Below are 105,625 nucleotides of genomic sequence, written 5' to 3'. Positions count from 1 at the left end.
GCTGGACGTCAAGGCCGGCGACCGCATCCTGTTCGGCAAGTGGTCGGGCACCGAAGTCAAGCTCAATGGCGAAGACCTTCTGATCATGAAGGAATCCGACATTATGGGCATCATCGGCTGATTATCGGCCTCACCGTCAACTGAATTTCGGGCTTGATCGCAAGCCCCTGCCAGGAGCTAAAAAATGGCTGCCAAAGACGTAAAATTCTCCCGCGACGCGCGCGAGCGCATGCTTCACGGCATCAACATCCTCGCCGACGCGGTGAAGGTGACCCTCGGTCCCAAGGGCCGCAACGTCGTCATCGACAAGTCGTTCGGCGCACCGCGCATCACCAAGGACGGCGTCACCGTCGCCAAGGAAATCGAGCTTGAAGACAAGTTCGAAAACATGGGCGCGCAGATGGTCCGCGAAGTTGCTTCGAAGACCAACGACATCGCCGGCGACGGCACCACGACCGCGACCGTTCTGGCGCAGTCGATCGTCCAGGAAGGCCACAAGGCCGTTGCCGCCGGCATGAACCCGATGGATCTGAAGCGCGGCATCGATCTGGCCGTCACCGAAGTCGTTGCGGCTCTCGGCAAGGCTGCCAAGAAGATCAAGACCTCCGAGGAAGTTGCCCAGGTCGGCACGATCTCGGCCAATGGCGACGAGTCGGTCGGCGCCATGATCGCCGAAGCGATGCAGAAGGTCGGCAATGAAGGCGTCATCACGGTTGANGGCAATGGCGACGAGTCGGTCGGCGCCATGATCGCCGAAGCGATGCAGAAGGTCGGCAATGAAGGCGTCATCACGGTTGAGGAAGCCAAGACCGCCGAGACCGAGCTGGAAGTCGTCGAAGGCATGCAGTTCGACCGCGGCTATCTCTCGCCCTACTTCGTCACCAACGCCGACAAGATGGTTGCCGAGCTCGAGGACGTCTACATCCTCCTGCACGAGAAGAAGCTGTCCAACCTCCAGGCCATGCTGCCGGTTCTCGAAGCCGTCGTGCAGACCTCCAAGCCGCTGCTCATCATCTCGGAAGACGTCGAAGGCGAGGCTCTGGCCACGCTGGTCGTCAACAAGCTGCGCGGTGGCCTGAAGATCGCCGCCGTCAAAGCGCCGGGCTTCGGTGATCGCCGCAAGGCCATGCTGGAAGACATCGCCATCCTCACCGGTGGCCAGGTCATTTCGGAAGACCTCGGCATCAAGCTCGAGAACGTCGGCCTCAACATGCTCGGCCGCGCCAAGAAGGTGTCGATCTCCAAGGAGAACACCACCATTGTCGACGGCGCCGGCAAGAAGGACGAGATCCAGGGCCGCGTTGCCCAGATCAAGCAGCAGATCGAAGAGACCACGTCGGACTACGACAAGGAGANCGAGAAGAAGCTGTCCAACCTCCAGGCCATGCTGCCGGTTCTCGAAGCCGTCGTGCAGACCTCCAAGCCGCTTCTTATCATCTCGGAAGACGTCGAAGGCGAGGCTCTGGCCACGCTGGTCGTCAACAAGCTGCGCGGCGGCCTGAAGATCGCCGCCGTCAAGGCGCCGGGCTTCGGTGATCGCCGCAAGGCCATGCTGGAAGACATCGCCATCCTGACCGGTGGCCAGGTCATCTCGGAAGACCTCGGCATCAAGCTCGAGAATGTCGGCCTCAACATGCTCGGCCGCGCCAAGAAGGTGTCGATCTCCAAGGAGAACACCACCATCGTCGACGGCGCCGGCAAGAAGGCCGAGATCCAGGGCCGCGTTGCCCAGATCAAGCAGCAGATCGAAGAGACCACGTCGGACTACGACAAGGAGAAGCTGCAGGAACGTCTGGCGAAGCTCGCCGGCGGCGTTGCGGTGATCCGTGTCGGCGGCGCGACGGAAGTCGAAGTCAAGGAAAAGAAGGACCGCGTCGATGACGCCCTCAACGCGACCCGCGCGGCCGTGGAAGAAGGCATCGTTGCAGGCGGCGGCGTCGCACTGCTGCGCGCTTCGGCCAACATCAAGGTCACCGGCGTCAATGCCGACCAGGCTGCCGGCATCAACATCGTTCGTCGNACGAGATCCAGGGCCGCGTTGCCCAGATCAAGCAGCAGATCGAAGAGACCACGTCGGACTACGACAAGGAGAAGCTGCAGGAACGTCTGGCGAAGCTCGCCGGCGGCGTCGCGGTGATCCGCGTCGGCGGCGCGACGGAAGTCGAAGTCAAGGAAAAGAAGGACCGCGTCGACGACGCCCTCAACGCGACCCGCGCGGCCGTGGAAGAAGGCATCGTTGCAGGCGGCGGCGTCGCTCTCCTGCGCGCTTCGGCCAACATCAAGGTCACCGGCGTCAATGCCGACCAGGCTGCCGGCATCAACATCGTTCGTCGTGCACTGCAGGCTCCGGCCCGTCAGATCGCTTCGAACGCAGGTGCTGAAGCTTCGATCGTTGCCGGCAAGATCCTCGACAACAAGGGCGCGACCTACGGCTACAACGCCCAGACCGGCGAGTATGGCGACATGATCGCCATGGGCATCGTCGACCCGGTCAAGGTCGTTCGCACCGCTCTCCAGGACGCGGCTTCGGTCGCCGGCCTGCTCGTCACCACCGAAGCCATGATCGCGGAGGCCCCCAAGAAGGAGTCTGCTGGCGGCGGCATGCCTGGCGGCATGGGCGGCGGCGGCATGGGCGGCATGGGCGGCATGGATTTCTAATCCAAGCTATCTGGCTTATGCATACGGAAAGGGCGCCGAGAGGCGCCCTTTTTGTTTTGGAAAGCGGATGGTTAGGCGGCGCTGTCCGCCTGCCGCGCAACCTTGCCTGCAAGCACCGCCTGCTCGACAAGCGCCGCGACCTCGTCGGCCACCACCAGCACCGGGCCACGATCGCGGGTGGCCCTCGCAATCACCATCAGCCCTTCCAGCGAGGATTCGACCAGCAGTGCCAGGGCATGCGCCCGGCGTTCGGGCACTCCTGCCCTGACAAAGGCCTGTCGCAGCAAGCCGATCCATTGCTCGAAAGCCGATCGGCAGAGTTCCGCCATTTCCGGCACATCGGTGGGTGAATCCAGCACCACCGGCGCGATGGGGCAACCCAGCGAAAAATCATTGTCCTCCAGCATGCGCCCGACCGACTGGTAGATGTGATGGACGGCCACTGCAGGATCGCTCTCGGCTGCCAGTGCTTCGCCCAGCCTTTTCGTGACGTCGGCAACGCTGTTGCGCGTCACCTCGATGACCAGTTGGTCCTTGCCGCCTGGGAAATGAAAATAGAGCGAGCCGCGCGGCGCCCCGCTGGCGCCCAGAATGTCGTTGAGCGAGGTGCCGTGATAGCCGCGCTGCCTGAGCAACAGGCCTGTGGTCTCGAGTATGCGGGTGCGGGTGTCGTTGGCCATGTCAACCTCTGTCAGCAGTGACGCATTATAGGCCTTGCCAAGAATATGACAATCGGTCTATATAATATGTGGATCAGTCTATATACTATTAAGGAGAGTGACATGCGCAGCTACCGTCTCGAAGGGTTTGGTGGAACCGAATCCCTGGCGATGCGCGACGAGGCGCGGACGGAACCGAAACCGCATGAGATCGTGGTGCGAGTCCGCGCCGCCTCGCTCAATCGGCGCGACACGATGATCCTTGGCGGCACCTATCCCTTGCCGGCGCGGCAAGGCATCGTGCCGCTGAGCGACGGAGCCGGTGACGTCGTCGCAATCGGCGATGCCGTCACCCGTTTTGCCGTCGGCGACCGCGTCACCGGCAGCTACTTCGCCCGCTGGATCGATGGCCGCATCAATGCCGGTCTGATCGACCAGCTCGGCTGTACGCTTGACGGCATGCTGACTGAGTTTGCCGTGCTCGACGAACAATGGGCGGCGCGACTGCCCGATCATCTGAGCTGGCACGAAGCGGCGACGCTGACCTGCGCCGGCGTGACGGCCTGGAACGCGGTGACCGGGACCCGGATTCCGAAGCCTGGTCAATGGGTTCTCACCATCGGTTCGGGTGGCGTTTCGCTGTTTGCTCTGCAGTTCGCCAAGTTGCTCGGCTGCCGGGTTGTCGCCATCACATCGCGCGCGGAGAAGGCCGACAGGCTGCGGGCGCTGGGCGCCGACCTCGTTGTCTCCAGCACCGACATACCGGAATGGGGCGGCTGGGCGCGCGAGCAGACAGGCGGAGTCGACCTCGTCGTCGAAACCGGCGGCCCGGCCACCTTCGCGCAGTCGCTGATTGCCAGCACGCTTTATGGACACATCGTGCTGCTGACGCTGCAGGACGCCAGTGGCAGATCGATCGAGATGCCGGCAGCGCTTTATCAGCGCAGCCTCGCCACCATCAGCCGCCTGTTCGTCGGCAGCCGCAGCAATCTTGAGGCCATGCTGCGCGCCGTGTCGCAGCATCGCCTCAAGCCCGTTGTCGACAGGGTCTTCCCCTTTGCCGAAGCCCCCGAAGCGTACCGCCACTTCCAGCAGGGCGACGTGTTCGGGAAGGTTGTCATCGACTGCGCCTGACCCAATTGCCCGCTTTTCAACCCCGAATCAGGAGAACGACCATGACCATCCGTGAAGCTTCCGCAGAATGGCAAGGCACGCTGAAGGAAGGCGGCGGCCGTCTGCGGCTTGGCAGCGGCGTCTTCGAAGGCGCCTATTCCTTTCCGTCGCGGTTCGAGGACGGTCCGGGCACCAATCCCGAAGAGCTGATCGGGGCAGCACATGCCGGCTGCTTCTCGATGGCGCTGACCTTCATCCTCGGCCAGGAAGGCCACGTCGCCCGCACCATCCGCACCGTCGCCAAGGTGCATCTCGGCGCGACCGCCGCCGGGCCGACGATCACCCGCATCGAGCTCGAAACGGAAGCAGAGATTCCCGGCCTTCAGCCTGCCGAATTCCAGCGTATGGCGGAGACGGCGAAGACGACCTGCCTTGTCTCTCGCGCTTTGGCCGGCGTTACAACCATCACCCTCAAGGCCGAGCTGGCCGCCACCACTGCCACGGAACAATGAAAACCAGGAGGTATGAGATGAGCCAGGACAGCATCACGAGCATTCATCCGGGCGACCACTCTAGCCAGACGGCCGAGATCATGCGTCGCTTCAACGATGTGTTCCAGTTGCACGATCCGTCCGCGCTTGCCGAGTTGGTGGCGCAGGATTGCGTTATCGAAAACACCGTGCCGGCGCCGGACGGCGCCCGCCATGCCGGCAAAGAGGCATGCATTGACCTATGGTCGGCGATCGCCACCCAGCCCGGCACGCGCTTCGACCTCGAGGAAACCTTCGTCGCCGGTGAACGGGCGACGATCCGCTGGCGCTACTTCATGGCCGACGGCAACTCCATCCGCGGCGTCAACCTGATGCGTGTCGCGGACGAGCTGATCGTCGAGGCGATGGGTTACGTCAAAGGATAGAAGCGTTGCCCGGCACTCCCGTTCCCAGCCCGGAATCTCGCTCAAGTCGAGTTTCCGGGCCGGTTTTCTGGTCACTGGATGACGCGGTGCAGCTTCACCGTGGTGCTGGGACTGTTCTGGATGGTCTGGAAGATCACGCAATAGCGATCCGTGAGTTCGAGCAGTTGGTCGAGCTGACTTTGGGGAGCGTCGGTGTCGATGTCGAAGCGCAAGCGGATTTCCTTGAAGCCGACTGGAACACCCGCAGTCACGCCGAGCGTGCCGCGAAGATCGACGTCACCTTCCGCGGAAACTTCGGCGGACCTGATCGGAATTTCGAGCACGGCCGCCGCCGCGCGCATCGAGACACCGGCGCATGCGATCAGCGCCTCCAGCAGCATGTCGCCGGAGCACAGTTCCTGGCCGCTGCCCCCGGCCATCGGATGAATGCCGGCAAGCGCCAGCCCGCGTCCGGTCTCGACCTTGCAGGTCACGGTGGACGCGTCGGCGACGCCTTTGGCCTTCAAGGTGAGGAACGCGGCCTTCGCATCCCTGCGATAGAGATCCTTGATCGGCTCCTGCGTGGCGCGAAATGTTGCGATTTCCATGAACAATCTCCTGTCTTGAATTGTCGTTGTCAAAAATGGCGAGCAGTGGCCGGGCCTTATTCCGGCACCGCGATGCCGGAGCCGCCGAGCTCAGCCGGAAAGTCCCTGAGCTTGGGCAGCCCATCCTTCATCGGCAGCACGGTCTCAGCGTAGTTGACGTGAACCCCAGGCGTGAATTTCACGCCTGGTATGGTTGCCGCATAGACATCGACCAGGCCGAGCGGCGGATGAACGGTCATCAGATGACCACCGCATTTCGTGCAGAACTGGCGATCGCTCATTTCGGTCTTCTCGAACCCGGACAGGAACTCCGCGCCCCTGGTGACCTTGACGTTCTGAGGCTTCCACAGCGTGAAGGCGTTCACGGGAGACGCCGACCACGATCGACACGAACCGCAATGGCAATAGCCCATTGCCTCGGCGGCTCCGTGCACTTCGATTTCCACGGCGCCGCAAAAACACCCGCCCTTATGTACCGTCATGACATTTGTCCCTGGTTGGTTTCGACAGCACTCAGCGCCCTCTCTCGGCAGCGCTTGAGCACCGGTGCAGGTTTAGGAGTTCTGGCCGCGAACTGAATGATACGGCGTCCGCCTCGCTTGACAGCGCGTCCGGAACTCGAAAGGGATGGCTGACCGGCTAGCCGGGTGCGGGACGAAACGGAATGGCCGGGGATGCTCTGTCTGACCTGTTGAGGACGGTACGCCTTACCGGCGCGACGTTTTTTGACATTGAGGGCCACGAGCCGTGGGCCGTCTGCTCGCCGGCGCCATCGTCCATCCTGCCGAAGATCCTGCCCGGTGCGGACCATCTGATCTCCTACCATGTGGTAACGGCCGGTCGCTGCTTCGCGCGCATCGTCGGCCAGGAAGCGATCGCGCTGGAGGCCGGCGAAGTCGTCGTCTTCACCAGGAGCGACCCGCATATTATGTCCAGCAATCCGGCGCTGCGCGCCGATCCGCCGACAGCCGACGTTCTCGACATCGCAACAGCCGGCCGGATGCCGTTTTACATCAACTGCGCCGGCGACGGCGCGACCTCGGCCAGGCTGGTTTGCGGCTATCTCGCCTGTGATGCACAGCCTTTCAATCCACTGCTCGAGGCTTTGCCGCCGGTGATCAAGGCCGGAGCTGCCAAAGGCGATGGCGGCTGGCTCAGCCAGTTCATCAACCTGGCTGTCACGGAGGTGGCGCAAAAGCGCGCAGGCAGTGAAACGGTGCTCACCAAACTGAGCGAACTGATGTTTGTCGACGTGTTGCGCCGTTACTTGGAATCGCTGCCGCCACAAACCACGGGATGGCTGGCTGGCCTGCGCGATCCGCACCTGGCGAGGGCACTGGCGCTGATCCACGACCGGCCGGCGCATAACTGGACGGTGGAGGCGCTGGCGAAGGACTCCGCGCTGTCGCGCAGCGTGCTCGCCGAACGCTTCACCAGGCTGGTCGGCATGCCGCCAATGCATTATCTCGCCAAATGGCGCATGCAGATCGCCTCGGAGCTGCTCAGCGCCGGCTCCAGCAACATGGCCAGCATCGCCGCTGAAATCGGATACGAATCCGAGGCAGCGTTCAGCCGCGCCTTCAAGAAGATGATCGGCCTTCCGCCCTCCGCCTGGCGTCTAGGCATCCGGACCGGATCCGGAACCGACGAAGAGTAGGCCGATGCCTGCCAGATCCTGTTCTATCGATCAGCAAGCGCCAGCTTGGCCCCAAGCATGACAAAGGCGCCGGCGAAGGTGCGGCGCATCCAGGTCAGCACCATCGGCCGCGACACGACATGGCTGCGGATCGAGGCGGCAAAGATGCCGTAAGCGACGAAGACGACGAAGGTCAGCAGCATGAAGACGCTCGAGAGCTCCAGCATCTTGGCAAATGCGTTCGGTTCGGTCGTGCTGACGAATTGCGGCAGGAAGGCAAAGAAGAAGATCGACAGCTTCGGGTTCAGGATGTTGATCAGGATGCCGGAGGTGATGACCTTGGCTGCCGAGCGGGGTGCCGCGTTTTCATCGACGCTCAGGCCGCCCTTCTCCTTCAGCGTGTTCCAGGCCATGTAGAGGAGATAGGCGACGCCGAGATATTTCAGCGTCTCGAAGGCGACAGCACTTGTGTGCAGCAGCGCCGCCAGGCCGGTGATGGCGGCGGCCATATGCGGGATGATGCCAAGCGTGCAGCCGAATGCAGCAGTGATCGAGGCGCGCGCGCCTCGCGAAAGCCCGGCGCTCAGCGTGTAGAGAACGCCGGTGCCGGGCGAAGCCACGACGATCAGCGACGTCAACAGGAATTCGATGCTCATGGTTCCTCCAACGCCCTGCCCGTGGTGGAAGCTATCGGGGGATGTGGGATGAGGCAAGGTGGGCGTCGGCTAGATCGTTGGCATCCCGTGCGCCTTGCGCGCCATCAGGCAATCGTCGCCGCCAGGCATGCAGGCGTGGCAGACGTCCGGGCGGATCTCGTAGATGCCGCAGGCTGTGTGCTTGCCGATCTCGCCCGTAAGCGCCGAACAGCGCACGCCCTCGCAGCGCATCCCGGACAGGTCGGCGGACACGAACTTTTCCGGAATCCGGTCAAGTTGCGCATCGTCCTCGGTCGAGAAGCGCGGCCATTCGGCCGAGTAGGAACAGCAGGCGCCGCAGCTCTGGCAATCGAAAACCGGCTGGTCGTCCTGTTTTGACGACCGGATATCCCTGGCGGCCAACGCGACCAGCCCAGGTGCTGCGAGATTGCGATCGGCTTGGTGCGGCAAGGCGCTATTTCTTCTTGCCTGCCTTGCCCTTGGGCGTGGCGGCTGGCGCCTCGAACAGATCGGTTGCCGACGGTTCGGCGGCCTTCGGCGCGGCAGCGGGCTTGGCCTGCTTTGCAGTGGCAGCAGCCGGCGCTGCCGGCTGGTCCTTGGTGGAAAACTTTATGGCCATGTCAGTCCTCGTCGGAAAAGCGGGATGATGGTGCGCGCGGATTGCGCAAGCGGCCGATCAGCGCCGAGACCGCTGTGATGTTCATTTCCTCGGGCGACCAGTTCCTCGCCTCGGCAATGTGGTGCGCCGCCAGTTCGCGATGCGTGCTGCCGCTATAGGCGGCATCCTGGTAGGTCACGCGCTCCTGGGTCTTTTTGTCCTCGCGGACATATTCGACCAGATAGTTCGGGGCTTCGGCACGGCCGCGCACGCCGACGCGCACCTGGGCATCGCCATGCGCGCGCTTGCAGCGCTCGAGCTTTTCCAGCACACGGCGGACATATTCGACCGGCTTGTCCAGGCCCGGGACCATGGACGCTATGGTCGCATCGGCATCGATCGGCGTGGGCGGTACGCGCTTGGTGGCCATCAGCGTTTGCCTGCCCGCTTTGGCAGCGCCGCAAGGACTGCGGCCGCTGCCATGTCGTCGGCTTCCTTTTCCTTGCGCAGTTCGCGCAAGCGCGCGGTCTTGGCTTCGCGCGCCTCGCTGACGGCATCACGCTCGGACAGGATGCGGTTGAGTGACATCGACTGGGTTTGCGTCTTGCTGAACAGCGAGCCGGCCTGGTCGGCGGTCTTGGATTGAGTGGTCAAAACTTTCTCCTGTCGGGAGCCTGGTGCCGATAGAGCGAGAGCGGTCTTCGATTACGACCAAAGCAATACGGCAGCGGGGCAGTATGGGCGGTTCAGATTGCTGGAGCGTCCCTTAGCACGTTCCGGCCGGCGTGCGGCGCACTTTTAGCGGCACGACGCACAAAATGAAAAAGGCCAGGCACCGCCTGACCTTCCATGAAAGCGCCGCGCATCCAGTTGGATGCGCAAGGCGCTCCTTTCAGCCTTTCATCGGTGCCAGTACATCCGTGGTCACCGGAAGGCCGAATTCCTTATCAGGCCGCCTTCAACTGGTCGGCGGACATCTTGCCCGACTTGTTGTCGCGGGTCATCTCGTAGCCGAGCTTCTGACCCTCGACGATGTCACGCATGCCGGCGCGCTCTACGGCCGAGATGTGGACAAAAACGTCGGCGGAGCCGTCGTCAGGCTGAATAAAACCAAAACCTTTGGTGGCGTTGAACCATTTCACTGTGCCGGTGGCCATGAAGAACCCTTTCCCTGGCAAACATTCGTTCACCATCGTGCGACTGCACAACAGCGTTTTGTCTCGATTTTTGATGGGGAAGTTCGTCAAAGGCGCGCATCATGCGCGGATAACAAAAGTCGGTCAAACAAATATCGACATGTTTCTTATAGACTTCTTTTAGCGCCCAGTCAATTTCTGGTTTGGCCGGAGCCCAAATTCAACCTGAGGGTGCCTGAGGCATAAGCCTCAACTGACGAGGTGGCGGAGCGCAAGGCGTTCCAAAAAATATTCCACGCCCCGGAACCAATCGCAAGCCGGCGCATTTCCGTGATGTCAGCAATTCAGAGAACAATCTCGGTAATGCTGGCAAAAGAACGCCTCCCGCACATTAAACGGTGCGAGAGGCGTTCTTGTATGTGCCGTTGTCTGACACAATTCCCAAGTGGAAAACCGTTTCACATCCATAAACTTACGCTCGCCTACAGGATCGCGCTGATCAGCGGCAGGATCTCGTAGTGGAAACCGCGGCCGAAGCTCGACACCGGATCGCCGTCGGTGACCGCTCTTGCCTCGGCTTCGCTGCCGACACGCAGGATCAGCAGACCCCAAGGGCCGGCCGGGTCGGCGACCGGCCCGGCCAGGATCATGGTGCCCTCGGCAAGCTTGCCGCGCAGATAGTCGGCATGCCGGCCCATCAACTCCCTCTCCTCCTCCGTCAGGGTGAAGGCGAAGTCCGGCCGAGGCGGGATCAGCCGGCAGTGGAAGATTGTTGGCGCGGTAGTCTCACGCGGTCCATCATTGCTGGCCATCGGTCACTCACCGTGATGTCACTAGTGGTCCTATTCGTCCGGGCCGGGTTCCGGCCAAGTCTCCTTCGCCGCTTCCGCGTACCAGTGCCGCATCGCCGGCGTTGCCAACACGGCGTCGACATAGGCGCGCGTGTCGGGCGCGAGTTCGCCGCCATAGGTGTCGAAGCGGGTGACGACAGGTGCATACATGGCATCGGCCGCGGTGAAATGACCGAACAGGAAGGGGCCGCCCTTGCCGTATTGTTCCCGGCACTGGCGCCAGATCGTTTCGATGCGCGCGCGCTGCATTTCGCCTTCGGCGTCGAGCGGCTTGTGGGCCTTCGGCCGGCGCAAATTCATCGGCCAGCCATAGCGCACCTCGCGAAAGCCGGAATGCATCTCGGTCGCCACCGAGCGAGCCAAGGCGCGGGCGCCGATATCCTGCGGCCAAAGTTTTTTCTCAGGAAACAGGTCGGCCAGATATTCAAGGATGGCAAGGGTTTCCCAGACGATCCTGCCATTGTGATTCAACACTGGCACAAGGCCGGTCGGCGACACTTTCGCCAGATTGGCAAAAGTCTCGGGCGTGCGCAGGCGCACGAAACCTTCCTCGAACGGGATCTCCAGATGCTTCATCGCCACCCATGGCCTCAGCGACCAGGACGAAAAGCACTTGTTGGCGATGATGAGCGTAAATTCAGCCAAGGCGGTCTCCCCAAAATTTCGACACACTAGTCACACGATACGACGCGGCAAAGCGTTTCGGCGACCATATAAGCGACCAGATGCGACGATGATCGCCGCCCAGGGAACCTAAGCCAAGCCGGCCCGTTTGCCTCCTGCGAATGAATCCCCGGAATCCCAGGAGATGCAAAGATGGTGAACAAGGATCAGGTTGCCGGCGTGGCCAAGCAGGTCAAGGGCTCGGTCAAGGAGGCCGGCGGCAAGGCGACCGGCAACAGGCAGACCCAGGCCGAAGGCACGGCCGACAAGACCGCCGGCAAGGTGCAGAAGGTCTATGGCGACGTGAAGGACAAGATCAAAAAGGCGCTCTGACCCGATCTTGCAGGCAATGAGGAAGGCGGCTCAAGGCCGCCTTTTTCTTGTCAGAGGCTGAGGCTCTTGCTGAAGGCGCTGGTGAACTTGACCCCGCCCCGGTCGCCCGCCGCCTCGCCCAGCACCACGTCCATGCCGTCCCCGGTTACCCTCACCAGCGCGAAGCCACCCATATAGGCAGCCTTCGGCTTGAACAGGTCGAGGCCATCGCTTTTGTAGATCATAGGCACTTCGTGCTGATGGCCATGGAAGATGGCGATGACATTGTAGCCCTTCAGCGCCGCCAGCAGCGCCTGGCGGTCGGCCTCGCTCCACCAATGCGGCGCGCCTGCGCCGTCATCGTCATAGGTGCGCTTGGCCGGGTCCCAGCGCTCGACCGAGAAAGTGTCCCAGCCATAGTGCTGGAACAGGATGACGGGACGGCCATCCGCAGCGTAGGTCGTCAGATCCTGCTTCAGCCACGGCAGGCTGCTCACCGCGCCGTGGCCGGTGTCGCCGGCAAACCGGTGGGTCTGGACGAGATGCAGGCCGCCCCAGTCCCAGGAATAGCAGTCGGTGTCGACATCGTATTCGGTGGCCGGCACCGGGGGCTTGAAGAACACGCCGGGGCGATGGTTGACCTCGACATAGTCGCGCAATTCGCGCCGGTACCAGTCGACGTGCGGCGGCGAGCCGTTCTGGTCGAGATCGTGATTGCCGAGGCCGACATAGACCGGCATGTGCACGCGATCGGGACCGACGCCCTGTTGATAGCGCTGGCTGAACTGCAACAGTTGCGTGCCTTCGCTGGGCTCGGTGATCTGGCCGCCGCCATCGTCGGTGATGTCGCCGCCGACAACGAGGCCGAGCGGCGCATCGATGCGGCCGCCGGCCGAACGCAGGCGGGTTGCAACGCCATCGATCTCGACTGGCCATTGCCGGCCGGCCAAGCCATTGAGGACAGCGACATTGCGCAACAGCGCGGCATCGGTCTTGCCTTCCTCCAGGCAGTTGGGGCTGAGGCCGCTCGACATGCGGCAGGCATGGACATCGGCGATGAACAGAAAGGTGGCGTCGATGGGCTGGATGCGCTTGCCGGTCTGGCCAAGCGCGGCGCGCGGCAGCATGCCAGCCATGGCAAGGCCGGCTGCCTGTGCGAGGAAATTGCGACGGGAGAGGACGAGCTTGCGATTCATGACCTGAAATTCAGCACAGCCGGCGCCCCACCGTCCAGTTGCCAGGAATGGCAGGTCGACACGGCACTGAGGCTCTGGCATTTCTTGGGTCATGCTGGCGCGCAGCAAATACAAGCAGAGGGGAGGATTTCATGAGAGCCGTTTCGATAGGCGTGGTGCTGGCTGGGTTGCTGCCGGCGGCTGCGGTGCATGCCGCCGATTGTGTCGACGCAAAATCGGCCAAGGCCGGCTTCGTTCTGGAAATGCCCGGCGTCCGCAGCGAGTTTCGGCCGGTGGCCGGCGGCATGGTCTCCGTTGCCAACACCTACGAATCGCAATCGCCGCAGACACAGTTCCTGTTTGCCGGCCTGGTCGAAGTGTTTCGCGACAGCGATACCGGACGGGTGGCGACGATCCCGTTTTCCGATCTGCGAAAACTGTTTCCGCTGAAGACGGGAGCCAAGAGCACGATCGAATTCGTCGAGCTGTCGCCGAACAAGCAGCCGAAGAGCACCAAGACGTTGAGCCTGGTCGTCAAGGGCAAGGAGACGTTCAGTGTCGGCGGCTGCAAATACAACGTGCTGGCGGTCACGGAGACCTTCAAGAACGGCGCCGGCGAAACGCTGGACACATTTACCGCGCTTTATGCGCCTGATCTGCAAGCGTCCCTCGCCCGGCGCTACGACGAAGGGACCAGCGCGGAATCGGTGAACGGTTACGAGACGATCAAGCCGCTTTCCAACTAGAACAGCGCAGTTCCGGCCTCAAGGTTTTCCCGGCCGCAGCAGGATCCTGCTACGCCGCTTCGCTCTGCTCGGGAATGGCGGCGTTGAGCTACCCTGAAGTTCGGCCAGGCAATCGCGCAGCACGCTGGCATCCTGTGCCGCCTTGGCCATCGACATGGCGCCGGAATAGGCGGCGATGGCGAGTGCCGCAAAGCGCTCGGGGTCGGTGCCCTGCTCCCTCCCCGACTGCTGGTCGGCTCGCACCTTGTCGGCAACCGCCTGACGCCATCCGGCAAAGATATCGTCCAGAGCGGCGCGGAAATCCGGGTCAGCGAGCGACAGTTCATGCGCCAGATTGTTGAGCGGACAGCCGCGCACGAAGCCTTGCTGCTCAAGCTCGGTCGCCACCGCCTCGAACACCGCGCGCACGCCTTCGCGCGCCGAGCCTGCCGCCCGTACAGGGTTGATCCAGGTTTCATCGAGGGCCGCTGCCACGCGCTCCTCGATCACCGCCAGAGCGAGCGCCTTCTTGGTCGGGAAATGATGATGCAGCGCGCCGCCGCTGACGCCTGCGGTCGTCATCAACTCGCCAAGAGCTGATGCATGATAGCCACGCGCCTGGAACGACGCTTCGGCGATATCGAGCACCTTGTTGCGCAGCCCTTCGGGATCGTTGGTGCGTTTTCGCGGCGGCCCTTTCGGAGCCCGAGCAATCTCTGCTGACATTTGCCAACGATAGCAGATTGACAAAACAGGACAACCGGTCTGTTTATAAACCGGATGATCATCCTGTTTTTTGGAGACGACACAATGACCGTACCCCTGAATGCGCCTGCGACGGCAAGCCTGCTCGCTTCGCCTGTCGTCGAGTTGCGGCAGTACACGCTGAAGCCGGGCCGGCGCGAGACGCTGATCGACATCTTCGACAGTCGGTTCATCGAAGGCCAGGAACACGCCGGCATGACCATCATCGGACAGTTCCGCGACCTCGACCGCCCCGACATATTCGTCTGGCTGCGCGGCTTCGATGGCATGGAAGCGCGGAAGCAGGCGCTCACCGCCTTCTATGACGGGCCGGTGTGGACGGCGCACCGCGACGCCGCCAATGCGACGATGATCGATTCCGACGATGTGCTGCTCTTGAAGCCGGCATGGCCAGGCGCCGGCTTCGATCTGTCAGGCGCGCAGCGAGGCGCCATGCCGCCGGATGGAAAGCTGAGCGCAGACAATCGCTTGACCGCTATCGTTGCCATCCAGATTCATCATCTGCGGTCTGGCGCCGAAGCCGATTTCGCCGGCAATTTCGAAACGGATGCCGTTCCGGTCCTTATCGGCGTCGGCGGACGGTTGCTTGGCGCCTTCATCACCGAGCACGCCGAAAACAGCTTTCCCCGCCTGCCGGTGCGCTTGAGCGAAAACGTCTTTATCGCGGTGACGGGTTTCAACAGTCCCGAGGCGCATGCCAGTTACGAAGCCGCAGTTGCCGCTTCGCCCCAATGGCAAGCGGCCGATGTGACCTGGCGGACCGAAACCTTGCGCCTGACGCCGACGTCGCAGTCGCTGCTGCGGTAACCGGATCGGCACGCGGCCAACCGAAGTTCATACTGAGCGATAGGCCGCCGGCTTGACCGCCCTCGCCGATCGGCATTGCCTTCGTGACGCGGGCAACAGCGAGAGCATTCGATGCGACTTGGCCTTCAATGAGACTTTCTGGCAAGCGAGCACTGGTGACCGGCGGTTCGGACGGCATCGGCCTGGCGATATCGGAAGCTTTCTTGCGCGAGGGCGCCGACGTGCTGATCGTCGGTCGCGACACCAGCAAGCTCGAGACCGCCCGCGAGACACTTGCGGCGGCGGGCAACGTCGGCACCCAGTCGGCCGATCTCTCGACCTCGTCCGGCATCGATGCCGTGGTCGATCGCGCGAAAGCAACCGGCCCGCTCGACATCCTCGTCAACAATGCCGGCGTCGCTTATCTGGTGCCTTTCGAGACCGTCACCGAGCACCAATTCCAGCAATCCTTCGCGCTCAATGTGACGGCGGCGTTCTTCCTTACCCAGCGGCTGCTGCCGCATCTCGGCGCCAACGCCTCCGTCATCAATATCTCGTCCTACTTCGCCGACAAGATGATCCCGAAGCGGCCGTCGAGCCTGTATTCCTTGTCCAAGGGCGCGCTGAATTCGCTGACCAAGTCGCTGGCCTTCGAGCTTGGTCCGCGCGGCATCAGGGTCAATGCGATTGCGCCCGGCACGGTCGACACCGCCATGCGGCGCAAGTCGATCGACAACCTGCCGGCGGCAGCGCAAGCCGAGCTGAAAACCTATGTCGAGCGCAGCTACCCGCTCGGCCGCATCGGCCAGACCAGCGATCTTGCCGGCATCGCCGTCTATCTCGCCAGCGACGAGGCGGCGTGGACCAGCGGCGGCATTTTCGCGATCGATGGCGGGTATACGGCGGGGTGACCGTTTGGACGGCCCTCGGCCTCGAACAAGCGGAGCACTTGACCAAACTTCCGATACCGCGTCTGTCTGCAGATTGAGCAATGCTTCAGACATTCGTGGTGCCATGCCGTCTATCGATCCACTGATCCTCTTCTACACAACGTTCTTCAGCAAACCCGTCGATATCGCGTCGATACAGTGCGAAATGCCCGGGCGGTGGACACTGGACAAACGACGGATTTCCGAGGCCGCGGCAGTCGTCTTCCATATTCCGAACTTTCGCGAAGTTGGCGATGGCTACAAATACCCTGGTCAATATTGGGTCGCCTGGTCGATGGAATGCGGCCAAAACTACAAGCGACTTGCCGACCCCAAAATCATGCGGCACTTCGATATCATCATGACGCATGAATCCCGGTCCGATGTCTGGGTGCCCTACCTTCCGCGTGCGGTGTGGTGGAAAGATGCGCTGGCCAGACCAATCGTACCGAAAACGGAAGAAGCGCCGGTCGCACTCTTCCAGTCGGCCGGCCTGAATTATAGCGGCCGTGTCGATTTGGCGAACGAACTGGCGCGCCACATCAAGATCGATTCTTATGGCCGATATCGCAACAACCGATCGGTCTCTGGCCCCGATCTGGGCTCGAAGACCAAGATCGAAACCATTGCGCGGCACAAATTCTGCCTGGCCATGGAGAACTCGATCGAGGCCGACTATGTCACCGAGAAAATCTATGACGCGTTCATGGCCGGCACGGTGCCGATCTACCTTGGCGCTCCCAATGTGGACGAGTTCGTTCCGGAGCACTCCTTTATTGACGCCAGTGCCTTCGCCAGCGCCAGCGATCTTGCAGCCTATCTCCAGCACCTGATCGCAACGCCGCAAGACTACGAGGCTTATTTCGACTGGCGCTCAAAGCCATTGCCCGACAATCTCGTCAAACGGGTGCAATCATTGGAAACACCCGCGTTCAGCAGACTGATGAGCGTCGTGCGCCAGCGTCTGGAGGCGCGGACAAGCACGCCTTCCGGACGGCGAACACTTCCGTTCGGCTATAGATCCTATCTCAGGACAAAGCTGCGCCGTTGGAGGAAAAAGGTTCCGAGCTGACGGTCCGCGATCAGGCGCGCTTTCAGCAAAATACGGAGGGCAAAGAGCGTCACTTGCGACGTCGAGACGGCTTCGACCTTGCCGCCATGCATCTTGGAAAACTCCGAGGCCATGTGGAGGCGCTCCCAGGGTGGACTTGAAATTCTCGGCTTCGCGATCCGAAGCTCGATCCGGATGCGATGCCGGATTTTGGACGGAAACTGAACAGAAGGACAAGTGCATAAGCTACCTCATCGCTGCTGTTGCCAGTGAGACGCCGGCACGGATGGTAGTTTGTGTGGCAGAGTCGCTCGTAGGTAGACGTGAATTGCGCATTGCTGATCCTGGGGGAAGTTTGCGTAGAGCAATCCGCCAGCTCGACATGATCTCATCGAGCTAAATCCGCAAGTTTCCGTCCACTTTATGGGATCAAGCCGCACTGAGGAGCAATTTCCTTCACAAGAAAGTGGAGGGTGCAGGATCCCGAAGGCCGGCGCTACCGCTTCAACCGATTTACTGCCTGCCGGCCGCAATCTCTGCTTGAAGGCCATTGTGCAACGCGATACGCCGTTGCCGAATTCGATCGTCGGAGAGACAAGTGACCGCTGCCAGGACCAGAACCGAAACCGACACGTTCGGCCCCATCGAGGTTGCAGCCGACCGTTACTGGGGCGCGCAGGCGCAGCGTTCCCTCGGCAATTTCAGGATAGGCTGGGAAAAGCAGCCGGCCTCGATCGTGCGTGCGCTCGGCATCGTCAAGCGAGCGGCGGCGGAAGCCAATATGGAGTTGAAGCGGCTCGATCCGGCAGTCGGCAAGGCGATCATCGAGGCGGCGCAAGAGGTGATCGACGGCAAGCTGAACGATCATTTCCCGCTGGTCGTCTGGCAGACCGGCTCGGGCACGCAGTCCAACATGAACGCCAACGAGGTGATCTCCAACCGGGCGATCGAACTTCTGGGCGGCGTCATGGGCTCGAAGAAGCCGGTGCACCCTAACGACCACGTCAATATGAGCCAGTCGTCGAACGACACCTACCCGACAGCCATGCACATCGCGTGCGCCGAGCGCATCGTGCACGATCTGCTGCCGGCGCTGAAGCATCTGCACGCTGCGCTCGAGGTCAAGACGAAGGCCTTCGCCCACATCATCAAGATCGGCCGCACCCATACGCAGGACGCGACACCCCTCACGCTGGGCCAGGAATTTTCCGGCTACGCCGCGCAGGTGGCCTCTTCGATCAAGCGCATCGAGATGACGCTGCCCGGCCTGCAGGAACTGGCGCAGGGCGGCACCGCCGTCGGCACCGGCCTCAACGCGCCGGTCGGCTTTGCGGAAAAGGTGGCGGCGCGCATCGCCGAAATCACCGGCATTGCCTTCGTCACCGCGCCGAACAAGTTCGAGGCGCTCGCCGCGCACGATTCCATGGTGTTCTCGCATGGCGCCATCAACGCGGCGGCCGCCGCCCTCTTCAAGATCGCCAACGACATCCGCTTCCTCGGCTCCGGCCCGCGCTCGGGCCTCGGCGAACTGTCGCTGCCGGAAAACGAGCCGGGTTCCTCGATCATGCCTGGCAAGGTCAACCCGACGCAGTGCGAGGCTCTGACGCAGGTCTGCGTGCAGGTGTTCGGCAACAACGCCTCGCTGACCTTCGCCGGCAGCCAAGGTCATTTCGAGCTCAACGTCTACAACCCGCTGATGGCCTACAACTTCCTGCAGTCGGTGCAGTTGCTGGCCGACGCCTCGATCTCCTTCACCGACAATTGCGTCGTCGGTATCGAGGCTCGCGAAGACAACATCAAAGCCGCGCTTGACCGCTCGCTGATGCTGGTGACGGCGCTGGCGCCGACGATCGGGTACGACAATGCCGCCAAGATCGCCAAGACCGCGCACAAGAAGGGCACCACCTTGCGCGAGGAAGCACTGGCTACTGGGCTGGTCAGCGAGGCAGACTACGACCGCCTGGTACGGCCCGAAGACATGACGCATCCGGGTTAAAGCGATTCCAGGGAAAGTGCCTTGCGTTTCCTCGGGAAGCGCGCAGCCCTTCCTCTTGGGAATTGCGTCAACTAGAAATCCGAATCGTGTGGCGGGACAATTTGCTCCCGCCGCTGCTGGCAGCGACAAGAATTTTGCGTCGGTCGAACGATCCCGAAATGTACGTGCTGTGAACAATGTGTCGCCGGACTGGCGGCTTTGGTGAACAGTCGGCTTGGTCTATCTGACGAGGCATCAACCCTTTTTCGGAGAGCCACCATGTCCATCAACACTTCCGCTGCCGGCGCCGGCATCGCGTCCAACAGCTCCACCACCGTCCTGCTCGGCCGCATCCTGCTCGCCGCCATCTTCCTGCTTTCCGGCTTCGGCAAGCTCACCGCCATTTCCGGCACCGCCGGCTATTTCGGCGCCATGGGCCTGCCGGTGCCGACCATAACGGCCATTGTCGTCGGCGTGATCGAATTGCTCGGCGGCCTTGCCGTGCTCGTTGGCTTTCAGACCCGCATCGCCGCCTGGGTGCTCGCGGTCTTCACCATCGCCTCGGCCTTTGTCGCCCATACCGGCTGGGCCGACCAGAACCAGATGATCCATTTCCTGAAGAACGTCGCCATCACCGGCGGCTTCCTGCTGCTGGCTTCCTCAGGCCCTGGCACCTACTCGATCGACGCCAAGCGCGGCTGAGCTTTCCCTTCCCAAGCCTGAAAAAAGCGGCGTGGAATTTTCCACGCCGCTTTTTCGTTGTCTGCCCAAGCGCACGCTCGACCCATCCCTGCTAGGATCGGTCTCGAAACAGCCGGCGGACAGACAACGGAGATGACCATGCCCCGCGATGCATTGCTTCTGATTTCCCGGCTGCTGCTCGCCGTCCTGCTCGTTCCCTCCGGCTACCACGCGCTCGCCGACATTGCCGGGACGACCGGCTATTTCGCCGGCCTCGGCATGCCATTGCCGATGCTTGCCGCCTGGGGCACCGGGCTGTTCGAGTTGATTGCCGGTCTCTTGATACTGGTCGGCTTTCAGACGCCGGTCGTTGCGATACTTCTTGCCGCTTTCTGCATCGTTGCAGGCTCCATCGGCCACTACGGCCAGGGCGGCGATGACCCGATGCTCACCTTCCTGCACCAGCAGATGCTGATGAAGGATATTGCTATCGCCGGTGGATTCCTGGCGCTAGCCATGGCCGGCGCCGGGGCCTTGTCGATCGACGGGCGCCGCGCCGCGGTCTGATATCGTCAAATATCGTCCCAGGTTGATCCCTCGCCGAGGCAGGTCGACCCCCACTCCGTCTCGGCTCCGCCGAGCCACCTCTCCCCCGATCGACGGGGTAGAGGAAGGGCTCGAGCCTATTGCCGCCAACGCTTTCCAACGAGGCTCCCTTCCTTTCCCTCCGGAGGGGGAGGTGGCGGTGCGAAGCAGCGACGGATTGAGGAAGCCGGTCCTCGAACGCGAGGCCGACGACGACATGGTTTTGCTGTCAGGCCGCGCCTACTTCACCGACACGCTCTGCCCACCCTCGACCGCCAGCACCAGCCGGCGGTTGGTGATCCGCGCCAGTTGCGCCAGCCGTCCGGCCGGGCGTTCGCCGTAAAGATCGGAAAGTGAGGCCGGCAGCACCAGCGCCAACGTGCCATTGCCGCGGTTTTCCCATTTCAGCCGCGGCATGACGCCGGGCATGGCCGCAGTCAGCAGATAGACGACGCGCAGCACCGCCGCCAGGATGCGGGCTCGCTCGAGATAGCGCGGCGTCGCCAGGCCGCGGATTTCCGGCGCCGCATCGTTGAACACGCCTTCGTGGCGGAACAGGCCGACCAGCGCCAGGAAGGCACGGCCGGGGTGATCGACGCCAATGAAGGAGGCGTGGGCAATGATGTTGAGCGACTGCTTGCCGCGATATTCCGGGTGTGCGCGCCAGCCTATATCGGCCAGCAGACAGGCAGCGTGGCGATAGCGCGCCTCATCCTCCGTCTCGTCGATGCCGAAGGCGGCAAAGGTCTTGTCCGTCCATTCGACAAGCTCATGCGCATGGGTGACCGAGCGCGACCGCAGCCGCGCTAGTTCCTCCGAAGCGGAGACCAGCGGATCGGCCTTCTGCTCGGCAGGGTCGAGCAGCGAATAGAGAAAGCCTTCGCGCACTCCCAATGCCGAGACGATGATCTTCGACGGCTGCATCGCCGCCATGATCTCCTGCAGCACGACCGCGCCATAGGGCAGCAGTGAACGGCGGTTCTTCGACACGCCTTCGATGCCCTTGACCTTCTCGATCTCGCCTTTCGCCACCTGCTTCAGGAAATTGGCGGCGCTGTCGACACCGATCTCATAGTGGTGCATGACGCCAAGCGGGTAGTTGGTCATTTCCATGTGCAGCCGGGCAAGGTTTCGCCAGGTGCCGCCAACGGCGTAGAAGGGCCGTCCCTGCCCGCCCTTCAACATTTTGGCGCGCGCCAGTTCGTCGCGGGTGATCTTTGCCGCCTGGGCGAGCGAATTCCTGGCCATGTCCTGCAGCCGCAGGCCACCCAACGGCAGCGTGATGCCGTCGCCGATCGCCTCGCCATTGATGTCGATAAGCTCCAGGCTGCCGCCGCCAAGATCGCCGGCAATGCCATCGGCGGGGTGGAAGCCCGAAATGACGCCAAGCGCCGAATAATGGGCCTCCTGCCGGCCAGTGAGCACGCGGATCTCGGTCTTGAGCACATCCTGGGCGCGATGGATGAAGTCGGGTCCGTTGATCGCTTCGCGGGCCGCGGCCGTTGCCAGCACAAACATGTGCTCCGCACCCGCCTGGTCGGAGAGCGCGCGGAAACGGCGGAACTCCTCCATCGAGCGCGTCACCGCCTCGGGGTCGAGCTTGCCGGTCGAAACGATGCCGCGGCCGAGGCCGGCCAGCATCTTTTCGTTGAACAGCAAGGTCGGCGAGCGCGCCAACCCTTCATAGACGACAAGGCGGATCGAGTTCGAGCCGATGTCGATGATGGACAGCGGCCGGCGATCCTGCAGCCGGCCTTGGGACGTTGAAATCATCAGCCGGTGTTCTTCTTGCGACGCTTGAACTGCGCGATGCGCTTGGGCGCATGCGACTTCAGCGCGTCACCCCGTCCCGACAGGCTCGGATTGGTCATGAAATATTCCTGCGCGTTGAACGGTTCCTCACCCTCCTCCAGCACGACGCGCCGGGAGGTTCCGTCAGCCAATACGTCGAAACTTTGCTGGTTGTCCATGATGTTGCCCAGCATGATCTGGCCAAGGATCTGTTCATGCACCGTTGGATTGGTGATCGGCACCATGGTCTCGACGCGGCGGTCGAGATTACGTGGCATCAAGTCGGCCGAGGCGATGTAGACGATCGCCTCGTCCGACGGCAGGCCATGGCCGTTGCCGAAGCAATAGATGCGGCTGTGTTCGAGGAAGCGGCCGACGATCGACTTGACCCTGATGTTTTCCGACAGGCCGGGCACATGCGGCCGCAGGCAGCAGATGCCGCGCACGACGAGATCGATCTCGACGCCGGCACGGCTGGCGTCATAGAGCGCGTCGATGATGTTGGGGTCGACGAGCGCGTTCATCTTCATCCAGATGCGCGCCGGACGGCCAGCCAGCGCGTAGGCGACCTCGTCGGCAATGTGCTTGAGGATACGGCTGCGCAGCGTAAACGGCGAGATGGCGATCCGCATCTCATCCGTCGGCTCGGCATAGCCGGTGATGAAGTTGAACAGCTGGGCGACATCGCGCGCGATCGTCGGATCGGTGGTGAAGAAGGACAGGTCGGTGTAGATGCGCGCGGTCACCGGATGGTAGTTGCCGGTGCCGAGATGGACATAGTTGCGCAGCTTGCCGTCCTCGCGCCGCACCACAAGCGACATTTTCGCATGGGTTTTGAGTTCGAGGAAGCCGAACACGACCTGGACGCCGGCGCGTTCGAGGTCGCGCGCCCAGCGGATGTTGGCTTCCTCGTCAAAGCGCGCCTTGAGCTCGACCAGGGCGGTTACCGATTTGCCGGCCTCGGCCGCGTCGACCAAGGCGCGCACGATCGGGCTGTCGTTGGAGGTGCGGTAGAGCGTCTGCTTGATCGCCACCACCTCCGGGTCGGCCATCGCCTGGCGCAGGAACTGGACCACCACGTCAAAGGATTCATAGGGGTGGTGGACGACGATGTCCTTCTCGCGGATGGCCGCGAAACAGTCGCCGCCATGCTCGCGAATGCGCTCGGGAAAGCGTGGATTGTAGGGGGTGAACTTCAGGTCGTCGCGCGGCACGGCGACGATCTCGGAAATCTGGCTGAGCGCCAGCGGGCCGGTCAGAACGCTGATGCGGCTCGAAGAGACGCCAAGCTCGCCGGCGACGAACTCGCGCAATTCGCCGGGCATCGACTTGTCGAATTCGATGCGGATGACCGAACCGCGGCGGCGCCGCTTCAGCGCCGTCTCGAACAGGCGCACGAGATCTTCCGACTCTTCCTCGACCTCGATATCGCTGTCCCGGATGATGCGGAACGTGCCGGAACCCTTGACCTCATAGCCGGGGAACAGCTTGCCGATATAGAGGCCGACAGCCTCCTCCAACGGAATGAAGCGAACGTGCTGCTTGCGGTCGGGCAGACGGATGAAGCGCTTCAGCGCCACCGGCAGGCGCAGAAGCGCGCTCATCTCCTCGCCATTCTTGCGATGGCGCAATTGCAGCGCCATCGAGAAGCCGAGATTGGGAATGAACGGAAACGGATGCGCCGGGTCGATCGACAGTGGAGTCAGCACCGGGAAAACCTGGTCCTGGAAATGGTCTTCCAGCCAGACTTTTTCATCCTTGGTCAGTGCGTCGCGGGTGATGCTCTCAATGCCTTCCTTGTTGAGCAGCAACATCAGCGCCGAAAGGCTGTTCTGCTGGTCCTCCTGCAGCCGCTCGACCTCGCGCAGCAATTGTTCCAGCTGCTGCTCCGGCGTGCGGCCGTCGGGGCTCTTGAGCGCAATGCCTTCGCGCACCTGGCCCGCAAGGCCGGCGACGCGGACCATGAAGAATTCATCGAGATTGGCGGCCGAAATCGACAGGAAACGGACGCGTTCGAGCAGCGGATGGTGCTCGTTCTGCGATTCCTCGAGCACACGCCGGTTGAACTGCAGCCAGGAGAACTCACGGTTGACGAACCTATCGGGGTTGCCGCCGTCGGGGCTCGCCACCTCGACATTGATGAATTCGCTCTGCACCGGCTTCAGTTCGTTCATGGTTCCTGCTCTTCCCCGCCAACCGTCCCTTGGAGCGCCGCTGGACGTGCCATGCCTCTAACACGCTTTTGTAACGCATGACCCTTCGGCGAAAACCATTCCGATTTCAGGGACATGCACTTAACCGGCTCACCGTATCCTCTGACAGGCTTTTGCGACAGTTTCATTTCATCGATCTTGCAAACATGCCTGTTATGTTCCAGATGCTTTTCGACGAGATCAAGGAGACGACGATGGCAGGCGGTTCCATTCCCCATTTCCAGAACGATGCGGGCCATCCGGCAATCGACATCGGCGTCAAGGAATTCATGTGCACCGGCGCCAACCCGCCCTTCGACCACCCACATGTGTTCCTCGACATGGGCGACGACAATGAAAAGGTCTGCCCGTATTGCTCGACGCTCTACCGCTATTCGGCGAAGCTGAGGGCGACGGAAACGCTGCCGGCTGGTTGCCTTTATATCGACCAGGCCGCCTGATCCTTCCGCGACAAGCCCGATGGAAGACATAAGGTCCCGGCAGGTCATAATCGCCGGGGCCGGCATCGCCGGGCTGACCGCCGCCCTTGCCTTCGCCGGACGGGGTTATCCGGTAAAGCTTATCGAACAGGCACAGCACCTAGAAGCGGCCGGCGCCGGCATCCAGCTTTCGCCCAACGCAACACGCATTCTTCGAAAACTCGGCGCGCTCGACCGGCTGTTGCCGGCAGCGTTGCGGTCGGAAGCGGTCGTGCTCAAGGACGCCCGGACGCTGCGCGAACTGGCGCGGGTACCGCTCGGGCACGCCGCCGAAGCGCGCTGGCAGGCGCCCTATCTTGTCGCCCATCGCGCAGATGTGCAGGCAGCGCTGTTGGCGCAAATGGCTGAACGGCCGCAGATTGAGCTCATCACCGGCGCCCGCGTGACCGGCATCGTCAAAGACGCGCAATATGTCGCCGTGACCGCCGAAGTGGACGGCCGCGAGATCGAGGCACGCGGCAAACTGCTGGTCGGCGCCGACGGCGTCTGGTCGGCGGTCAGGGCGCAACTCGCAGGCGAGGACTTCGTCAAAAGCCGTTTTTCGGGCGAACTCGCCTGGCGAGTCACGATCGCGGCCGAGAGCGCCGCCGGCGAAGCCTTTGTCGCGATCGGCGCCGCCGACTGCGTCACCACGTTCCTGCATCCAGGCTTCCACATGGTCGCCTACCCCGTCAGCAAAGGCCGGGCCTTCAATCTCGCCGCCTTCACCAAGGGTGAGCGCATGGCCGAAGGTTGGTCGGGCCATGCCGATCCTGCGATCCTCACGGCTGCCCTGCGCGGCACCGCGCCGGGCCTGACGAAGCTTGTGGCACTGGCCGGCCCATGGACGGCCTTTCCGATCCACACCGTCGAACAGAAGCGGTGGACGAGCCCGCAGGGCATCGCGCTGATCGGCGACGCCGCGCACGCGATGACGCCGTTTGCGGCGCAAGGTGCCGCGATGGCGATCGAAGATGCCATCACGCTTGCCGAGGCTATCGCCGATTTCCCTGGCGATCTGCCCAGAAGTTTTCGAATCTGGGAAAATCTTCGGCGGCCGCGTGTCGCCAAGGCCGCGCGTCGTGGGGCCGTAAACCGCCTCGCCTGGCATGCTGCCGGCCCGGTGGCGATCGCCCGCAATCTGTTCCTGGCCATGCGCTCGCCCGACAAGCTCGCCGCCGACCTCGACTGGCTCTATGGATGGCGAGCGGACACTCGGCAGTCTAGATCGTCGACGTAGCGATCCTTCCCACCCCTCTGTCCTGCCGGACATCTCCCCCGCAAGGGGGGAGATTGGATGTCGCCGTCGCCTTCGCCAAAATCGCCGGCGTTGCAGCACGAGCGCCGCGGGCAAAACGGCTGATCTCCCCCCTTGCGGGGGAGATGGCCGGCAGGCCAGAGGGGGGTGCTGTCCCGCTGACTTCAAAAGATCCAACACTGTCGCGGTGCGATGAAGGACTGCTAGTTATAAAACCGCATCGACAAGCCCAGCGAGGCCGGCAGCGGGTTCCACCAGCCGGTGCGCAGGCCGGCGGTGCGCAGGCCGGCGGCTGTCCAGGTGTTACAGCCGACAAGCGCGTTGAAATGGCCGTTCGCCTCGAAGAAGCGGTCGAAGCTGGAATAGGCGGCGTTCTCGATGACGACCGGACCATGCGGCCCTTGCTGGAAACTCGCGTCGATATAGTTGAGCAGCGCTGCAAAACGTTCCTCATCGATGTCGAAACCGGTGACAGCAGGGTGCGGCTCGGCGATGGTCCCGGCGATATCGACATGCATGACCGAGGCGTCCAGTGTCAGCGCCTTGAGGACGGGCACTGCTTTCAGCTGCGACCAGCTCGGCGTCTCCAGATAGAAGGCCCGGCCGCCCCAGCCAAAGACGATGTAGCGCACTTCCGGGGCGTCGACAGGGATGCCGGCAGCGACCAGGAAATGGAAGCGCCGGCGCACCTCGTCATCGACTGGAATGGCGATGTCGGTGTGGATCGGATTCTCCAGCACCAGAATATGGCGCGTGCCCTCACCCGCCGCTGACGCCGGCCACAGCGGACGCGGCACCAGCGTGCCGAGCGCGGCAGCGAGCGCGACCACGATAATCAGCATGGCCACGAAACGCAGGGCTTTTCTCATGCGGCGGCGGCTTTGTGTTTCAATGGAGAAGATCAACCCCCCAGATAGCAAAAGAGCCCGGCCGCATTACGGCCGGGCTCTTTTGGTTCGCATGAAAATGCTCAGTGCAGGATCTGCGACAGAAACAGCTTCGTGCGCTCGTGGCGCGGATGGTCGAAGAACTCGGCCGGCGTGTTCTGTTCGACGATCTGGCCCTGATCCATGAAGATCACCCGGTTGGCGACTTTGCGGGCAAAGCCCATTTCGTGAGTGACGCACAGCATGGTCATGCCTTCCTCGGCCAGGCCCACCATCGTCTCCAGCACTTCCTTGATCATTTCGGGATCGAGCGCCGAGGTCGGCTCATCGAACAGCATGATGCGCGGGTTCATGCACAGCGAACGCGCTATCGCCACGCGCTGCTGCTGGCCGCCCGACAGCTGGCCCGGATATTTGTTGGCCTGTTCGGGGATCTTGACGCGCTTGAGGAAGTGCATGGCGATTTCCTCGGCCTGCTTCTTCGGCGTCTTGCGCACCCAGATCGGCGCCAGCGTGCAGTTCTCCAGGATGGTCAGATGCGGAAACAGGTTGAAGTGCTGGAACACCATGCCGACCTCGCGGCGCACCTCGTCGATCTTCTTGAGATCGTTGGTGAGTTCCTTGCCGTCGACGATGATCTTGCCCTTCTGGTGCTCTTCCAGCCGGTTGATGCAGCGGATCATGGTCGACTTGCCCGAGCCCGAAGGACCGCAGATGACGATGCGCTCGCCGCGCATCACCTTGAGGTTGATGTCCTTCAGCACATGGAACTCGCCATACCATTTGTGCATGCCGATGATGTCGATTGCGACATCGGTGGTCGAAATGTGCATCTTCTTGGCATCGACCTTGATCTCTTCGGCGCTGACGGCGTTTTCTATGACCATGGCAGGTTCCCCTTTTTGTTCTGTCTTTTAGCTATGATGCATGTCGTTGTCCCAAAACCGCTAAACACTTTTGGGCGACATGCATCAACGTTTGTGGCCGGTGTCGAGCCGGCGTTCCGTGTACATCGAATACCGCGACATGCCGAAGCAGAACAGCCAGAAGACGAAGGCTGCAAAGATGAGACCGGATCTCGCGGTCTGTGGGGTCGCCCAATTGGCGTCCGAGAAGTTCTGCTTGACGACGCCAAGCAGGTCAAACATCGAGATGATGATGACGAGGCTTGTGTCCTTGAACATACCGATGAAGGTATTGACGATGCCGGGGATGACCAGCTTCAGTGCCTGCGGCAGCACGATCAGCACCATCTTCTGCCAGTAGCCCAGGCCAAGCGAATCCGCACCCTCATACTGGCCCTTGGGGATCGCCTGCAGGCCGCCGCGCACCACTTCGGCCATATAGGCGGCGGCAAACAGCGAGACGCCGATCAGCGCCCTGAGATATTTGTCGAACGAAACCCCGGCGGGCAGAAACAGCGGCAGCATGACGCTGGCAAAGAACAAAACGGTGATCAGCGGGATGCCGCGAACGAACTCGATAAAGACCACGCACAGTGTCTTGACGATCGGCATCTTGGAGCGCCGGCCAAGCGCCAGCACGATGCCCATCGGCAGCGACACGGCAATGCCGACAAAGGACAGGCTCAGCGTCACCAGCAGCCCGCCCCATAGCTGGGTCTCCACATGCGGCAGGCCGAAGATGCCGCCGACCAGGAGCACGAACGCGATGATCGGCAATGCCAGGAATAGAAGAATGGCGTTCAACCCCTTGCGCGGCACGCGTGGCATCAGCAACGGCACCAGCAGCGCCACGAACAGGACGGCGACCAGGATCGGCCGCCAGCGCTCTTCCAGAGGATAGCGGCCAAGCATCAACTGGCCGAACTTCGCGTTGACGAAGGCCCAGCAGGCGCCTGACCAGCCGTCCGGCTGGATGCCGCCTTGCGCCACCGTGGCGCATACAGTCCGGTCCGGCCCCGTCCACTGGGCGTTGATGAAGGCCCAGTTGACGACGGGCGGCACGATCATCACCACCAGCGCAATAGCCACTACAGTCAGGATGACGTCGCCCACCGAACCGATCAGGTTCTTGCGAACCCAGGCCAAAGGCCCCCGCACGCCGGCCGGGGCTTGTTGAGCGAGTGCCATTTCGGTCCGCACCCAGGAGGTATCATGTTCCTGCATGGTCTTACCTCTCCACCAGCGCCATCCTGGCGTTGACCACATTCATCACCGCCGACGTCACCAGGCTGATGATGAGATAGACGACCATCATGATCAGCACACCCTCGACCGCTTGACCGGTCTGATTCAGCACTGTGCCGGCGATCGCCGTCAGGTCGGGGTAACCGATGGCAATGGCCAGCGACGAGTTCTTTGTCAGGTTGAGATACTGGCTGGTCAGCGGCGGGATGACGATCCGCATGGCTTGGGGAACGACGACAAGCCGCAGGATAGATCCCGGCCGCAGCCCCAGGGCGCCAGCCGCTTCGGTCTGACCCTTGCTGACGCCGAGAATGCCGGCGCGCACGATCTCGGCGATGAAGGAGGCCGTGTAACAGGACAGCGCCAAATAGAGAGACAGGAACTCCGGCCCGATCTGAAAGCCTCCGGTCAGGTTGAAGGTCGATTGCTTTGGAAAGTCGAAGCTCAAGGGAAAGCCGCTCAGCGCATAGGCCAGGAGCGGAAGGCCGACGATCAGCGCCGCCGAAGTCCAGAATACGGGAAACTGCTGGCCGGTTGCCATTTGCCGCTGGCGTGCCGTGCGCGCGACAAAAAAAGCCATGGCGATGCCGACAAGCAAGGCGACAAACATCAGCCAGGAGCCGTCGCCCCAGATAGCGCGCGGAAAATAGAAACCGCGTTGGTTGAGGAAAGAGCCGAACGGCAAATTGAAACTGTCGCGAGGCGCCGGCAGTACCGCGAGCACGCCTGAATACCAGAAGAAGATCACCAGCAGCGGCGGGATGTTGCGGAACACCTCGACATAGACCGTGCAAATCTTGCGAACCAGCCAGTTGCGCGATAACCGGCCGACGCCGACAATGAAGCCAATGATGGTCGCGGTGATAATGCCGGCAACGGCGACGATAATGGTGTTGATAAGCCCGACGACAATGGCCTGGCCATAGGTCGAATCGGAATCATAAGCGATGGGCCTGACTGGAATGTCAAAGCCTGCTCGGTTGTTCAGGAAGCCAAAACCGGAAGTAATATGCAGGCGCTGCAGGTTGACGATGACGTTGTGGACGATCCACCAGACGCCCGCCACCAGCAAGATGACAACCACCGCCTGGAAGAAAAACCCGCGGACTTTCGGATCGTTGATGAAGGAACCGCGGCTCGGCTCCTCGCGAAGAACTTCCTGCGATGCCATTGCTCATCCCCTGGAAAGAGAAACCGGAAGGCAGATGATCTGCCTTCCGGATCACATTTCGATCAGCGGATCGGCGGTGCGTATTGCAGGCCGCCCTTGGTCCACAGCGCATTGATGCCGCGCGCGATCTTCAGCGGGCTGCCGGTGCCGACATTGCGCTCGAACATCTCACCGTAATTGCCGACTGCCTTGACGATGTTGACGACCCAGTCATTGCTCACGCCAAGGTCGGTTCCGATCTTGGTTTCGGCTTCCTGACCGAGCACGCGCTTGATCTCCGGATTATCCGAGGTCTTCATCTCTTCGACATTGGCCTGGGTGATGCCCAGTTCCTCTGCCTGCAACAGGGCGAAGTAGGTCCACTTGACGATGTGGTACCACTGGTCGTCCCCCTGGCGTACGGCGGGGCCGAGCGGCTCTTTGGAGATGATCTCGGGCAGCACGACATGGTCGGCCGGCGCACTCAGCGTCAGGCGGATGCCATAGAGGCCGGATTGGTCGGTGGTGTAGACGTCGCAGCGGCCGGCGTCATAGGCAGCGTTGACCTCTTCCAGCTTTTCGAAGACGACCGGGTTGTACTCCATCTTGTTCGCCTTGAAGTAGTCGGCGAGGTTGAGCTCGGTGGTGGTGCCGCTCTGCACGCAGACTGCCGCACCTGAAAGCTGCAGCGCCGAATTGACGCCAGGCAGTTTCTTGGCGTTGATCATGAAACCCTGGCCGTCATAATAGGTGACGCCGATGAAGTTCAGGCCAAGCGCGGTATCGCGATTGATGGTCCATGTGGTGTTGCGCGACAGGAGATCGATCTCGCCCGACTGCAACGCGGTGAAGCGCTCCTTGGCGCTGAGCGGCGTGAACTTGACCTTGGAGGCATCGCCGAAGACTGCACCAGCAACAGCGCGGCAGAAATCCGCGTCGATGCCTTTCCAATCGCCTTTGTCGTCAGGCGCCGAGAAGCCGGCCAGGCCCGTCGAGACACCGCACTGGATGAAGCCCTTCGCCTTGACGGTATCGAGCGTTGTCGCCGACGCGGCCGAAGCCATCCATCCAAGCGCAGCGGCACCGAGAATGCCAATTGCAATATGTTTCATAACCCACAGACCCTTTTCTGTTTTCAGGTAAACCCTGATCCTCAGGCAAATCCTGATCTTTTCCCGCGTGAACCCGGCTCCCATCCGGCTCATTCCGGAACCTCGCGTCGTAACCGACGCCCGGCCCCTCCCATTCACGAACTGCATCGAAGGCGATTATCTCTGTGAGGTCAAGGGAAATGACCGTTTCACGACAGCTTTGAAAACCAATTGCCGCAAATGCCTGAATTGCGGACAACACCCTCAGGAAAGCAGCAAGCCCCGCAAACAAAAACGGCAAAGTCCGTCGACGCTAATCCACATCCACTCATGAAATCCGCGGCTCTGGATTGCCGCGCGTTCCAGACTATTCATAAGGGAATTGGCCTATGCAAAGGGCACCGCCTGGCGGGCGCCCACTGTTGCACGGCCAATGCCGCCGCTCTATGGCTAGCGCTTTCACCACGAGGCGAAGAGCAATGGCGACTGACGGCAACGAAATGGGTATCAACACGCGGCTTGCCCATTCGGGCAACAATCCGCACGACTATTTCGGCTTCGTCAATCCGCCGATCGTGCATGCCTCGACCGTGCTCTATCCCAATGCGTCGGCGATGGCGGCGCGCAGCCAGAAATACACCTATGGCACACGCGGCACGCCGACCACCGATGCGTTGGCGCATGCGATCGACGCGCTGGAAGGCTCCGCCGGCACCATAATCGTGCCGTCGGGCCTGGCGGCGGTGACCGTCCCGTTGCTGGCGTTTCTCTCGGCAGGCGATCACATCCTGATTGTCGATTCCGTCTACCATCCGACCCGCAATTTCGCCGACACGATGCTGAAGCGGCTGGGTGTCGAGGTCGAGTATTACGATCCGCATGCCGGCGCCGGCATCGCCAGCTTGATCAAGCCGAACACCAAAGTCGTGTTTACGGAATCACCGGCCTCCAACACCTTCGAGGTGCAGGACGTTCCGGCGATCGCCAAGGCGGCGCATGAAACGGGCGCCATCGTCATGATGGACAACACCTGGGCAACGCCGCTCTATTTCCGTCCGCTCGACCACGGCGTCGATATCTCGATCCATGCGGCGACGAAATATCCGGCCGGGCATTCGGATGTGCTGCTGGGCACAGTGTCTGCCAATGCCAACTGCTGGAAGCAGCTTTGCGAGACGTTCTACACGATGGGCTGCTGCGCCGGCCCCGACGACGTCTACCAAGTCCTGCGCGGCCTGCGCACGATGGGCGTTCGGCTGGATCACCATCAAAAGAGCGCGCTTGCCATTGCCGTCTGGCTTGAAGGCCAGCCCGGCGTGGCCCGCGTGCTGCACCCGGCGCTCCCCAGCCACCCCGACCACGCGGTGTGGAAGCGTGATTTTTCCGGCTCGAGCGGCATCTTTTCCATCGTGCTCAAAGGCGGCGGCCAGAGACAGCAGCATGCCTTCCTCGATGCGTTGAAAATCTTTGGTCTCGGCTATTCCTGGGGCGGCTATGAGAGCCTTGCCGTGCCGGTCTTCCTCGGCGACCGTACCGTCGCCAAGGGCCCCTATGACGGCCCGCTGATCCGGCTGCAGATCGGGCTTGAGGATGTCGAGGACCTCAAGGCCGATATCCTGCGCGGGCTGGAAGCGGCCGCTGCGGCATGACACCAGCAAACTTGCGAAGCTGATTCCGCTGGTCCGCCCAACCCGTTGAAAGGATTGGCGAGCGACTTTCGCAGGCGATCGACGTCGCAAAGCCGCTCATGGGTCGACCAAGCGCAATGTTATTTCCCCAATGCGCGCTTTTTCGGATCGGTTTGACTTTCAAAATCGTCGGTCCAACGCCATTGCAGGCGCTGCGCGCACAATTCCAGCCGGACTGAGCTTGCCATGGCCTTTCGTCTCTTTGTCCCCATTCTCGCCGGCGCGACGCTGCGCGAGCGCCTCATCGCCTGCATCGGGGCGATGATCGGCATTGCGCTGACCGGCGCGATCGGCGCGCTGGTGCTTGGCAATGGCCCGCATGTGCCGCTGCTGGTGGCGCCGATGGGGGCGTCGGCGGTGCTGCTGTTTGCGGTGCCTGCAAGCCCGCTGGCGCAGCCATGGTCGATCATCGGCGGCAATACAATATCGGCGCTGGTCGGCGTGATCGTGGCCCATTTCGTCCATCAGCCCGTTCTCGCCACGGGCATTGCCGTGGCGATGGCGATCGCCGCCATGTCGTTCTCACGCTGCCTGCATCCGCCGGGCGGCGCCGCCGCACTGACCGCCGTGCTCGGCGGGCCGGCCGTGATCGGTGCCGGCTTCCTATTTCCGTTCGTGCCGGTGGCGCTGAACTCCATGATGCTGGTCGCGCTCGGCTATGCTTTCCACAGGCTGTCGCGACGCAGCTACCCGCATGTGCCGGCCCCTGCCCCGAAAAGCACGCACGGAACCATCGATCCGCCGGCTCAGGAGCGCATCGGCTTCCGGGCCGAGGACATCGATGCCGCGCTGGCTGCACTCGACGAGACCTTCGACATCGACCGCAACGATCTCGAACAGCTGCTGCGACAGGTCGAACTGCAAGCGACGATGCGCGCACACCGAACCATGTTGTGCGAGGACATCATGTCCCGCGACGTGATTTCGGTCGATGAACACGCGTCCGCCGATCGGGCGCGTCATCTGCTGCTCGACCACAATATCCGCACGCTGCCGGTTGTAGACAAGGACGCCAGGCTGGTCGGCACCGTTGGATTGAGGGAATTGGCGCGAGCCGACGAAGCCGTCGGAAGCGTTACGTCGACAGCGTCGACCGCCGCCGCCTGTACGCCCGCCATGGCCCTGCTACCGGTGCTCACCGACGGCCGCACCCATGCAGTCATCATCTTGGACGGGGACAGCCGCATCCTTGGCCTGATCACGCAGACCGACCTGCTTGCGGCCACGGCGCGAGTGCAGGCTGCTGACAAGCCGCTGGCGGAAGCAGTATTCTAGGCGCCGCCGGAGCCGGGCGAAAATGGCCGGGAACCTTTTGCCGGCGATGTCATCCAATGTCTTGATCGAGGTTTCGGACGGGGATCGGATCGAGGAACTGGCCATGCCTGCTATGTCTCTACCAATGCCCACTGCTGCTTCAAGCGAGATGCTTCTCGTGCGCCGCGCGCTGGCAAGCGAAGGCAACGCCTTCCGCATCATCATGAAGACCCATAATCAGCGGCTCTATCGCATCGCTCGCGGGGTGGTGCGCAACGATGCTGAAGCCGAGGACATCGTCCAGGAGGCCTATGTCAGAGCCTTTGCCCATCTCGATGCCTTTCGCGGGGAGTCCTCATTGGCCACCTGGCTGTCGCGCATCGTCATCAACGAGGCGCTCGGCCGTCTGCGCAAAAGGCGGCGGACGGTGGCGAAAAACCCGCAAGCCGAAATCATCCAGTTCCCCCTCAATCCCAGCGACGATCCGGAGCGGACGATGGCGCAGCGGCAGATCCTCGAGTTGGTGGAACGGGCGACCGACAGCCTACCCGATGTTTATCGGACGGTGTTCGTGGCGCGGGTTATCGAGGGGCTCAGTATCGAGGAGACCGCCGAGCTGCTTGGCGTGCGGCCGGAAACCGTCAAGACAAGGCTACACCGCGCCCGCGCCCTGGTACGCAAGGCACTCGACGACCAGATCGGGCCGGTGCTGCTCGACGCCTTCCCGTTTGCCGGCCGGCGCTGCGACAGGCTGACCAGCGCCGTCATGCAGCGGCTCGGCCTGGAGAGCTGATCATCGGCTGATTTGGCCGATTTCCCCGGGAACGTTTGCCGCCGCTGCGCATCCAATGACCGTCAACTCAAAAACATGGCCCGGCGCGATCCCGCGTCCGGGCGAAGGAGATGCCATGCTTACCCGACACACCGCCGCCCTCGCTGCCTTGCTGCTGCTTGGCGCTGCCCCGCTCGCGCAAGCCGCCGACAAGCCGACGGACCCGCAGATCGCCCACATCGCCTACACGGCAGGCGTCATCGATGTGGAAGCCGCCAAGCAGGCGATCAAGAAATCGAAGACCAAGGAGGTCGTGGATTTCGCCAACGACATGGTGCGTGACCACGAAGCGGTCAACGCGCAGGCACTGGAACTGGTAAAGAAGCTGAAGGTGACGCCGGAAGACAACGCAACCAGCCAGGCGCTGACCAAGGCTGCGGCCGAGGAGCGGGCGAAGCTCGCCAAACTCGACGGCGCAGCCTTTGACAAAGCCTATGTCGACAACGAGATCGCCTACCACAAACAGGTCGACGGCGCGCTTGAAACCCTTTTGATCCCATCGGCCAGTAATACCGAGTTGAAGAGCCTGCTGGAGACCGGCCTGAAGATTTTCCAGGGCCATGAACAGCACGCCGAGCATGTTGCAGGTATGCTGAAGTAAGGACCAGGCTATGTCGAAACGGCAGCTGTGGATTGCACTGGCGCTGGTCTTCGGGACCTCACCCGTGCAGGCCGAAACCATCCAGGTCACCATCGACAAACTTGTCTTTTCGCCGGCCACCGTCGACGCGAAGGTCGGCGACACGATCAAGTGGGTGAACAAGGACGTGTTCGCACATACGGCTACCGTCAAGGGTGGCTGGGAAGTGATGATCCCGCCGAAGGCAACAGCGAGCCTGACCCTGCGGAAGGCGGAAGCGGTCGAATATTTCTGCCGCTTCCACCCCAACATGAAAGGTCATGTGGCCGTGACGGCGCCTTGATCCCGGTCCGCAAGCCCGTCCTGCTGCGTTGAGGCTCGCCTGGCTTCATCCGGACGGGTGATGTGTGTCCACGAGCCGTCACAGCCCGACTGGCGCCGTGCGATCCAGGCATCCAGCCCTTCGCGCAGATCAGCGGTCGGAGCCATGCGGGCGAACTGCTCGGCCTCGACAGCCAAGCCTTCCGCGATGCTCTGGTTCAGGCCCCGCGCCACTGCTGTGAGGATTGAGGCAATTGCTGCAGGAGAATGCCTGGTCATGCGCCGGGCAAGATCAATTGCGGTGGACATCAGCTCCTCATGCGGCACCACCTGGTTGACGAGGCCGAGTTCGACGGCGCGCGGCGGCGGGAACCAATCGCCGGTCAACAGCAGCTCGAGCGCCCTCTTGCGCCCTGCCAGTCTCGGAAGCCGCTGCGTGCCGCCGAAAGTAGGCGGCATTGCAAGGTTGATCTCAGGCTTGGCGAACAAGGCGCGGTCGCTGGCGATAGCGAGCGGCACGGCTTCGGTGATCTCGCAGCCGCCGCCGAAGGCGATGCCGTTGACGGCGGCGATGACGGGCTTGCGGAATGCCTCCAGCCTTGCCGTCAGCCGCTGTCCGCGCATAACGAAGTCGCGCAGGGCAACGTCGACGCCGATGGCCACGCTGCCTGAGAATTCATGGATGTCGCCGCCGGCGGAGAAGGCGCGCTCTCCTGCTCCAGTGAGGATGACGGCGCGGATGGCATCGTCGGTCTCGGCCGCATCGAGGAGCGCAAGCAGGCTATCAATCAGCGCATAGTTCAAGGCGTTGAGCTTTTCCGGCCGATTAAGCGTGAGGATGGCGATCCCGTTGCGGGCCTCGGTGAGCACAAGCTCGGTCATGTCTTTTCCTTCCCTGTGTTTGTCGACGGAGAGGATCAGGCTTTCGGTTGTATGTATATTCACTAGTCGGTATACTTGCGTATGAGCGAAGTACCAAGCCCTACCCGCAAACGCATTGTCGATGCCGCAACGAAGCTGTTCTATGCCGAGGGGATCGGCCGCGTCAGCGTCGATGCAGTGGCGGAAAAAGCCGGGCTGACCAAGCGCACGCTCTACTATCATTTCAAGAGCAAGGACGATTTGATCGCGGCCTATCTCGACGGTCGCGACCAGCCGAACCTCAAGCAGATGGCCGGCTGGTTCGAGACGGCCGAAGGCGATGTCGAGCGCAAGGTCGAGGCGATTTTCACCAATCTGGCGCGCGTGGCGAAGCACCCGAAATGGAGAGGCTGCGGCTTTCTGCGCACGGCAGCCGAACTCGCTTCCATGCCCGGACACCCCGCCGTTAAAGCTGGGGCGCGGCATAAGCAGAATTTCGAGACCTGGTTGGCCGGCGAACTCTCAGGCCACGGCGTCGACGAGCCGCGGACCCTGGCGCGCGAAATCGTGCTTTTGATGGACGGCGCGTTCTCGATCATGCTGATCCACCGCAACCCCGACTATGTCGAGGCGGCCGGACATGCCGCTGCAACGCTGGTTCGGGCAAGGTTAGGATCGGCGACTATCCGCTAGAGCGTTTCACCGTCTAATGGAGACGGCGAAACACTCTATCTCTTTGTTTTGACGCAATCCGGACGGAAAACCGCTTCACACTTTTTCCTGAAATTGCTCTAGAATCCAGCCGCCAGCCATGCCGTCCCAACGGCAAGGGTCAGCAGCGTCAGTGGCAGGCCGACCTTGAAGAAGGCTGAGAAGGACAGCTGCGTGCCGGCCGCCCGCGCCTGTTCGGCGACGATCAGGTTGGCGACTGAGCCAAGCAAGGTGAAGTTGCCGGCCAGCGTCGAGCTCATCGCCACCACCAGCCAGGCACGCCCGGGGTTTTCAAGGCCGGGTACGAATGGCCGCAGCGCCAGCACGGCCGGAACATTGCTCATGATGTTGGAGAGCACCGCGGTGAAGCCCGATAGCCGCCAGACGTCGTCCAGCCCGAGGTTCTTGGCCGAGGCGATGATGTCGGGCGTCAGCAGCGTCTTTTCGGCGCCGGCGACAACGATGAACAGGCCGGCGAACATGAACAGCAGCGGGCCGTCGATCTCGCGGTAGATGCGTGCCGGCTTGATGGCGCGGGTGAGCAACAGGATGGCGCCGCCGATGAGCGCTGCCTTGGCAACCGGAACGCCGGCGAAGAAGGCGATGGCCAGGCCGATGCAGACAACCACCGCCTTCAGCACCTGTCCCGGCAGCATGCGGCCGCGATAGACCTCCGGGTTGAGATCGGCGGTGCGGGCGAATTCGGCGCGGTAGACGATGCGCACGATTACGATGACCGCGACGAGGCCGAAGAGGGCAACCGGCGCCAGGGCGGCCGAAAAGGCTGGGTAGGAAATTCCCGACAGCGCGCCGATGACCATGTTCTGCGGGTTGCCGGTGATGGTGGCGACGCTGCCGCAGTTGGACGCGGTGGCGGTGGCGATCAGATAGGGAATGGGATTGCGATTGATGACACGGGTGACGTGGACGACGATCGGCGCCATGACCAGGCAGATGGCGTCGTTGACCAGGAACGCCGACAACACGCCGGTCAACAGCGTCACCATCACCAGCAGCACGAAAGGCGCGTGCGCATGCTCGATAGCGTAGGCGCCAAGCGCCCGGAAGGCGCCCGACACCTTCAGATGCGCCACCACGATCATCATGCCGAGCAGCAGCGTAATGGTGTCGAAATTGATGGCGCGATAGGCATCTTCCATACTGAGTGCGCCGATGGCGATCATCGCCGCCCCCCCCAGCAAGGCGATCCCTGCCCGGTCGAGACGGAGGCCTGGAATACGCCCGATTGCGACGCCGGCATAAGTCAGGACAAGGATCAAAAGTGCCGCTGCGCCCATCAATGTCATTGGCAGACATCCTTGTCCAAACGAACCGACGCAGGAACGGACTGTTCCCGCCCAGGCATTTGCCGGGCAGCTTTAACGCCGCTCCAGCAAAGCGAAAGCCTATAACGATCCGAATGCGAAAATCGGTGGGCAAAATCGCGGGTCGACCGATGCCGGGAGCAACCGGAGCTTGACTTTGAGACGGCCGAAATTGGGAACGAGACACGCGCGGCGGACTGCCGGTGGCCTGAGATCGCCATCCGCGAAACTTCCCCCTCGGAAGGCTCGTGATCTATGTGATTAAATTCTAATTTAGGCTTTCCGGGTATGGATAGCTTAGCCGTATTTCGGCCTTGGGGTTTCAGATGGTCCAGGTTCTTGAGAGGGAATGCCGTGTCTCGGAGAACGAGGCTCTGCTGGCGCGTCCGATAGAATGTCCACAATGCCACGGAACCCGCAAGGTGTTTGTCTGTGCCCGGTGGGCGAGCTCGAACGGCCATTGCTGCCCTGGAGGAACACACCGGCTCAGGTGCCCCGGTCACAGCGTCACGTGCATGGAGTGCGAAGAGAACCTTGAGCGTATCTGAAAGCGATCGCGACCATTTCCTGTTCGGAAAACGCAAAAAGCCCGCTCCGGCGAACCGGAGCGGGCTTTGCAACAATACGCCAAGAGTACCCTGCTGAGACCAGTACCCTGCCGAGAGCCGACCCGCTTTGCGTTTCCGCCACTGCAATAAATTGGTAGCGGCACTTCCAGAAAAAGCGATTGTTGGCTAACCGCCGTCGGATTACTCGCCCGACTGGCCGTCGCCAGTCACACTGCTGCCCAGAATTCCAAAGTCCTGAGACTTTGTTCCTTGTCCCGCAGTCAGGAATCCATCCGCATCCAGGCCGCGCCGCAGCAGTTCCCGCACTGCCGCGGACCGGCTTGGCATGCGCTTTTCGAAGCGCCAGTTTTCCAAGGCAGCCAATTCCTCGGCTGTCAGCATGATCTGCAGTCGCTCGGGTCGTTCCAGCTCGGCCATTCGCGCCTCCAACCGTCAAGACCAAAAATATGGTGAGTTAGTATGTGTCTCAATTGCAGTATAGCTAGGGGTCCCCGTGCAGCGCGTCAAGAGAGGCTGATGGGTGACTCACATACAAGACCAACGATGAGGAAGACACGCCGATAGCACAACCCTCGCAGTCTGCTAACTACTTGATTTACTTGAGAATATTTTATATTCTTCTTGCCATCTGAAGGTCGTTGGCGCATCTTGATCACGACGGGACAACCGGCTCCTGAAAGGAAGGTTTCCATGCGCTACGGATATTCGGCTCGGCTACGGGAGGATCTCAATTCACGGGTCCTGGGCGCGCTGCGCTCGCGCGGAATGGTCAATATTGCGGTGGTTGCCGAGGACATACGATTGCGTAACCTGGACGAGAACGTCGCCCTTGAAGACGTCGAGCGGCTTGTGATGCAGACGGCCCAACTCTACGGCGCGGTGATGGAATTGGACGGACTGACCTCCGTCGAGGCGGGGAGATTGACTTCGCTTGCCGACGATAAGCACGAACTGTCTGGCATCGGCAATTCCGACACCACAGGCGGCCAAACCGCTCCCCTGCTGGGATTGTCCTAAGCGCGACCCTCTCTTTCAATCGACAAAATCCGCGAGAGAGATTTGGACCGAACTCGGCGGCGCCTGGAGCGTCCAGACGACGCCTTGTCCCCAAATTCCAGTTGTCCGGTGCCGCTAAGCGCTTGTGGCGCAACCCGCTGGAGGACGACGGAGCCAAAACCGCGGCGCGTCGTCCCACTCATTCGGCGGCCTCGTTGTAGAACGTGATGCGGCCCCGTGTGTCGATGGTGTAGGCTGCAACGGGCAACGCTCCCAACAAACTGGCGGGCCCGACACCTGGGATTCCAATCCCCGCATGTTGGATGACGTATTTCCCTACCCCAAATTCCCCACCTGCTCGATTTGCCCGTTCCGCGGTAGCTGAGATGCACGTGCGAGGTTTCGGTTCCCGTCGTCCCCTTGGGACGGCAATTGTTCTCCTGCGAAAAGGCGATCACCCGCCGGGCGGCGCCGGATCTCAGGGCTCGCGCAAATGTCGACAACGAAGCGCAACTCAGGCCGTCTTTGTCGGAAGCTCGTCAACCCGAGGCGGTTCTCCCGTTAGCCCCGCCTGACGCCAGCAACAAGTTGCCTGGGACTGTGTCGCCGATGGCAAACGACAACCATTGCGGCAAACAGGCCCTGATCGGCATCCAGCTTCAAAGGCTGCGGAACGTTGTTTCGCGGCCTTTACGCTGCGCCGATGGCTTCGCATCGACAGGAACCAATCAAGGGCCAGAGCGTTTGCCGCTGCGTACTCTTCTCAGACGTAGCCAGACGGAGTGAGGGACATGGCTTCATCGGTACTTATCGGCATTCTAATCACTTTCCTGGTGATCATCCTGGTGCTCTATCTCATCCAGCGTCTGCCGCTCGATGGCCGCACGAGGCAGATCGCGCAGATCGTTGTCCTCATTATCGGCATCATTTCGCTGTTGAAATACCTGGCCGTATTTTAGGATAAGGATCGCCATGACATCCCAAACAATCGCATGGATCATTGGAACGGCGTTGTTTGCAGCAACAAGCACGGCCCACGCCCGACCCGACACGCGTTCGATGAGCTGCGAGGAGACGCAGCGCCTGATCCAGAGCCATCACTCGGCGGTGTTGACGACCGGCCAGAATACTTACGATCGCTATGTCCGCCAATACGGCAACGAGTGCGACTGGCCGGAGGTGCCGGTCGCTGCCTCCGTTCCGACACGTGATCGCCAGTGCCGTGTCTATTGGTGCCGGGAACCGGTGTTCGATTTCCCGAACTGACACATCCAGCAGCCTTGCGGCGGTCGTTGCCATGGCGCTCCCGGGTTCAGACGATGCTTTGCGCGAGGCGACATGGAACCCTTGCGCTGCGGGTGAATTGATTGTGCGCATGGCGCTGCAAGATGTAGTGGTGTGATGCCCAACCAGATGGAGGAGCGGTCATGCCCAATGATACAAGGCGGAGCGGCAGCTGCCTGTGCGGCGGCATCCAGTTTTCGGTGACGGGAGATCCCTTTCGGATTGGCCTTTGCCATTGCAAGGACTGCCGCAAGGCTAGCGGGTCGGCTTTTTCGGCGTTTGCAGTGTGGCCGCTCGAGGCGTTCGAAACGACGGGTATCGTCAGCAGCTACGGCGACAGAAGTTTTTGTCCCACCTGCGGCGGCCGGGTCCCTTTGGTTCGTGAGAATGAGGTGGAAGTGACGATTGGCAGCCTCGATGAGGTGCCCACCGAAGGGCTGGAGCCCAGCTATGAACTCTGGGTCAATCGCCGTGAGCACTGGTTGCAACGCTTGCCTGCCGCCCGGCAATTCGAGCACGACCGGGTCGATGACGAGCCGACAAACCGGACAGCCGAACCAATTTCTGACGGTGTCGAGACGCCGTCTAGCTTGCCGCAACGCAAGTCGGCCTAGCGCGAGCGGCGCAGACAGCCGGCAGGCAGGAAATCGTTCTCGAAACCGCCCGATGCCGAACGGAGCGTCCCCGGTCAGCTGGAATTCGTCTTGTGGTTGCAACGATGCTACGTTTGTTTGGAAACGAGAGCTTAAGACCACGCAATATCGTTACGTCAACTATGCTGCCCAAGCATCTCGTGGTGTGAACTGAAGGAATCTCCCTTTCTTGTACAAAAAGAAGCTTTGTTTATTTTCTTTCCGTCACATATTGTAGCGAATCTTGAAGCCGGATGGGGCGGCTTTCATGCAGCCAGCGCCTTCGCAGGATCGCGGTCCGCACGTGCAATATCCACTTCACGGCAATCTTCATGCAAGCATAGTCAGCGCAAAGTTCATGCGCAGACATTGGGGGGGCACCAATGGACCAGCCGAGCAAAATGGAGAACCTGCAGTTCGCGCAAGGGATGCTGCGGGAGCTTCGGCAGAAAGCCGAAGCCGACGGCCAGAAGCTTCTGACCTACCTCATCGACATGGCCTACCTTGAAGCCAGCGACCGCATCCGTGCACATTGGGTCGGCAATCACGAGCCCGAAAACCGCAGGGCCAAGGGGTAGTGTCAAGGGGTAAACCCAAAACGGGGCTATGGTTGCCCCCACGGGGCGTTTTTAACCAGACGCCTGGGGCCGGCGAGACCATTGGTCAGTTGGCGATACCGGCTGAGATGTCAGCCAGAGCCTCCCTCACCCGAGTTTCGCTGACGCCGCGCGTGTCCTTGACCCAGCTGGGCGTCGAAAGCGGCGGTTCGATAAAGCGAACATGGTTGTTTACGGGCCCATGCACATAGGGGCGATTCAGCCCGTAGATGAGCGCGCATGGGACGTTCAGGGCAGCGGCGGCGTGGGAAATCCCGCCATCAACCCCGAGGAACATGGTTGACGCAGCGATCTGGCACATCGCGTCAGCAATCGACGGGGTCGAGGTGAAGTCGATTGCCTCAGGAATGGCGGCGCGGATTTTTGCGGCACCGGCGTGCTCGCGCGGTCCGCCCACAATCCAGATTGCCCAGCCGCGATCATGATGGTCTCTGGCGATTGAAATGAAGCGCTCGACGGGCCATGAGCGGAAATTCTCAATGTCGGCAGTATAGAGCGCCAGTGCCGGTCGGTCGGCATCGATCTTCTTGTGCTGGCGCCATTCGTCCAGTTCGGCCGGATCGACCACAAGCCGGGGCGCCGGCCACTCTGCGCCCGCAGCCGGCTTTTCGCCAAGCGAGGCAATCGAGCAGACCTCCTCGAACAGCCGCGTCTTGCGGGGTCCGAAGGCCCATAGATGGGCCAACCAGCCGGCGGGGAAGCGATTGAGGAGGCCGAATTGCAACTCCTGCGGATAGCCGATGCGCTCCTCTATTCCGGCCATGAACGCCATCAGCGCCGCCTTGGTGCTGCTGGTCATCAGATAGGCCGTACGGTAATTTTCCTTGCGCAACTCGCCAACCAGGCGGCTGCGCTCGCCAAAACCGGGGCGCTGATGACGCTTGGCAAGCGCCCAGCCCTTCCTGACATGCGGCATCAGGCGCGCCAGCGGCGCTGCAACGGGCGAGGTGACGACATCTATGGGGCGATCAGGAAATCGCGCGGCAATGATCTGGATGGCGGAATGGCAACGGACGAAGTCGCCGACCGCGGGGAAGCCGACGAAGAGGATTGGATCGCCGGTCGTCAAGGAAGCGCTTCGCCGTCAAGGATGCGGGCATAGAGATCCAGATAGCCGCGCGCCGCTTTTTGGATGGGAAATCTCGTCGCGGCCGATTCGCGGCATTGCTGAGGCGTAAGGTCGGCGACGGCCTCGAAAGCGGCCGCAAATTCTTCATCGGTCTCAAAGAAGCGCCCGCTGTCGGCATCGACCGTCTCGGGCAATGCGCCTCGCGTCGTCGTCAGCACCGGAGTGCCGCACAACATGGCTTCGACCGGTGCGTTGCCGAACGGCTCCTCCCAGGCGATGGGGTTGAGGAAGGCTCGCGCTTCGCCGAGAAGGCGAAGCTTCGGCTCGCCGTCAACGATTCCGTGGAAACGGTATCGCCTGCCAAGGCTCTTGAAAAACAACCCTTCGCGGCGGGTCTGACTTCGGCCCAGCAGTTTCCAACGCGAGCCACCGGCGATATCGAGACCGAAATCGAATTTTTTGGCGAGATCGACGGCGCGGTTGAGGCCTTTGCTTGATCGTGCAATGCCGGCGAGAAATAGCAGGCGGTCGCCCTTTGCAGCCGACAAACGATAGGCGTCCACCGGAAAGCCATTGTAGACGAATGTCTCGCGCCCATGCTGGCGGGCATGATTGGCGCTGATAAAGCTCCAGTTCGCAACTGGCATGGGCTGGTCCGGCATAAAGCCGCGCTGCGTATTCAGCGTTGGAAATGGCACCTCGACGGGCCAACTATGGGTGTGGACGATTTGCGTGTCGCGCGGAATGGCTGCCCGGCATTCGGCATCGGTCGAAGCGTGCCGGACTTCGAAGAGCGGGTGGCTGGAGCCAGGGCCAGCGATCACCACGACTTCGTGTCCGAGACGAACCATCTCCGTGGCCAGCCATTCGACCTGACGCTGAATCCCACCGTAACCTCGGCAGGGTATTACGCCCTTCAAAACGAGCGTCACCCGCATTGACCTTGCCTCACAATGCTCTCAAAGACGGCCCAGTTGCGTCACGGGCTGGGCATTGTCAAGGTCGCGCCAGAAACGCAAAAAGCCGCGGCGGCCTCGATCGGGTTACGGAATCGTTAATCAGCGCTTGCTACTATACCGGATGACCAAGAATCTCGGCAATGCACCCAGGACCATCTCCAGGCAACAGCCAAAGACCTCCGCTCTTGGTGGGCTGACGCCCGCCCTGTTTCCCCTTGTGGTCGTCGCGCTCGGATACATGATCGGTCGGCAATTCTTCGGCTTCTAGGGCGACTCGTCTAGGCGCGCACGGTAAAGGCTCGCGCCACGCGGGGGACGCCGTCAATGTCCACCCAACCTCCAAAATCAACCGGCGGCACCGTACGCCGCTACCCACTGCCCCGCACGTAAGCAAATTTTGTGCAATCACGGGAACGTGATATTCACTGATCACCGGACAAAGGGGGCGCTGATGAGGTGTCTGGTGATCAATCTTGATCGTTCTCGCGATCGGCTGGCGCATGTCGCGTCCGAGTTCGGCCGGATCGGAGTACCATTTGAGCGTGTCTCCGCCATTGATTGCCCCGATTGCTGCTCTGTCGCCAAAAGCCCGCTAAGCGCTGCTGAGGTTTGCTGTTTCCTGAGCCACCGCTCGTGTTGGGAGATCGTTGCGAACGGCGCGGATCAATATGGCGCGGTTTTCGAGGACGACGTCGTTTTCGGCGCGGGCGCCGGCTCGCTGCTTGCTTCCGATCGATGGGTGCCGCGCGATGCCGATGTGATCAAGCTGGAAACGCATTTTGCCAAAGTGAGGGTCGGACGCAAGGAAGTCATGCCGGCGCTTTGCGCACAGCACCATTTTGTTTCGGGACGAGAGCGCTTTCCAAGCCTCGTGCGACGGCCCGGGAGGCGGCCAAAACCGTTTCTCGATCGAATTGTCGGAGAAGCGGTGCGAACCTTCGCCTATCTTCGAAACCAGAGCCTGACCGGAACAAAGAAGATCGAGGCCGTCGCGTTCTCAGGCTCTGAGGTCGACGGCAAACCCGTCCACGGCGCGTTCATCTATGGGCAGCCCGAGCACGGCCACCTCAACAAGGCGGCCGGCATACCGATCGCGCGGAAGAATAGTTCGACCGCCAGATAAGCAGACGATAGCGGCTGCGTTACGAAACAGCCTTTTCGCGGACCGGAAGCTTCCAGCCCGGCCTGACAAAGTGGCAGGTATAGCCGTTGGGGTATTTCTCGAGATAGTCCTGATGCTCTGGCTCCGCCTCCCAGAAATCGCCCACCGGCGCAAGCTCGGTGACGACCTTGCCCGGCCACAGTCCAGAGGCATCGACATCGGCGATGGTGTCTTCGGCGGCGCGCTTCTGCTCGTCGCTGGTGTAGAAGATCGCCGAGCGATAGCTCATTCCGACATCGTTGCCCTGGCGGTTCCTGGTGGTCGGATCGTGGATCTGGAAAAAGGATTCGAGCAATGTGCGAAAGCTGATCCTGGCCGGATCGAAAACGATCTCGATGGCTTCGGCATGGCTGCCGTGGTTGCGATACGTGGCGTTGGGCACATCGCCACCGCTATAGCCGACGCGGGTAGAGATCACGCCGGGATAGCGCCGGATCAAATCCTGCATGCCCCAGAAACAGCCGCCGGCAAGGACTGCACGTTCGGTGGACGTCGCCATATCATACCTCCATTGGATTGCTCCTTAGGTAGGCATTGTCGCTGGCTTCTTCCAGCATCTCAAGTGCATCACTCGTTGCCGGCCGAGCCGAACCGCCGCACGATGACCTCGAAGACGATGTCGGAAATCCACATGGCCGAGACGCCGATCAAAAAGGCGGCGGCGAGCGTCGTGGTGTCGTCGGCCGGATCGGGGATAGGCATGCCGGTTGCCCTGAACCAGGCGACGGCAGGCAGCGTCAGATACGCAGCCGCCAGCGCCCCGCAGATCGGCGAGGCAATCATCTCGCGCAGCTTGTAGCGATGGCGCGACAGTGCTCGCAGCACGCCGCCGGCTAGCCCGGCGGCGACGACCGGCCCCTTGATGCCGAGCATGTCGAAGAGGTCGTGCATCGGCTAAGGCCTCCATCCGCAGAGCTTTTGTCCCTTGCGGTTGTGCGCCAGGAGCGCTCTCGCCTCGGCGTCCGACAGGACGTCGACGGCTTCGGCCGACAGGCGCAGCGGGCTCGAAATCGCGCAGAAGCCGCCCGAAGCAGTCGTGCACCCGGCAAGCGCCACAAGCAGCGCAAGCATCAGTCCCTTGCCCATGATTTCAGCTCCTTTCGAACAGCGTCCGCCGGCAATGCGCCGACGTCGTTCTGCACCTGCTCAGCGACCGCGCGCGCCGCGGCCTCAGCGGCCGCCAGTTTGCCGCGCTCGGCCCTGGCGCCGGCCAGCCGCTGGTGAGCGCCCCAGCAAAGGGCGGCGATGACCGATGCCAGGAAGCCCAGCAGCGCTTTGTTGCCAAGCAGGACGGCGAGGAGCGCGCTCACAGCAGCCACCCGGCGACAAGCCCGGCGGCAAAGCCGATAGCATAGGGTTTCGCGGCTTCGAGATAGGCGATGAGCAGTTGTTGAAACCCTTCCATGTCAGTGCTCCCAGCCGGATTTGCGGGCCAGCCAGTGCCAGGTCTCGGTGACCGAGGCGATGGCGAGACCGGCGGCGATCTCCAGACCAGCTTGAATGTCGGGGTCGGAAGAAAATGCCGCCGCGTCGTCGGCGCCGAGCAGGCCACGCGCGACCAGAACACCGGCGCCGTAACGCAAGCCGATGCGGATGAAGACGGCGATCATGTCGAACTCCTTGCGAAAATCGATTTCAGGATTTGAAGCAGCGCACGCCAGAACGGCAGGCGTTCGACGGGGCTGACGGGCCCGCCGGTAGACACCGGCGGCATCGCACTGCCGGGCTTCGGCGAGAGCGCTGATGGCTGGGGCGGGGTGCCCGGCAAAGGTGCCGGAGCGGGCTGTAGTGCCGACATCAACAGCGCCTGGGAACGGACCGACCGGATGCGATCGCTCCAACCCTTGCCGAAAACCGGCCAGGTCGGCAGCCGCCGCAGGAATGCCAGGCGGGCATCGCAAAGATCGTCGATGACTGCGCCCGGTGGCCTGGCGCCGACAGCTTTGAGCGTGGCCGGGCCGATCCTGCCGTCCTGTGCGGTGCCAACTGCCGCCTGCAGATATTTAGCCGCCCTGCCCGGCCCACTGTTCACGGCGAAGTCGAAGACGGCATAGTCGACACCGCCGGGAAGCTCGGCGCCCGCAGCGGCATTCCAATAGAAGCGGCGATAGACCGTCGCCACCTGAGCATCCGTGATATGGCGAAGGTCGACCTTCGTCGCATCCGCCTTCACGTAGCGGCGGAAATTGGCCAGCGTCACGCCCTTCATGGTTGCGCCGCCGGGATCGGCCGGATTGTCGGACCAGCCGCCTTCCGATTTGAGGACGAGCGCAAGCGCCCGCGCGAAGTTGCGGTCCATTGGGGTTTTCCTTTCTGCCCGCGAAAGGCAGGTTGTCGATTTGCGAAGCTGCTTGCGGTTAGGCGTCGATCATCGAGACAACGTCGCTGGAGACCTTGGCGGGGCGGTATTTGGTGGCGTCGGCCGGAAAGGAGATCGGAACGGCGAATCGAGCGACGGCACCATTGCCGTCGTCGCCGCTGCGATGGTGATCGAAGATGCACCTCCGTATGCAGTGTTAGGAAGAATTCCGGCAAAGGTGATCAAGAAGCGCTTCGACGACGAAAATAGCCGAGGCTTATTGAGATTCGGTGGTGGATTGGGCAGACGCCATATCTCGGAAAGAGAGAGCGGCCTTTTGATCTTTCTTTTGAAGAATTCACTCGAATTTATGCTAGGCCCATGCCCTAATGACAAGCCGCCAGCTTGCATTGGTAATATTTAGAAATCCACCAGTGTCTTTGCGTGTAATCTGAACGGCACTAGAAGCCTGCGACCCAAATCTAACGACCATATTTGTAGCATCGGGAACGACACTTAGGCCTCGATTGGTGCTTGCTTCGTGCGATCCAATCGAGACAGGTTCTTCGTCTCCAATAGAATAGCCACCCTCAGCAGTGGTGCACTGTAAGAATGCAAGGTAATTTTTCGGCTTCACCCCCAGCCCATGAGCCAACGTCAGCGACCCGCCGGATGTGATCGTCTGTTGCGGGCTTTCATAAAACTTCTGAAGCAACGCCGTGGACGACTGGACATAGCGTGCATCCTGTTCGGCCTGCGACCATTGCAGCTTGATCCATCCTCCCCAGGCACCGCCAGCCTGCCTGCGCCGCCATAGCTTTTGGTCTGCCGCCGTAGTGTCGTTGACGAAATCATGCACCGTCTGCGTCCGGTAGCCAGTGCTTCCGTGCGCTTCCACAAACCCCAGGAACCAATTTACGCCGTCTGGCGCATTAGCCGCCGCCGAGGCCATATACCAGCCGTTGTCCAGGGCGTTGTTCCAATCGGTGATCGTCTGCGCGACGACACCAAGGTTGGGTCGGCTATCAAGTTTCAGATCAAACCCAGCCTTGACGAACCCCGTTGTAGCCAATTGCGTGGTATTCGTTCCAGGCGCTGCGGTCGGCCCCGTTGGCGTCCCGGTAAATGTCGGGCTGGCCTTCGGCGCCAGGCTGGACACCGCGATCCCACTATCCTTCCCCACCTTGCCCGTGGTGCCCGCGAAAGTGACAATATTGTCGGTTGCCGAAGACGCAGGCCCCAAAAAATCTCCTACTCCCGTCCCGTCGGCGCCTCTGTCGCCGGCACGGTCGAACATCAGCCAGATGCCGTTGGCCACCGTCGGCAAAGTGCCGGCGCCGCTGACATAGGCGAGCGTCAGTTTGCGGTAGCGCGTCGCGGCCATCAAATCGTCGCGCAGTTTCACCACCTTGCCGTCCTTTCGGTGAAAAAGCCTGAATTCCTCGAACCAGGGCAGCAGCGTCGAAAACACCTTGAAGCGGCCGGATTGCATGCGGTCGAGCATTTCCATCAGCCCCGCCTCGACCGAGACCGAGCCGTCGGCGAAGCGGGCGTGGCCCGACAGCATGTTCAGCCCGTGCGCGGCGTATTGTCTGGCAAGCGCGGTGCCCGCGCCTTCCAGCGTCTCGCGGCGGCCGTCGCGCGGCCAGGCCCAGGGCAGCCACTCGCCCCACGGCTTCAGGGCCAGTACCTGCATGGCCGGCGTCCGCTGCGAGGCCCGCGCCGCCTTGGAGATATAGACGACATCGGCCTCCGTATCCCAGGCCAGCTCGACCGCGGCCGACGGATGGTCCCAGCCGAAATCGAGGGCGCCGATCCGCGGCCAGTAGCGCGGCAGCCGGAACGGCTCGCAGGCAATCAGCTCCTCGGCAATCGGAAAGATGCGGCCGGAGCCCAGCACCGGAATGCCCTTGGCCCTCGCTTCGCGCTCATGTTCGGGATAGGCGGCGATGATCGCGGCACGCTCGTCCGGCGAATAGTGTTCGACGTCGTCTATGGTCATGAAGGTGACGTGACGGGTCATGCAAGCATGCTCCAATAGAGTGTGGCCATTGATACCAGCGCTCATCAATGCGAAGCTGACCCAAGACTTGGGGGAACACATGATTCGGATTGCAATCGTTGTCGGCATTGCCGCCAGTGCATCGGCATGCACCAGCCAGGCGAATGTTCCTTACGATACTAGTAAAAAAATCTGCAGAACCCGTACCGATCCAGGAACAGGGTTCAAACGCGAGGTCTGCGTCCCCGACACTCCCAATCAATCCTGTATGCTCTATATATATCAGTATACCGGTCGAGAGAAAATATTGTGCGGCCCATTAACGCGCAAATCGTCAACCGCCGAAGGTCGTGCCAGGCAACTTGCCGGCACCCAAATACCCCTGATTCGACTTATCAACTGGGTTTGATGCGGATCACCTTTGGCGCCTGCGCATCCATGAACATGTAGCACCTGCCAAGCAGCGCCTTTTTGCCGAGCTCATCGAACACATTCTGCCCCAGCGGCGTGATCAGCACCTCGCCCGTAGCCAGCCCATCCTGGTGGCGGGCCTCGATCTCTTGCCAATGCGCATTCGCAACGTCGGAAAGCACGACATTGAAGGCTGGATGATTGTAGCTGACCAGCACGTTGCCATCATCCATGTCAGACGGCTTCATGTCCGGGTGATAGTTGTAAATCATGGCAAGCGTCTGGATGGCGGCCATGGCTGCCGCCTCATCGGACAGGCCGGCTTCCGTCAGCACGCAGGTGCCGTTTCAAGGATGGCAAAGTCACGGCCTCTGTCGAAGTAATAGCCGAACCGTTCCTCGATGCGATCGATGGGTTGTGAAAACGAGGGTCGCCATTTGGGCACCTGGGGCTTTGATACCTCAGCACCACCCGCCGGCGACACGACAAGCGAAGACAAACCGCCTGTCAATACCTGCCGCCTGTTCATGGACTTGGTTCCTCGACAACCTGGCCACCAGTCTAGTCGCGGTTCGCAATTCCGCAACGCGCCGAAACGGGAAAGCTTCGCTCTCATCTTTTCCTTTATCGCTTTATGCGGTAGGTCTTGCCGTGCATCGGCGACATCGATGCGTCTGGGCTGGTGCATTCTGCGCGGCCTGTACTCTACGCGGGTGGGACAGCCACTCTTTGCCATGACAGATCTATTCGAGGCGATGCGCCTGTCCGCCGAGGACAGCGAGGTTGCTCATCTTTTTTTCAGCGAAGGCGGTAAGATCCTGCTGCCACTCGGCAAATCGACAAATGCCATGACAGGTCAGGAGATGCTGGAGCGGCTGCTGTCGTCCCCGCATGATGACGATGGCGCGCTTGCCAACGACCTTCTCGGCGAGCTCGGCAAGACGGTGCCGTTGGAAAGCCTTCGTCTCCTGCTGACATCTGCCAATGCTGAGACGCGAGCGGCGGGTGCGTTTATTGCCACCTTTCAAAACCAGAACATAAGTTCGATGGTGGGTGAGCTGGCCGCGCTGCTTGGGGACAGCAACCCGCGCACGCGCTTCGATGCCGTGGAGTCTATCTTGCGATGCAGTACGCGGAACGATGGTCAGCATCTCGCGCAGGCGTTGTTTGCCCTTGATGATTATCACGATGGTGTACGCATGGGAGCCGTCAAATTTGTGCGCTTTGCAAAAGACTGGCAGTTAAAGCTTGCGCGTCAGCACGCCGCGTTGCTCAGGCCGCAAACGCCGTTTTCGGCGATCGCCGATATCTCCGGGCAATGGCGAGGTGATGCATCAGGCATGATCCGTGCTATGCTCGACCATTCAGAGCCGGTAGTGCGCCGTTACGGCTTGGGGCTGGCCAGCCGGGCGAGGTTGGTCGTTGTTGACGCGTTCGTCGAATGGGCGCAGGCGTCCGCCGATCCTGAAATCAGCAAACTGGCAACCGATTGCATCGAGCACAACCAGATATCGCACCACGCCGTATGGCAATCATCGTTGCCGGCAATCGCCTGAGGCACCGCTGATCTCGGGGTCAAGATAGCGACGTGACAGGGCGTAGAGCCTGCCGAACTGATTCAAAGTAATGTCGTATGATGTTGTCCGCGCACGATATTTGCGCCGGGCGTGGCGGTTCTTACCTTCTCCCTTTGTGGGGTGAGAAGCGGTCCGCGTGGCGGACGAAAAGCCAATTGCTTGGCTTTTCGAGCTTCGAACGCCCTGAGCCTGCGAAGGGCCGGGTGGTGGCCGATCCAACCTGCCGGGTCCCCGCTGCTCCGCAGCGTCCCGGCGTTCGCCGGCCTTTCGTCGTGCCACTGGCACGACGAATTCGCTTCGCGAACCAGCTGCTCACCCCACAAGGGGGGAAGGGAGAACCTCCTGCGCCGTCAAGAACCGCAGCACCACGTCGCTCATGCCAAGCAGCGGCGTAAACGTCACCATGGTGATGCCGCCCGTCGCGTTGGTGCGGGTCAGGCCTTCGGAATAGATATCGAGCGGCGGCTCCTCGTCGAACCAGACGCCGTGCAGGGTTTCGCCCTGCCACTTTTCGCGGCCCTTCTCATAGCTCTTGAACGACAGCACCGATTCATCGGCCTGCACGTCGCCGCCGCCGCCCCAGCGCACCACGATGCTGTCGAGCGCGCCCGGCGCGCCGCGGCCCATCGTGGTCTGGCGGATGGCATCGGCGGGGATCATGCCGGTGCCCCATGCCGCCTGCTGCTGCGGCGGGCCGACCAGCACGCGCTGCGGGTTGTCTCGCGTGCCCTCGCCGGTCACGCCGGCAGCCCATAGCCTGACGGCGGCGTCGAAGGTCTTGCCCTGCCACCACGCGGGATAGCGGCCGGTGAGATGCATGGCCCATTCGGCGCCGCCGGCCCTGGTCTTGCCCAACTGGTTGCCGGCCATGAACAGACGTTCCCGGTTCTGCGCGCCGGCGGCGTGAAACTGCGCCTGCCTGGGATAAGGCCGGTAGGCGGCAAGCTGGTTAGTCCTGCGCCTGCGGTCCAGCTCCTGCAGCAGCGCCAGATAGTGGCGGCGCGTCTTCAGGCTGGTCGCCAAACGGCCCGAGGACGGCTTCGAGGCCACGGATGCGGCGGCGGATCTCGTCATCGCTCAGGGCTTCCAGATTGTCAGATGAAACATGCAAATCCTTGGCCAGATCCTTGGGTAGCACCGATTGCACGATCTTCAGATACTGGTCGGGCTTGTCGGCCCGGACCGCGGCAATGACGCCGGCGCCATGGGCGCTGAAATCGGCGCGAACCGCGTCGAGGAAATCATCGCCAAGCGTCTTCTTCGTCCGCTTCGGCTTGGCAGCGGCGGCAGTCGCCTTGCGGCCAGGGCGCGCACGCGGCGCCGTCCGGTCAGCCATGATCCGAGATCCCGGCGGGCTCGGCGGTAGGTGCCTGTTTCGCTGGCCGCTTGATCTTGCCGGACTTGATCTTGCCGGACTTGCGCCGTGCCGATTTTGGCCCTGACCGTGTTGGGGCGGCCTTGCGGGCTGCATCAGCGGCCGGCGCGTGGCGCTTTCCGGCAGACGCGGCTTTCAGGCTTGCCCTGGCGATCGCCCTTGCGTCGTGCGCGCCGCGCGGAAAGCCGAAGCCGCCGATGGCATCGACAGGACCACCGCGAACCATGCCGATCAGCACGCCCGGCACGACCGGCTCGATACGGCCGATGCGCGCCTGCGGGGCAGCGCCCTCGAACACGCCAATGGCGCTGACGACCTCGCGGCCGTCATCGTCGGTGATGATGGTGGCATAGCGGTTGGACAAGGGAGGCCTCGCGGATAAGGCAGAATGAACCGAGGATAGCGTTCCTTCACGCCCCCCTCTGTCCTGCCGGACATCTCCCCCTCAAGGGGGGAGATTGGCAGCTCCAGGGTCGCGACCAATTTGCAGCGCTGACGATTGGCGAAAGCAAGGCGGCAGTCCGATCTCCCCCCCGTGTGGGGGTTGAGGAGTGGTCCGCGCAGCGGACGGAAAGCCAATTGCTTGGCTTTCCGAACGACGAACGTCCGGCAGGCCAGAGGGGGGCTGTCCCGCCGACATCCGATATCCGCACGTTGTGGGCATCAGGAAAACAAAACCCGCCTCGTGGGCGGGTCGGTGGCGCAAATCAGCACCATGGACAAATCATAGCAAAGCTGCCCTCACCCGTCAATGCAGATAAGAAATAATTCCTACTCCGGTCAAAGCCTCGTCCTTGGCGGCGGCGCGCATTGCGCGAAGGGCCGCATCGATGGGATGCTGGGTCTCGTCGGAGAGCGAAATGAGCGATGTGACCAGTCACTATGGCAGCGGCGGCATTGTCGAGCGCATCCTGTCGGCTGTGCCGGACGCAAAGGCCGGCAGCCTCGCAGCCAAACAACTCTATCCGTTCGATCAGCTTCATGGCCGCGAGCTGATCGCCACGCAGGACCATGCTGCGCGTCTTGCGCCCTCCGCCGGCGATCGGGTTCTGGACATCGGCAGCGGCATTGGCGGCCCGGCCCGGTTCCTTGCCGAGACCTATGGGTGCAGCGTCGACGGCGTCGACCTGACGCAGGCGTTCGTCGAGGCATCCCGCCGATTGACCGAGCTCTGCGGCCTCGGCGACAAAGTGCGTTTCCATGAGGCCGATGCGACAAGGCTGCCTTTTGCGGACGACACATTCGACGCGGCGATCTGCTTCTATGTCGGCATGAATATCGCCGACAAGGCGGCGGTCATCGGGCAAGCGTGGCGCGTACTGAAGCCGAAGGCCAGGCTTGTCTGGACCGAGGCGGTGCTGGCGGACGGCGAGCCTCACTATCCCTTGCCTTGGGCGGTGTCGGCTGTGGCCAGCCATCTCGTCGACCGCGAAACCCTGAAGGCTCTGTTTGCTTCAGCCGGATTCCAGGTCGACGACGTCATCGACGAAACCGGCGATCACGTCGAGCTGGCGTTGAAACGGGCAAATTCCAGCATGGTTCCGTCGCCCGCCCAGCAGCAGGCCAATGAGATCGTGCTCGGCGCCGAGTTCGTGCATCGGCGAAAAAACTACATAAGCAGCCTGAGCGAGGGAAAACTCGCGTCACTGGCCATCATCGCTTCCAAGCCGGCCTGAAACAAAAAACCCGCCTCGGCGGCGGGTTGGTGGCGCAAATCAGCAACATCGACAAATCATAGCATAGCTGCCCTCACCGGTCAAGATATGTCAGGAAAGAATTCCTACATCGACATCGATCGGAGACTCGGCGATGCTAGCGCTACCACATCCGGCGTCAAGTCATATGCATATGTTCTAAAGTGCCATGCCGTCGGCGGATGTTGTCTGATAATTTGTCCTTTGGCATCAAGGGGGCAAAAGAAGCCATGTCTGAGGACAAAATCCGAAATATAAATCTGACCGCCGACATCGTCGCGGCATTCGTGCGCAACAATTCAGTGCCTCCGGATAGCCTGCCGGCGTTGATCGAGAGCGTCAATGCAGCGCTCGCGGCCGTGGACAATCCCGTTGCTCCGCCGCAACCTGCGCCTGAGCCCGCGGTCAACCGCAAGCGCTCGGTAACGCCGAATTTCATTTACTGCCTCGAGGATGGCAAGAAGTTCAGGTCGCTGCGGCGTCATCTCGGCTCCGCCCATGGCATGACGCCGGAAGCCTATCGCGCCAAATGGGACCTGCCCGGCGACTATCCGATGACGGCGCCCAGCTACGCCGCCAAGCGCTCGGAGCTGGCAAAGGAGTTCGGGCTCGGCATCAGGACACCCGAGGCCCCGGCCGCCAAGGCGCCGGCCAAGAGCAAGACCAAGGCGTAAAGGCACGCCCCCTCCGTGCCGTACGCCTGCTGGAGGACGATCGTGGTGGCCGGAGAGCCCAATGACGTTCGCGTGGAACGTGTGGACCGCCGCCAATGGGCGGTGCTGGTTGCCGAGAATGGCACGGTGACCCAGCATCTGTTCATGGCCCAGGAAGCGGCCGAGGAGTTTGCCGACGGCGAGCGGACAAGGCTCGGCCTTCCCGCCAGGCCGCCGGCGGCGGATCCGCTGGCCTGAACAGTCCTTCAACGGGCTGCAGGATACAAGACGCAGCCTTCGACAGGCCGTCTAGCGACTGGTCATTAGCTGGCTCTTATGGAATCATTCCACTCCAACTCGGGGGAGAGCGGGATGGACAAACCAGCCATGGCATCCGTGTTCAGGATGCGGCAAGCGCCAGCCACTGTTTCGGGCGTTCGCAGCGTCGGCCAAGGCCAGGCCGATCCGGTCATCGGCAGAAGGCCGCTCGGCGAGGCGATCCGCTTCGTCATCGACGCCCATCCCCATTACGACATCAGCTGCGTTTCGATCGCCTATGGCGACGGCTCGGCCCCGCGCCTCGGCAGCCGGGAGGTCAAGGCGCTGTGGGCCGAATATGGCCGCCGCTGGATGGAAGAGTAGCGCAGGCCATCGGCCGACGCCTATCGCTTGCATCCCCGTCCGGATCGTAACAGCGGCTCATGCGTTGAGCGTGAGCCAAATGGGAGCAACAGCCATGAACGTCGCCAATCTGCAACTCGAAGGCCTGCTGATGGCCGTCGCCTCGATCAATCAGGTGCTGGTGCGCAAGGGCCTGCTCACGGTGGAGGATATCGACATTGCGCTGCGCAAGGCCGAGGCCATCGAAACCGGCGAGGAGCGGTCCGACGGCATGTCGGAGTCCAACCGCGACGCCGTCAACTTTCCGATCCGACTGCTGGAACTGGCCAATCAATGCCAGCCGGAGGCGGACATGCCGTCCTTCTCGAAACTGGCCCGCATGGTCGGTCAGATGAAGGAACCCTACAACGACCAGATGTGAGGCGGTCTGCCGACGCGGGGCCTCACCCTCGGCCAATCTTCGAGGCCAGCACGCTGCCCGGTCCATGCACGGCGGCGAACAGCAGGCCGGCGGCGAACGGGAAATGGGACATGAAGGCGCCGAACTCGGCCTGGTTGCCGGTCCAGTGCGACGGACCGTGGAAGGCAAAGCCGAGGAAGACCACGTAGACGGCGGCGACCAGGGCGGCCGGCGTGAAGAACGCTCCGGTCAGCAAGGCGATCACCAGCAGCGTTTCGAGGATCGCGGCGCACCAGGCCAGAAACAGCGGGAACGGGAAGCCGGCGGCGGCGATGTAGCCGGCGGTCATGTTCATATCCATGAACTTGAAGGCTGCTCCCATCGCGAACATGGCGGCCAAGGTCAGGCGGGCGATGAGAATGGCCGCGGTCTGCCACGGCGATTGAACGGCTTCCATGATGTGCTCCAAAGGTTTGCAACGGGTTTCGCCCCAAGGACGGGCGCCACGCCGCCGATCCTACACCAGCCCGCGAAATTCTTTCGCGGCAAAGCCGGACCTCGCAAAAGGAGGCGCTTGCAATCCTCTTGCCGCGCGTGGCCGCTCAGAGCTTCGCCATCAGCTCCCGCCCCAACCGTTTCGGCGGCTCGGCGCGCAGCACCACATTGGTCGTCACCGCGCCGTAGCGGCCGATGGCATCGACGATGCTTTCGAGGTCGGGCGGCGACGGCACGACCACCTTGACCAGAAAACAATCCTCGCCGGTCACCCGCAGCACCTCGACCACTTCCGGCATGGCCGCGAATTTCTTCAGGCAGGTCTGGATGTGCTCATGCGTGGTGCGCAGGCGGATCATGGCCATGGTGCCGAGACCGAGGGCGGTGGGATCGATCGCGGCCCGGTAGCCGGCGATGATGCCGCGCTCCTCCAGCCGCTTCACCCGCTCCGACGTCGCGGGCTGGGACAGGCCGACGCGGCGGCCGAGTTCGGAAATGCCGATGCGGCCATCCTCCTGCATGATCTCGATGATTGCCATGTCGGTGGGGTCGAGCCGTGGCCGGTAATCGCCGTTTGCCATGAACACCTTCAATCCATCGGAATTCTTCATCGCTTTCCGATGATCTCTCATTCCGCGAACAAGGAGAAGCCCTAGGATTGGGACATCATCTGCGGCGAAGAAACAGGATTTTCCATGACCGACTTCATCATTCTGCCGGGCAGCGGCGGATCGGGCGAGGCCCACTGGCAGACACGCTGGCAACAGGCCGACCCGGCGATGCGCCGCTTCAGCCCGGCAAGCTGGGAGCTGCCGGATTTCGACGACTGGGTGGCGGCGCTGGACGTCGCGGTGTCACAGGCACAGACCCCGCCGGTGCTCGTCGCCCACAGTCTCAGCTGCCTGCTGGTCGCGCATTGGCAGGCGGTGTCGAGCCGTCGGATCGGCGGGGCGTTTCTGGTTGCGGTTCCCGACCCGGCCTCGCCGGTCTATCCCGCTTACGGAATTCCCTTCGCCGATACGCCGCGCGGGCCGCTTCGCTTCCCCTCGCTGATCGTGGCCAGCACCGACGATCCCTATGATCCGAACGGCTATGCCGGTGAGAAAGCCACACAATGGGGCAGCGAACTGCACATCGCCGGGCCGCTTGGTCACATCAACAGCAATAGCGGGCTGGGCGACTGGCCGGCGGGAATGGAGCTGCTGACGGCCTTCGTGAGAGACAGACAGGCCGACCACGCAATCGCACCGTAGGCGCCCGAAGCGTGCGCGCGGGCTTGCCCCGACTTGTCCCGCCAGCTATCTCTCGGGAGGGGCGTTTGTGAGGGAGCCTGCGAATGGTGTCCGTCCGATATCTGGTCCGCGATGTCGATCTGTCCATCGCGTTTTATACGAGCTATCTGGGCTTCGCGCTGAAGCAGCAATTCGGTCCGGCGATGGCCATCCTGACGCGCGGCGACCTCTCGCTCTGGCTCGCCGGTCCCTTGGCGTCGGCAGCCAGGCCGATGCCGGACGGCCGGACACCCGAGCCGGGCGGATGGAACCGCTTCGTGCTCGAGGTCGAGCAATTGCCGTCAATCGTGACTAAGATGGTCGAGGCCGGCGTGCGGTTCCGCAACCAGATCGTCGAAGGTCCGGGCGGGCGACAGATTCTTTGTGAAGACCCGTCCGGCAACGTGATCGAGCTGTTCGAGCCCAGCTAGACTTCGGCCGTCGCCTCGGATTCGGCGCCGGGCTTTGCCTGGCCTTCCCACTGCCGCTCCGCCTCTGCTTTACGCTTCGGACAATCCTCGTAGTCATGCTCTCGCGAACCGCAATAGGAGCAGCATTTTGCCGGCGTGTCGGTTCGAAGCATTGTGGCCATGCACAAGAATGCACGAAAATTCATCCGGTTGCAGCAGCGTCCGCGACGTCGCTGCTGGGATGCGTGACCGCCAGCCTGGCACCGCCCTCAATAGCCGCCGCCGAGGATCGGCAGAATCTCGGCGGCAGACATTGCGCGCGGCGCGTATTCGTCCGGCCTATATCAAAGTTAAATGCGGATGCTGGGCGTGAGGTGGTAGGTGATCGCGATGGGGGGACTCTCAACGCGCTCGAGGTGTCCCATGGACGTTCGAAATCTGATTGCCAAATTGTCAGCCGCGGTATTGCACCGCCGCGCCGCGTCTTCGCCGATACTGTTCAGGCCGATCCGCAACTCGCTCGCCGACATCCCGTTGAAGCCGGCGCCGCGGCCGCCTTATCGTCCGCATCGGCCGATCTGGCCGGCAAGCAACATGTAGCTCGCCGGGCTGCAACCAGTTTGTGATTTCCTCGTTTATGGCGATCCCGTTTTCAAGGAGGCAAGTGATGAGATCGATCCGGGCGAGGCGCGAATGGTTTGGATGGTGAGCGCATGAGCCGTTTTCTGCCCCTGACGATCAGATTCGTGGACGGCAGCGCGATGACGGTGTCGTCGATCGCCGACGCCAGGAGGGCGCTAGGCGGAACATGGAAGAACAAGCAGACGGCGGCCTACAAGGCGGCCGACAGGCTGGTGGATGACGCGTTGAACGGCATTTGCCGCCCGGACATCGCCTTTGCCGCTTTCCAGAATGCCGCCGCCCAACAGGGCTTGCTGAAGCCGGCGAAGCCAAGTGCCGCCCTTGCCATGCTCGACGAATTGGCGTCGCTGGATGGGCATCGTTGAAAGACCGGCTGACGGATTGCCTGCGATGTCATGGCGAACGCCGGATAGCCTATCTCGGCTCGCGGTTCATGCTGAGATAAGTCGGGTCGAACTCGGCGATTTCCACCAGCTGCTGCCAGTCCAGAATGGTCACCATGTAATTTGCCCAGCCGATCACACCGATCTTGCGCAGCGCGCCGATGACCCGGTTCATGTGGACGACCGAAAGCCCAAGCACATCGGCCAGTTCCGCCTGCGACAGGGGAAGCCGGAAACTCATGCCGTTGGTCTGCTTGACGACCTGGAGCCGCACGAACAGCTCGCACACAAGATGCGCCAGATGCGAAGTCTTGGACCGCCGGCCCATGGCCACGATCCATTCCCGATGGATGGCGCCATCGACGAGCGTGTCCAGCCAAAGCAAGCGGCTGAGATGAGGCGCCTGTTCGGTGATCGTCCTTAGCCGACTGTGGTCGGCGGCGATCACCCGGCATGGCGACAAAGCTATAATGCCATGGTCCATTGTCTTGAGCAGGAAGGCGTGCAAATCGACAAAATCGCCTGGCACCTGCAACGAGGTGAACTGGCGGCCGCCATCCTCCAGCACCTTGTAGCGCGCCGCCAGACCCTCGATGATGAGCGTGCTGTAGCCTGGCCTCGATCCCTCTGAAACGATGTCCTGACCGGTGGCAAAATCCATCTCGATGGTCATGGCGGCGGCCAGCAGCCCCTTTTCCTGCTCGGACAAAGCGTCATGCTGGCCAAGGTTGAGATAAAGCGGTTCTAGCATCGAGGATCCAGTTCGAGATTTCGTGGACATTCGTGGCCTAGCCAAACGCCGGAGATCGGGTGCGGTTGCAATCGGCCGGCACGGCGACGGCTCCTGGCAGGAAATCTGCTCAGGGCACAGTCGCATGGAACCATGGGTGCGGGTTGGGATTTAATCCATGTCGCTCAAAAATGGCCCCGATTTTGAGACAACGACATGCATAAAAACACAGACCTGAAGCGCGTCGCCTGCGTCCTTCAACCGCGATGCGCCTTAGCGTTCTCACGCAGGGATCCTTGCACACATGGAACGGTTCTACTTCGACTTGTACAACGCCGAGACCCAGATTGATGAAGAGGGGCAGCTTTTTCCCAGCCGGGAGCGTGCGGGAGCCGAAGCGCTGCGCATATTGCACGATGTGGCGCGCGACGAGATACCGGAGGGCGACCACCGGCGGATCACCGTCAAGATGCTGAACGAGAACAGGGAGCAGATATTCGAAGCGTCGCTGACCATGGCGTCGCTGTGGAGTTGAACTCGTCGACCCTGTCGAGGACTGTATGGAACCTCTTGCCCTCCCCTCTGTTTCCTAAGGAGGGGCCAGCGGCAGAAGCTGCACGGCTGATTGACTGGAGGCATCTATGTCCTTGCAAAAGCTTCATCCCGAGCAGGTCGACGACACACGCAGGCTTGCCTATTCGACCTTTGCCCCGGCGCTGATCGGTTCGCTCACCAAGCGTCTGGCGCGGTGTCAGGGCGTCAAGGAACTGGGCGCCCTGGAAAAGTCGCTCATCCGCCTGATCGAAGACTCTGATGTCGATGGGCCGCAAGCCGAGGCGATGAAAGAGTTCGCCATCGAGCTGGTGGTGTCGACGATATCGGAAGCCCGCGCTCACCCCGACACCAAGAGCGATGTCGAAGCCGTTGGCGAGCGCCGCGCCGAAGGCCGCTCCGAGAACCCGCAGACGCTCGAGGAGCAGTTGCAATCAGGCCTCGAAGACAGTTTTCCGGCCAGCGATCCGCCCGCCGTCCTCTCGACCGCCATTTCCGGCGGCTCGAAGGACCTTGTCGGCACCGACGAGGTGTTGCGCCGCAAGAAGGAGGCGGCGCAGCGAAAGCAGGAAAAGGCCGACGCCGGTTAGCCGGACAAGTCGCGCGAGCCCGAGGCGATGAGAAGCCGTCAGCCGAAGCGCTTTTCCGGCGACTGTCCGCTGGCCGGTGACTGTTCGCCGGCCCGCGCGACGATCGCCTCGAGCGGCTCCGGCCGGTGAAGCAGAAAACCCTGGCCATAGGCCACGCCCATGCCGCGCAGAATGTCGAGCGCTTCCTGCTGTTCGATCTTTTCGGCCACCACCGCGCAGCCGAGACTTTTGGCGATGCCCGCTATGGCCGAGACGATCTCGCGGTCGAAACGGCTTTCCGCGATATTCTCGATGAACGAGCCGTCGATCTTGATCTGATCGACCGGAAAGCGCCGCAAATATTCGAACGAGCTCATGCCGGCGCCGAAATCGTCGAGGCTGACGCGGCATTGCCGCTCGCGCGCCTTGCGCACGAACTGCTCGGCGGCGTCGAAATTGGTGACGGCCGCGGTCTCGGTGATCTCGAAACCGATGCCGGAATGCGGCGCCCCGGTCTCGGCGATGACGGCGTCGACGAAATCCCACAGCAGCGGATCGCTCAGCGTCTGCGCCGACAGATTGAAGCCGAGCATGATGGCGCCTGACCGCATCGCCGCGCCATGCTGCGAAAGCGCTGTCCTGATGATCCAGCGGTCCAGCCGCGAGGCAATGCCGAAGCGCTCGGCGACCGGAATGAATTCGTTGGGCGGGATCAGCTTGCCATTGCGCCCGGCAAGCCGCGCCAGCACCTCGACATGGCGGCTCTCCTGCCAGGGCTGGCCGAGCAGATGGATTTCCTGGCCGAACAGTTTCAGCCGCCCGTCATCCATGGCGTCGACCGTGTCGGCGGCGACACGCGCCGCGTTGAGGCCGCCGGAGCCCGACGCCGCATCGGCCGAAAACACCGCGAAGCGATTGCGCCCGGCCGCCTTGGCCGCATAGCAGGCGTCGTCGGCGCAGGCCAACGCATCGGCAACCGTGGTGGTGGTGTCCTCGACGAAGGCGATGCCGATGCTGGCCGCGAGCTTTCGCGAGGTCGCCGGCAGTCCGAGGTCGGCGTCACGGACCGCCGCAAGGATGGCGCCGGCCAGCGCCTCGGCCTTGGCCGATTGGCAATTGGGCACCAGCAGCGCGAACTCGTCGCCGCCGAGGCGCGCGGCACGTGCCGATGCCGGCAGGCAGCCCAGAATACCGGCGGCCACGCCCTTCAGCGCCAGGTCGCCGGCGGCGTGGCCGGCAAAGTCGTTGAGCGCCTTGAAGTAGTCGAGATCGACGTAAAACACCGCCAGCGGCAAAGCCCGCTCGGTGGCGATATGCACGGCCAGCAGCCGGTCGAAGGCGGCACGGTTCAACAGGCCGGTCAGCGCATCGTGGTGAGCGGCGTAGGCGAGTTCCCGCTCGCGTTTCTTGTCCTCGGTGATGTCGCGCACGGTGCCGAGAATCTGGCCCGCCGTCTCGGGCGCCGCGATGAAGCGCACCAGCGATTCGACATGGCGGATTTCGCCGTCGCGCCTGACGATGCGGTATTGCGCGGCGACGACGCCGTCGGTCGAAAGTGGCGCCAGATGGGCGCGCTCTGCGGCATCCTTGTCGTCGGGATGCAGATAGGAATGCCAAAGGTCGGCAGCCACCTCGTCGGTGTCGGCGACCAGGCCGAATATCTCCCTGGTGCGGGCGTCCCAATAGCTCTTGTTGGCGTCGATGTCGTGATGCCAGATGCCGGTGCCGCTGGCCGCCAGCGCCAGGCGAAAGCGCACATTGACCCGCTCGAGTTCGGCTTCCGCCTCTTTCTGCCGGCTGATGTCGGTCTGCACGCCCATCAGCCTGACCGGCTTGCCCGTCTCGTCACGCTCGACAATGCCGCCGCGGTCCAGCACCCAGATCCAGTGGCCGTCCTTGTGCTTGAGGCGCAGCTCGGTCTCGATCGAGGCGGTCAGGCCGGAAATGTGCCGCTCGCCGCTGGCCAGCGCCCGCTGGCGGTCGTCGGGATGCGTCAGCTTCAGCCAGAGGTCGTCGCTGTTGGCAAGCTCGCCATCCTCATAACCCAGCATGTGCGACCAGGTCGGCGAATAGAAGCAGTCGCCGCTCAAAATATTCCAGTCCCATACGCCGAGATGAGCGCGTTCGAGCGCAAGCGCCCAGAACTCACCGTTGCGTATTTTCTCTTCAGCCATGCCCTGGTTTCGCTCACTCCGTCGCCGCCACTATGCACGCAAGCAGAGAAGAAACCGTTACCGGGTGCGCCGCGCCCACAGTGCGGACAAGGCCTGCAATCGTGCCGGACCATGCCGTAAGGCATCATCATGCGATTGGGGCTCGTCATGCCATTGGCGCCCTGATTGGAACCGCCCTGCCCGGGCCTGGCTCGACGATCCTTATCGCGCGGCGGCGCGCATTGTCCTCGAGCAGGCCGCGCAGTTCCTCACGGCCGCGCGCGATGCGCGACATCAGCGTGCCGGCCGGCACGCCGAGCATCTCGGCGGCCTCGGCATAGGAGAAGCCCTCGATGGCGACCAAGGTCAGCGCGGCACGGCGGTCCGGGCTGATCGCCTGCAGCGCGTCGATGATCTCGCGCGCGGCGACGTTCTCCAGCTGGTCGGCGGGAGAGGCCTGCACCTCGCCGGCCTCCAGCGGCAGCATCGAGGCCTCGCCTCGCCGGTTCACCTTGCGCATCTGGTCGATGAACAGATGATGCATGATCGTGAACAGCCATTTTCGCGGGCTCTCTCCCGTCTGCCAGTTGTCCAGCCGCAGCAGCGCCCGCTCCAGGCAGTCCTGGACGAGATCGTCGGCGGAATCGCGGTCGCGCAGCAGCGAGCGCGCATAGCGGCGCAGGCGCGGGATTTCGTCGAGAATTGCTCTCTGCTTTTCGTCCATGACCTTTTGTCTTCGTTTCGGCATGCCGTTGCCGCAAAACCGCTGCGCCCCCGGGTGAGGACAGCTATGGCTGATCTGAAAAAATTCCTCTGTTCATGCCTGTCGTCGGCTCCAAAAACGCTGGGCACTTTTGGGCGACAGGCATGACGCGCTCAGCTCAGCGCGGCGTGGCGTCGATGGCGACCCGGTCGGGATAGAAGGCGCCGTGGGCGCGAATCTCGGCCATCTCGTCGAAGGGCTGCTCATAGGCCCACATCGCGTCGTTACCGGTTTCGCCCGCCGGCAGCACGTTCCAGTAGCTGGAGTCGCCCTTGTAGGGGCACAGCGTCGACCGCTCCGTCTTCCTGAGCTTGCGGAAGTCGATGTCCTCGAACGGGATGTAGAAGGAGAAGGGATGGGGCGGCTCGGTCACCATTTTGGCTTTTGCCGAGGAAGCGATGATGGTGCCGTTTGCAAACACGACGACACGCCCGTTGAAGGGCTCGACGGTGATCACCTTGCCCGGATTGCGCCTGAAGCCGGGTGACGGGTTCGCATGCTGATCCATGACTGCTCTCCTTGTCCGCTGGTGGCTCGATGCCGGTCGACGGCGTCAGCTCTCACTGGCCACTGATGGGCCGGCGACAGCGGTCACACGCGACAGCTTCTGGCGCTTTTCGAGCTGTGGCTTTTCATAGGTCTTCTTCATCGTTCTTCCTTTTCTGACGTCTGGCAGCCGGTCCGCGCGGCTGCCGGCCGTGGATCATGGCTCCAAGCGACAACAGGCGCATCTCCCGTCCGGCCGATGCGCCGCCGAAGGAAATCCGGGCCAGCGTGGCAAGAACGATTCGCATGTGTTTCGCCGCGATCCGACGGCGGTGGATTTATCTCAGCCGGGACGGCCATGCTTGGGCCGGGCGGAACACGGTTTTGGCGAATGCGGCCCTGTCAGCACGACCGCAAGGCTTGGACAGGCGCGAACAGCTACCGGCGCGGCTATGGCGATGGCTGCTTGGCGCCGGTGCACGCCGCGAAATATCGATAATAAAGGACGACAGGTGAGACTCTACAAAATCAAGATGATTTGCCAGATATTTTCGCCTTTTCGGCACGAGAAGCAAAATAAATTTTCGACAGACGAACTTTCACTTCGGAAAAATGTCCATTTCATCTCTGTTAACCAAATATTAACCAAAATTATCCGATACATACCGAAGTTATTCGCTGTCGTAATCCGAATCTAAGTTGTAATAATCATTGCACAGTTCGCTTCTGACATTACTGTATCGTTGATGTCTTGCGAAGCATGCAACGGAGGAGCTGTAGGAGTGAAATCCGGGTCAAGACTGTGTTGCGAGGAACGGTCTGCCCGACGGAGGAAACACGCATGAGATTGCTGAAATATGCGCTGCTGACGGGAGCGTCGCTGCTTCCCATCCTGCCCGCGATCGCCGCGACCGCGACGGGCAGCATGAATGTCCGCATCACGATTACCGACGAATGCAAGGTGCAGACGGCGAGCGATCTCGATTTCGGCTCGCACGGTGTCATTGATGCGAATGTCGACCAGACCAGCACCATCAACGTGCAATGCACGACCGGCAAGTCCTACAATGTTGGTCTGAGCGCCGGAGCGGGCGCGGGCGCAACGGTTGCTGTTCGCAAGATGACCGGGCCGGCGTCGGCGACGATCGACTACACCATCTACAGGGAAAGCACCCGGACGCAGCTTTGGGGCACCACGATCCCCACCGACACGGTCGGCGGAACCGGCAACGGCGCCATTCAGCCGCTGACCGTCTACGGGCGTGTTCCACCGCAGACGACACCGGCGGCGGGCCTCTACACCGACACCGTTGCGATCACCATAACGTACTGACAATCGATACCAACACGAGGACGATCATGCGATCCATGCTTTCATGCATCGGAGCCACGGCTGTTCTGTTGCTGTGCGCCGGTCTCTCACAAGCCGCTTCGCTCAGGGTGGCGCCGACAGGTCTCGAGCTGATCTCGCCCGACGCCTCGGCGGTTCTCAACCTCAGCAACGATGACCCCAAGCGGCCGATCAATGTGCAGATACGCGTCTTCGCCTGGAGCCAGGCTGGCGGGATCGAGACGCTGACGCCGACTACGGACGTCGTCAGCAGCCCGCCATCGACCAAACTCGGACCCAATGCCCAATACGTGGTTCGCGTCGTGCGCGTCAGCAAGGCGCCGGTGCGGGCCGAGGAAAGCTACCGCGTCATCGTCGACGAGTTACCCGACCCGTCGCGCAAGAAGGCCGGTACGGTCGCGCTCGCGCTGCGCTATTCGGTGCCGGTGTTTTTCCGCGACGCCGATGCGGCCGCGCCGGCAGTCGCCTGGAGTGTTTCGCGCAAGGGCGGCAGTCTTGTGCTGACAGCCAGCAATACCGGTGAAAGTCGTCTCCGCTTGTCCAACCTATCCCTGACCCAGAACGGCAAAAAGCTCGGCAACCGAAACGGGCTCGTCGGTTATGTCCTGGGCGGCGCGACCATGCAGTGGCCGATCGGCAGCGGCAAATCACTGTCAGCGGGCTCCGTGCTTTTGAAGGCACAGAGCGATCTTGGACCCTTCGATGCCAACGTTGCCGTCAAGGGCAAGTAGGATCGCGCTAGTCGTCGCGCTCGCGATTTTCACACCTTTCTCGGCGGTGAACGCGCAAGAATTGCCGGCCGTGACGAACCCTGAAGACCCTGGCCAGCAAGCCGGCCGCAGCCTTTATCTAGAGGTGTTCATCAACGACGTCTCGACCAAACTGATCGGCAGCTTCACCCAGATGCCGGATGGCGGCCTGGCATCGACGCCGCAAGAGCTGAAGGAAATCGGGCTGAAGCCGCCGCAGGGCGCTGTCGACACCGACGGCCTGGTCAGGCTCGACCAGCTGGCGGATGTGTCGTTTCAGATCGACGAAGCGGCGCAGCGCCTCTACGTCACCGCCGCCAATGACAGCCGCGAGGCGCGCATGGTCGATCTCGGCTTGCGCTTGCAGGACCGGCCGGCGCCGCAATCAGGCGTGGGCGCGGTTCTCAACTATTCGCTGTTTGCCAGCTCCAACACATTGTTCGACAAGGACGTCGAGCTGTTCCAAGGCGTTTCCGGCGGCTTCGATGCGCGCGTGTTCAGCTCCTATGGCACGCTCAGCCAGTCGTTCATCGCCGGCTATTCCGATGGCAAGCTGGGCGGCTTTACGCGGCTCAACACGACCTGGAGCTATTCCGACCCCGACCGGCTGATGACCTACCGCGCCGGCGACTTCGTCTCCGGCGGCTTGTCGTGGACGCGGCCGGTCTATCTCGGCGGCGTCCAGGCGCAACGCAACTTCCACCTGCGATCGGACCTGGTGACGCTGCCGCTGCCGTCCTTCGGCGGCACGGCGGCGGTGCCGTCGACGCTCGAGGTCTATACGCAAAACGTGCGTACCTATTCCGGCGACATCCAGCCCGGGCCATTCCAGGTCACCAATTTGCCGGTGTTCACCGGCGCCGGACAGGCCCAGGTGGTGCTGCGCGACAGCCTGGGGCGCGAGACCACCGCCACCTTGCCGTTCTATGCCTCCAGCATGATGCTGCGTCAGGGGCTGCTCGATTTTTCCGTCGAGGCGGGCATGGCGCGGCGCAATTTCGGCATCTCTTCCGACGACTATGATGGCCGCGTCATGGGCGTCGCCAGCGCGCGCTACGGCGTGACCGACCGGCTGACATTGGAAGCCCATGCCGAGGGCGGCGCCGAGCTGATCAATGGCGGCATAGGTGCTGCCTTCCCGCTCGGGCCTTATGGCGCGGCGTCGGTGGCGGTGGCCGGCAGCCATCATGAGGGGCGCACCGGCTCGCTGGTCGATGCCAGTGTCGAATTCGGCTATGGTGGCTGGGCGATCAACGCTCACATGCAGCGGGCCTTTGGCGGCTATGATGACATCGCCTCGGTGACGGCGCAGCCGGTTCTCGACCCCGACGACTTCACCCGTTTCAGCGCCGGCGTGCCGCGCGCGGTCGACCAGGTGACACTCAGCGTGCCGATGCCGATCGATTTCTCCAGCCTCAACCTGTCCTATACGCATTTGAAGAGCGCCAAGGGCGAAAGCAGCCAGATCGTCAGCCTGTCCTACAGCCAGGCATTCTTCAAGCGCAGCACGCTCTATGCCACGGCCTTCGCCGATCTCGATGACGACAGCAGCTATGGCGTGTTCGCCGGGATTTCGATCCCGTTCAACGACGACATCTCGGCCTCGACAGGCGTCGAGCAAGGCCCTGACGGCCTCAATGTCACTGCCGACCTCGCCAAGGCGGAGCGGGCCGAGGACGGCAGCATCGGCTGGCGGCTGCGCACCTCAGAAGGCGAGGTTCCCAACCGCTCGGCAGCGGTGAGCTACCGGGCGCCGTTTGCGCGCCTCGCGGCCGGCGCCCAGCAGTTCGACAATGATTTTCGCGTGACCGGGCAGATGGACGGCGCCATCGCCGTGGCCGGCGGCGGCGTGTTCGCGACCAATCGCATCGACGACGCCTTTGCCGTCGTCGATGTCGGCACGCCGGACGTGGAGGTGTTGCATCAGAACCGGCCGGTCGGGAAGACCGACAGCAAAGGCCGCATCCTGGTCACCGGGCTGAATTCCTATGAGCCGAACACGGTGTCGATAGACCCGAAGAACCTGCCCGTCGACGCCGATATTCCGACCACCAAGGAGACTGTCGTTCCGGCCGACCGCAACGGCGTCGTGCTGAAGTTCGGCGTGTCGGAGGCGGCGCAGGCCGCGCTGGTGACGCTGGTCAACCCGAGCGGCACGCCGCTCGAAGCCGGGCTTGCCGGCCGCGTCGACGGCGGCACGGAAGATTTCGTCGTCGGCTATGATGGGCAGGCCTACATCAAGGGCCTCGGCAAGCAGAATGCGGTGGTGGTCGGTCTGGCGGACGGCAGCTCGTGCCGAGCGGATTTCCCGTTCGAAGCGGTGCGAGGCCGGCAAGTGACGATCAAGGATGTGGTGTGCCAATGAAAATCCCAGGCCAAATGATGCGCGCTGCAGTCGTTATAATCCTCGTACTGCTCCCGTCGCTGGCCCGGGCGCAGAGCTGCACCGGTACCGTCACCGACATGAATTTCGGTCTCATCGACACGCTGTCGGCCACCGCAGCCACCGCGACGGCGACACTCAACATGAATTGCACCGGCGGCGTGGTGCGCATCCTGTTCTGTCCGCATATCGGCGCCGGCAGTGGGGGTGCTACCTCGGCGGCAGCCAGGCAGATGGCGAGCGGCGCCAACAGCCTTAACTACCAGCTCTATTCGGACCCCGGAATGAGCGTCGCGTGGGGTTCCTATACCTGGGCCTATGCATCGCGCCCGCCGCCGCAGGTGCTGGTGCCCATTCTCATCGGCAATGCATCCGGCAGCGCCACGATCTACGCTCGGGTGACCGGCGGCCAGTCAGCGGTTCCGCCGGGCACCTATCAGTCGATATTTTCGGGCATCCACGTCGAGTTTCGCTACCAGAACGACCTGCTCGGCAACAGCTGCAACACCGGCTTCGGTCTGACGGCGCCCGATCCGACCTTCACCATCAACGCCACGGTCGCGGCAAACTGCCTGGTCGCCACCCAGAACATCGATTTCGGCTCCAAGGGCGTGCTCGACGCCAATGCCGATGCCACCGGCCAGGTCTCGGTCACCTGCACGCCGTCGACCGCCTATACGGTTTCCCTGAATGGCGGCACGACAGGCGGCACGCCGACCAATCGCAAGATGTCGAAGGGCGGCGAGCGGGTCACCTACGGCCTCTACAAGGACGCCGCGCGCTCGCAGCCCTGGGGTGACGCCGGAACGCCGGGAAGCACGGTGGCCGGCACCGGAACCGGCTTGGCGCAACCGCTCATCGTCTACGGCCGCGTGCCGCCGCAGACGACGCCCTCGGCCGGCGTCTACACCGACACGGTGGTGGTGACCATCACCTATTGATCGCGGCCCGCCTCGCCGTTGGCCGGCGCCAGCCAGCGCGCGTAAATCTCGCCGACGATGCCGCGACGAAAGACCAGCACGCAGATCATGAAGATCAGGCCGGTGGCGATGGTCACCGGGAAGCCTGAGGTGGCGAGGGTGTTTTCCAGGCCGACGACGAGGCCGGCGCCGACGACAGGACCGACCATGGTGCCAATGCCGCCGAGCAGCGTCATCAGGATCACCTCGCCCGACATCTGCCAGGTGACGTCGGTCAGCGTCGCGAACTGGAAGACGATCGCCTTGGTCGCGCCGGCAAGCCCGGCAAGCGCTGCCGACATGACGAAGGCGGCGAGCTTGTAGCGGCCGACCGAATAGCCCAGCGAGATGGCGCGGTTCTCGTTCTCGCGGATCGAACGCAGGATCATGCCGAACGGCGAGTTGACGATGCGCCAGACGGCGAAGACGCCGATGAGGAAGACGGCAAGCACGACGAAATACATGTTGAGCGTGACGTTGAGATCGACGATGCCGAACAGATGCCTGCGCGGCACGCCTTGTATGCCGTCCTCGCCTTCGGTGAACGGCACCTGGACACAGAAGAAATAAAACATCTGCGCCAGCGCCAGCGTGATCATCGAGAAATAGATGCCTTGCCGGCGGATGGCGAGGAAGCCCATGACCAGGCCGAGCACGGCCGCTCCGGCGGTGCCGAGCAGGATGCCGGCCTCGGGCGGCCAGCCCCATGCCTTGACGGCGTAGGCGCAGAAATAGGCGGCGGCGCCGTAGAAGGTGGCGTGGCCGAACGACAACAGCCCGGTGTAGCCGAGCAGCAGGTTGAAGGCGCAGGCAAACAGCGCGAAGCACAGCATCTTCATCAGGAAGATCGGATAGACGAAGAAGGGCGCGGCTATCAGCGCCAGTATGGCCAATGCCAGCAATACCCGCTCAAGCCGCACGGAGGCGGCGGTGCGCTGGTCGTGAAGGGCTGCCTCGCTCATCTCAGGCGTCCCTTCCGAACAGGCCGGCGGGGCGCAGGAGCAGCACGATCGCCATGATGACGAAGACCACGAGGTTCGACGCCTCGGGATAGAACACCTTGGTCAGGCCCTCGGCGAGGCCGAGCATATAGCCGGTGACGATGGCCCCGAGAATCGAACCCATGCCGCCGACCACGACGACGGCAAAGACGACGATGATGATATCGGAGCCCATCAGCGGACTGACCTGGTAGACGGGCGCGGCGAGAATACCGGCAAGGCCGGCGAGCGCCGCGCCGAGCCCATAGGTGAGCGTCAGCAGCAGCGGCACGTTGACGCCGAAGGCCTGCACCAGCTCGGGATTTTCGGTCGCGGCGCGCAGATAGGAGCCGAGCCTGGTCTTCTCGATCAGGAGCCAGGTGCCGATGCAGATAATGAGCGAGGCCACCACCACCCAGCCGCGATAGTTGGGCAGGAACATGAAGCCGAGATTGGTGCCGCCGGCAAGCTGCGCCGGAACGGCATATGGGTTGCCTGACACACCGTAGTAGAAACGGAACACGCCTTCGATGACCAGCGCCAGTCCGAAGGTGAACAGCAGCCCGTAGAGCGGATCCAGGCGGTAGAGCCGCGACAGCGCCACGCGCTCGACCGCCATGCCGAAGACGCCGACGATGAGCGGAACCAGGAGCAGCGCCGGCCAGTAGCCGATGCCGAGATGGACGAGCAGCAGGTAACCGATGAAGGCGCCGAGCATATAGAGTGCGCCATGGGCGAAATTGATGATCCGCAGCAGGCCGAAGATGACGGCCAGGCCGAGGCTCAGCATGGCGTAGAAGGAGCCGTTGATCAGCCCGACCAGCATCTGGCCGAGCAAGGCCTGGACGGGGATGCCGAAGATCATGGTCATGGCGTCACCGAGGGTGTTGCAAGCGGGATGCGTCTGTGCGGCACGTACCCCCACCCGGACCTTCGGTCCGACCTCCCTACAAGGGGGAGGTAGGGCGGTGGCCCTCCACCCTCCCCCTTGTGGGGAGGGTCGCTGCGCAGCAGCGGGGTGGGGGTACTGCCGTGGGCTGTCGTCATCATACCCCCAACACCTCGTGCAGCTGTTGCGTGTGAGCGGCAAGCTCGCTTGCGGCAAAACCCTCCACCACCTTGCCATGCTCCATCAGATAGAAGCGGTCGGCGATGCGCGCGGCGAAGCGGAAATTCTGCTCGACGAGCAGGATGGTCATGCCGCGCTTTTTCAAGGTCGCCAGCAGTTCGCCGATGCGCTGGACGATGACCGGCGCCAGGCCCTCGGTCGGCTCGTCGAGCAGCAGCATCTGCACGCCCGTCCGCAGGATGCGGGCCATGGCCAGCATCTGCTGTTCGCCGCCGGAGAGTTTGGTGCCGGGGCTGTTGCGGCGCTCCTTGAGGTTGGGAAAGAGATCGAAGATTTCCTCGACGCTCATGCCGCCCTTGGCCACCACCGGCGGCAGGATCAGGTTTTCGTCGACGGTGAGCGTGGCGAAGATGCCGCGCTCCTCCGGCACGAAGCCGATGCCGCGATGGGCAACACGATGCAGCGGCAGGCGCATCAGGTCGCTGCCGTCGAACGCGACGCTGCCGCTGCGCTTGCGGACCAGCCCCATGATGGCGCGCAGCGTTGTGGTCTTGCCGACGCCGTTGCGGCCGAGCAGCGTCACGGTCTCACCGCGAAAAACGTCGAGGTTGACGCCATGCAGCGCATGGCCCTCGCCATACCAGGCATGGAGATCGCGCACGGCAAGCAGCGGCTCACTCATGCTCGGTCCCCCTGCTCGGTCCCCATGTAGGCGACCCTGACGCGCTCATCGTTGCTCACCGTCGCGTAGTCGCCGGCGGCGAGCACCTGGCCGCGCTGCATGACGGTGATCCAGTCGCAGAGGTCGGCGACGACGGTGAGATTGTGCTCGACCATCAGCACGGCGCGGTCCGTTGCCAGCGAGCGGATGATGCCGGAAATGACGCCGACATCCTCGTGCCCCATGCCGGCCATCGGCTCGTCGAGCAGCAGCACTTTCGGGTCGAGCGCCAGCGTGGTGGCGATCTCGAGCACGCGCTTCCTGCCATAGGAGAGATCGCCGGCCGGACGATGCGCGACATCGTCGAGACCGACGACGGCAAGCAGTTCGCGCGCCCGTGGAGTCAGTTGGTCAAGCGCGGCCAGCGAGCGCCAGAACTGGAAGCCGAGCCCGCTCGGCCGCTGCAAGGCGACNGATGCGGAAAGATCGCCGATATCTGGAACGAGCGGACGAGACCCATGCGCGCCACCCTGGCCGGCGCGGTGCGGGTGATGTCGTTGCCCAACAGTTTGATCCTACCGCTGCTCGGCTGCAGGAACTTGGTCAAGAGGTTGAAGATCGTCGTCTTGCCGGCGCCGTTCGGCCCGATCAGCGCATGGATCTGGCCGTGATGGACGTCGAGGTCGACATTGTTGACGGCGACGAAACCGGCAAAGTCGCGCCGCAGGCCGCGGGCGGAAAGCACCACCCGCGGCTGGATTTCGGCACCGTCCTGCTGGACGGCCACGGCTTGCACCATCGTCACTTGGTGACGAGCGGGCAGCCGCTGTCTTCGGCCTTGATGAAGGCCTTGTCGCCCGGAATGGTCGCAAGGTAGGTGTAGTAATCCCAGTCCTTCTTCGACTCCTCGGGCTTCTTGACCTGGTAGAGATACATGTCGTGCACCATCGAGCCGTCGGCCTGTACCTTGCCGTTGGCGTTGATGATGTCGTCGACGGGCATTTCATGGAGTTGCTTGGCGACCGCCTCGGTCTCGTCGGTGCCGGCCTTGTCGATGGCCTTGAGATATTGCAGCACCGCCGAATAGGTGCCGGCCTGGATCATGTTGGGCATGCGGTTGGTGCGCTTGAAGAAGCGCCCGGCGAAGTCGCGGCTCTTGTCGTCGCGGTCCCAGTAAAACCCTTCGGTGAGCACCACGCCCTGCGCCGCCTGCAGTCCGAGGCCGTGCACCTCGGCAAGCGTGAACAGAAGTGCTGCCAGCCGCTGGCCGCCGGCGACGATGCCGAACTCGGCCGCCTGCTTGATGGTATTGGAGGTGTCGAGGCCGGCATTGGCAAGGCCGATAACCTTGGCGCCGGAGGACTGCGCCTGCAGCAGGAAGGAGGAATAATCCGTCGATCCCAAGGGGTAACGCACCTCGCCCAGCACTTTGCCGCCGCTTGCCTCAACAACCTTTGAGGTCTGCTCCTTCAGCGAATATCCGAAGGCATAGTCGACGGTGATGAAATACCAGCTGTCGCCGCCCTGCTGCACCAGCGCGCCGCCGGTGCCGACCGCCTGCGAGTGGGTATCGTAAGCCCAGTGGAAACCGTAGGGCGAGCATTGCTTGCCGGTCAGGTCGGCCGATGCCGCTCCGGTGACGATGTCGATCTTCTTCTTTTCCTTGGACAACCCCTGGACGGCGAGCGCCACCGAGGATGTCGTCAGTTCCATGATCGCGTCGACCTGCTCGGTGTCGTACCACTGGCGCGCAATGTTGGAGGCAATGTCGGGCTTGTTCTGGTGATCGGCGTTGACGATCTCGATTGGCGCGCCCTGCACCTTGCCGCCAAAATCCTCGACCGCCATCCTGGCGGCCTCGACCGACCATTTGCCGCCGAAATCGGCATAGACGCCCGACTGGTCGTTGAGGATGCCGATCTTGACCTTGCCGTCGGAAATTTCGCCGGCCGCCGCCGGCATCGCAGTCGCCGCAAGCAGCGCGGCTGAGACGAGATAGGATGCTTTCACAGGTGGTTCCTCCCTTGTGGCCGACGCTGGAAAACGCGGCGGCCTTGCAATGGTTCAACAGCTCCGTCCGGTTCTCGCTGAAATCCGGGCCAGCGCCCGCCACTTCTCCTCTTGGCAACCCCTCCGCCCTGGGTGCGCCGGGAACCGTAGCATCACATTTCGCGAGGCGAGAATGCTATTTTCGTAGCATGGCGTGTGGGCGCTACCAGTCCGGCTCAATTGGAAGGTCTTCGGAAAAGCCGCTCGGGCCAGGAAGGGACAGCGTTGCGGCCGCGGCGTCTCGCAATGCCGCCGGAGGCCTTTTGAGATGTTCGCTGTCCAGCGGAAGGGCAAGATAGGCGGTGGCAATGCGTGCAGCCGCTTCCGCCTGTTCACGATCTCTCATTGCCTTGACCGCAGACCGATCAGGCAGCGTGGCCAGCCAAGCCTTGTGCAGAGCGAACATTCGAGGGTCGACCGTCGGCATGCTTACGGGATAGCCACGCTCATCGATCGCCACAGCCTCCACCTTCGGGGCGTTGATGAGCCATTGCAGCCCCTCCATGGGTGCGCTGTCGAGATCGTCGGCATGCTGTGTAATCGAGGTAGTGGCGTTGTCCTTGAGGACATGTCTTGCCTGCGGACGGATCAGGTCGACCAGATAGCCATCACGGTTCGCTGCCCTGAAGGCCCGGGGCTGGAGCGGCTTGAAGGACCTGTCCACTTTACGCAACACGCCTATCAGGCCGGACTGGCTTACCCTCTCGCCGGTCACGAAGCTGATGCGACGTCGCGAATCGAAGAGCAGGTCGATGTCGCCGGTTGCCGTGAGACCGCTGGTGATCTGGACGCCCGCCAGAGCCTCGTAAGCGAACAGCGCATTCGTGCCGACGACCAGCAACTGCTTGCCCAGCAGGTCTGTTTCGGCGCACCGCCGCAATATCCGTGCGGCGATGGCCGGTACCCTGCCCAACCCCATTGCCACATTGACTTTCGCCAGGCCGTTCAGGCGATCGGCCAGACCTGCCAGCAGATCCTTGTTCTGCACCCTGCCCTCGGAAAACGCAGCGAACGCCTTCTCCGTCTGGCTGCTTTTCGGCCCGAGTGAATTCTCGACCTGCCGGACCTTCCGCAGCAGGTATTCAGCACCGTTGCGCTCAACCCAGCGCATGCTGCCTGCAAAGCGCCTTTGGCGCTGGTCATCAGCACGCTGCCAGGCCTCGTAGACCTGTTGCGTATCTATGAGTTGGCGCCGCTGCTCGCCGGTCAACTCTCTCAGCATCGTTTTCCACTCTTAAGCCAGGATCAAGTTAACATAGTGGAAAACTCTTAATTAACAATATGTTGTTACGTTTTTCCACTATCGCAGCTATCATCCGCACGACGAGTGGAAAATACCGTAAAAACAATATGTTATGTCCGGGAAAGCGAGGCCAGAACCTCACAAGCGGGTTTTTAGCTGCGCGCACCATGGCACCCGCTTGCCGTCGCCTCACCGCTTCTGCGGATAGATCGTCTCGCCACGCTTCAGCATCTCGACAAAAGCCTCGATCTTCTTCCTGCGCCCCGCCTCCGTCTTCATGTTGTGCGTTCGAAACGCCAGCGCGAACCGGTTCTGGGCGGAAAGCTTTGCCAGCATCTCCTTCGCCTTCGGCTCGGCGTCGATGGCGGCCTGCAGATCGTCAGGGATCTTCATGTCCTTGCCTGAGGCATAGGCGCGGTCCCAGCGGCCGTCGGCCTTGGCCGCCTCGACCTGTTTCAGCCCGTGTTCGGTCACGCGGCCCTCCTCGACCAGGCGGGCGACATTGTCGATGTTGATCTTGCTCCAGATGCTCTTCTTGCCGCGCGGCGTGTAGCGCTGCAGAAAGCTCTTGTCGTCGAGCGGCTTGCGTATGGCGTCGATCCAGCCGAAGCACAGCGCCACGTCGATGGCCTGCTTCGGCGTGATCGAGGCGAGGCCCGAGCCGACCTTGTGGACTTTGATCCAGACCTCGCTCTCGCCGGCATGATTTTCGCGCAGCCAGGCGTAAAAACTGTCGGGATCGGGGAATTCATGAACCTTGTCGGGATCGACCTTGAACGGCGCCATCATCACCTCGTTGTTGCCGGGCCGGCTGTATCGGCTGTCGATGCCAGTTTCCGTCAGCGGCGTCGATACCCCCTAGCCTATTGCGAGCCGGCTTGCGCCCAAGCCGGCGCTCATGGCAGTTTCCCGGCTGGTCGAGCCGGGCAAGGCAGACTGCAATTCGGGGGAAATGCCATGCGATCGATGTTACTCGGCCTCATCCTTCTGCTGCCGGCCTCTGCGCTCGCCGAACCCATCGAAACCCAGAAGATCATCACCGCGCTGACCGGCGACTTCAATGGGGACGGCGCCGCCGATCTGGCGATGATCGTCGAGAGCGAGCCCGAAGACGATACCATGGACATGCATTTCTTCCTGAGGGACAAAAAGTACAATTTTCTGAAACCCGCCGGCGTCGTGCATGAGCAGGTCTACGGCGAATGGAACGACTACGACCAGCCGCATTATGAGGGCTCCGGCATCGAACCGGAGTTGACCTTGCTGCCCAACGGCTCGATCAAGATCTATCTGCCGGGGCTGATCGGCCCCGGCGAGCGGACCGACATGACGCTGACCATCGCCTGGCGCAACGAGGCCTTCGTCGTCGCCGGCGTTGCCTATGACCATTACAAATACCAGTCCGTTGTCGTCTACAGCAGCTGCGACTACGACGTGCTGACCGGCAAGGGCAAAAGTATGCAGACGCAGGATGATGACAGCAAGGTGAACAGTATCGTGTCTGTCGAAGGCCAGGTCGTGCCCTTCGCGGAGTGGGACACGGGGACGCCTTTTAGGGTATGCGGGGATTGAGGGGGCAGCCAATCTCCCCCCTCGTGGGGGAGATGGCCGGCAGGGGGGCCGCTGTCCCGCCAACGCACCGGCCAGTGTCAGCCACGTTTATCCCGCGATTCTCAGAAAACAGATCGAGAGGCCGCGATCCTTCGCGCCCCCCTCTGCCCTGCCGGGCATCTCCCCCACTTGGGGGGAGATTGGCCTTCACTGCAGATGCGGTTTCTTCAAAAAGCTGTTTCGGTCGGCGGATTTCACTCGCAGCCAAGTCTCACGACCGTCACGCACGACCCTGAGAGGAATCTCCGAACCCGCCGGATTCTGCCATAGCTTGCGGTAGAAATCGGCGAGACCGTCGACCTCGCCATCGCGCACGTCGGAGATGATGTCGCCCTGGCGCAGGCCGGCCTTGGCGGCGGGGCCGCCTTCGGCGACGCTCATCACCACGACCGCACCGTTCGACTCGGCCGAGAAGGCGCCGAGCCATGGGCGCGGCGGCTTCGCCACCTGGCCGCGCGTCAGCAGATCGTCGAGGATCGGGGTCAGAAGGTTGATCGGCACGACCATGTTGATGTCGGCGACCTCGCCGTTGCGGCTCATCTGCAAAAGCAGCGAACCGATGCCGAGCAGGCTGCCATCCTGGCCGATGAGTGCCGCGCCGCCCCAGGACGGGTGCGCCGGGGCAATGAAGATCGCCTCGTCAAGCAGATATTCCCAATAGCCGGCGAATTCCTGCTTGGTGACGATGTGTGCCTTGACCGAGCGGCCGGTTCCGTCGGCAAACACCACGGGGTCGCCGATCTTGGCCTTCGAGGCGTCGCCCAGCGCCACCGCCGGCAGGCCGAGCGGCGCCAGCGCCTGCACCAGTCCGAAGCCTGTCTCCTGGTCATAGGCCAGCGCATGTGCCGGCACGACGCGGCCGTCCTGGTCGGTCAGCCAGACCTCCTCGGCCTCGGTGATGAGATAGCCTATGGTGAGCACCAGCCCGTCGCCGCGGATGACGACGCCGCTGCCTTCCCGGCGCGTGCCCAGGGCATTGGCCGTGAAGGCATCGTCGGGAACCATGGCGCGCACGCCAACGACGGAGCGCAAGAGCGGGGAAACGGGATCGATCGGCATGCTTTCATCCTGGCAGATATGCGTGGGCAGTATCCTCTATAGGTATGCCGCGCTGCACAGGGCGCAAGGGCTTAGGCAACAAGGCAATCATTTCAGAGGCTGGCGCTGCTCCTCGTCCGCCTGCCGGCACCTTCTCCCCCCGTATAGCGACGGGGAGAAGGGAGATGGCCGCAACATCGGCGCTCTTGGCAACGCTGGCAATTGGCGAAATCAGTAGGCGACAGCGTCCTTCTCCCCGTCACTATACGGGGAGAAGTGCCCGGCAGGGCGATGAGGGGCGGCGCCGACATCGATAATAGTTCAACACAAGTTGAACCTTTCTGAATTGCACCTATGTGTTCCCGTATCTAGGTTCCGCCGACTTTTCCGCCATCAGTCTCGCGCCCTCGCGCAAGTCGTTTTCGCCCCGCCAAACCCAAGGAATTTCCCGCATGACCGAATACACCCCGCCGAAAGTCTGGAGCTGGAAGAAAGCCAATGGCGGCACGTTCGCCAGCATCAACCGGCCTATTGCCGGTCCGACGCATGACAAGGTGCTGCCGGTCGGCAAGCATCCGCTGCAGCTCTATTCGCTGGCGACGCCGAATGGGGTCAAAGTGACTGTCATGCTGGAGGAGCTTCTGGCGCTCGGCCACAAGGGCGCCGAATACGACGCCTGGCTGATCCGCATCAACGATGGCGACCAGTTCGGCTCGGGCTTTGTCGAGGTCAATCCCAACTCCAAGATCCCGGCGCTGCTCGACCGCAGCGGCAAGACGCCTGTCCGCGTCTTCGAGTCCGGCTCGATCCTGCTTTATCTCGCGGAAAAGTTCGGCGAATTCCTGCCGACCGAACAGCCGGCGCGCGCGGAAACCTTGTCCTGGCTGTTCTGGCAGATGGGCTCGGCGCCCTATCTCGGCGGCGGCTTCGGCCATTTCTACGCTTATGCGCCGGAAAAGTTCGAATACGCCATCGACCGCTTCGCCATGGAGACCAAGCGCCAGCTCGACGTGCTCGACCGGCGGCTGGCCGAGACCGAATATCTCGGCGGCGCCTTCTATTCGATCGCCGACATGGCGGTATGGCCCTGGTATGGCGGCCTTGCGCTCGGCCGCATGTACAATGATTCCGCCGAATTCCTGTCGGTGCAGGACTACGAGCACGTACAACGCTGGGCCAAGGCGATCGACGCCCGCCCGACCGTGCAACGCGGCCGCATGGTCAACCGCGCCTTCGGCGACCCGGCCATGCAACTGCACGAGCGCCACGACGCCAGCGATTTCGAAACGAAGACGCAGGATAAATTCGTGGTGGCGGAGTGAGCTAATCTCCCCCCTTGAGGGGGAGATGGCCGGCAGGCCAGAGGGGGTCGGCTCGACTGGGCGCGACCTCCTGCGACTGATGAAGGTTAGCGCTCCACGCGCGGCGACCCCCTCTGTCGCCTTCGGCGACATCTCCCCCTCGAGGGGGGAGATTAGCCCATCAATTTCGCCAGCCTCGGCACGCCTTCACCCACGGCGCGTTCATCTGCGAGCGTAAAGCTCATCCGCATCGTGTTGCGTCCCGAACCGTCGGCGTAGAATGCGTTGCCCGGCACGAAGGCCACGCGGGCTTCCTTGACCGAGCGGGCGAGCAGTGCCGTGGCGTCCGCACTTTCAGGCAGCGTCAGCCAAACGAACATGCCGCCTTCCGGCCGGCTCCAGCTGACGCCATCCGGCATTTCCGCTTCGAGTGCTGCAAGCAAGCCGTCGCGGCGCTGGCGGTAGGCGCCGATCAGCTTTTCCACCTGGCCGTCATACACGGCCTCGGAGACGCGGTGCATGACCAGCTGGTTGATCGACGGGCTGTGCAGGTCCGACGCCTGCTTCATCAGCACCAGCCGCTCGACTACACGGCGCGGCGCGCAGACCCAGCCGACGCGCATGCCCGGTGACAGAATCTTTGAGAACGAGCCGCAATAGAGCGTGCGGGCGTTTTCGATGCCGCCGGAGCGTTCGCAGTCGAGCGCCAGGATCGGCGGCTGGCCCTCGCCGTCATAGCGCAGCGCGCGATAGGCGGCGTCCTCGATGACGGCAATGTCGAGCTCGCCGGCGAGGTCGAGCACCGCCTCGCGCTGCTGGCGGTTCAGCGTCTCGCCGGTCGGGTTGGCGAAATCGGGCACCAGATAGGCGAATTTCACCTTGCCGCCCTCTTTTGCAAAAGTAGAGGGGGCAGCAGCCGCCGCCTGGTAGGCGGCCGGCGTCATGTTGCCGCCATCCGGCGTCAGGCGGTCGTAGCGCGGCTCATAGGCGTTGAAGGCCTGGAGCGCGCCGAGATAGGTCGGCCACGTCACGAGCGCTGTGTCGCCGGGCGACAGGAACAGCTTGCCCAGATAATCCAGCGCCTGCTGCGAGCCGGAGGTGATGAAGATGTTGTGCTCGTCGCAGGCAATGCCGAGCTTGCCCATCTGGCCGGCCAGCCATTTTCTGAGCGGCAGATAACCTTCGGAGACCTGATACTGAAGTGCTGCGCTCGCCTCCGCACCGCCCAGCACCGAGGCATAGGCATCGGCGATCGCCTGGGCCGGAAACAAGGCCGGATCGGGGATGCCGCCGGCAAAGGAGATGATGTCGGGCTGGTCGAGCAGTTTGAGCAGCTCGCGGATTTCTGACGCCTTCATGCGCGAGGCGCGCGACGCCAACAGGTCCATCAAACTCACGAGCCCACCTCCCGGGATACGGCATCTGGTCCAGCATGACCGTTCTGGCCATGCGATTTAGGTCAATCTGACTGACCTATTATCAGGCTCCCTCACCCGCTGGAATAGCCAAACCCTCATTCCGCGTGGCCCAGACGAAAAAGCAAACACATTTCTGCCCTGGACAGGGAAAATTGTTGCGCGCCGAGGGGCGCGGATGCAACCTCATTCCGAGCGGACCGGCATAAAAAGAAAAGCGGTCTCAACAAGGGGGGTTAAAATGACGCTTGAGCTCATCGGGGCCGGATTCGGCCGCACCGGCACATGGTCGACCTTTGCCGCGCTGAACAGGCTGGGCCTTCCCAGCTATCACATGCAGGAAGTCATCCTCAACAAGGCCAACAAGGGCCATCTCGACTTCTGGCGCAAGGTGGCCAACAGCCCGCCCGGCAGCCAGCACGACTGGACCAGAGTCTTTGCCAATTACAAGGCGACGGTCGACAATCCGGGATGCTGCGTGTGGCGCGAATTGATGGCCGCCTATCCCGACGCCAAGGTGCTGCTCACCCTGCATCCGCGCGGCGCCGAGGCCTGGTACGACAGCACCATCGACACCATCCACTTCACCGAGACATTGTGGCAGTTCAAGGTGCTGGAATGGCTGACGCCGTTCGGCCGCAAATTCGGCGACATGTCGCACAGACTGATCTGGGGCCGCACGCTTGCCGGCGTGATGGACGACCGCGCCAAGGCGGTGGCGCGCTACAACGCCTACACCGAGGAGGTGATAGCGGCCGTGCCGCCGGAGAAGCTTCTGGTGTTCAAGGTCAGCGATGGCTGGGCGCCGCTCTGCGGCTTCCTCGGCGTGGCGCTGCCCAACGAGCCCTTCCCCAACCTCAACGACCGCGAAAGCGTGAAGAAGATCATCCGCGACATCATCAAGGGCAGCTACATCATGCTGGGGCTGTCGGTGGCGGCGGTGCTTGCGGCGATCGCGGCGCTGTGGTGGTGGCTGGGGTAGCCGCCGGACCGTCAGGATATTGCTACTTGCGCGTGATCCAGCCGAGCAGATCCGGCTCGACGTCTTCGTGGTCGGTCAGGTCGCGAACCAGGGAAGCGGCGAGCGCGCGCCACCGCTTTTCCGGGACATTGTCTTCCATCACCGATTTGATGAAGGCGGCGCGCAGGATGGCGCAATCGAAGGCGGATACGTCGAAAAGCAGTTCTGCCATTTCGGTTTTCCCCGTTTCACATCGGGCGCGCGAGCCTGTCGAAGCCTCAGGCGCCAGCGCCCCATATACATGGTCGACGACAGCAGATTCATACTCTTGCCGAACCAAGGTTCAACACAATTCGATTGTACGGTTTTTACCAAGCGATTGCGGTTCGTTGCCCGCTTTTGCGCCGATGCTAGATTTGCCGGGCGGCCTCTCCCCAGATGGCCGCAAATGGCCGGCGCGGCTCTGGCAACATGCTTTCACCGGCATTCGCGTCGGCCATTTCCAGCCCGTGCCAGGCTCAGCCCAGCAGGCGTTCGTATTCGGCCTCGGCCTGGCCATAGAAACCGTCGGCGACGGCGATCAGGCCATCCCGGTCGCGAATGACGATCTCGCCGCGCCTCGACCGGATCAGGCCGCGCCCTTCCAGGATCTGCAGGCCGATGGTGACGCCCGGACGCCTGACGCCGAGCATGACGGACAGGAACTCATGCGTGATCTGGATCTGGTGGCCGACCACCCTGTCGTCACACATCAGGAGCCATCGGGCCAGCCGATCCTCGAGCTTGGCGCGGGCATTGCTCAGTGCCGTGGATTTGGTCTGGCCGTGCAGATAATGGGCATAGCGCAGCAGGAAGGCGCGAAGCGTCGGGCTTTTCTGCAGCGCTGCCTTGAACGGCTCGGAATCGATGCACACCGCCTCGCCCGGCATCTGCATGTAGCAATCATGGGGCGCCCAGTCGGCGCCCATCACCAAGGCGGAGCCCGACATGCCTTCGTGGCCGATGATGCCGACCTCGGTGTCCAGGCCCGGCCGGTTCCTCGCCACCACCGAGGCCAGGCCGCTTTCCAGGAAGCATACCGAGGCGACCGGCTCGCCCGCCATTTCGAGCGGGGCTTTGAGATCGAGCACACGATGATGCAAATGCGGCGCAAGCAGTGCGAAGTCGGCCGGGTTCATGCGGCGCAAAAGGCCGCTTTTCTCCTTGCTGACCGACTGGTCCATCGCTCTCTCCCCAGGGCAAGAGCACATGTCATCTCCCAGCCGTCGGCGCCCTGCCCAAATGCAAACGGTCATTGGACGATAGCTGACTCGGATTCAGCCATTGTACTTCGTACAAAACCGACAAATCAGGGGCGACGCCCCATGGATCAATCCAGCAGCTTTTTCCTGGATCAGCGCTTCGGGCGGTCAGCCGCAACCATGCGCGCTTCGCGCACGATGGACGAGCGATCGTTGCCGATCAGCGATGCGATCTCTTGTATCTGCTGCTCGGAGGCCCCGGTTTCCCGCGCCAAGGCCGCGAGCGCCTCGGCGCTCAGACCGGACTGTCTCGGTTGCTCCGCCATGTCTCCAATGCCTCCTGTCGGGGCAGGAGTGCGATGGTCGCTCCCAAGCGTCAGCGCCCATTGATGTGGCTGACGATGCTATACTGTACGCTTCCGAACAATCGATGGCGAGCGATATATTAGCGACGCTGGATGCGGCCCTAGAACGGCAGCCTTATCTCATCGATCGACCTCGACTCCGTCCAGCCAATGTCCTTCTGGATCTCCGTCGGCAGCGCGTTCAGTGCGCGGACGGTCTTCCTGTGCTTGCTGGCGCGCGCCAGGGCAGCGCGAATTCTGCTGAGACTTTCAAACATCGGTTACCTCCATGCAGCAGCAGAGCGCTGCCTTAGGCCCGCTCTTGCGCCACCTCTGTAACCGATCGATTGCGCGGCAACGGTGAAGCGCTTCACAAACCGATGCCGGCCAGAAACATTTGTATACAAATTAGTTGCACTCCCGCGGTGGCGTGATCCGACCTATGGCAGGGCGATCGCATATGGCGCTCCCTCGGGTTCGGCGACCCACCTACCCTTCGTCGGCGCAAGGCGATCACATATGAGTTCTTACGAAGAGGACCCCCACCCTAACCCTCCCAAAAAGGGCGAGGGAACGCTGCCGCAAGCCACCCATTCTGGCGTGGAACCTAGGCGATTTGCGGCGATCAGCGCCTACCAAGTCTCCCTCCCCCTTGTGGGGAGGGATTAAGGGTGGGGGTATTCGCTGGCGCCGCCTTATGCGATTGCCCTGCCCTCCTCCGCGCCATCGCCGGCATCGGCGTCCGCCAGCCTCGCCTATGGACGAATCCCATCATGCGCAATAAGGATGGGGTCTGCCGTGGCGCTTTCGCGCCGGGGCAGGCGACGTTCGATCAATGACGCTGCGCCGGGCGCCTTTGACGCCCCGCAAAAGTGTCGATACCGGGGGATCTGGTCATGACCGACAACAAGCCGACCGTAGACGTTACCAAGGACTGGCAGGCAACGCAGGGCCAGAAGTCCGGGGCCACGCGGCTGCGCCTGTTCGCCGTGCTGTCGTGGGTCATCGCCATTGGCGGCGAGATCGCCGGGATCGTACTGCTCTACAAGCACAAGTTCGACCAGGGAAACCTGCCGCTGCTGATCGGCATCCTGGTCGGGATCGCGATATTCGCCATCGCCGGCAGCCTGCTCTGGAAGGCGGCCAACCGGAAGGACCCGGCCCGCGAATCCGACACGTTCCGGTTCTTTGTCCAGAACCAGCTCGGCGCGATCATCACCCTGATTGCCTTCCTGCCGCTGGTTCTCTTGATCCTCAACGACAAGAACATGGACCCGAAGAGCAAGAAGGTGGCCGGCGGTATCGGCGCCGTGCTGGCCGTGCTGGCGACGCTGATCGGGGTCAGCTACCAGCCGCCATCGGTCGAGCAGTACACGCAGGACATGAACACCTGCGCGGAACAGATCAAGGCGGGGCAGCCGACCACGGCCTGTTCGCCCGAGGTCGCCGCCCAGGCGCAGGCGATCGCCACCGACTCCACCACGGTGGCCGCGGCGACGAAGGACGCGGCGCACCCCAATGGCCAGGATGTCGTCTACTGGATCGCGCCGGAAAACGGCGCCGCCAAGTCCGACACCGAGCATGTCTTCCACCTCTGCGCGGCCGTCAGCCCGCTGAAGGACAAGACCGTCAACAGCGGCACCGTGACGGAAGCCTACGCCCAGAACGCCATCCGCATCACCAAGCAGATCGAGATGGAACAGAAGCAGTGCGGGTTCACGACCACGCCGTGAATGAGGCTGCGGGCTGGCGTGGCCGATTGGGTGCGCCAAACTGGTGGTCCACATCATAGTTGTCCGTCAGTGGCGTGCGGTCCCTCGTGGCGCGAAGGCTTACATGGCGGGACTAGACGCAACGTAAGCGGCTGGGGCACGCCAAATCCCTGGCAGGGGCACGACGAAAATTGAATGTCGCATTTGGGCCGCTTCCTGCCTGTCCGGTTTCGGGTGGTAGCATTCGGAAAGCGGACACACTCGTTGACTGGCGCGACAGCTAAATCCCGTTTGCCGGACACGGCGAGGATGCCGAGGGCCTCTCGGATATCGATGTGATGAAGCCTTTCGCGTTCGTGTCGACAGGATTCAATGGATCTCGGCCGGCGGTGACAACCAGGGCGCACAACATGGCCATCGTGCGGAACTCCCGTCGCCAGTTATGTCGCCGAGCCGATGCGCCCCACGCCCGCCCTCTAGACCGAGGACAGCCCCGAGACCAAGACACGGAAGGCCGTACCCAACCCGCGGAATGAGAGTCTGATCAACCGTCGTCTCTGAGCTCCACCCCCCAGCCCTGTGCAGCTTCAGCCGATCCGACTGCATGGCAAACCTGCCAAGCAGGCGAGCCTTCTTGCCTTCAACCTTGACAGGGAACATGAGAGACTAGTCGCTCAGCTTTCCGCCACGGTGTCCCATCGTCATCTTGGATGCGTACATCGTCGGTGAACGCTTGCCTGGAAGGTTCGCCTCGAGGACGATCTGTTCGACAAAGCCCTGGTTCATCTCCAACTCCACGCATTCGTTGAGCTTATCGACGAGCCAAACCGCGTAGCCTTCAGGTTCCTTGGCGTCAAATTCCGAATCGTCCGCCGGAATCTTGGGTTCCGGAAACGCCGGGATGATCATTATCTTGGGCTTTGGCAAATCGTAGGTATGTCCCTCATAGGCATAACCGACAATTATCCCGCACGATGTTTTCTGTTCTGGAGATGATCCGAGCATGAAGGTACTGCCTACCGTTGAAAGGACCGCAGCGCCAAAATTCTTCAGGTCGATCTTGAAATGGTAGGAGACTCTGATTGGTATTTTTGGAAATGGGATATTTCCATTTATTATATCTTGGCGGCCTTTGTTGCTGTCATACTTCTTCAATACTTCAAGTGCGTTGACATGTTGCTCGTCGGTGATAGGTTCCCCAGGCGCGGTTTCGACATACATGCCGGTGTCACCAAAGGGTGCTGGCGCACCGGGCACGCTGAGTCCAATTTCCGCCCCCAAGCCATAGAGCCTAACCTGTGTTGCGTTGTAAGCGCCTGACGGAAAGGTTAGTGTCGGTCGGTGATAGTCGTCGCTCATTTTCCTCGCTCCTTTTTGCTGCATCCTTCAGTTCACAAGATCTCCCGCCAGCTGAAGTTCTCATCGAATTTTTCCGCGAGCATCGGCGCGACGCGATCGCTGGAGTCCACCACCAACGCCGCGGCCTTTTCGAACGACAGGTCGTCCGCATCGAGGCGTGGCCATGCCTGAGCAAGTGCGAGAGCCACCTCGTCCCTTGCTCTGATCAGCATGCTCTTGAACATGAAGGGCCGAGCGCGGAAGGCGCGGGACGTGAAATCCGAAATGCGCTGCATGTCGGATTGGTCGACATCCTTAATATCGATCCCCAGCAGCCGCTCGTCGGCCAACCCCTCGTGCACCAGTGCCGCGTGGTAGACGTGGACGATCGTGTCGAACACAGCCCCCGTGAATGGCCGTGACCTGTCATGGATTTCCGCCGTCACCTCCGACATGCGGCGTGCGTTGCTGGCGAGGCGGATCTGCCGATCGCCAGTCAGCTCGGCAATCCGGTTCAACTCATTGAGAACAAGCAGGTTGCCATTGCAGTGCCGCAGCAGCCGGTCCATGCCGCTGTCGAAATTCAGGAAGGACAAGAGCGAGACCAGATCCGAGCTGGCTTCGTGGAACGGTCCGAAATCGCCTTGAGTCAGGCCGCCAGTTGGTGTCCCGAACAGCGAAAACAAGATTGCGTGGCCGACCTCATGTGCGATCACATCGAAGTTGAGCGCATAGGGATAGTTGCCTCCGTCGATGCCGCGCTCTCGGCCGAGTTCCAGATAGCCATAGCCCGATTGCGCATTCTCCCAGTCGACGAAGGGGATGATTTCGAGCCGCTCGAACGTCTCGGCGAAATACCAGACAATCGGTTTGCCGAGGTAGCTTTCCCAGATGTCCAGCACGCGGCTGACCGAGGCGAAAGCGTGCGCAGAAAGGAACTGCCGCGAGGTCAAGGAAAGCTGATCGAAATGGCCGTCAAAGCCAGCCTGTGCAGGTGGAAAGGTTTCGCCGACAAACGGTGGCAGATAAGGGTAGTCATAAGGCTCCTTGTCGAGGAGCGGATCGCGAACGTAGATGCGGTGATCTTCCGGGCCGGAGCGGATCAGATCGGGTGGAGTAGAAATCCATACTGTTTCGGGTGTTCCGTAACCCGAAAGGTGAGGGACCTGCGGGTAGACCAGGAACCGCGTACCCAGCACACCTTGCGCAACGGCACGATCGACCGCGTCCAATTGCTTGGCCCCCTCTGACGATGCCACGCTATCACGGTGCTTACGTTACGTAAATCGTCGGCCGCCAAGAGGTCAGGGCCTATAGCGCCAGCCCCGCATCATCCATATCCTTGGAGAAGGCCGTGGTTAGCTGTAATTCCGGCACGGGGTATGCTTTTTCAAATGCTTGCTCTCGCAAAAGTTCGAGTGCCCGCAGGGCATCTTGCTTTTTTTGCTGGACGAAAGCGGCGCCGAGCTCCCTGCACAAGTTCTCGACGTCGTCCTTGCCGTCGTGCGCATCCCGGACCATCCGTGCCAGGGTGCGATCGCGAAAATTGACGGCCTGTGCCACACCCTCGAGCCTCGCCTGCTGTTCGGGTGAAATCACGCCGCGCCGGCAAGCAGCACGAAGGGTCCGGCGCAGGTCAATCAGCGCATGCGTCAATTGAGCGAAATTCACCTCGGCCGGTCCATGCAATACCGCTACTGCGTCGTCGGGTGCAAAGGCGCAGCGGCGATACCATCGGTAGATAAGCCCGACGCCTTGCATATGGGGGAACAGCTCGGCTGCTCGAAGGGCACCCATGCTGGCCGCGCCGACGACATGAATGCCGCGGCTGAGGGCCCACAGGATTTCCTTGTGCCGAACCGCCGGCTCGGTCTGAAAACCGCCATCTATGAGAAGGATCGCACTCGGGTCGAAATGCTGCACGGCCGAAACGATCGAGCCTTGCACGGCCGGGGGAAGGCATACCGCATCGACGACCTTCAACGCGTCGGAATGGGACACGGTAGGGCCAGTGAAGACGAGTTTCGGGCGCATAATCCCTACCCCTGCAAGAGCGGCTGCAAGGCAGGGATGACAATCCTGACAACCGACAGGGCGTCGAACGGTTTCGTTCCCACCCGGATTAGGTGAACCGCATCGAACCCTCTCTCTTCGAGAATTGCCAAGAGGACCGACAGCCCGTCCGACGCCGTGTTGAACTTCTGCTCGGCGAACGCGCCGAAATCCACGCTGCGCGGGCCGTCGCGGAGGAGCCGGCGATGCGCTGCAATCACCTGCCGATCGGGGTATTTCGGATAGGACGCGCGCGTCAGGTCATCGCGCGCGCCCGAGATCGCCGCCAGACGGGCCTGGGCCGCTTCGTAGATGGCGTGCACCGCCGCGCCGGCGGGACTGAAACCGGCAGCCGAGCCATCAGCCGGATGATCCAAAAGGACCGTTTCTGTCGGTTCGTCTTCCAGCAGATGGCACCACACCACCGGTATGCCCAACGGCGACAAAGCTTGCCAAAGGCCAACCAGCACGTTCTTGGCCGCCAAAGTTTTCAGGAGATCGCGGAGCGACGGATCATCGATCGTCTCGGGATCGATGCGTTGACGGTGGAAAAACCCGTGGGTCCGGTATGCCGTGGCGATCGCGTCGCGTTCGATGCATTCAAGCATGCCATGAACGATGGCATCCGGCTCCGCGAAGCCTGCTGCCAAACCGCTCGTCGATGCCGCGAAAATGCCGTCATGGGGCAGCGACGGCAACACATAGGCGGTGTGCACGAGCTCGAACGGGACCAGGTCGCGGCTGCCGGTAAGAAGATTGTCTGCGGCTACCCACGCGGTCTCCCTGCCGCGCCATCCCGGCGCGGTGCCCCCTTGGAGATACCTTTCGAAACGATCTGGCGGGATGCCCAATTGATCGGCGCAGCCGACGACTGGTTCGAAATTCGCCACCTGCTCTGCAAAGAAGCTCTCGGCCGATTCCAGCATGGCCGATATCCCGGCTTGCACCAGGGTGGCGCCCTTGCCTTGCGCGACCGCGTTGGAGAGCGAGAAAGGTCTTGTCACCTGCACGACCGGGATACCAAGCTGGTCGAGCCCGGTGATGTCGGCGATCCGCGTGATGCCCAGGCCTTCGCGCATCTTCATCAGCCTCGCCAGCGCCTCGTCGGGCGGCGGACCAAGGCGTTGATATCGCTCCAGCATCGCGGATGCTCTTGCAGGGCCCGCTAGTGCCGAACGGCCGATTCGGGATTGACGATCAGCGCGGCGCCCGGCTCGAGAGCGGATTTCGCACGTTCGACCCGATCGCGATAGCGCGACGACAGTTCAGGCGACAGGCCTGATGATTGAAGGGTCTCGTATGTACTGACGAGGAAAGGCACGGCACTTTGCTCCGCGGCTATGGCGATGCTCTTTTCGAGGGCAGCGATTACGTCCGCCTCCGCATCGCCCTGGAGAAGAAGTAGCTCCGCCCTTCGCCTGTAGAGCTCTGCCAGCCAGAAGCGGCTGCCGCCGGCCTCGGCCTGCGCCACAGCCGAGCCCAGCAACGCGAGCGCCTCATCGACCTCGGCAGTTCGTGTCAAAAGCTCTGCCAGCATGCCGCAATAGACCGGTTCGTCCTCAGGCGTCTGGAACTCGCCATGGAGGCCAAGGCCTTGCCGCATTTTCTCCCTGCCGCTCTCGACCTGGCCGGCGTTGCCGTCGCACCAGCCTTCGAAGATTTGCGCTGCGGCGGCGAGAGCGGGCATATAATGGCGCTCCGTCAAGTGGCGCAGATCCGCTATCACGCTTCGTAACCTCGAAAAATCTCGGCGATAGCAATGCAGCATCGCCTCGTTGAGATAGGCATGTGCGATGCTGCCGGCATGTCCGGTTTGCTGCGCCCAGCTCCTAGCTTCCGACATCGAATGGATCGCGCTTGCCGGCTTTCCGACAAACCAAAGCGACAAGGCGCGGTGGGCGAGCCCGCAGACCCTCGCGTCATGCCCGCCGAACAACGCAGCATTGGCTTTGCCCTGGCCGTGCTCATAGAGCGAAAGTCCTGCGTCGACTGCCGCGATGCAGCGGTCGTGGCGGCCAAGATTGAAGTCGATTGCCCACACGCAATGCCTGGCCTGGAGTTGCACTTCGGCATCCTCGACATCCCTGAGATCGCTGAGCACCACTTCCGCGCGCTCGCCGTCCATGACGGTATCCGTGAACCACCAGCCCCAGTAGATCGGGAACCACTTGGCCCGCTCGGCCACCGGCCGCCGCCGGGCTATCACCACGCCGTCCTCGTACAATTTGCGGGCGGGCCCCGAGTTCGGACCTTCGACAGCGGTCAGGATGGGACCGAGCACGATCATGGCCGATAGCCGCAGCGCGTCTCGCCTGTCGGCTGCCGCAACGTGCTCGCAGAGCGCCAATGCATGCTCGAGTATCTGCCTCGCTTCCGCCATTGCCGAGCGCGACGAGCTTTCCGTGCCTGCGATCACGAACTGAGCGATCGCGTCCTCCATAAGGCCTGCGCGCTCGGCGTGCTCGGCGACCTCGGCGGTGCTCAGCCACCCGGCCAGGTTTCGGTTGCGGCTCACCGCGGCAAACAGGTGGCGATGCAAGGCCTGCCGTTTCTTGCGCAGCGTTGCGTTGTAGATCGTCTCCTGGATAAGCGCATGGCGCACGCCATAGACCGGAACGCCAAAAGGCCGCACGCGGATCAGGAACCCGGCCTCGCTCAGTGAATCCAGCGCGTTTGCGATGAGTTCGTCGTCGAGCTCCGGCAACAACGCGCGCAACAATTCCTGATTGAAACGATTGCCCGCGACGGCCGCGGCGCGCGCGACTTCGCGTGCCGGCCCTAGCGTTTCGAGCCTGGCCTCGATCACGCTTTCAAACACCGAGGCATGACTACGCGTCGCGGTCTGCGCCAGCCGATCCGTTGCCGAGGCCGCGTTCTCGGCCATCCACTGGCAGATTTCTTCGATGAACAGCGGGACGCCTCCGGTCACGCGTTCCACCACGTCGAGCAATTCCGGGGAAGTTGAAGGCTTGCCTTGCGGCCACATGGCCGCGATCGCCAGCCGCGTTTGCTCGCGGTTGAGCGGCTTTAGCGAGATATGCCTTGGATTCGATGCTGCCAGCCAGCTCCCGGATTCAGGGCGCGTGGTCACGATGACAAGCGCCCGGAAGTGACGGGCCGACTGTGCAAGCTCAGCCAACAATTGTCTAGACGTCAGGTCGATCCAATGGATGTCCTCGACCACCAGGACGATCGGTCCGCTGGCGCACAGGGCTTCGAGCGAGTGGCGAACCGCCCAATTGGCTTTCGCGCGCATCGCCTCGGCGTCGATTTCCTTAAGCATCGGATCGGCTCCCGCAGCGCCGAGCAGGAACGAGAAGACGTCTATGATTTCAGGATCGCGGACGTCATGATCGCGGAATACTTCTGCCACAGCGGCAGCGCTCAGCTGTCCTTCGTTGCCGGCGAAATCGCCGCGTACGTTCTGTAGCAGCGGATGCAGCGCCGAGCGCAAGCCGCCGGGCGTGCACTGGAAGAGCAGCAGTTTCGCGCGCTGGTGACGCGTGCGCCGGCGCACTTCGTGAAGAATGCGCGACTTGCCGATCCCGGCCTCGCCCTCGATCACCACCACGCCGCCGTTTCCTGCAACGGCGCTGTCCCATGCTTCGGCGATCGTGGCAAGTTCGGCCTCGCGATCGACGAGCGGACTGCTCAGCCGCCCGAAGGCGAAGAAGCGGTCGACCTCGCGCTTGTGACTCAGCGCGCGCCAGACCAGCTCCGGCTCGGCAAAACCCTTGATCGTATGGCTGCCCCTAAAGCTGAACACATGCGACCGTCGCGCCAGGTTGCGTGTCGCCTCCGAGACTAACACCGTATCCGGCTGCGCGATGGCCTGGAGCCGCGTGGCCATCGCGAAGGCAGGGCCGGTGACATTGTCACGACCCGTCTCGGCGTCACCCTTCTGGATCAGGGTCATCGATGTCGCGATTCCGACCCGGACATGCAAATCGGCGCGGCCTTGGTTCGAACCGACGCGCCTGCAGGCGTCGATGATTTCGAGCCCGGCCCGGATCGCCAGCGATGCCGCATCCTTGGCGTCTATTTCGGCAGGAAACAAAGCAACGCCGCCATCGCCGACCTCGACCTCTACGGCACCCGAGCACGACGCGACCGCCTGTCTCGCCGCCCGCTGGAAGGCTGATATCAGTTCCTCGAACTCTTCAATGTCCAGGATGCCAAGAAGGTCAGTCGATCCGACCAGGTCGTAGCAGAGCGCGGTCAGGATCCGGCGCTCATGCCGGGCTTCCGACGCATTGTTACCGTTGCCGCCCAGAAAACCTGATGCCACCGACGCCGCCGGCAACGCGACCGGACTCTTCTCCGACATGCTGGGATTTCCTCGCCGAGCACAGTGACGGCAATATTAGCAAAGTGCGATGCTGTTCACAAAACACTTGATCAGTAGGGAGGGCAGGAAAAAGCCGATGCTGGGATCATTATGGAGAGAAATGCTCACGGCGCAAACTCCCCATGGCGTTGACACCAACTGTGACCGCTTTTGGCGGGCGGCCGGGATGACTTCGATGACCGAGATGAGGCGCGAAGCGGCCGTTCCCATACGTTGCCGCAATGCAACAAGGCCCCTCGGGGCCTTGCGCATCACCTCAATAGACGCGCTCTGCCCGCCCCTCACTTCCCCATCAGCTGCTTGGCATTCTCGGCCGTGATCGCGGTGGTCTCCACCGTCACCGTCTTGTCCACCTCGGTCGCGCAATCGAGCAGGATCTTTTTCGACATCTCGATCGCTTCCTTGGCGCCCGTCGGGTAGGTGAAGGTTGCGACCCAGTCGCCCTTGGCCACCGCCTCGATGCCGCCAGCCGGGCCCGGCAGGCCGTCTGTGCCGATGATCTTGACGTCCTTGCCCGCCCCCTTGGCGGCGAGCAGCGCGCCGGCGGCCATCATGTCGTTGGAGGCGTAGAGCACCTTGATGTCGGGGTGCGCCTGCAGCATGGCGGCGAAGGCGACTTGCGCCTTGTCCGGCACCCAGTCGGCGGCCTGCTCGGCGACGATCTGGACCTTCGGGTTGCCTTTCACGCCTTCCTTGAAGCCGTTGAGGCGCTCCACCGCCGGCGTCGAGCTCGGCAGGCCTTGCAGCACCGCCGCCTCGCCGCCATCGGGCAGCAGCGTCTTGGCGGTGTACTTTCCGGCTTCCTCGGCGATCTTGAAATTGTCGCCGCCGATGAAGGCGGTGTAGTCCTTGCCGGGGTCGCCGACCGTCTTGCGGTCAAGCTCGATGACCGGGATGCCGGCATCCATGGCGCGCTTCACCGCCGGCGTCAGCGGCGCTGCCTCGAAGGGCGAGATCAGCAGGACGTCGACCTTCTGGGTGATGAAATTGTCGACCTGCGAGGTCTGCGTGTTGACGTTGCCGGCGCCGTCGGCGATCTGCAGCGTGAAGCCAGGCACTTCCTTGGCCGCCGCCTCCAGCTCGTCATTGACGTGCTGGCGGTAGGGCTCGGCATTGTTGGCCTGCGAAAAGCCGATGACGAACTGGCCGTCCTTGGCGCAGGCTTTCACCAGCGGCTCGGCGGCGTAAGCGGAGCCTGCAATGCACAGGCCGGCGCCTGCCAGCAGCACGGCCTTGAGGGTCGATCCTCTTAGTGTCGTTTTCATAACTCACTCTCCTCCTCGTCCGGCCGGGGGCCAGACCTTGGTTTGACGTTCACGTGTTGCCGTCTCCTCCTTGTTTGTTTGTGCATGTCGTCATCGCAAAACCTTTTGCGCGACATGCACTAACGACCCAACCCCTCGCGGCGGCGAACGAGGGATTGAAGCACTGCCGCCAGGACGATGATCGCGGCGGTCGCGAGCAGCTGCATGGCGGGCGTGATATTGTTGAGCTGCAGGATGTTGGCTAGCGCGCCCAGCATGATGGTTCCGGCGACGGTGCCGACCATCGAGCCGGCGCCGCCAAACAGGCTGGTGCCGCCGATGACCACGGCGGCGATGGCCGTCAGCTCATAGCCCATGCCGTCATTGGCGCTGCCGAAATTGAACTGGCCGGCATGGACGATGCCGGCAAGGGCGGCGGCAAAGCCGGTGATGGCGTAGACCGAGATTTTCACCATCGACACCGGCACGCCGGATATGCGCGCGGCGCGCTCATTGCCGCCGACGGCAAAGACATAGCGGCCGAAGCGCGTGGTGTTGAGGACGATGGTGGCGATCGCGGCAAAGACGACGAACACAAGCGTCGCCACGGGCACGGTGTTGTTGAACAGCCGCTCGCCCAGCACGGCGAACACCGGCGGCGCCAGGCCCGGCCCTTCGCCATAGGAAATGTTGATGTACTGGTTGCCGGAGACGACCAGCGCCAGCCCGCGCGCGGCCTGCAGGCCGGCCAGCGTGACGATGAAGGGTTCCAGCCTGAAACGCGTCGAGATGGTGCCCTGTATGGCGCCGAAGACGATGCCCAAAGCGAGCACGGCGAGGATGGTGGGGATCAGGCCGAAGCCGCCGGAGATCATCATCGATGCGGTGACGACGCTGGACAGGCCAAGCACCGCGCCGACGGAGAGGTCGATGCCGGCGGTGATGATGACGAAGGTCATGCCGATGGCGATGATGCCGGTCTCCGACACCGCGCGCACGATGTTGGCGATGTTGTCGGGGTTGAGGAACAGGATCTCGCCGTGGCGGCGCGGCGAGAAGATGATGCCGCCGATCGCCACCAGCACCAGGCCGATCAGGCTCTGAAAGCGCACGATGAGCGCCAGCGGGTCGCGATGCTTTTGAGGCGCCGCCATCACCGGGCTAGCTGCCACTGGATTGTTGTCCTGAGACATCAGGCCTCCCTGCCGTTAGCCGCGGCCAGCACCGTGTGCTCGTCGACGCCGCCCAAAAATTCCGCCACATTGCGCCCCTGGCGCAGCACCACGATGCGGTCGCACAGACCGATCAGCTCCGGCATCTCGCTGGACGCCACCAGAATGCCCAGCCCCTGCGCGGCGAGTGCCCTGAGCCGCTGGTAGATCTCGCCCTTGGCGCCGACATCGACGCCGCGTGTCGGCTCGTCAAGCAGCAACAGGCGCGGGTTGCCGAGGATCTCCTTGGCCAGCACCACCTTCTGCTGGTTGCCGCCCGACAGCGCGCCGACGGCGATATCGGGGTTCTTCGGGCGGATATCGAACTGACCGAACGATTCCTTCACCGCCTCGGCCTGGCGGCGCGGCGAGACCAGCCAGTTCGGCGAGATCCTGGATATGACCGACATCACCAGGTTGAGGCCGACGGCCATGCGCAGCATCAGGCCCGACCCCCTGCGGTCGTCGGTGACGAAGGCGATGCCGGCGTGGCGGGCAGCGCTGATCGAATCCAGTTTTGCCGGCTTGCCCGATATGGCGACCTCGCCCTCCCAGCGGCCCGACAGGCCGGTGCCGTAGAGCGCGGACAAGAGTTCGGTGCGCCCTGCCCCCATGATGCCGGCAAGACCGACGATCTCGCCTTCATGGACATCGAGCGAAACGCCTTGCGGCGCCTGCCAGCCGGCGCTGTCGCGGGCGAGTTTGAAGCTGGCGTTCCTCAGGCTGAGCAGCGGCTTGCCCGCCGCTTTGGCGCGCTGAGGATAGAGCTCGTCCAGGGGACGTCCGACCAGCAGCCTGACTAGCTCGGCCTGCGGCGCGTGCGGCTCGGTGATGCCGGCGACACGGCCGTCGCGCATTACCGTCACCCGGTCGGCAATGCCGGGCACTTCCTCCAGCCGGTGCGAGATGTAGACGATGCCGACGCCGGTGGCGGCGAGCTTGCGCATGATATCGAACAGCCGCTCGACTTCGCCGACGGTGAGTGCGGCCGTCGGCTCGTCCATGATCAGCACGCGGGAGGCGTAAGACAGCGCCTTTACGATCGCCACCACCTGGCGCTGGCCGATCGACAGATCCGCGACCATGGCAGCCGGATCGATGGCGATCTCGATGGCTTCCAGCCGCTTCTTGGCCTCGCGGCGCATTGCCGGCACGTCGAGGAAGCCGCCCGGACGCATCAGTTCGCGGCCGAGGAACAGATTGGCGGCGACATCCAGCGACGGCACCAGGTCGAGCTCCTGGAAGATGGTGGCGATGCCGGCCGCTTGCGCCTCACGCGGGTTGTTGAAACGCACGGGTTTGCCGTCGATCTCGATCGTGCCTTCGTCCGGCGTGTAGACGCCCGACAACAGGTTCATCAGCGTCGACTTGCCGGCGCCGTTCTCGCCGAGCAGCGCGTGGATCTCGCCCGCCTTGAGGTCGAAGTCGACACCGCGCAGCGCCTGCACGCCGCCGAAGCGTTTGACGGCGCCGGTCATCACCAGCAGCGGCGCGGTCATGTTAGCCTCGTGTGGGTCGGCCTCCCGCAGGAGGCGCGCGCCCGCAGCGTCGCCTGCAGCCGCACCGAACGCGGCGCGGAACCGGTCGCCGCGATGCGGGCGCTGAGCAGGGCCGCGGCCTGCCTGCCTATCTCGGTGCAGGGCTGCGCGACCAGCGTCAGGCGCGGTTCGAAACAATCGGCCCATTCGAAATCGTCGAAGCCGGCCAGCGACAGATCGCCCGGAATGGTGAGGCCTTTTTCGCGGATGGCGCGGACGGCTCCGATCGTCGTCATGTTGTTGCCGGTGACCAGTGCGGTTGGTGGCGACGGCAGCGACAGGATGGCGTGGGTGGATGCGGTCGCCGCCGCCGTGTCGACATTCTCGGCCGAGAGATAGTGCGGCACGCTTTCAAGTCCATTGGCGGCGAGCGAAGCCTGGAACGCCTCGATGCGCTCGCGCGTCGTCGTCAGGCCGGGCTGTCCGGCGATATAGCCGATGCGCTTGTGGCCGAAGGAGGCGACATGGTCGATCAGCGCGCGCATCGACGTTTCGTTCTCGACGCCGATCTGATCGAAGCGCTCGTCGGCGAAACGGTCGATCAGAACGCATGGCATCTTCTTGTCGGCGAGATAGTCGATGGCCCGCTGCGGCGAGCCCGACGGCGCCAGGATGACGCCGTCGACGCGGCGCTGATGAAAAGCGCGCACCACCTGCAGTTCGCGGTCGGGATCTTCCTGGGTGTCCGACAGGAAGACCATCAGCCCGAGCCGCGCGCATTCGGCCTCGACCGCGCAGATGATGTCGGTGAAATAAGGGTTGGAGATCGCCGAGATCGCCAGGCCGACGCTGTTGGTGGTCGAGGCCTTCAGTGAGCGCGCCAGCTCGTTGGGCTGGTAGCCCATGGCGGCAATGGCGTCGTTGATCAGCCTCGCCTTTTCCAGCGAAACGAAGCGCGTGTTGTTGACGACATGCGAGACGGTCGACACCGACACACCGGCGCGCCGCGCCACTTCAGCCATTGTCGGCAAGACAAATAAGCGCCTGCAAGCGCTCCTCCCTATGCGTTTCCCGTCCGCTCTGATGGCGGATTTTGAGGGAGTTTAGGGCCATCGAAACGTTTGCGCAATCGATTCGATGCAAATTTTTAGCGGGGCTTATCTCCCCCCTCGAGGGGGAGATGTCGCCGAAGGCGACAGAGGGGGTCGCCGCGCGTGAAGCGCCAACCTTCCATCTGCAGCAAGGACGTCGAGCCCAGTCGCACCGACCCCCTCTGGCCTGCCGCCATCTCCCCTCAAGTGGGGAGACTCGCGGTTTCAGCAAACTCCGCCACCAGCCCCTCATATTCCTCAAAGGCCGGCAGCGCCTCATAACTGTGCACCGCAGGCGTCGTCGCCCAGGGCAGCTTCTCGCTGGTCCATGTCTCGATGAACGGCGTGAACCAGCCGGGCTCGTCGAGCATGGTCGGACGCAGATTGACGAACCAGTCGAGCCCTTCGGGGCGCGTGAACATCCAGCTCATGCAATGTGGGCAGAAGAAATGTTTCGAGGCGCCGTGCAGCCCGCCGATCACCGGCTCGCCTAGCGTGATCTCGAAGCCGTCGGAGCGAATGGCGGCGCTTAGCGAATAGGCGCTGGCCGACATGGTCTGGCAGCCGGTGCAATGACAAGCCATGGTCAAAAGCGGCTTTGCGGAAATCTTGAGCCGCACGCGTCCGCAGCGGCATCCGCCTTCGGCCGGCAATTTCAGGGTTGGCACGGCAGTCTCCCACTCTTCGAAGCGCGGTGCTTCAGTCGCCGGTCAGCGCCTTCGTCGTCACCAGCGTGACGCCGGCATCGGTGAAATCAGCATTGTACCGGGCGATGATCTCGGTCGCGGTTTCGCCTTCAGTGTCCAGCGTCGAGTGCGCATCGGAAACGACAGTGACGCCGAGGCCCTCGGCCAGGGCGCCCTTGACGGTGCCGGCGATGCAGAAATCGGTTTGCGCTCCGGCGAGCACGACTTCGCCGGCCCCCTGCCCGGCCACCCAGGCGCCAAGCTCGGCATTCGAGAATGCGTTGCGGACGGTCTTGGAGAATGTCGGCTCGTCCTTGGCCTGGCCGAGTTCCGGCCATACCGGCCAACCCGGCTCGCCCGGCGCCAGCGGATCGCCGGCCGGCCCGTCATGCCGCACGAACGCGATTTTTCGCCCGCTGCGCCGTGCCCAGTCGATCAATGAGCGGGTACGCTCGGCTATGCCCGGCGCATCATGGATCGGCGGCTCGACGCGCCCGTCGAACATGTTGGTCTGGAGATCGATGACGATGAGGGGAGCGAGGTTTGGCATGGCGAGAAGATAACGCGGGCGATGGGAGGGTCAAGACGGCGAAGCTGCTGATCTCCCCCTTGGGGAGATTACATGTACCTCACCCGATTCCACCCGCGACCACGTAAGCACCAGCCGTGCGTCCATCCTCCAGCCGTATGACGGCCGTAACGATCGAGCCGTAAGCGCCTCGCCACACACTGTGCATTCTTTCGTGCTCGCCGGCGGGCACCAGGATGCGACCGTGAAAGCTTGTGCCGCTGCGCCGCAGAGCGACCGGTTCGCCATTGACGTGAACCTTGACGCCAGCGGTCTCCGCATCGAGTTCAACCGTCACGGCGATCTCGGCCTGGTCTCCTCGCCGCGTCGTCTCGGCAACAAGCGTAAGCCTCGGCGCCGGCGCATCGCTGGCCCGCAATCCACCAGGCCGCCCCGCAAACACATCGTCCGGCAATTCCGGCGTGCGCGGCGGGCTGGTGCGGCGTTGGGTGGCGCGCTCGTAATCGCCGGCGAGCCGCAGCAACTCCGCATCAGCATAGGCCTTGCCCGCAAAGGTCAGCCCGACCGGCATGCCGATATCGGCCATCGTTCCCATAGGCACGGTGACGGTCGGAATGCCGAGATGACGCCACACCAGATTGCCGTTGGCAACCCAGGTGCCGTTGCGCCAGGCGATTGCTGCAGAGGTCTCGTTGACGTCGGCATCGGCCGGGCCGACATCGGCGACCGCCGGCAGCACGACGGCGTCGAGCCGGTTCGCGTCCAGCCAGTCCTCGAAGTCGATGCGCCGCGTCGCCTCCAATCCCTTCAGACCCTCCGCCAGCATTGGAATATCCAGCAATGGCGTCACGCCCTGTTTGGCGCGTGTGACATAGTCCGCCAGATCGAAACCGTCATCGCCATAGCGGTCCGGCAGCGCGCCCGGCGGCTGCGGGAAAATCTTTGGGCCGTCGACCGCAGCCAGGTCGGGGACCACCGGATCGGCATTTGCGCGCAGGAAATCGTCCCAGCCCCAGATGCAGAGATCCCAGATTTCGCGCTCTGCAAAGGCTTCCGGCACCAGCCCGCGTTCGACCATGGTTTTTGTGCCCGGACGGTCGCGCTCATAGTTCGAGACGACGGGGAAATCGACCTCGACCACCTCCGCGCCGAGCTTTTCCAGGTCACGCGCCGCCTGCCGCCAGAGGTCGAGCACCGGGGCGCGGGTCTCGATGGGTTTGGGCGCGCCGCCGTCGCGGCCGATATACATTTTCGGCACGCCGAGGCGTTTGCCTTTCAACGAGCCCTCCAAGGCGAGTGTAGTGTAGCTTGGCGGCCCGAGAGCAGCGCTTTTCGCGATCGAGACCCAGGGCTGCGCGCGCCAGAAATCGCCGCGCGTCTCGGTATCGTCGGCGACGATCACGTCGAGCAGTTCCAGCATGTCGGCGATGCCGCGCGTGTGCGGCACCACCACATCCATGGTCGGCACCAGCGGCCAGTTGCCCCTGACCGAAATGACGCCGCGCGACGGCGTGTAGGCGACAAGTGCATTGTTGGACGCCGGCGCGCGGCCGGAAGACCATGTCTCCTCGCCCAGCCCGAAGGCGGCGAAGCTGGCGGCGGTGGCCGTGCCCGAGCCGTTGGACGAGCCGGAAGCGAAGGCGGCGGTCAAATAGTCGGCATTGTAGGGGCTCTCGGCGCGGCCATAGACGCCACGCTGCATGCCGCCATTGGCCATAGGCGGCATGTTGGTCAGCCCGATCAGCACAGCACCACCGGCCCTCAGCCTGGCAATGGTGAAAGCGTCCTCGTTGGCGACGAGATGCTCGAAGGCGGGCGAGCCGGCGGCCACCGTCAGGCCCTTCACCTTATAGCTGTCCTTGGCGGTGTAGGGGATGCCGTCGAGCGGCCCGAGGGTGGCACCATTGCGCCGCCGCAGGTCGGACGCCGCCGCCTCCTCGAACATTGCCGGGTTAAGCACCGGCACGGCATTGAGCGCGATGCCATGGCGGTCGTAATGCGCGATGCGCCTGAGATAAGCGCCCACCAGCTCGACGCTGGTGACGGTGCCGGCCTCCAGCGCCCGGCGCAGGTCGGCGATCGAGGCTTCGACGATGTGGAGGGGCATGGGATTCTCGAGATGCAGCAGCAAATGAGTCTTCGCATCGTGCGATGCGAGTGTCACGCCTCAAACGGAAGGTGTGACGGCGACGCTGCTGATCTCCCCCAAGTGGGGAGATGGCCGGCAGGCATAAGTGGCCTCCGAAATTGACTGATGAAAGACAGTTTTGGTATCCGCTGCCGATGTCCATTGTATGACACGACCTCACCGACATCATCGGCGTTGCCTGACCCTGAGCTCACAGCGTCTTGCTGTCGAACTGGCCTTTTTCCTTCATCATTTCGAGGAAGGTCCTGGCCTCGGCGTTTCCGTGGCTTGCCGATGTGGAAAACCACTTGGCAGATTCCGGATAGTTCGGCTTGCCGCCGATCCCGGTGTAATAAAGCTTGCCAAGGTTGAGTTCTGCTTCGACATTTCCCGCCTTGGCTGCCTCCAGCAACCAGAATTCGGCGGATTTTTCATCCTTGGCTATCCCTCTGCCGCGGGCATAGGCAACAGCCAGGTACAGTTCAGACGAAACGTCCCCCTGCTTTGCGGCCTTGAGCCACCACGAAACGGCATCAGCGTCGCTCTGAGTCAGTCCGGCGCCCGTCCAATATGCAAGGCCGAGGTTCGCCTGCGCATAGGCGTCTCCCCGGCTCGCCGCCTTCAGCCACCAGGACGATGCTTCGGCATCACTTGTGGCAATGCCCTTGCCCGTAGCATAGGCAAAGGCCAGCGCAGACTGCGCCCGGACATTGTCCTGTTCCGCCGCCTTGACCAACCAGGCGAACGACTGGGCGTCGTCCTTGCCGATGCCTTTTCCCAATTCATACGCATTTGCTAATGAGTATTGCGCTTCCGGCACACCGGCGATCGCGGCTTTCATCCACCATTCGAAGGCCAGGCGGTCATCCTGACCGACGCCGTGACCAAGCGAATACAGCGTGCCCAACAAAGACTGGGCATTCGGCTCACCCATGTCGACCGCCTTTCGCACCCACATCACGGCGAGCTGATCGTCCTTCTCGACGCCTTCACCGAGATAATAGGATCGACCGATGCAGTAGGCAGCTTCGGTACTGCCGCCATCGGCTGCCTTGCGCCACCAGGAGAGAGCTTGCTCATAGCTTTGCGGAACACCTTGGCCCTGCGCGTACAGGGTGCCGATGGCATAGTAACCATTCGCGTTGCTCTTGTCGGCCGACTGTGTGGCAAATTTTAACGCCAGTTGGTCGTTTCTTTCGACACCTCGGCCATGGGAATAGGCCTGAGCGAGCAAGGATGCCGCATCTGAATTTCCTTGCTCGGCTGCTTTGCCCCACCAGTAGGTCGCCTGCCTGTCATTTTGGGCAATACCCTGGCCACGCCAGTACAATAATCCCAGATTGTACTGTGCGTCAGCATTTCCCATGTCGGCCAGCACGGAGATCTGATCGAATTGCTCGCGATAATCCTTTGCCAGGACAGCCGCTTGAATCTTCTTAATGGCTGACCACTGCACATAGTAATTTCGGCCAGGACCGAGCAGCACAAAAGCCGCCAGCAACACCAGAACGACGGTAAGGACCCCTCGGCGACGCGACTTGGGCGGGCTGTAGACAGGTGTATCCACTTTGGGCGCCCAGTCGTTGTTGCTCACCGTCCCCAATCCATTTGCAGCCACCAGTAATCCATCGCGCAAGCCAGGCTGTTCTGGAATATCCAAAGCATTTGATGTCGCTACTGCGGTGCGCCGGCGAACAGGATTTCGCCATCGCCGCCAGCCGCCGGCCAATCCCTGATGGTGCGATCGTCGCCGCCGGTGAGCAGCGTGCCGTCGGTGGCGAAGGCAACGGCGTAGATCGGGCCGGTGCGGCTGTCGAACATGGCGGTCTGGCCGCCGGTGCCGACATCCCACAGCCGCGCCGTGCCGTCGAGCGAGCCGGAGGCCAAGCGCTTGCCGTCGGCCGACAGCGCCAGCGTATAGACGGTGCCTTCGTGACCCTCGAAGCGGCGCAATTCCCTAAACGTGTCGAGGTCCCAGAGCTTGATCGTGTAGTCGCCGCTGCCGGTGACGACATGATGGCCGTCGGCGGTGAAGACAGCGCCGTAAGTGCCCTGCTCGTGGCCGTGCCAGCTTCGCAATTGCTTGCCGCTTTCGACGTCCCAGAATTTCAGCGTGCCGTCGATGGAGCCGCTCAGCGCGCGCGTGCCGTCGGGCGAGATTGCGACCGTGCTGATCGGCCAGTCATGTCCGGTCATCACATGCAGCACCGATTTGTTGACGAGATCCCAGACGATGACGTTGCCGGTGTCGTGGCCACTGACGGCGCGCTTGCCGTCCGGGCTGATCGCCAGCTTACGCACGCCGCCATTCGCGCCCGACGAGAAGACATGCAGCACCGCGCCGTCGGCAAGCTTTCGCAGCACGATCTCGCCATCGTCGCCGGCGGTTAGCGCGGTTGCGCCGTCGGGCATGAACAGCGCCGTGCGCGCCATGTCCTTGTGTTCACCAAGGTTGCGGATCAGCCGCTTGCCGGCGATGTCCCAGAGCTTGATCATATGGTCGGTGCTGGCGCTCATGATGTCGCGGCCATCGGCCGAGACGGCGAGCCAGACGACGGCGTCGCGATGGCCGTCGGGCTCGGTCGGCAGCGCCGGCGGAGGCGGCGGCAACGGCGCGACGGTTTGCGGTGGCGGTGTCGCCGGAGCCGGCGG

113 protein-coding genes and 5 pseudogenes are annotated in these 105,625 nt (G+C 62.7%); 49 read left to right on the top strand and 69 right to left on the bottom strand.

Translation table 11 applies throughout. The features are described 5' to 3' along the window. The 3 pseudogenes from X730_RS140790 to X730_RS140795 form a co-directional block, all read left to right on the top strand. Positions 1-121, top strand: a pseudogene (locus X730_RS140790) (co-chaperone GroES); the annotation flags it as partial. Between the two features lie 63 nt (positions 122-184). Next, positions 185-2,019 (top strand): annotated as a pseudogene (locus X730_RS1000000168770) (TCP-1/cpn60 chaperonin family protein); the annotation flags it as partial. Positions 2,020-2,022: 3 nt separating this feature from the next. Continuing rightward, a pseudogene (locus X730_RS140795) lies at positions 2,023-2,658 on the top strand (TCP-1/cpn60 chaperonin family protein); the annotation flags it as partial. A 71-nt stretch (positions 2,659-2,729) separates the two neighbouring features. On the opposite strand, the gene X730_RS140800 reads toward X730_RS140795, so the two are convergent. Further along, a complete protein-coding gene (locus X730_RS140800) occupies positions 2,730-3,338 on the bottom strand; it encodes a TetR/AcrR family transcriptional regulator (RefSeq protein WP_023827239.1) in 609 nt (202 codons plus the stop codon). 102 nt (positions 3,339-3,440) lie between these two features. Here X730_RS140800 and X730_RS140805 point away from each other — a divergent pair, with 102 nt between their 5' ends. Genes X730_RS140805 through X730_RS140815 form a run of 3 tightly spaced genes read left to right on the top strand, consistent with a single transcriptional unit; the run spans position 3,441 to position 5,346 of the window. Next, complete coding sequence (locus tag X730_RS140805; protein WP_023697707.1) at positions 3,441-4,451, top strand: NAD(P)-dependent alcohol dehydrogenase; 1,011 nt, start codon at positions 3,441-3,443, stop codon at positions 4,449-4,451. 41 nt (positions 4,452-4,492) lie between these two features. Next, entirely contained in the window at positions 4,493-4,942 is a 450-nt protein-coding gene (locus tag X730_RS140810) for an OsmC family peroxiredoxin (protein WP_023697708.1), read from the top strand. 17 nt (positions 4,943-4,959) lie between these two features. Continuing rightward, entirely contained in the window at positions 4,960-5,346 is a 387-nt protein-coding gene (locus X730_RS140815) for a nuclear transport factor 2 family protein (RefSeq protein WP_023697709.1), read from the top strand. Between the two features lie 71 nt (positions 5,347-5,417). Here the strand turns inward: X730_RS140815 and X730_RS140820 are convergent, their stop codons facing one another. Then, the gene (locus X730_RS140820) at positions 5,418-5,933 is read right to left on the bottom strand and encodes an OsmC family protein (protein ID WP_023671510.1); all 516 of its coding nucleotides are present in this window, start codon (positions 5,931-5,933) and stop codon (positions 5,418-5,420) included. A 56-nt stretch (positions 5,934-5,989) separates the two neighbouring features. Continuing rightward, positions 5,990-6,415 carry a GFA family protein gene (locus X730_RS0134495; RefSeq protein ID WP_023734267.1) on the bottom strand — a complete coding sequence of 142 codons (426 nt, stop codon included), beginning with the start codon at positions 6,413-6,415 and terminating at the stop codon, positions 5,990-5,992. A 182-nt stretch (positions 6,416-6,597) separates the two neighbouring features. Here X730_RS0134495 and X730_RS140825 point away from each other — a divergent pair, with 182 nt between their 5' ends. Further along, complete coding sequence (locus X730_RS140825; RefSeq protein ID WP_023697711.1) at positions 6,598-7,590, top strand: AraC family transcriptional regulator; 993 nt, start codon at positions 6,598-6,600, stop codon at positions 7,588-7,590. Positions 7,591-7,613: 23 nt separating this feature from the next. Here the strand turns inward: X730_RS140825 and X730_RS140830 are convergent, their stop codons facing one another. The 8 genes from X730_RS140830 to X730_RS140855 all read right to left on the bottom strand — a co-directional run bounded on the left by X730_RS140830 (position 7,614) and on the right by X730_RS140855 (position 11,455). Beyond that, positions 7,614-8,225 carry a LysE family translocator gene (locus tag X730_RS140830; RefSeq protein ID WP_023689918.1) on the bottom strand — a complete coding sequence of 204 codons (612 nt, stop codon included), beginning with the start codon at positions 8,223-8,225 and terminating at the stop codon, positions 7,614-7,616. A 69-nt stretch (positions 8,226-8,294) separates the two neighbouring features. After that, positions 8,295-8,675, bottom strand: coding sequence for a YkgJ family cysteine cluster protein (locus tag X730_RS140835; protein WP_023715196.1), 381 nt, complete (start codon positions 8,673-8,675; stop codon positions 8,295-8,297). Between the two features lie 4 nt (positions 8,676-8,679). After that, a complete protein-coding gene (locus tag X730_RS1000000168285) occupies positions 8,680-8,844 on the bottom strand; it encodes a hypothetical protein (protein WP_023671505.1) in 165 nt (54 codons plus the stop codon). A 1-nt stretch (position 8,845) separates the two neighbouring features. Then, a complete protein-coding gene (locus X730_RS140840) occupies positions 8,846-9,253 on the bottom strand; it encodes a hypothetical protein (protein WP_023671504.1) in 408 nt (135 codons plus the stop codon). Then, complete coding sequence (locus X730_RS140845; RefSeq protein WP_023689917.1) at positions 9,253-9,477, bottom strand: hypothetical protein; 225 nt, start codon at positions 9,475-9,477, stop codon at positions 9,253-9,255. Before X730_RS140845 ends, X730_RS140840 begins: the two co-directional genes overlap by 1 nt. Positions 9,478-9,770: 293 nt before the next feature. Next, positions 9,771-9,980, bottom strand: a complete 210-nt coding sequence (locus X730_RS140850) for a cold-shock protein (RefSeq protein ID WP_023671502.1) — start codon at positions 9,978-9,980, stop codon at positions 9,771-9,773. Positions 9,981-10,441: 461 nt separating this feature from the next. Then, positions 10,442-10,771: a YciI family protein gene (locus X730_RS0134490; protein WP_050588150.1), complete on the bottom strand. Its 330-nt coding sequence runs from the start codon at positions 10,769-10,771 to the stop codon at positions 10,442-10,444. A gap of 30 nt (positions 10,772-10,801) precedes the next feature. Beyond that, on the bottom strand, positions 10,802-11,455 hold the full coding sequence (locus tag X730_RS140855) for a glutathione S-transferase family protein (RefSeq protein ID WP_023827237.1): 654 nt from the start codon (positions 11,453-11,455) through the stop codon (positions 10,802-10,804). A 171-nt stretch (positions 11,456-11,626) separates the two neighbouring features. Here X730_RS140855 and X730_RS140860 point away from each other — a divergent pair, with 171 nt between their 5' ends. Beyond that, entirely contained in the window at positions 11,627-11,806 is a 180-nt protein-coding gene (locus X730_RS140860) for a CsbD family protein (protein WP_023671498.1), read from the top strand. Between the two features lie 50 nt (positions 11,807-11,856). Here X730_RS140860 and X730_RS140865 read toward each other — a convergent pair whose 3' ends face one another. Continuing rightward, positions 11,857-12,981, bottom strand: coding sequence for a metallophosphoesterase (locus X730_RS140865; protein WP_023671497.1), 1,125 nt, complete (start codon positions 12,979-12,981; stop codon positions 11,857-11,859). A gap of 131 nt (positions 12,982-13,112) precedes the next feature. On the opposite strand from X730_RS140865, the gene X730_RS140870 reads away from it, so the two are divergent. Further along, a complete protein-coding gene (locus X730_RS140870) occupies positions 13,113-13,706 on the top strand; it encodes a hypothetical protein (RefSeq protein WP_023671496.1) in 594 nt (197 codons plus the stop codon). 18 nt (positions 13,707-13,724) lie between these two features. On the opposite strand, the gene X730_RS140875 is transcribed toward X730_RS140870, so the two are convergent. Further along, positions 13,725-14,411, bottom strand: a complete 687-nt coding sequence (locus tag X730_RS140875) for a TetR/AcrR family transcriptional regulator (RefSeq protein WP_023755902.1) — start codon at positions 14,409-14,411, stop codon at positions 13,725-13,727. An 84-nt stretch (positions 14,412-14,495) separates the two neighbouring features. Between X730_RS140875 and X730_RS140880 the strand changes: the two genes are divergently transcribed. The 6 genes from X730_RS140880 (at position 14,496) to X730_RS140905 (ending at position 20,439) form a co-directional block, all read left to right on the top strand. Next, a complete protein-coding gene (locus X730_RS140880; protein ID WP_023735856.1) occupies positions 14,496-15,257 on the top strand; it encodes an NIPSNAP family protein in 762 nt (253 codons plus the stop codon). Between the two features lie 128 nt (positions 15,258-15,385). After that, positions 15,386-16,147, top strand: coding sequence for an SDR family oxidoreductase (locus X730_RS140885; protein ID WP_023697718.1), 762 nt, complete (start codon positions 15,386-15,388; stop codon positions 16,145-16,147). Positions 16,148-16,151: 4 nt separating this feature from the next. Then, positions 16,152-17,237: a glycosyltransferase family 10 gene (locus X730_RS140890; protein WP_245261412.1), complete on the top strand. Its 1,086-nt coding sequence runs from the start codon at positions 16,152-16,154 to the stop codon at positions 17,235-17,237. 577 nt (positions 17,238-17,814) lie between these two features. Then, positions 17,815-19,212: a class II fumarate hydratase gene (fumC, locus tag X730_RS140895; RefSeq protein WP_023827234.1), complete on the top strand. Its 1,398-nt coding sequence runs from the start codon at positions 17,815-17,817 to the stop codon at positions 19,210-19,212. 258 nt (positions 19,213-19,470) lie between these two features. Next, on the top strand, positions 19,471-19,893 hold the full coding sequence (locus X730_RS140900) for a DoxX family protein (protein ID WP_023827233.1): 423 nt from the start codon (positions 19,471-19,473) through the stop codon (positions 19,891-19,893). A gap of 138 nt (positions 19,894-20,031) precedes the next feature. Then, a complete protein-coding gene (locus X730_RS140905; protein ID WP_023828895.1) occupies positions 20,032-20,439 on the top strand; it encodes a DoxX family protein in 408 nt (135 codons plus the stop codon). A 258-nt stretch (positions 20,440-20,697) separates the two neighbouring features. Here the strand turns inward: X730_RS140905 and ppx are convergent, their stop codons facing one another. After that, complete coding sequence (ppx, locus tag X730_RS140910) at positions 20,698-22,230, bottom strand: exopolyphosphatase (protein WP_023827231.1); 1,533 nt, start codon at positions 22,228-22,230, stop codon at positions 20,698-20,700. Next, entirely contained in the window at positions 22,230-24,422 is a 2,193-nt protein-coding gene (locus tag X730_RS140915) for an RNA degradosome polyphosphate kinase (protein ID WP_023827230.1), read from the bottom strand. The genes ppx and X730_RS140915 overlap by 1 nt, the downstream gene beginning before the upstream one ends. A 233-nt stretch (positions 24,423-24,655) precedes the next feature. On the opposite strand from X730_RS140915, the gene X730_RS140920 reads away from it, so the two are divergent. Next, positions 24,656-24,901: a zinc-finger domain-containing protein gene (locus X730_RS140920; protein WP_023705697.1), complete on the top strand. Its 246-nt coding sequence runs from the start codon at positions 24,656-24,658 to the stop codon at positions 24,899-24,901. Positions 24,902-24,920: 19 nt separating this feature from the next. Further along, positions 24,921-26,159 (top strand): FAD-dependent monooxygenase, encoded by a 1,239-nt coding sequence (locus X730_RS140925; protein ID WP_023827229.1) that lies wholly within the window; start codon positions 24,921-24,923, stop codon positions 26,157-26,159. 221 nt (positions 26,160-26,380) lie between these two features. Here X730_RS140925 and X730_RS140930 read toward each other — a convergent pair whose 3' ends face one another. From X730_RS140930 to X730_RS140950, 5 genes are all read right to left on the bottom strand, one after another. Continuing rightward, positions 26,381-27,046: a TIGR02117 family protein gene (locus X730_RS140930; RefSeq protein WP_023827228.1), complete on the bottom strand. Its 666-nt coding sequence runs from the start codon at positions 27,044-27,046 to the stop codon at positions 26,381-26,383. A gap of 101 nt (positions 27,047-27,147) precedes the next feature. After that, positions 27,148-27,951 (bottom strand): amino acid ABC transporter ATP-binding protein, encoded by an 804-nt coding sequence (locus X730_RS140935; RefSeq protein ID WP_023671483.1) that lies wholly within the window; start codon positions 27,949-27,951, stop codon positions 27,148-27,150. 84 nt (positions 27,952-28,035) lie between these two features. Beyond that, positions 28,036-29,193 (bottom strand): amino acid ABC transporter permease, encoded by a 1,158-nt coding sequence (locus tag X730_RS140940; RefSeq protein WP_023700666.1) that lies wholly within the window; start codon positions 29,191-29,193, stop codon positions 28,036-28,038. Positions 29,194-29,197: 4 nt separating this feature from the next. Beyond that, complete coding sequence (locus X730_RS140945; RefSeq protein WP_023671481.1) at positions 29,198-30,385, bottom strand: amino acid ABC transporter permease; 1,188 nt, start codon at positions 30,383-30,385, stop codon at positions 29,198-29,200. Positions 30,386-30,447: 62 nt separating this feature from the next. Further along, positions 30,448-31,476, bottom strand: a complete 1,029-nt coding sequence (locus X730_RS140950; RefSeq protein ID WP_023671480.1) for an amino acid ABC transporter substrate-binding protein — start codon at positions 31,474-31,476, stop codon at positions 30,448-30,450. Positions 31,477-31,934: 458 nt separating this feature from the next. Here X730_RS140950 and X730_RS140955 point away from each other — a divergent pair, with 458 nt between their 5' ends. The 5 genes from X730_RS140955 (at position 31,935) to X730_RS140975 (ending at position 36,152) form a co-directional block, all read left to right on the top strand. Beyond that, entirely contained in the window at positions 31,935-33,104 is a 1,170-nt protein-coding gene (locus X730_RS140955; RefSeq protein ID WP_023827227.1) for a cystathionine beta-lyase, read from the top strand. 225 nt (positions 33,105-33,329) lie between these two features. Further along, positions 33,330-34,418 (top strand): HPP family protein, encoded by a 1,089-nt coding sequence (locus X730_RS140960; protein ID WP_023827226.1) that lies wholly within the window; start codon positions 33,330-33,332, stop codon positions 34,416-34,418. A gap of 103 nt (positions 34,419-34,521) precedes the next feature. Next, positions 34,522-35,190 (top strand): RNA polymerase sigma factor, encoded by a 669-nt coding sequence (locus X730_RS140965; RefSeq protein WP_031197257.1) that lies wholly within the window; start codon positions 34,522-34,524, stop codon positions 35,188-35,190. A gap of 115 nt (positions 35,191-35,305) precedes the next feature. Further along, positions 35,306-35,830 carry a DUF4142 domain-containing protein gene (locus X730_RS140970; protein WP_023743963.1) on the top strand — a complete coding sequence of 175 codons (525 nt, stop codon included), beginning with the start codon at positions 35,306-35,308 and terminating at the stop codon, positions 35,828-35,830. Positions 35,831-35,840: 10 nt separating this feature from the next. Continuing rightward, positions 35,841-36,152: a cupredoxin family copper-binding protein gene (locus X730_RS140975; protein WP_023827223.1), complete on the top strand. Its 312-nt coding sequence runs from the start codon at positions 35,841-35,843 to the stop codon at positions 36,150-36,152. Here X730_RS140975 and X730_RS140980 read toward each other — a convergent pair. Further along, positions 36,128-37,012, bottom strand: a complete 885-nt coding sequence (locus tag X730_RS140980; RefSeq protein ID WP_023827222.1) for a crotonase/enoyl-CoA hydratase family protein — start codon at positions 37,010-37,012, stop codon at positions 36,128-36,130. The two genes, X730_RS140975 and X730_RS140980, sit on opposite strands and share 25 nt — an antisense overlap. An 81-nt stretch (positions 37,013-37,093) precedes the next feature. On the opposite strand from X730_RS140980, the gene X730_RS140985 reads away from it, so the two are divergent. Next, complete coding sequence (locus X730_RS140985; RefSeq protein WP_023827221.1) at positions 37,094-37,684, top strand: TetR/AcrR family transcriptional regulator; 591 nt, start codon at positions 37,094-37,096, stop codon at positions 37,682-37,684. Between the two features lie 98 nt (positions 37,685-37,782). Here X730_RS140985 and X730_RS140990 read toward each other — a convergent pair whose 3' ends face one another. Next, positions 37,783-39,009: an anion transporter gene (locus X730_RS140990; RefSeq protein WP_023756417.1), complete on the bottom strand. Its 1,227-nt coding sequence runs from the start codon at positions 39,007-39,009 to the stop codon at positions 37,783-37,785. Positions 39,010-39,776: 767 nt separating this feature from the next. Further along, entirely contained in the window at positions 39,777-40,013 is a 237-nt protein-coding gene (locus X730_RS140995) for a hypothetical protein (RefSeq protein WP_023671471.1), read from the bottom strand. Positions 40,014-40,286: 273 nt separating this feature from the next. Between X730_RS140995 and X730_RS01000000164775 the strand changes: the two genes are divergently transcribed. The 5 genes from X730_RS01000000164775 (at position 40,287) to X730_RS141000 (ending at position 43,086) form a co-directional block, all read left to right on the top strand. Beyond that, entirely contained in the window at positions 40,287-40,613 is a 327-nt protein-coding gene (locus X730_RS01000000164775) for a hypothetical protein (RefSeq protein ID WP_023727873.1), read from the top strand. Between the two features lie 770 nt (positions 40,614-41,383). After that, positions 41,384-41,551, top strand: coding sequence for a Thivi_2564 family membrane protein (locus X730_RS1000000166640; RefSeq protein ID WP_023727872.1), 168 nt, complete (start codon positions 41,384-41,386; stop codon positions 41,549-41,551). 13 nt (positions 41,552-41,564) lie between these two features. Continuing rightward, positions 41,565-41,858 (top strand): hypothetical protein, encoded by a 294-nt coding sequence (locus tag X730_RS0134475; RefSeq protein WP_023730429.1) that lies wholly within the window; start codon positions 41,565-41,567, stop codon positions 41,856-41,858. 161 nt (positions 41,859-42,019) lie between these two features. After that, entirely contained in the window at positions 42,020-42,490 is a 471-nt protein-coding gene (locus tag X730_RS0134470; RefSeq protein ID WP_023705683.1) for a GFA family protein, read from the top strand. A 401-nt stretch (positions 42,491-42,891) separates the two neighbouring features. Then, complete coding sequence (locus tag X730_RS141000) at positions 42,892-43,086, top strand: hypothetical protein (protein WP_023689885.1); 195 nt, start codon at positions 42,892-42,894, stop codon at positions 43,084-43,086. A gap of 85 nt (positions 43,087-43,171) precedes the next feature. On the opposite strand, the gene waaF is transcribed toward X730_RS141000, so the two are convergent. After that, complete coding sequence (gene waaF / locus X730_RS141005; RefSeq protein ID WP_023727870.1) at positions 43,172-44,194, bottom strand: lipopolysaccharide heptosyltransferase II; 1,023 nt, start codon at positions 44,192-44,194, stop codon at positions 43,172-43,174. Beyond that, positions 44,191-45,132 (bottom strand): glycosyltransferase, encoded by a 942-nt coding sequence (locus tag X730_RS141010; RefSeq protein ID WP_023808296.1) that lies wholly within the window; start codon positions 45,130-45,132, stop codon positions 44,191-44,193. The genes waaF and X730_RS141010 overlap by 4 nt, the downstream gene beginning before the upstream one ends. A 484-nt stretch (positions 45,133-45,616) precedes the next feature. Here X730_RS141010 and X730_RS1000000165465 point away from each other — a divergent pair, with 484 nt between their 5' ends. Continuing rightward, entirely contained in the window at positions 45,617-46,276 is a 660-nt protein-coding gene (locus tag X730_RS1000000165465; RefSeq protein WP_023827220.1) for a glycosyltransferase family 25 protein, read from the top strand. A gap of 19 nt (positions 46,277-46,295) precedes the next feature. Here the strand turns inward: X730_RS1000000165465 and msrA are convergent, their stop codons facing one another. The 8 genes from msrA to X730_RS141045 all read right to left on the bottom strand — a co-directional run bounded on the left by msrA (position 46,296) and on the right by X730_RS141045 (position 51,323). Next, positions 46,296-46,814 carry a peptide-methionine (S)-S-oxide reductase MsrA gene (gene msrA / locus X730_RS141015; protein ID WP_023827219.1) on the bottom strand — a complete coding sequence of 173 codons (519 nt, stop codon included), beginning with the start codon at positions 46,812-46,814 and terminating at the stop codon, positions 46,296-46,298. A gap of 68 nt (positions 46,815-46,882) precedes the next feature. Then, positions 46,883-47,206, bottom strand: a complete 324-nt coding sequence (locus tag X730_RS141020) for a hypothetical protein (protein ID WP_023689880.1) — start codon at positions 47,204-47,206, stop codon at positions 46,883-46,885. Between the two features lie 3 nt (positions 47,207-47,209). Further along, positions 47,210-47,401, bottom strand: a complete 192-nt coding sequence (locus X730_RS141025; RefSeq protein ID WP_023671459.1) for a hypothetical protein — start codon at positions 47,399-47,401, stop codon at positions 47,210-47,212. Further along, positions 47,386-47,625 (bottom strand): hypothetical protein, encoded by a 240-nt coding sequence (locus tag X730_RS141030; protein WP_023684348.1) that lies wholly within the window; start codon positions 47,623-47,625, stop codon positions 47,386-47,388. Before X730_RS141030 ends, X730_RS141025 begins: the two co-directional genes overlap by 16 nt. Before the next feature lie 96 nt (positions 47,626-47,721). Next, positions 47,722-47,925, bottom strand: coding sequence for a hypothetical protein (locus X730_RS141035; protein ID WP_023689878.1), 204 nt, complete (start codon positions 47,923-47,925; stop codon positions 47,722-47,724). Further along, positions 47,922-48,614, bottom strand: a complete 693-nt coding sequence (locus X730_RS141040) for a glycosyl hydrolase 108 family protein (protein WP_023727868.1) — start codon at positions 48,612-48,614, stop codon at positions 47,922-47,924. Before X730_RS141040 ends, X730_RS141035 begins: the two co-directional genes overlap by 4 nt. Before the next feature lie 373 nt (positions 48,615-48,987). Next, on the bottom strand, positions 48,988-50,682 hold the full coding sequence (locus tag X730_RS1000000168765) for a terminase family protein (RefSeq protein WP_245261411.1): 1,695 nt from the start codon (positions 50,680-50,682) through the stop codon (positions 48,988-48,990). 329 nt (positions 50,683-51,011) lie between these two features. Then, positions 51,012-51,323: a hypothetical protein gene (locus X730_RS141045; protein ID WP_155922511.1), complete on the bottom strand. Its 312-nt coding sequence runs from the start codon at positions 51,321-51,323 to the stop codon at positions 51,012-51,014. A gap of 114 nt (positions 51,324-51,437) precedes the next feature. Between X730_RS141045 and X730_RS141050 the strand changes: the two genes are divergently transcribed. Further along, complete coding sequence (locus X730_RS141050; protein WP_155922510.1) at positions 51,438-52,583, top strand: HEAT repeat domain-containing protein; 1,146 nt, start codon at positions 51,438-51,440, stop codon at positions 52,581-52,583. 333 nt (positions 52,584-52,916) lie between these two features. On the opposite strand, the gene X730_RS141055 is transcribed toward X730_RS141050, so the two are convergent. The 3 genes from X730_RS141055 to X730_RS141060 are packed head-to-tail and all read right to left on the bottom strand — an operon-like array spanning position 52,917 to position 54,343. Continuing rightward, positions 52,917-53,654 carry a terminase family protein gene (locus X730_RS141055; protein WP_245260097.1) on the bottom strand — a complete coding sequence of 246 codons (738 nt, stop codon included), beginning with the start codon at positions 53,652-53,654 and terminating at the stop codon, positions 52,917-52,919. Beyond that, a complete protein-coding gene (locus X730_RS1000000166625; RefSeq protein ID WP_023671450.1) occupies positions 53,554-53,940 on the bottom strand; it encodes a hypothetical protein in 387 nt (128 codons plus the stop codon). The genes X730_RS141055 and X730_RS1000000166625 overlap by 101 nt, the downstream gene beginning before the upstream one ends. Next, positions 53,933-54,343 carry a hypothetical protein gene (locus tag X730_RS141060; protein WP_023671449.1) on the bottom strand — a complete coding sequence of 137 codons (411 nt, stop codon included), beginning with the start codon at positions 54,341-54,343 and terminating at the stop codon, positions 53,933-53,935. Before X730_RS141060 ends, X730_RS1000000166625 begins: the two co-directional genes overlap by 8 nt. Positions 54,344-54,839: 496 nt before the next feature. Here X730_RS141060 and X730_RS141065 point away from each other — a divergent pair, with 496 nt between their 5' ends. From X730_RS141065 to X730_RS141085, 5 genes are all read left to right on the top strand, one after another. Further along, a complete protein-coding gene (locus tag X730_RS141065; protein WP_023693742.1) occupies positions 54,840-55,655 on the top strand; it encodes a class I SAM-dependent methyltransferase in 816 nt (271 codons plus the stop codon). 248 nt (positions 55,656-55,903) lie between these two features. Then, positions 55,904-56,347 (top strand): MucR family transcriptional regulator, encoded by a 444-nt coding sequence (locus X730_RS141070; protein WP_023671447.1) that lies wholly within the window; start codon positions 55,904-55,906, stop codon positions 56,345-56,347. A gap of 72 nt (positions 56,348-56,419) precedes the next feature. Then, positions 56,420-56,584 carry a hypothetical protein gene (locus tag X730_RS141075; protein WP_023685951.1) on the top strand — a complete coding sequence of 55 codons (165 nt, stop codon included), beginning with the start codon at positions 56,420-56,422 and terminating at the stop codon, positions 56,582-56,584. Positions 56,585-56,698: 114 nt separating this feature from the next. Next, on the top strand, positions 56,699-56,968 hold the full coding sequence (locus X730_RS141080; protein ID WP_023671445.1) for a hypothetical protein: 270 nt from the start codon (positions 56,699-56,701) through the stop codon (positions 56,966-56,968). A gap of 94 nt (positions 56,969-57,062) precedes the next feature. After that, the gene (locus X730_RS141085) at positions 57,063-57,368 is read left to right on the top strand and encodes a hypothetical protein (protein WP_023671444.1); all 306 of its coding nucleotides are present in this window, start codon (positions 57,063-57,065) and stop codon (positions 57,366-57,368) included. A 22-nt stretch (positions 57,369-57,390) separates the two neighbouring features. Here X730_RS141085 and X730_RS141090 read toward each other — a convergent pair whose 3' ends face one another. Together X730_RS141090 and X730_RS141095 are read right to left on the bottom strand one after the other, a co-directional pair. Then, positions 57,391-57,804: a DoxX family protein gene (locus tag X730_RS141090; RefSeq protein ID WP_023700688.1), complete on the bottom strand. Its 414-nt coding sequence runs from the start codon at positions 57,802-57,804 to the stop codon at positions 57,391-57,393. Between the two features lie 145 nt (positions 57,805-57,949). After that, the gene (locus X730_RS141095) at positions 57,950-58,453 is read right to left on the bottom strand and encodes an Lrp/AsnC family transcriptional regulator (protein WP_023671442.1); all 504 of its coding nucleotides are present in this window, start codon (positions 58,451-58,453) and stop codon (positions 57,950-57,952) included. An 84-nt stretch (positions 58,454-58,537) separates the two neighbouring features. Between X730_RS141095 and X730_RS141100 the strand changes: the two genes are divergently transcribed. The 4 genes from X730_RS141100 (at position 58,538) to X730_RS141110 (ending at position 60,530) form a co-directional block, all read left to right on the top strand. Next, a complete protein-coding gene (locus tag X730_RS141100; protein ID WP_023697757.1) occupies positions 58,538-59,095 on the top strand; it encodes an alpha/beta hydrolase in 558 nt (185 codons plus the stop codon). Positions 59,096-59,178: 83 nt separating this feature from the next. Further along, positions 59,179-59,544: a VOC family protein gene (locus tag X730_RS141105; RefSeq protein WP_023697758.1), complete on the top strand. Its 366-nt coding sequence runs from the start codon at positions 59,179-59,181 to the stop codon at positions 59,542-59,544. Between the two features lie 402 nt (positions 59,545-59,946). Next, complete coding sequence (locus X730_RS1000000167720) at positions 59,947-60,123, top strand: hypothetical protein (protein WP_023671438.1); 177 nt, start codon at positions 59,947-59,949, stop codon at positions 60,121-60,123. A 113-nt stretch (positions 60,124-60,236) separates the two neighbouring features. Next, entirely contained in the window at positions 60,237-60,530 is a 294-nt protein-coding gene (locus X730_RS141110; protein WP_023685943.1) for a DUF982 domain-containing protein, read from the top strand. 49 nt (positions 60,531-60,579) lie between these two features. Here X730_RS141110 and X730_RS141115 read toward each other — a convergent pair whose 3' ends face one another. Further along, positions 60,580-61,299: a Crp/Fnr family transcriptional regulator gene (locus X730_RS141115; RefSeq protein ID WP_023671436.1), complete on the bottom strand. Its 720-nt coding sequence runs from the start codon at positions 61,297-61,299 to the stop codon at positions 60,580-60,582. 283 nt (positions 61,300-61,582) lie between these two features. Between X730_RS141115 and X730_RS141120 the strand changes: the two genes are divergently transcribed. After that, positions 61,583-61,813: a hypothetical protein gene (locus X730_RS141120; protein ID WP_023671435.1), complete on the top strand. Its 231-nt coding sequence runs from the start codon at positions 61,583-61,585 to the stop codon at positions 61,811-61,813. Positions 61,814-61,919: 106 nt separating this feature from the next. Further along, a pseudogene (locus X730_RS141125) lies at positions 61,920-62,324 on the top strand (hypothetical protein); the annotation flags it as partial. 134 nt (positions 62,325-62,458) lie between these two features. Here the strand turns inward: X730_RS141125 and X730_RS141130 are convergent. The 3 genes from X730_RS141130 to X730_RS141140 form a co-directional block, all read right to left on the bottom strand. Then, positions 62,459-64,573 (bottom strand): EAL domain-containing protein, encoded by a 2,115-nt coding sequence (locus tag X730_RS141130; protein WP_023827217.1) that lies wholly within the window; start codon positions 64,571-64,573, stop codon positions 62,459-62,461. A gap of 145 nt (positions 64,574-64,718) precedes the next feature. Then, positions 64,719-65,276: an RNA polymerase sigma factor gene (locus X730_RS141135; RefSeq protein ID WP_023804962.1), complete on the bottom strand. Its 558-nt coding sequence runs from the start codon at positions 65,274-65,276 to the stop codon at positions 64,719-64,721. Between the two features lie 157 nt (positions 65,277-65,433). After that, positions 65,434-65,823, bottom strand: a complete 390-nt coding sequence (locus X730_RS141140; RefSeq protein WP_023697761.1) for a DUF427 domain-containing protein — start codon at positions 65,821-65,823, stop codon at positions 65,434-65,436. Positions 65,824-66,642: 819 nt separating this feature from the next. On the opposite strand from X730_RS141140, the gene X730_RS141145 reads away from it, so the two are divergent. From X730_RS141145 to X730_RS141160, 4 genes are read left to right on the top strand one after another with little or no spacing between them, the layout of a single operon-like run. Then, positions 66,643-67,134: a spore coat U domain-containing protein gene (locus X730_RS141145; RefSeq protein ID WP_023734722.1), complete on the top strand. Its 492-nt coding sequence runs from the start codon at positions 66,643-66,645 to the stop codon at positions 67,132-67,134. A gap of 26 nt (positions 67,135-67,160) precedes the next feature. Then, positions 67,161-67,883 (top strand): molecular chaperone, encoded by a 723-nt coding sequence (locus X730_RS141150; protein WP_031197254.1) that lies wholly within the window; start codon positions 67,161-67,163, stop codon positions 67,881-67,883. After that, positions 67,855-70,266: a fimbria/pilus outer membrane usher protein gene (locus X730_RS141155; protein ID WP_031197253.1), complete on the top strand. Its 2,412-nt coding sequence runs from the start codon at positions 67,855-67,857 to the stop codon at positions 70,264-70,266. The genes X730_RS141150 and X730_RS141155 overlap by 29 nt, the downstream gene beginning before the upstream one ends. Before the next feature lie 14 nt (positions 70,267-70,280). Continuing rightward, entirely contained in the window at positions 70,281-71,225 is a 945-nt protein-coding gene (locus tag X730_RS141160; RefSeq protein ID WP_023827213.1) for a spore coat protein U domain-containing protein, read from the top strand. On the opposite strand, the gene X730_RS141165 is transcribed toward X730_RS141160, so the two are convergent. The 7 genes and pseudogenes from X730_RS141165 to X730_RS141190 all read right to left on the bottom strand — a co-directional run bounded on the left by X730_RS141165 (position 71,219) and on the right by X730_RS141190 (position 78,031). Continuing rightward, positions 71,219-72,205, bottom strand: coding sequence for a branched-chain amino acid ABC transporter permease (locus tag X730_RS141165; protein WP_023827212.1), 987 nt, complete (start codon positions 72,203-72,205; stop codon positions 71,219-71,221). The genes X730_RS141160 and X730_RS141165 overlap by 7 nt on opposite strands. Position 72,206: 1 nt before the next feature. Then, a complete protein-coding gene (locus tag X730_RS141170) occupies positions 72,207-73,094 on the bottom strand; it encodes a branched-chain amino acid ABC transporter permease (RefSeq protein WP_023693757.1) in 888 nt (295 codons plus the stop codon). Between the two features lie 175 nt (positions 73,095-73,269). Next, on the bottom strand, positions 73,270-73,974 hold the full coding sequence (locus X730_RS141175) for an ABC transporter ATP-binding protein (RefSeq protein ID WP_023827211.1): 705 nt from the start codon (positions 73,972-73,974) through the stop codon (positions 73,270-73,272). Continuing rightward, positions 73,971-74,752, bottom strand: a pseudogene (locus tag X730_RS01000000164770) (ABC transporter ATP-binding protein). The gene X730_RS141175 and the pseudogene X730_RS01000000164770 overlap by 4 nt, the downstream one beginning before the upstream one ends. 2 nt (positions 74,753-74,754) lie before the next feature. Next, positions 74,755-75,963 (bottom strand): ABC transporter substrate-binding protein, encoded by a 1,209-nt coding sequence (locus X730_RS141180; protein ID WP_023689847.1) that lies wholly within the window; start codon positions 75,961-75,963, stop codon positions 74,755-74,757. A gap of 202 nt (positions 75,964-76,165) precedes the next feature. Beyond that, complete coding sequence (locus tag X730_RS141185) at positions 76,166-77,224, bottom strand: nucleotidyltransferase domain-containing protein (RefSeq protein WP_032910274.1); 1,059 nt, start codon at positions 77,222-77,224, stop codon at positions 76,166-76,168. Positions 77,225-77,434: 210 nt separating this feature from the next. After that, on the bottom strand, positions 77,435-78,031 hold the full coding sequence (locus X730_RS141190) for a YdeI/OmpD-associated family protein (protein WP_031197250.1): 597 nt from the start codon (positions 78,029-78,031) through the stop codon (positions 77,435-77,437). Positions 78,032-78,202: 171 nt separating this feature from the next. Between X730_RS141190 and X730_RS141195 the strand changes: the two genes are divergently transcribed. Then, positions 78,203-78,817, top strand: coding sequence for a hypothetical protein (locus X730_RS141195; RefSeq protein WP_023707113.1), 615 nt, complete (start codon positions 78,203-78,205; stop codon positions 78,815-78,817). Positions 78,818-79,003: 186 nt separating this feature from the next. On the opposite strand, the gene X730_RS141200 is transcribed toward X730_RS141195, so the two are convergent. Continuing rightward, positions 79,004-79,915 (bottom strand): S1C family serine protease, encoded by a 912-nt coding sequence (locus X730_RS141200; protein WP_023671416.1) that lies wholly within the window; start codon positions 79,913-79,915, stop codon positions 79,004-79,006. 431 nt (positions 79,916-80,346) lie between these two features. Between X730_RS141200 and yghU the strand changes: the two genes are divergently transcribed. Continuing rightward, positions 80,347-81,216 carry a glutathione-dependent disulfide-bond oxidoreductase gene (yghU, locus tag X730_RS141205; RefSeq protein WP_023827208.1) on the top strand — a complete coding sequence of 290 codons (870 nt, stop codon included), beginning with the start codon at positions 80,347-80,349 and terminating at the stop codon, positions 81,214-81,216. Between the two features lie 152 nt (positions 81,217-81,368). On the opposite strand, the gene X730_RS141210 is transcribed toward yghU, so the two are convergent. Next, positions 81,369-82,583, bottom strand: a complete 1,215-nt coding sequence (locus X730_RS141210) for a PLP-dependent aminotransferase family protein (RefSeq protein WP_023827207.1) — start codon at positions 82,581-82,583, stop codon at positions 81,369-81,371. Between the two features lie 268 nt (positions 82,584-82,851). Between X730_RS141210 and X730_RS141215 the strand changes: the two genes are divergently transcribed. After that, positions 82,852-83,592, top strand: coding sequence for a sulfotransferase family protein (locus tag X730_RS141215; protein WP_023693766.1), 741 nt, complete (start codon positions 82,852-82,854; stop codon positions 83,590-83,592). A 22-nt stretch (positions 83,593-83,614) separates the two neighbouring features. Here the strand turns inward: X730_RS141215 and X730_RS05975 are convergent, their stop codons facing one another. The 4 genes from X730_RS05975 to X730_RS1000000168275 form a co-directional block, all read right to left on the bottom strand. After that, complete coding sequence (locus X730_RS05975) at positions 83,615-83,803, bottom strand: hypothetical protein (protein WP_023671412.1); 189 nt, start codon at positions 83,801-83,803, stop codon at positions 83,615-83,617. A 286-nt stretch (positions 83,804-84,089) separates the two neighbouring features. Continuing rightward, positions 84,090-84,794, bottom strand: coding sequence for a Crp/Fnr family transcriptional regulator (locus X730_RS141220; RefSeq protein WP_023685922.1), 705 nt, complete (start codon positions 84,792-84,794; stop codon positions 84,090-84,092). Positions 84,795-84,964: 170 nt separating this feature from the next. After that, entirely contained in the window at positions 84,965-85,138 is a 174-nt protein-coding gene (locus X730_RS1000000168280; RefSeq protein WP_023689840.1) for a hypothetical protein, read from the bottom strand. Between the two features lie 140 nt (positions 85,139-85,278). Further along, on the bottom strand, positions 85,279-85,434 hold the full coding sequence (locus tag X730_RS1000000168275; RefSeq protein WP_023671409.1) for a hypothetical protein: 156 nt from the start codon (positions 85,432-85,434) through the stop codon (positions 85,279-85,281). A gap of 618 nt (positions 85,435-86,052) precedes the next feature. On the opposite strand from X730_RS1000000168275, the gene X730_RS141225 reads away from it, so the two are divergent. Continuing rightward, positions 86,053-86,889, top strand: a complete 837-nt coding sequence (locus X730_RS141225; protein WP_023727083.1) for a hypothetical protein — start codon at positions 86,053-86,055, stop codon at positions 86,887-86,889. Positions 86,890-87,534: 645 nt separating this feature from the next. Here the strand turns inward: X730_RS141225 and X730_RS1000000167715 are convergent. From X730_RS1000000167715 to X730_RS141285, 14 genes are all read right to left on the bottom strand, one after another. After that, entirely contained in the window at positions 87,535-88,227 is a 693-nt protein-coding gene (locus tag X730_RS1000000167715) for a hypothetical protein (RefSeq protein ID WP_155922509.1), read from the bottom strand. A 32-nt stretch (positions 88,228-88,259) separates the two neighbouring features. After that, the gene (locus X730_RS141230; protein ID WP_023689836.1) at positions 88,260-89,438 is read right to left on the bottom strand and encodes a hypothetical protein; all 1,179 of its coding nucleotides are present in this window, start codon (positions 89,436-89,438) and stop codon (positions 88,260-88,262) included. A 79-nt stretch (positions 89,439-89,517) separates the two neighbouring features. Next, positions 89,518-90,240, bottom strand: a complete 723-nt coding sequence (locus X730_RS141235) for a TfuA-like protein (protein WP_023727078.1) — start codon at positions 90,238-90,240, stop codon at positions 89,518-89,520. 5 nt (positions 90,241-90,245) lie between these two features. Further along, positions 90,246-91,400: a YcaO-like family protein gene (locus X730_RS0134445; RefSeq protein WP_023727077.1), complete on the bottom strand. Its 1,155-nt coding sequence runs from the start codon at positions 91,398-91,400 to the stop codon at positions 90,246-90,248. Positions 91,401-91,423: 23 nt separating this feature from the next. Next, positions 91,424-94,585 (bottom strand): AAA family ATPase, encoded by a 3,162-nt coding sequence (locus tag X730_RS141240; protein WP_023827206.1) that lies wholly within the window; start codon positions 94,583-94,585, stop codon positions 91,424-91,426. Positions 94,586-94,887: 302 nt separating this feature from the next. Further along, entirely contained in the window at positions 94,888-95,871 is a 984-nt protein-coding gene (locus X730_RS141250) for a substrate-binding domain-containing protein (RefSeq protein WP_031197244.1), read from the bottom strand. A gap of 119 nt (positions 95,872-95,990) precedes the next feature. Then, the gene (locus X730_RS141255) at positions 95,991-97,004 is read right to left on the bottom strand and encodes an ABC transporter permease (protein WP_023689830.1); all 1,014 of its coding nucleotides are present in this window, start codon (positions 97,002-97,004) and stop codon (positions 95,991-95,993) included. A 38-nt stretch (positions 97,005-97,042) separates the two neighbouring features. After that, the gene (locus tag X730_RS141260) at positions 97,043-98,560 is read right to left on the bottom strand and encodes a sugar ABC transporter ATP-binding protein (RefSeq protein ID WP_023827204.1); all 1,518 of its coding nucleotides are present in this window, start codon (positions 98,558-98,560) and stop codon (positions 97,043-97,045) included. Beyond that, entirely contained in the window at positions 98,557-99,570 is a 1,014-nt protein-coding gene (locus X730_RS141265) for a LacI family DNA-binding transcriptional regulator (RefSeq protein WP_023743918.1), read from the bottom strand. Before X730_RS141265 ends, X730_RS141260 begins: the two co-directional genes overlap by 4 nt. Before the next feature lie 263 nt (positions 99,571-99,833). Further along, a complete protein-coding gene (locus tag X730_RS141270; RefSeq protein WP_023715154.1) occupies positions 99,834-100,298 on the bottom strand; it encodes a GFA family protein in 465 nt (154 codons plus the stop codon). A gap of 31 nt (positions 100,299-100,329) precedes the next feature. After that, on the bottom strand, positions 100,330-100,866 hold the full coding sequence (locus X730_RS141275; RefSeq protein ID WP_023685909.1) for an isochorismatase family protein: 537 nt from the start codon (positions 100,864-100,866) through the stop codon (positions 100,330-100,332). Positions 100,867-100,945: 79 nt separating this feature from the next. Next, positions 100,946-102,952: an amidase gene (locus X730_RS141280; protein WP_031197243.1), complete on the bottom strand. Its 2,007-nt coding sequence runs from the start codon at positions 102,950-102,952 to the stop codon at positions 100,946-100,948. 232 nt (positions 102,953-103,184) lie between these two features. Continuing rightward, complete coding sequence (locus tag X730_RS01000000164765) at positions 103,185-104,567, bottom strand: tetratricopeptide repeat protein (protein ID WP_155922508.1); 1,383 nt, start codon at positions 104,565-104,567, stop codon at positions 103,185-103,187. An 80-nt stretch (positions 104,568-104,647) separates the two neighbouring features. After that, a partial coding sequence (locus X730_RS141285; RefSeq protein WP_023827201.1) for a WD40 repeat domain-containing protein occupies positions 104,648-105,625 on the bottom strand: 978 nt, incomplete at its 5' end.

It is taken from the genome of Mesorhizobium sp. L103C131B0, from assembly GCF_000502275.1.
Classification (GTDB): domain Bacteria; phylum Pseudomonadota; class Alphaproteobacteria; order Rhizobiales; family Rhizobiaceae; genus Mesorhizobium.
This window is presented reverse-complemented; position numbering and strand designations above follow the sequence as displayed.

Coding starts and splice junctions, on each gene's coding strand:
- X730_RS140945 (WP_023671481.1), bottom strand. CDS start 30,385: ATGGCATCGCAGGAAGTTCTTCGCGAGGAGCCGAGCCGCGGTTCCTTC.
- X730_RS141095 (WP_023671442.1), bottom strand. CDS start 58,453: ATGAAGAATTCCGATGGATTGAAGGTGTTCATGGCAAACGGCGATTAC.
- X730_RS140975 (WP_023827223.1), top strand. CDS start 35,841: ATGTCGAAACGGCAGCTGTGGATTGCACTGGCGCTGGTCTTCGGGACC.
- X730_RS1000000166640 (WP_023727872.1), top strand. CDS start 41,384: ATGGCTTCATCGGTACTTATCGGCATTCTAATCACTTTCCTGGTGATC.
- X730_RS140915 (WP_023827230.1), bottom strand. CDS start 24,422: ATGAACGAACTGAAGCCGGTGCAGAGCGAATTCATCAATGTCGAGGTG.
- X730_RS141255 (WP_023689830.1), bottom strand. CDS start 97,004: ATGGCGGCGCCTCAAAAGCATCGCGACCCGCTGGCGCTCATCGTGCGC.
- X730_RS141045 (WP_155922511.1), bottom strand. CDS start 51,323: ATGGCCGCCATCCAGACGCTTGCCATGATTTACAACTATCACCCGGAC.
- X730_RS140990 (WP_023756417.1), bottom strand. CDS start 39,009: ATGACATTGATGGGCGCAGCGGCACTTTTGATCCTTGTCCTGACTTAT.
- X730_RS141275 (WP_023685909.1), bottom strand. CDS start 100,866: ATGCCAAACCTCGCTCCCCTCATCGTCATCGATCTCCAGACCAACATG.
- X730_RS141175 (WP_023827211.1), bottom strand. CDS start 73,974: ATGAGTGAGCCGCTGCTTGCCGTGCGCGATCTCCATGCCTGGTATGGC.
- X730_RS141000 (WP_023689885.1), top strand. CDS start 42,892: ATGGACCAGCCGAGCAAAATGGAGAACCTGCAGTTCGCGCAAGGGATG.
- X730_RS140930 (WP_023827228.1), bottom strand. CDS start 27,046: ATGAGAAAAGCCCTGCGTTTCGTGGCCATGCTGATTATCGTGGTCGCG.
- X730_RS140955 (WP_023827227.1), top strand. CDS start 31,935: ATGGCGACTGACGGCAACGAAATGGGTATCAACACGCGGCTTGCCCAT.
- X730_RS140850 (WP_023671502.1), bottom strand. CDS start 9,980: ATGGCCACCGGCACAGTGAAATGGTTCAACGCCACCAAAGGTTTTGGT.
- X730_RS140995 (WP_023671471.1), bottom strand. CDS start 40,013: ATGGCCGAGCTGGAACGACCCGAGCGACTGCAGATCATGCTGACAGCC.
- X730_RS1000000168285 (WP_023671505.1), bottom strand. CDS start 8,844: ATGGCCATAAAGTTTTCCACCAAGGACCAGCCGGCAGCGCCGGCTGCT.
- X730_RS140985 (WP_023827221.1), top strand. CDS start 37,094: ATGAGCGAAGTACCAAGCCCTACCCGCAAACGCATTGTCGATGCCGCA.
- X730_RS140935 (WP_023671483.1), bottom strand. CDS start 27,951: ATGGTCATAGAAAACGCCGTCAGCGCCGAAGAGATCAAGGTCGATGCC.
- X730_RS141065 (WP_023693742.1), top strand. CDS start 54,840: ATGAGCGATGTGACCAGTCACTATGGCAGCGGCGGCATTGTCGAGCGC.
- X730_RS141185 (WP_032910274.1), bottom strand. CDS start 77,224: ATGCTGAGAGAGTTGACCGGCGAGCAGCGGCGCCAACTCATAGATACG.
- X730_RS141220 (WP_023685922.1), bottom strand. CDS start 84,794: ATGGACCAGTCGGTCAGCAAGGAGAAAAGCGGCCTTTTGCGCCGCATG.
- X730_RS141190 (WP_031197250.1), bottom strand. CDS start 78,031: ATGGCGCCGTTCAAGGTCGATCCCGACAAGGTTCATGAATTCCCCGAT.
- X730_RS141115 (WP_023671436.1), bottom strand. CDS start 61,299: ATGCTAGAACCGCTTTATCTCAACCTTGGCCAGCATGACGCTTTGTCC.
- X730_RS140880 (WP_023735856.1), top strand. CDS start 14,496: ATGACCGTACCCCTGAATGCGCCTGCGACGGCAAGCCTGCTCGCTTCG.
- X730_RS140815 (WP_023697709.1), top strand. CDS start 4,960: ATGAGCCAGGACAGCATCACGAGCATTCATCCGGGCGACCACTCTAGC.
- X730_RS141235 (WP_023727078.1), bottom strand. CDS start 90,240: ATGCGCCCGAAACTCGTCTTCACTGGCCCTACCGTGTCCCATTCCGAC.
- X730_RS01000000164775 (WP_023727873.1), top strand. CDS start 40,287: ATGCGCTACGGATATTCGGCTCGGCTACGGGAGGATCTCAATTCACGG.
- X730_RS140810 (WP_023697708.1), top strand. CDS start 4,493: ATGACCATCCGTGAAGCTTCCGCAGAATGGCAAGGCACGCTGAAGGAA.
- yghU (WP_023827208.1), top strand. CDS start 80,347: ATGACCGAATACACCCCGCCGAAAGTCTGGAGCTGGAAGAAAGCCAAT.
- X730_RS140860 (WP_023671498.1), top strand. CDS start 11,627: ATGGTGAACAAGGATCAGGTTGCCGGCGTGGCCAAGCAGGTCAAGGGC.
- X730_RS141260 (WP_023827204.1), bottom strand. CDS start 98,560: ATGACCGCGCCGCTGCTGGTGATGACCGGCGCCGTCAAACGCTTCGGC.
- X730_RS0134475 (WP_023730429.1), top strand. CDS start 41,565: ATGACATCCCAAACAATCGCATGGATCATTGGAACGGCGTTGTTTGCA.
- X730_RS0134470 (WP_023705683.1), top strand. CDS start 42,020: ATGCCCAATGATACAAGGCGGAGCGGCAGCTGCCTGTGCGGCGGCATC.
- X730_RS140800 (WP_023827239.1), bottom strand. CDS start 3,338: ATGGCCAACGACACCCGCACCCGCATACTCGAGACCACAGGCCTGTTG.
- X730_RS141160 (WP_023827213.1), top strand. CDS start 70,281: ATGATGCGCGCTGCAGTCGTTATAATCCTCGTACTGCTCCCGTCGCTG.
- ppx (WP_023827231.1), bottom strand. CDS start 22,230: ATGATTTCAACGTCCCAAGGCCGGCTGCAGGATCGCCGGCCGCTGTCC.
- X730_RS141225 (WP_023727083.1), top strand. CDS start 86,053: ATGACCGACAACAAGCCGACCGTAGACGTTACCAAGGACTGGCAGGCA.
- X730_RS141120 (WP_023671435.1), top strand. CDS start 61,583: ATGGAACGGTTCTACTTCGACTTGTACAACGCCGAGACCCAGATTGAT.
- X730_RS141135 (WP_023804962.1), bottom strand. CDS start 65,276: ATGGACGAAAAGCAGAGAGCAATTCTCGACGAAATCCCGCGCCTGCGC.
- X730_RS141250 (WP_031197244.1), bottom strand. CDS start 95,871: ATGAAAACGACACTAAGAGGATCGACCCTCAAGGCCGTGCTGCTGGCA.
- X730_RS140925 (WP_023827229.1), top strand. CDS start 24,921: ATGGAAGACATAAGGTCCCGGCAGGTCATAATCGCCGGGGCCGGCATC.
- X730_RS0134490 (WP_050588150.1), bottom strand. CDS start 10,771: ATGGCCAGCAATGATGGACCGCGTGAGACTACCGCGCCAACAATCTTC.
- X730_RS140980 (WP_023827222.1), bottom strand. CDS start 37,012: ATGACCGAGCTTGTGCTCACCGAGGCCCGCAACGGGATCGCCATCCTC.
- X730_RS141070 (WP_023671447.1), top strand. CDS start 55,904: ATGTCTGAGGACAAAATCCGAAATATAAATCTGACCGCCGACATCGTC.
- X730_RS140875 (WP_023755902.1), bottom strand. CDS start 14,411: ATGTCAGCAGAGATTGCTCGGGCTCCGAAAGGGCCGCCGCGAAAACGC.
- X730_RS140970 (WP_023743963.1), top strand. CDS start 35,306: ATGCTTACCCGACACACCGCCGCCCTCGCTGCCTTGCTGCTGCTTGGC.
- msrA (WP_023827219.1), bottom strand. CDS start 46,814: ATGGCGACGTCCACCGAACGTGCAGTCCTTGCCGGCGGCTGTTTCTGG.
- X730_RS141090 (WP_023700688.1), bottom strand. CDS start 57,804: ATGGAAGCCGTTCAATCGCCGTGGCAGACCGCGGCCATTCTCATCGCC.
- X730_RS140870 (WP_023671496.1), top strand. CDS start 13,113: ATGAGAGCCGTTTCGATAGGCGTGGTGCTGGCTGGGTTGCTGCCGGCG.
- X730_RS141050 (WP_155922510.1), top strand. CDS start 51,438: ATGGGTTGTGAAAACGAGGGTCGCCATTTGGGCACCTGGGGCTTTGAT.
- X730_RS141025 (WP_023671459.1), bottom strand. CDS start 47,401: ATGGGCAAGGGACTGATGCTTGCGCTGCTTGTGGCGCTTGCCGGGTGC.
- X730_RS140965 (WP_031197257.1), top strand. CDS start 34,522: ATGCCTGCTATGTCTCTACCAATGCCCACTGCTGCTTCAAGCGAGATG.
- X730_RS141155 (WP_031197253.1), top strand. CDS start 67,855: ATGCCAACGTTGCCGTCAAGGGCAAGTAGGATCGCGCTAGTCGTCGCG.
- X730_RS140865 (WP_023671497.1), bottom strand. CDS start 12,981: ATGAATCGCAAGCTCGTCCTCTCCCGTCGCAATTTCCTCGCACAGGCA.
- X730_RS0134495 (WP_023734267.1), bottom strand. CDS start 6,415: ATGACGGTACATAAGGGCGGGTGTTTTTGCGGCGCCGTGGAAATCGAA.
- X730_RS141100 (WP_023697757.1), top strand. CDS start 58,538: ATGACCGACTTCATCATTCTGCCGGGCAGCGGCGGATCGGGCGAGGCC.
- X730_RS141020 (WP_023689880.1), bottom strand. CDS start 47,206: ATGCACGACCTCTTCGACATGCTCGGCATCAAGGGGCCGGTCGTCGCC.
- X730_RS141210 (WP_023827207.1), bottom strand. CDS start 82,583: ATGGACCTGTTGGCGTCGCGCGCCTCGCGCATGAAGGCGTCAGAAATC.
- X730_RS1000000168280 (WP_023689840.1), bottom strand. CDS start 85,138: ATGGCGGAGCAACCGAGACAGTCCGGTCTGAGCGCCGAGGCGCTCGCG.
- X730_RS140900 (WP_023827233.1), top strand. CDS start 19,471: ATGTCCATCAACACTTCCGCTGCCGGCGCCGGCATCGCGTCCAACAGC.
- X730_RS140960 (WP_023827226.1), top strand. CDS start 33,330: ATGGCCTTTCGTCTCTTTGTCCCCATTCTCGCCGGCGCGACGCTGCGC.
- X730_RS141110 (WP_023685943.1), top strand. CDS start 60,237: ATGAGCCGTTTTCTGCCCCTGACGATCAGATTCGTGGACGGCAGCGCG.
- X730_RS141200 (WP_023671416.1), bottom strand. CDS start 79,915: ATGCCGATCGATCCCGTTTCCCCGCTCTTGCGCTCCGTCGTTGGCGTG.
- X730_RS141195 (WP_023707113.1), top strand. CDS start 78,203: ATGCGATCGATGTTACTCGGCCTCATCCTTCTGCTGCCGGCCTCTGCG.
- X730_RS141150 (WP_031197254.1), top strand. CDS start 67,161: ATGCGATCCATGCTTTCATGCATCGGAGCCACGGCTGTTCTGTTGCTG.
- X730_RS141145 (WP_023734722.1), top strand. CDS start 66,643: ATGAGATTGCTGAAATATGCGCTGCTGACGGGAGCGTCGCTGCTTCCC.
- X730_RS140825 (WP_023697711.1), top strand. CDS start 6,598: ATGGCCGGGGATGCTCTGTCTGACCTGTTGAGGACGGTACGCCTTACC.
- X730_RS141080 (WP_023671445.1), top strand. CDS start 56,699: ATGGACAAACCAGCCATGGCATCCGTGTTCAGGATGCGGCAAGCGCCA.
- X730_RS140940 (WP_023700666.1), bottom strand. CDS start 29,193: ATGCAGGAACATGATACCTCCTGGGTGCGGACCGAAATGGCACTCGCT.
- X730_RS1000000168275 (WP_023671409.1), bottom strand. CDS start 85,434: ATGTTTGAAAGTCTCAGCAGAATTCGCGCTGCCCTGGCGCGCGCCAGC.
- X730_RS141140 (WP_023697761.1), bottom strand. CDS start 65,823: ATGGATCAGCATGCGAACCCGTCACCCGGCTTCAGGCGCAATCCGGGC.
- X730_RS140805 (WP_023697707.1), top strand. CDS start 3,441: ATGCGCAGCTACCGTCTCGAAGGGTTTGGTGGAACCGAATCCCTGGCG.
- X730_RS1000000168765 (WP_245261411.1), bottom strand. CDS start 50,682: ATGAGCGCTGGTATCAATGGCCACACTCTATTGGAGCATGCTTGCATG.
- X730_RS140820 (WP_023671510.1), bottom strand. CDS start 5,933: ATGGAAATCGCAACATTTCGCGCCACGCAGGAGCCGATCAAGGATCTC.
- X730_RS141170 (WP_023693757.1), bottom strand. CDS start 73,094: ATGACCATGATCTTCGGCATCCCCGTCCAGGCCTTGCTCGGCCAGATG.
- X730_RS140885 (WP_023697718.1), top strand. CDS start 15,386: ATGAGACTTTCTGGCAAGCGAGCACTGGTGACCGGCGGTTCGGACGGC.
- X730_RS141165 (WP_023827212.1), bottom strand. CDS start 72,205: ATGAGCGAGGCAGCCCTTCACGACCAGCGCACCGCCGCCTCCGTGCGG.
- X730_RS141105 (WP_023697758.1), top strand. CDS start 59,179: ATGGTGTCCGTCCGATATCTGGTCCGCGATGTCGATCTGTCCATCGCG.
- X730_RS140920 (WP_023705697.1), top strand. CDS start 24,656: ATGGCAGGCGGTTCCATTCCCCATTTCCAGAACGATGCGGGCCATCCG.
- X730_RS141035 (WP_023689878.1), bottom strand. CDS start 47,925: ATGATCGCCGTCTTCATCCGCATCGGCTTGCGTTACGGCGCCGGTGTT.
- X730_RS1000000167715 (WP_155922509.1), bottom strand. CDS start 88,227: ATGAGCGACGACTATCACCGACCGACACTAACCTTTCCGTCAGGCGCT.
- X730_RS141130 (WP_023827217.1), bottom strand. CDS start 64,573: ATGGCTGAAGAGAAAATACGCAACGGTGAGTTCTGGGCGCTTGCGCTC.
- X730_RS0134445 (WP_023727077.1), bottom strand. CDS start 91,400: ATGCTGGAGCGATATCAACGCCTTGGTCCGCCGCCCGACGAGGCGCTG.
- X730_RS141010 (WP_023808296.1), bottom strand. CDS start 45,132: ATGCGGGTGACGCTCGTTTTGAAGGGCGTAATACCCTGCCGAGGTTAC.
- X730_RS141085 (WP_023671444.1), top strand. CDS start 57,063: ATGAACGTCGCCAATCTGCAACTCGAAGGCCTGCTGATGGCCGTCGCC.
- X730_RS1000000167720 (WP_023671438.1), top strand. CDS start 59,947: ATGGACGTTCGAAATCTGATTGCCAAATTGTCAGCCGCGGTATTGCAC.
- X730_RS140950 (WP_023671480.1), bottom strand. CDS start 31,476: ATGAAACATATTGCAATTGGCATTCTCGGTGCCGCTGCGCTTGGATGG.
- X730_RS141040 (WP_023727868.1), bottom strand. CDS start 48,614: ATGGACCGCAACTTCGCGCGGGCGCTTGCGCTCGTCCTCAAATCGGAA.
- X730_RS1000000166625 (WP_023671450.1), bottom strand. CDS start 53,940: ATGGCTGACCGGACGGCGCCGCGTGCGCGCCCTGGCCGCAAGGCGACT.
- X730_RS141280 (WP_031197243.1), bottom strand. CDS start 102,952: ATGCCCCTCCACATCGTCGAAGCCTCGATCGCCGACCTGCGCCGGGCG.
- X730_RS140840 (WP_023671504.1), bottom strand. CDS start 9,253: ATGGCCACCAAGCGCGTACCGCCCACGCCGATCGATGCCGATGCGACC.
- X730_RS141215 (WP_023693766.1), top strand. CDS start 82,852: ATGACGCTTGAGCTCATCGGGGCCGGATTCGGCCGCACCGGCACATGG.
- X730_RS05975 (WP_023671412.1), bottom strand. CDS start 83,803: ATGGCAGAACTGCTTTTCGACGTATCCGCCTTCGATTGCGCCATCCTG.
- X730_RS140830 (WP_023689918.1), bottom strand. CDS start 8,225: ATGAGCATCGAATTCCTGTTGACGTCGCTGATCGTCGTGGCTTCGCCC.
- X730_RS140905 (WP_023828895.1), top strand. CDS start 20,032: ATGCCCCGCGATGCATTGCTTCTGATTTCCCGGCTGCTGCTCGCCGTC.
- X730_RS141240 (WP_023827206.1), bottom strand. CDS start 94,585: ATGTCGGAGAAGAGTCCGGTCGCGTTGCCGGCGGCGTCGGTGGCATCA.